We start from the raw sequence: 115,343 nt of genomic DNA, 5'->3' as shown, positions 1-115,343 counted from the left end.
CTACATTAAAATTGATGTGGGAATTTTTTTTTGAAAAAAGTGTAACAAATCAACAATGCATTCCTCTTTATAATAACAATTTGCTTTAGTGACACTAACCGAACTAAATATTGAACAACTAATTGACCTATGTAAGTCAAACAACCAACAGGCGCAGTTGGAAGTTTACAACAGGTTCTTTAAGGCTATGTATAACACCTCTTTAAGAATTGTAAAAGACAGTTATGAAGCTGAAGATATTATGCAAGATTCATTTTTGTTGGCGTTTACAAAATTGGATAGCTTAAAGGACCCAAAAATATTTGGTTCATGGTTAAAGCGAATTGTAATTAATAACAGTATTTACCATTACAAGAAAAATAGTAAATACAACAACGTTCCTTTAGATGATGTCATTTATAAGATTGAAGATACTTCGGACGGATTAGATACTTCAGAACTAACAAGCCTGAAAACGAATCAAGTGCTGGAAACCATGAACATGCTTAAAGATAATTATAAGATCTGTTTAACACTTCATCTTATTGAAGGCTATGATTATGAGGAAATTGGTGATATTTTAAATATTTCTCAAGCTAACTGTAGAACTATGATATCTCGTGCTAAAGAAAGTTTAAGAAAAAAATTAGAACTAGTACTTTAAAAAAACAAATTATGAAAAAAGATACTATTGATAAACTCTTTCAAGACATGCGTTCAGACTTTGATGTTGAATATCCTAATTTTGGGCATCAAGAGCGTTTTTTGTCAAAACTTAAAAATCAAAATTCAGCATCAATTACCCATACTTCAGGGAAGTTTAATTTCTGGAAACCATTTTTAAGTATTGCAGCCTCAATATTACTTTGTTTTAGTATCATAACCTTATTAAAACCATCTGAAAAGATTAAAGATTTAGCAAGTGTATCGCCTGAAATGTCTCAAGCACAAAGTTTTTTTACCACAGCCATTTCAGAAGAATTACTAAAACTTAATGATGCCAAAACACCTGACACCGCAAAGCTCATTGACGATGCTATGGAACAAATGGAAATTCTTGAAAAAGAATACGAATCACTTAAAATAGACTTAACAAACAGTGGTGATGATAAACGCGTTATTTATGCTATGATCTCAAATTTTCAAACAAGAATAGACTTATTAAAAAGTGTCATGGAAACAATAGAAAATGTAAAACAACTTAAACAAAATAACAATGAAAACTCAATTACTATATAAAACAGTTTGTATACTGTTTTTAATACCAGCAATCGTTTTAAGCAACAACTGCTTAACAGGAAAATACAACAAGGAAAAAACAATTAAAAAGGAGTACTCCGTTAATAGTAATGCCTTATTAAAAATTGACAATAGTTACGGCAATATAAATATCTCAACATATAGCGGTAACAAGGTATCTATTGAAGTAACTATAAAAGTAAGCGGAAATGACGAAGAAAAAGTACAGAAAAAACTGGATGGAATTAATGTAGATTTTAATGCTTCTTCAAGTTTAGTAAGTGCAAAAACAGTCTTTAATAATAATAAGTCCTGGTGGAATTGGGGGAATAATAATGTAAGTATGGAAATAAATTATGTCATAAAACTGCCTATCACTAATAGTGTGGATTTAAATAATGATTATGGAGGCATTAATTTAGAAAAACTTGAAGGAAGAGCCACCATCAGTTGTGATTACGGTAAAATTACTACCAAAGAATTAATGGCTGAAAATAATATTCTGTCATTTGACTATACCAGTGACAGCTATTTTGAATATATCAATACTGGAAAAATTAATGCAGATTATAGTGGGTTTACCGTTTCAAAAACTAAAAAGTTAGATGTCAATGCTGACTATACAAAATCAGTTATTGAAATTGCAGAAGACGTCAATTTTAATTGTGATTATGGATCTATTTATATTAATAAATTAAACAATGTTAATGGCAATGGTGATTATTTAACCATGCGTTTGGGTGAAGTCTATAAAAATGTAAATATTAAAGGTGATTATGGCTCTCTTAAAATTGATCAAATGACTGCAAACGCTGGCAATTTAACGGTAGAATCTGATTATTTAGGGATAACCATTGGATATCATCCCGATTATCACTTTAATTTTGATGTAAATATTGAGTACGGATCCATGAAAAACACCTCTGATTTTGAATTTACTAAAAAGAACATCGAATCAAACACTAATTATTACAGAGGTTATTATGGTAATAGTGGCTCTTCAAATTTAATTAAGATTAACTCTGACTATGGAAGTGTGACATTTAAGAAAAATTAATCCACCATGAATAAATTTTATAACATGCAAACATCTATCAAAAATCAAACAGTACTCTTAATAGCTTGCCTCTTCCTTGTTTCAACTTCTTATGCACAATGGGGTAAATCAATAAAAGGAAATGGAAATATAACAACAGTGACAAGAACGACCTCAGATTATGATGGTGTTAAATGTGCTGGCTCTTTTGACTTTGTTTTAGTTGAAGGTACAGAGGGAAACATAACTATAGAAGGTGAAGAAAATTTAATAGAATATATTATTACAGAAATTAAAAATGGCGCCTTAGTTGTGAAAGTGAAGAATGATGTTAATCTTAAAACAAGTAGAAACAAATCTATTAAAATAACCATTCCATTTAAAGAAATTGAAAACGTTTCCTTAGCGGGTTCTGGAGATTTATGGAATGACAATGTATTAGCTTCCGATAATTTAGACATTTCCTTAAATGGCTCCGGTGATATTGTATTAAACATAAATGCTTCAAAAACAAAAGCCAGTATTACAGGTTCTGGAGATTTGACTTTAAAAGGAACATCGAATAAATTAGAAGCAAGTGTTACAGGCTCAGGAGATTTTCATGGATATGATTTACAAGTTAATGATACAGATGTTTCAGTTACGGGATCAGGCGATGCCAAGGTTGTTTGCAACGAAAACTTAAAAGCGAGAGTTACTGGTTCTGGAGATATTGTCTATAAAGGCGATCCAAAAACTGAAGATACTAAAGTTGCCGGTTCAGGTAGCATTAAAAAATAAAATTTAAATTATTAAAAGAATAAAGGCGATACTTTTGAAGTGTCGCCTTTATTCTTTCTATGCCTCAACACTTTGTTTTGGGACTTTGAACAAAAGAATAATACCTATTAAAAAGAATATAAATAAAAACAAAATGGAGTTTCTCATACTTCCCGTAATTTGATCAATGATACCAAAAATTAACATTCCTATTACAATTCCTATCTTTTCAGCTACATCAAAAAAGCTGAAATAAGAAGTTGTATCATCTGTTTTTGGTAAAAATTTAGAATAAGTGGAACGGGACAAGGATTGAATACCTCCCATGACGAAACCAACCAAACTGGCCGTAATATAGAATTGAACCGGAGTCTCAACAAAGTAACCATAGAAACACAAGGACATCCAGACCATATTGATACCAATTAAAGTGTTGATATTCCCAAATTTAGCGGAAGATCTTGACGTTAAAATAGCACCAAAAACGGCCACAATCTGAATAATTAGTATACTCACAATCAATCCCATTGTTTTTTCACTCTCACTTCCCCAGTTTATCTCTTGTTCACCAAAATAAGTAGCTACTAACATAATGGTTTGAACCGCCATGCTGTATACAAAAAAAGCATTTAAAAATCGTTTCAACCTTAAATTATGGGTTAAACTTTTCCAAACAATCTTAAGCTCTTTTATGCCATTAAAAATAACATGTCTTTTTACTTTATTGCCGGTTGGGATCCCTTTTGGTAAATGATAAAATGAATACTGGCTAAATAAGACCCACCATAAGCCCACAGTAATAAATGACGTACGCATAGCTAAAATAGAGGCTGCATTCTTTTCTGATTCAGTCGTTCCAATATCAAAACCAAACCATTCCGGTTTCATTACCATGGCTAAGTTTAATACCAATAAGGTAACACTACCTATATAACCCATGCTAAAGCCTTTGGCACTTACTTTATCTTGTTGTTCTTCAAATGCAATATCAGGTAAATACGAATTATAAAATACCAAACTACCCCAGTACCCTAAAAGACCAAAAAAATAAAAAAGCAAGCTTAAATAAATATAATCCAAACTAAACCAGTATAAACCAAAACACCCAAAGGCCCCTAAATAGCAGAAAAAACGCATGAACATTTTTTTATTACCTACATAATCGGCTATTCCAGAAAGTAAAGGAGATGTAAAAGCCACTACCAAAAATGTAAAGGCGGTAACAAAAGAAATTAATGCCGTATTCTTTAATTGAAGACCAAAAACATCCACTTTATTATCATCAATAAAATTTAAAGTTCCATAAAAAATGGGGAATATGGTTGATGCGATTGTAAGCGTATAAACCGAATTGGCCCAATCATAAAAAGCCCATGCATTTAGTAATTTTTTACTCCCTTTTTTTAATTCACCCATAATAAAAAAAGCTGCTATTATACAGCAGCTTCTAAAGTAAACAAATTATTTTAATGAAGATTAGTTTTAATCTTTAAAGCTAGTCACACCAAATTTTTTAGCCTCTTCTTTCGCTTTAGGAGCTAAAGCAGAAAGATTGGCTATTCTAGATTGATTTGAAGGGTGAGTACTCAAAAATTCTGGTGGCGCTTGTCCTCCACTTTGAGCATTCATGCGCTTCCATAATTCGGCAGCCTGATCAGGGTTATAACCAGCAACCGCCATTAAGGTCAGGCCAATACTATCCGCTTCGGTTTCATGACTTCGGCTAAATGGCAACATAACGCCTACTTGAGAGCCGACACCATAGGCCTGATTAAAAAGTTCTATATTTTTATTGTCTTGCAATGCAACATTTAATCCAACCGCACCTATTTGTTGCAGCATGCCAGCACTCATACGTTGCTGTCCGTGATTAGCCAATGCATGTGCCACTTCATGACCCATGATGGCTGCTAAACCTGCCTCTCCTTTTGCTATTGGTAAAATACCTGTATACACAACGATTTTACCCCCTGGCATACACCAAGCATTAACCGCTTTATCATCAACCAAATTATACTCCCATTTATAGTCTTTTAAATAACCTATATGACCATTGGCACTTAACCAACGTTCCGCAGCTACTGCAATTTTCTGACCAACTCTGGTGACCATAGCGGCATCTGTTGTTCCGGTTATAACTTTATTTTCACTTAAAAATTGATTATATTGTTGAAATGATGCCGGAAATAAAGAACTATTTTCAGTTCCAGGCAAGGCCATGGTCTGTTTGCCCGTAAATGGATTCGTCGCACATGAGACTAAAAGGACTAAACAAGCTAGGGCAATAATAATTTTGTTAGATTTCATTATGTTCAATTTTAATTTTTGATAAAAATACAAAAATCAAGCCTTAATTATTTTATACAATATTATTTTTATGTTTTATAATTTACATGATTTTAATGTTATGTTTATAGTTTCATTTCGACCTAATAGAAAAAATATTTAGTTATGAAAAAAATCATTATTTTATTTATTTCAGTGGTTCTTTTTAACTGTAATGGGAATGCTCAAAAAAAGAAATCACAAGAAACGAACACTTTTAAAGTATCTAAAACAGAGGCTGAATGGAAAGCAGAATTAACGCCTGAACAATATTACGTTTTAAGACGAAATGGAACAGAAGCTAAATTTTCTAGTCCATTAAATAAAAATTACGATAAAGGCGTTTATGTCTGTGCCGCTTGTAAAACCCCATTATTTAAAAGCGAAAATAAATATGATTCTGGTTCAGGATGGCCAAGTTTTGATCAAGAAATTAAAGGAAATGTTGCGTTTTCAAGTGGTTCTGATTTATTTTACGGAAAAGAAGAACATTGTGCCGCTTGCGGAAGCCATTTAGGGCATGTTTTTAATGATGGCCCAAAAAACACGACAGGATTAAGACATTGTATTAACGGAATTGCTTTAAAATTTATACCAGATAATGAATAAATATAAGATAGAAAAAACAGATGCCGAATGGAAAGAACAACTTTCTGATGAACAGTATTGGGTTCTTAGGAATAAAGGTACTGAAAGACCTCATACAGGAAAATTCAATCTCCATTTTGAAAATGGTACCTATACATGCGCAGGTTGTCATCAACCCTTATTTGAAAGTAATAGTAAATTTGACGCGCATTGTGGATGGCCAAGTTTTGATGACTCCATAAAAGGAACCGTTGATTATGTTTTAGATAAGTCGCACGGCATGGTGAGAACAGAAATAGTTTGCTCAAACTGTGGAGGACATCTAGGTCATGTATTTAATGATGGCCCTACTGAAACTGGAACACGGTTTTGTGTTAATTCTTTGAGCATAGATTTTAAAAAAAATGGATAAATTAAATGGTTTTATAAAGCAATTTGAACATTATAAAGGTCTGGGCGACAAAACCATAAATTCTTTATCATTTGAAGAGTTGCAAAAAGAATGTGCCCCAGATACTAATTCAATAGCTGTTTTAGTAAATCATTTATCAGGAAATATGTTAAGTAGATGGACCGATTTTTTAACAGAAGATGGTGAAAAAAATTGGAGAAATCGAGACGGTGAGTTTATTAACAGTTTTACCACTAAAGATGAACTAATTAACAGATGGAACAACGGATGGAATTGTTTTTTATCTGCTTTAAAATCAATTACAGATGATGATTTAGAAAAAATTATCTACATCAGAAACGAAGCTCATACCATTAGCGAAGCTATTAATAGACAATTGAGTCATTATCCATATCATATAGGACAAATGGTCTTTTTAGGAAAACTAATTAAAGGAAAACAATGGCAATCTTTATCTATTCCAAAAGGAGAATCGTTACAGTACAATAATCAGAAATTTCTAGAAAATAAAGGAAAGCATCGATTCAAAGACAATACATAAAAAAAGCCTTCAAATAAATTTGAAGGCTTTTTTTATAATGTTTTAGTCAACTGCTACTTTGCAGCTAACGCTTGTGCTGTATAGTATCCAGCTTCTCTGGTTATCTTCCCATCATCATTAAAATCATGAATCATCATTAATGGTAATTTTACTTTTTTACCATCTGATTTTCTCGTCATTCTTGCAGTCCACCATGATTGAACAGCTTTGGAGTTACCCAATTCATATTCTAAATAATCAGGATATCCACGCACATCAATACTCTCAATAGTCCAATCTTTAAGCATTCCTAAAAATCCTTCTTTTTCCTCTGCAACAGTATGAGATTCACCGTCAGCCATATCTAAATTTGTAAAGACCGCATTATCAGTAAAATAACTGAAAGCTTTATCTGCATCACCATTTGCCAATGCTCCCATCATTTTTCTAACAGTATTAATGTATTCATGATTAACATAAATGGTTCCATTTGTTCTCGGCGCAAAACTTCTGCTCCTTTCAGCCCAGGGTAGATCATTATCATAAATAATCATTGTTTGAATTTTATTGTCACTGGTCATTTTATAGAGACGGTGCTGAGGCATATCAAGCATCACACCCGTAGCATTATCCATAGCTTTTAACTGATCCCAGGTTTGTACCCATATACCTGAATCTCCTTTATATTCTATAGCATCCGGATAAGCACCAGATGTTCTTGTATAACTTACATAAGACCAATTTTCTTTTATCCATTTTACACCTCCTAAAAACCATTCTTTATCTCTTCCTTTATCATCTTTATTCAAACTTGTTCCCTGATAAGATTTAAAATCATCTGTTAAATAACTGGCAACTTTATCTGCATCTCCGGCATAAAACGCCTGCGTCATAGACTCTACTGCGTTAATAGCAGGATGCTCATTGTAAACAGTTCCATTTTTTTTGGTTTGTGAAAACATGATGCAAGTAAATAGCATCATGGCAATAATAACATGTTTTTTCATTTTTGTTAAATTTAAGTTGGTTAATATTTTTTTGAATTTAGCAAAAAAATATTGAATACCAGCGGGTTATTACCTACTTTATTTTTTTTATAGTGATTAAGAGATCATGAATATTGAGACAATATTTACATTTAGGCTTTAAGTTTCTTTTTAAAAGGCCTTATAATTAACCTCGCTTCTCTATCAAAACGGATATAATTATATACCCAATTGATGAATACTACCAGTCTGTTTCTAAACCCAATTAAAAAAAATAAATGTACAAACATCCATACATACCAGGCAAAAATACCTTGGAATTTAAAATGCTTTAAATCAACAACGGCTTTGTTTCTGCCAACAGTTGCCATAGCGCCTTTGTCTTTATAGGTAAATGGTATCATTGTTTTCTGTTCAATTAATCTTAATAAATTATCTCCCAGTTGCTGACCTTGTTGAATAGCGGGTTGTGCCATCATAGGCAAACCTCTTGGAAATTCTTCACATTCCATACAGGCTAAATCACCTATAGCGAATATGTGGTTGAACCCCATCACCTGATTATATTCATTCACTAAAATACGCTCTCCTTTAGTTACAAATTCAGCACTATCCAAACCTTTTATGGTGGCGCCTTTTACTCCTGCTGCCCAAATAAGTGTTGCCGTTTCAAAAGTTAAATCAGAATTAGTGGTTGCTATTTTACCATCATAACCAGAAACCCTCACATTTTTCCAAATATTAACCCCTAAATGCTCTAAGAAGTCCTCTGCTTTTTTAGAGGCATTCTCACTCATTTCCTTTAGTATTCTGTCACTTGATTGAATCAAATTTATCTGAACCATTCTCGTATCTAAATCAGGATAATCTTTTGGTAAAATACCCTTTTTTATTTCTGCCAAGGCACCAGCCAATTCAACACCTGTAGGACCCGCACCAACAATCACAAAATTCATTAAAGCATTACGCTCGTTCAAATCTGAAGTCAATAAGGCATCTTCAAAATTCTCAAGAATTAAACTCCTTAAATTAAGAGACTCTGGTATGGATTTCATGGCCATACTGTGATTCTCAATTTCAGTATTGCCAAAATAATTGGTTTCAGATCCTGAGGCAACCACCAAATAATCAAATTTCAGCATTCCAATATCAGTTATTACTTCATTTTTTACTGTATTAATCTCATGTACATGAGCCATTCTAAAATGAAAATTCGGAAAATCCTTTAGTATTTTTCTAATAGGATACGCTATTGAATCTGGCTCCAAACCTCCTGTAGAAACTTGATATAACAAGGGTTGAAAAGTGTGATAATTATTTTTATCAAGTAAAACTACTTGAACTTCCTGTTTAGATAATTTTCTGGCTAAAGAAATTCCAGCAAAACCACCGCCAATAATTATAATTCTTGGAAAACTAGATTTAGGTATGTTCATATTCAAGTTATAACGCCCTAAAGGTAACAAAAGATATAAATTTATTAGGCTCGTAATTCTTTATTCAAAATTGGTTTCGTAAATTCGTGGCTTCAAATAATGATTAAATAATTCTCATGAGTAAATACGATATTATTGTTCTTGGAAGTGGTCCCGGTGGCTATGTTACAGCTATTAGAGCATCACAGTTAGGTTTTAAAACAGCTATTGTTGAAAAAGAAAATCTTGGTGGTGTTTGTTTAAATTGGGGTTGTATTCCAACAAAAGCCTTATTAAAATCTGCGCAAGTCTTTGAATATTTAAAGCATGCAGGAGACTATGGTCTATCTGTAAATAGCTATGATAAAGATTTTGACGCCGTTGTTAAGCGCAGTCGTGGTGTGGCAGATGGTATGAGCAAAGGGGTTCAGTTTTTAATGAAAAAGAACAAAATTGACGTTATTGAAGGTTTTGGGAAACTAAAACCGGGAAAAAAGATTGATGTTAATGGTACTGAATATAGTGCCGATCATATTATTGTAGCAACTGGTGCACGCTCAAGAGAATTGCCAAGTTTACCACAGGATGGTAAAAAAGTTATTGGTTATAGAGAAGCTATGACCTTGCCTACCCAACCCAAAAAAATGATTGTGGTAGGTTCTGGCGCCATTGGTGTTGAGTTTGCCTATTTTTATAATTCTATGGGTACTGAAGTTACTATTGTTGAATTTTTACCAAACGTGGTGCCTGTTGAAGACGAAGATGTTTCAAAACAATTAGAGCGCTCGTTTAAAAAGAGCGGTATTCATATTATGACTTCTGCTGAAGTTACTAAAGTAGACACTTCTGGAAAAGGCGTAAAAGCCACCGTAAAAACCAGTAAAGGTGAAGAAGTACTTGAAGCAGATATTATTTTAAGTGCCGTTGGCATTAAAACAAATATTGAAAATATAGGTTTAGAAGATGTTGGTATTGCTGTTGACAGAGATAAAATTTTGGTAAATAGTTTTTACCAAACCAATATCCCGGGATATTATGCAATTGGAGATGTTACACCTGGTCAGGCATTGGCTCACGTAGCCTCTGCTGAAGGTATTCTTTGCGTTGAAAAAATTGCCGGTCAACATGTCGAAGCTTTAGATTATGGCAATATTCCGGGTTGTACTTATTGTTCACCAGAAATTGCAAGTGTTGGTTTAACCGAAAAACAAGCAAGAGAAAAAGGCATTGAAATTAAAGTGGGTAAATTCCCCTTCTCAGCCTCTGGTAAAGCCAGTGCTGGTGGCAACAAAGATGGTTTTGTAAAAGTTATTTTTGATGCCAAATATGGTGAATGGTTAGGCTGCCATATGATTGGCGCCGGTGTTACTGATATGATCGCGGAAGCTGTTTTAGGCCGAAAACTGGAAACGACGGGTCATGAAGTATTAAAAACAGTGCATCCGCATCCAACGATGAGTGAAGCCGTTATGGAAGCTGTTGCTGATGCTTATGGTGAAGTAATACATTTATAGACACCTAGAAGTGTTAGATTTTTAGACTTGTTTAGATATAAAAAAGGTTTCAGAAATTCTGAAACCTTTTTTATTATATATGATTTTTATAAAATTATAATCAATCTAAAAATCTAAGAAGTCTTATGAAAAACTCTGAATAGCTAATTCAATATTGAATTGGATTTTTTATTGGAACACAATTTATTTTATTATTTCCATTCTCCTCCGCCTAAGTAAAAGCCAATACTTGCACCTAAATAACTGTTCTTAAATTCACTATTTCCAAAATCTGTTTTAGACACAAAATTATATTCTAGAGCTAGTCTTAACTTTCCTAGTTCTACACCACCTCTAATCATAACCCCAAATTTACTTTCATCTTTTACTTCCCCATCTAAAGAAAATAATTCGATAAAATTAAAACCAGACAATTGATAAAAACCTGCACCAGCGCCTAAAAATGGTGCCGTTGAAGAACCTTCTTTATGAAAATAATAGTCATATGTAGCTAAATAATTTGAGTTGGTTTCTACGCTTAAATCCACTCCATCAAGTCTTCTCCCATAAGCAGCCATACCTAAACGCAAGCCAATATTTGAATTATCTGTTAAATTATACTTGGGTTCTAAAGATATAAGGAACCCACCACCTGCAGAAGCAAAAGCATAACCTAAATCTAATCCTACTCTTACTTTTCCTTTTTCCTGAGCACTAAGACTTGCAATTCCAAGTACCATGATTGTAATTAATAAAATATGTTTCATTTTTTTTTGTTTGTTAGTTAGCAGAATATAATATTTTAATATAATGTATATCAGAAAATACATAAAAAATATCTATTCAATATAATTTTACAAAAAACTCTGAATAGCCAATTCATAACTTTGTAAGCCAAAACCAAGTATCACGCCTCTGGCATTAGGTGAAATAAAAGATTGGTGTCGAAATTCTTCTCTGGCAAAAGTATTGGATATATGAACTTCAACCACAGGCGTTTCAATAGCTTTTACAGCATCTCCCAATCCAACTGAAGTATGGGTATAAGCCGCAGCATTTAATATAATACCATCATAACTAAAACCAACTTCCTGCAACTTATCAATAAGTTCTCCTTCTATATTAGATTGATAATAAGTCAATTGTATCTTAGGGTATTTGGTCTTGATTTCTTCTAAAAATTCAGTAAAAGTGTGACTGCCATAAATAGCAGGTTCACGCTTACCTAATAAATTTAAATTAGGACCGTTAATGATGATTAGTTTTTTCATAAAGTAAAAGTATAAAAAAAAGAGGCTACTGAGCTTTCAAAAAATCAATTTGTGTGGTTTCTCCTTGTTTTAAATTTGATAAAGCTTTGATATTGTTATTACCATCTTCAATTTCAACAATCACGGTATTAGGCGTAATTTTTCCTTCGTTCTCTGCTTTAATAACAATGGAGGTTTTATCATCAAACAAATTGAGATAAATGATTCTTTTTTCTTTATTGGCTTCGTAGTTATTTAGCACTACTTTTTTATTAGCATAAATGGTAATTTTATCACCATCTTCTTTTCCACCATCATAAACCCTTATTGATACCTTTTTAGATTTTGAAAACACACTTAAGGTTTGATCCTTTTTTAAAATATTTAAATTTAATGAATCCATCAATCGCAGTGCATTGATCTTTACCTTGGTACTATCAGCAATTTTATTCGATTTATTTATTTTTGTAACCATTTTATCCATTCTGGCTTCTATTTTTTCTACGGAGTTTAAAAATAATTGTCCGTCAATACATCTTGTGTTATCTGAAAATAAACCCACAAAATTGGCCTTTATCTTATTTGACTTTTCAAAACTAAATTTTTTAAAAGTGGTATTAATAAAACAAAAATCATCTTGTGTAACAGGAGATTTTGTATAAATAATGCTTGTTTCTCTAAAATTCAATTCATTATTAACGTGATCATATTCCCCTAAAATATTTGATCGGGTTTCGTGCTCCCCTCCTAAATCTGTTAATGAATACCCTTTTACAGACCCATTTTTTTCAGTTATTGAAATTTTATAAGTAATTGTCGTTGAATCATTAAGCATTACCAAGCCCATATATTCATAGGCGTTTTGTGACCATGAAATAATTGGCAAAAGGAATAAGCTCAATTGAAGGAAGTATTTTTTGAATTTCATTATTTTTTATATATTAGCTAAACTAACTTAAACCAATTACATATGAAAATTAAATTTTTACTTACCTTAATAGTAGTTGTATTAGCTTACAGCACTAGTTATGCCTCCTTTCCTGTTAAAAGAACAGTACAAACGAATACGAATACTGAACTTACAACAGGTAATACTGAAATTGTTTATACTCCCATAACGTCTTCAACCGCTGCTAAAGATTTAACAGTAGGCATCATTCTTTGGTTTTTTCTAGGTTGGGCTGCAGGACATAGATGGTATTACCAAAAGCCAGTTCTTTATAATATATTGTTTATTGTAACTGCTGGAGGTCTTGGTGTTTGGTGGGTTATAGATTTAGTTAATATGATACAAGGTAATTTTTAAGATTTACATATAAAAAAAGGGACGCCAATGGCGTCCCTTTAAATTTTAAATAAGATTCTTTATAAGAAAAAATATCCTATAGAAAGAGAAATAACATTGTTTTTAATGTCAACATCTTTCACAACTTCACTGAATCCTAAAGCATAACGGGCCTGAAAAAATAAACCAGAATTCATTTTGTATTGTGCACCAAAAGCAGCACCAAAATCAATACCTTCAGCGTCAAGGCTTTCAGATTCTCCTTCAGCCTCAATTTTATCAGTAATATTAAATCCTAGTTGTGGACCAGCTTGAATGCTAAAACCTTCAGCAATAGTAAAGTCTGCTAAAATTGGTAAGTTAATATAGTCCAGTTTACCAGTAGCATCAACTCCAAATTCACTAAGTGTAAATCCTTGAGCAGAGTAAACAAGTTCAGGTTGTACAGCAAACTTTTCTGATATTCCAATTACGACAACACCGCCTAAGTGAAAAGATGTTCTTCCATCTAAATTTAATATATCAGCGTCATTGCCGCTAAGGCTGGCAAAATTTGCACCCGCTTTAACTCCAAGTTTTATTCCTTGAGCATGTACGGTTAGCAATCCTAAAACAAAAACTAGTGATAATAAAATTGATTTTTTCATGTTTTTTAAGTTTTTAATTGGTTATTTAGTATTAAATGTAGTAGTTTTTTTCATACGTGATTAATTTATTTGCCTCTTTTTTTATTTTTCATAAATGATTACCTAAATAATATTTTAAACTTAATACAATGAGTGACTAAGATTAACAATTATGATATAGTTAAACGACAAAAAATATATTGTTTTATAAAAATTTATGAACACAAAGTCTTAAAAGAAATACCCAAGAGATAATTGGATAACCCCATTTTGATTTTTAACATCACCTACATTAAATTCAGAATCCGGTTCTATAATGTTTGATAATCCTAAATTATATCTTGCACCAAAATTAATACCGCTTGGAAGTTTATAGCCAACTCCAAAATTAAAGCCAAAGTCTATACCTTTGAATAATTCTTTAATATCGGCTTCTATAGACTCACCGCCTGCTTCTACTTTGCCTTTAGCCGAGAGTAAAAACCCTACTTGAGGGCCTGCTTCTAAACTAAACCCATTAGCCACATAAAACTTAGCCATGATAGGTAAATTTAAGTAATCCAGTTTTATGGTCTCTTTAAAAACTTCATCTTCATACTTTGCCCCTTGGGCAGAATATAACAATTCCGGTTGAATAGAAAACTTATCTGAAATAACAAATTCAGATACAGCACCTACGTGCAAAGATGTTCTGCCTTTAACACCTTGTGTCTCATCGCCGGTAATAGTTGCAAAATTGACACCTCCCTTAACACCAAACTTTACGTCTTGTGCATTTATATTCCAAAATCCAAAAACTGCAATAGCAGCAAGTAAAATAATTTTTTTCATAATGTTTAGATTTAATTGATTAATCAATAATATAAATAGTTAATAATCCCTACATTATTAAAAATAATGTTAATTTATTTGTTTTTTTATGATTATTTTATTTTTAATAATTTTAATACTTATAATATGTTTAAATAAAAAATATGATAGTCATTATTAAAATTTTAGAAATGTAAAGCAAACCCAACACGAACTTCAAAAATTCCTTCATCTGTAAAATCTTCATTCAAAGACAGACTATATCTTAGCCCAGGTTCAATACTTACATTTTCACCTAAAAAGATAGCATAGCCCCCTTGCAAACCTAGCCATAATGGATTTTCATCAAAATCCTTTATACTAGCACCATTAACATCAACTTGAATGGGTATTTGACTCATAATATAGTATTTAGCTCCTAATTTATAGGTGAATACAGAGTCTCCATCATAATCAGTATAACCAAGTCCAGCTTTAATAGCTAAGTCATCCATTACAAAATAACCGCCCTCAACACCCAAAGACCAAATGGTTGTTCCATCAACAGACACTAATCCAAAACCCGTATTTGCCGTGTGCTGAATAAGCCCTAATTCCCCACCACCCGCAGAGAAACCAGTGTTAGCTTCTATTAACCATTTGCCTTGAGAGGTTTGATTTCCTTGAACTTCATCTTGAGCATTAATATTCCATGACCCAAAAACTACCACAGCAGCAAATAATAATAATTTTTTCATAATGCTCTATTTTTTTAATTGTTATTTTTTTTTATTATAAAATAAATCGTATAACATTACGCTTTTTTAATAACATAAAAAATGATAAATGTTAGCTTCTGGGAATTTATATTTAACTCCAGAAATATCACTTATTTGTTCTATTTTTACTTCTATGAAATGGTTAAATGCCCTAAAGGATTATAAACTCTATTTAAAAATTGAAAGAGGTTTATCAAAAAACTCCATAGATAATTACGCCCTCGATGTTAAAAAACTCATAACCTATTTAGAAGACAATGATATAAATCAATCACCTTTAACCATTAATACGGAAGTACTACAGCAGTTTAATTATGACATAGCTAAAGTGGTTAATGAACGCACACAATCACGCATTCTTTCAGGCTTACGCAGTTTTTTCAGTTTTTTAATTTTTGAGGATTACAGAACATCAAACCCCTTAGATTTAATTGAATCTCCTAAAATTGGCAGAAAACTTCCGGACACCTTGAGCGAATTTGAAATTGACAAGCTCATCGGGGCTATAGATTTAAGCACCCCTGAAGGTGAAAGAAACAGAGCCATATTAGAAACTCTGTATGGATGTGGTTTACGCGTCAGTGAATTAACGAATTTAAAAATGTCTGATTTGTTTTTTGATGAAGGCTTTATAAAAGTAACAGGTAAAGGTGATAAGCAGCGCTTTGTGCCCATTTTAAAAAACACTCAAAAGTACATTAACCTTTATGTCAATGAAATAAGAACTCATTTAAAAATACAACCCGGTCATGAAGACACCTTGTTTTTAAACAGACGCGGAAAACAACTTACCAGAGCTATGATTTTTACTATGATTAAACAACTTGCAGAAAAAATAGGACTTAAAAAAAGTATTTCTCCTCATACCTTCAGACATTCATTCGCCACCCATTTGTTACAAAATAATGCCGATTTAAGATCCATCCAAATGATGCTAGGACATGAAAGTATTACTACTACAGAAATTTATGTACACTTAGATAAAAGTCATCTTTCAAAGATTGTAGAAAAATATCACCCCAGAAAATAAAAAATCCAGCAAAAGCCGGATTTTTTTATTATTGAATAATTAGTTTTTTATTTTGCTATGTTCACCGCACGCGTTTCCCTGATGACGGTCACCTTTACCTGACCTGGATAAGTCATATCAGTCTGAACTTTCTGAGAAATACTAAACGATAAATCAGCTGCTTTTTGGTCATCTACTTTTTCACTTTCTACAATGACACGTAATTCTCTGCCCGCCTGAATAGCATAGGCCTTTTTAACACCCTGGAAACCAAAAGCAATATCTTCTAGATCTTTCAATCTTTGAATATAACTATCCAATACCTGACGACGTGCTCCAGGACGTGCTCCAGAGATCGCATCGCAAACCTGTATTATCGGAGAAATTAAATATTTCATTTCTACTTCATCATGATGCGCTCCAATGGCATTACAGACCTCAGGAATTTCGCCATATTTTTCTGCCCATTGCATTCCTAAAATAGCGTGTGGCGTTTCCATATCTGCCTCTGCATCTGGCACTTTACCAATATCATGTAATAGACCAGCGCGTTTTGCCAGTTTTGGATTTAAACCTAACTCAGCTGCCATAACGCCACAAAGTTTGGCTACTTCACGTGAATGCTGTAATAAATTTTGTCCGTAAGAAGAACGATATTTCATCCTACCAACCATTTTTATCAACTCTGGGTTTAAATTATGAATACCTAAATCAATAACCGTACGCTTCCCAACTTCTATAATTTCCTGATCTATTTGTTTTTTGGTTTTCTTAACTACTTCTTCTATTCTAGCAGGATGAATTCTTCCATCAGTCACTAATTTATGTAATGAAAGTCTGGCAATTTCTCTTCTCACCGAATCAAAACAAGATAATATAATGGCTTCAGGCGTATCATCTACAATAATTTCAACACCCGTTGCTGCTTCAATAGCTCTAATATTTCGGCCTTCTCTACCAATAATTCGCCCTTTAACATCATCAGATTCTATATTAAATACAGAGACACAATTATCAATAGCCTCTTCAGTTCCTATACGTTGAATGGTATTAATAATGATCTTTTTAGCTTCTTGCTGAGCCGTCAATTTAGCTTCTTCAACAGCAGATTGCACATAAGCCATCGCATCATTTTTGGCTTCCCCTTTTAGTGATTCTATAAGCTGGGCTTTAGCATCTTCAGCAGAAAGACTTGAAATAACTTCTAGCTGTTCTACCTGACTTTTATGAAGTCTGTCTATTTCCACCTTCTTTTTATCAAGAATATCAACTCGGTGTTCATAATCTTTCAATTTAATCTCTAAATCTTCATTATTCTTTTTGACTTTTGCCAATTCTGAAGATATTTGAGACTCCTTATCCCGTGTACGTTTTTCAGCTTCAGCAATTTTTTTGTCACGTGCTAAAATGACCTTTTCATGTTCTGACTTAAGCTCTAAAAATTTTTCTTTAGCCTGAAGGATTTTGTCCTTTTTAACTGATTCTCCTTCAAGATTCGCTTCCTTAATGATGGCCGTAGCACTTTTTTTAGCGCCCTTTATCAGTTTTGATGCATTATTTCTTTCTAAAACTTTCGCTATAATGTATCCTATTAGTAATCCTAATATAACACCTCCAGCAATTAATATAATTGAGTTGTCCATTGTAATTAGTTAGTTTAAATATAAAAAAAGCCTACACCAGTTTAAGATTTTGTATAAACTCCTTAAAAACAAGTTTAGGGCTAACAAGCTGATCAAGGATCTGCTCAAGGCAGCATGCTTTTACAACTTAAACTCACCCTTTTTAAAGAATTAACGTTGAGTTTATCAAAAAAAATATCCAATGTAGGCAGTAACTTTTATTTATTTTAAAGAACGTTAAGAGATCAAATAAGAATTCAATAAACTATTAAGGGCATTTAATTTTTCCTCAACATGCTCATTTACATTCTCTTTGTCAATAGTTTTCTGTTCTACTTGAGATGCAAATTGCAGAGCGCACATAGCCAATACATCTTGTTTATCTCTAACAGAATAACTTTGCTCAAACTGTTTTATCATAGCTTCAATGTTTTTAGCCGCTTTACGTAATCCTTCTTCCTGACTTGCATCAATAGTTAAAGGATATACTCTGTTAGCTATAGACAGCTTTATTTTAAGCTTTTCTGACATTGATTTATGTTATACACTAATCGGCAAGTTGAGCAATACAATGGTCAATATCCCTAATTAATGCATTTATTTTAAGCTTAGTTTCTCTTTTGTTTTCGTCACTACCTAATATTGAGTTTGCAATTTTAAGAGCTTCATATTTTTCTTCCCAAGTTGTAGTTAGCAACTTTTGACTTTGAAGATTCTGTTCTGAAACTTTTAATTCTTCTTTTAATTTTGAATTAGTTTGTTTTAAAACCTCTAGTTTATGTAATATTTTACTTATTTTATTTTCTAGAGAATCTACAATATCTTCAATACTACTCATTTACAAATTTCAATAGGTATCTCACAAAGTTAACATAGATTGCCATAAATTACAATTGTTTTTCAATAAAATTTTTAAATCTACAGGATGTGCTCAGTATCAATACAATGGCTTGTATTTTGTTTTATTCTTTGTGTATTCATGACAAATTAATAATTTAGCAATAATACTGAAGAGTTTTAAAAATCAATCTAAAATTTATTTAGTAAAAAAACGTTTTTATGCGATTAGCCCTTATCTCCCTGACCTTTTTATGTTCTGTTTCATATGCACAAAATAGTTATCCTCAAGACTATTTTGGTAACCCATTAGAAATCCCACTTATTCTTGCCGGATCTTTTGCAGAATTAAGATCCAATCATTTTCATTCTGGTTTAGATATAAAAACTCAAAATCGAACCGGTTTAAAAGTTATGGCCGTTGCAGATGGCTTTGTTAGCAGAATTAAAGTATCTCATTATGGCTATGGAAAAGCTCTATATATAACACATCCTAACGGATACACCTCTGTCTACGCACATTTACTTAACTACAATCCAGAAATTGAAGCTTATGTAAAAAAGCAACAATATAAACAGGAATCCTATGAAATTGAATTATTTCCTGAAGCCGGACAAATAAAATATGAAAAAGGTGATATTGTGGCCTATAGCGGTAATTCTGGTGGTTCTGAAGCACCGCATCTTCACTTTGAAATTAGAGATAAAGAAGAACGTCCTATAAACCCTATGCTGTTTGGTATTGACATTAAAGATTCGGTAAAACCAATTGTTAGTTCGTTATATGTTTATCCTGTTGGAGACAGCTCTTATGTTAAGAAATCAAATGCGAAACAAAAATTAAGATTGATCCCGCTAAAAAGTGGCGATTATATAGCTGAAAATATTGAAGCCTTTGGGAAAATTGGTTTTGGAATAAACACATCCGACCGACAAGATTTAGCTGCAAATAATAACGGCGTTTTTAAAATAGAAACCTTTTTTAATGGCAATCAAAACTTTGAAATAGACTTTAAAAAATTCTCATTTGATGAATCATCTCATATTAACAGATTAATAGATTATGAGATGTTTAAGACACAAAAACAACGCGTACAGAAATTGTTTGATGATAATAATCCTTTGAGTTTATTTCAGTCTGTTTTAAATAATGGTTACGTAAAAATTCCTGATAGTACTAACTCTGTTTACAAAATAAGAATTACTGATTTTAAAAATAATGAAACATGGGTCACTGTAAATATTAAAGGTCAGAAAAGTGAAGTTATTGAAACCATAAAACCCCAAACAACGCCTTATTATATTTATGCAGACCAGACGACTACTTTAAAAGAAGGCAATATCTCAGTTGATTTATTTTCAAATACCTTTTATGAAAACTTCTATATTGATTTTAAGGTTTCAAATGACACCTTAATGCTCCATAAAGACATTGTACCATTAAAGAAAAGTATTAAAATCAATTTTGATGTGAGCAAATACTCTGATGAAGACAAAAGAAAATTGTATATAGCAGAACTTGTTGGTTATAGAAAATATCCTTCCTATTCGTATACTAGAAGAAATGATAATACCCTTTATACTCTAACAAAAACACTTGGCACCTATGCCCTCACCACCGATAATACAAAGCCCACTATTACCCCTGACAATTTTAGGGACGGACAATGGTTAAGCAATTTTAGATTTTTAAAAATTAAAATTGAGGATGATTTATCGGGTATTTCAAATTACAGAGCGACTGTTAATGGGAAATGGATTTTGATGGAATATGAATACAAAACCAAAACATTAACTTATGATTTTAATGATGGTAATATAACGGATACAAAAAATAATTTAAAGCTAATTGTAACTGATAATGTAGGAAATAGTTCTACTTTTGAAGCACTATTTTACAGAAAATAAAGCACAATCATTTGAATAACAAATCTATATATCTCAATTTGCTTTTTTTATTAATGCTTTGTATAGTGCATTCACAAACAGCCACTATAAAAGGGATTATTTTAGATAGTAATAATTTACCTATTTCAAATGTTAATATTAAAACGGGAACTACTGGAACGGTAACGAATGACAATGGTTTTTATTTATTAAAAATCCAATCAAACCAAGATGTTGTTGTTGAATTTACTCATATTTCACATAAAAAGATTGAAAGTACCTTTAATCTTAAAAATGGAGAAACTTTTGAATTTAACCCGGTAATGAGTATTTCTGTTGAACAGATCGCGACCATTATCATTTCAGGTAAAAGACAAAATGATGTTAAAGGTGTGACAACTTTAAACCCTGAAACCATTAGAAAAATACCTGGTGCTAATGCAGGAGTTGAAAATTTATTAATGACGCTTCCTGGAGTAAGTAACAATAATGAATTAAGTACCCAATATGCCGTAAGAGGTGGTAACTATGATGAAAATCTGGTTTATGTGAATGATATTGAAATTTACCGCCCTTTTTTAATACGTTCCGGTCAGCAAGAGGGTTTGAGTTTTGTAAATACAGATTTGGTTCAAAATGTCGATTTTTCTTCCGGTGGATTTCAAGCCAAATTTGGTGATAAATTATCTTCCGTGTTAGATATTACATACAAAAATCCTTATCAATTTGAAGTGAATGCTGATTTAAGTCTGTTGGGTGGCAGCGTTTCTGTTGAAGGCATTAGTAAAGATTCAAAACTATCAGGTATTGTTGGATTGCGCTATAGGGATAATAGTCTTTTGGTGAATGCCAAAGAAACAGAAACTAATTATGACCCTGTATTTGCTGATGTTCAAACCTACCTCACTTATAAATTTACTGACAAGTTTCATTTAAGTTTTCTGGGAAATGCCTCATTAAACAAATACAGTTATCAACCACAAACAAGACAAACAAATTTTGGAACATTAACGGATCCCTTAGCTCTGATTGTGTATTATCAAGGTCAAGAAAAAGACCAATATCAAACCTTGTTTGGAGCATTTAAAGGCACTTATTTTGCGAATGACAAGCTTAACTTGCATTTAATTGCTTCAACCTATCATACCACTGAAGAAGAATACTTTGATATTTTAGCACAATATAATCTTGGACAGGTAAATGCCAATATTGGAGATGAGAATTTAGGGGAAGTAGAATTTAGCGAGGGTATTGGAGGCCAATTAAATCACGGAAGAAATGATCTGGATGCGCTTATTACTAATATAGAGCACAAAGGATCTTACAATATAAACTCCAACCAAATAGAATGGTCTGTTAAATATACTCATGAAGACATTCGTGATCGTTTGGTTGAATGGGAAGTAATAGATTCTGCAGGCTTTTCTTTAAATCCGCCAAAACTTGACTTTTTTAATGAACAACCTTATACGCCATATGAAGGGCCGTTAGTTGCCTATCAAAATGTAAGGGCTACCAATAATGCCAAAATTAACAGATTACAGGCCTACACACAATGGAGTAAGCGTTCTACCATTGGCACCAGTGATGTTTGGTATAATGCCGGTGTAAGGGTGCATAATTGGTCCGTTTCAGGAGAAAATATTGAATCTTCAAATCAAACAGTATTTAGCCCAAGAGCACAATTTGCAATTAAACCCTCTTGGCGAAAAGACATGCTTTTTAGAATTGCTGCCGGTCTTTATTACCAACCACCGTTTTATAGAGAATTACGCGATAGAACGGCCACTGTTCAACCAGATGTCAAAGCGCAACAATCAATACATTTAGTTCTAGGCAATGATTATAGTTTTAAAATGTGGGACAGGCCATTTAAATTGACGACAGAGGCTTATTATAAAAACTTGAATGATGTCAATCCTTATACTCTAGAGAATGTTAGAATTCGCTATAGTGCTACCAATAATGCGAAAGCTTATGCCTATGGATTGGATATGCGATTGAATGGCGAATTTGTTCCTGGGACTGAATCATGGTTTAGCTTTGGATATTTAAAAACTGAAGAAAACATTGACAATAGAGGTTATATTGCCAGACCAACGGACCAAAGATTGAAATTTGCAGCCTTATTTCAGGATTATGTTCCTAATATACCAAATATGAAAATGTATTTAAATTTGGTTTACAATACGGGTTTACCAGGAGGCTCTCCTAGTTATGCAGATCCCTATGAATATCAAAACAGATTACCTGCTTATAAAAGAGCAGATTTAGGATTGCTATTTGTGCTTGTTGATGAAAAAAAACAATTTAAAAGCGGCTGGAAAAAACCTTTTAAAGAATTATCATTTGGGATTGAAATATTTAACCTGTTTGATGTTCAAAACTCTATTACCAATACTTGGGTAAGAGATGTTTATAGCAAGCGCCAGTATGCTATTCCAAATTATTTAACGCCTCGGGTTTTTAACGTCAGAACGACCATGAAGTTTTAGTATTAAAATAATAAAGTTCCCCTTTTTAACTTTAATTTTATAGTAAATATAAATTGTCTTGTTATTTCTATATAAAATGAAAAGATTCCTAATTTTTACAGGATTTCTTCTGAGTGGAATCTTTATAAAAGCTCAAACCCAAGAAAATCCGTCTTTTGGGTCAGAGAATACTTTTGAAATAATGACGTGGAACATTGAAACATTTCCTAAAAACGGTCAAATAAGCATTGATTATGCTACCCAGATAATAGAAGCATTGAATGTTGATTTTATTGCTATTCAAGAAGTAAGTGAAATAGCTGCCTTTGATCAATTGGTAAGCAACCTGACCAATTATAAAGGTAAAATTGAGTCAACTTATTATGATGGTCTGGCTTTTTTATATAAACCTGATGTCATTACCATTAATAAGGTTTACAGAATTTATTCAACATCAGCTTACTGGAACACATTTCCAAGGGCTCCAATGGTGATAGATATTACTTACCAAAACCAAAAGATTTTTATTATTAATAATCATTTAAAATGTTGTGGTGACGGTCTATTAAATTTAAGTGATCCCAGTGATGAAGAATACCGAAGATATGAAGCCATGTATTTATTAAAATCCTTCATGGATTTAGACCTTCCAAATGAAAATATCATTCTTGTTGGTGATTTAAATGATGAATTAACAGATCCTTCCATTAATAATGTCTTTGAAGATGTTTTAAATGATCCTACAAATTATTTGTTTACAGATTTTGATATTGCTACAGGAAATAGCTCTCATTGGTCTTATCCATCATGGCCTTCACATTTAGACCATATTTTAATTTCTAATGAACTATTTGATGAATTTGGACTAAGTGATTCCAGTATTCAAACATTAAAAATAGAGGACTATTTGACAGGTGGCTGGGATGAATATAACCAGAATGTTACAGATCACCGGCCCGTTGCCTTAAAACTGTTAATGGATTCTGGCCTGGGTATAAAAGAGGTTCCTGAAAAAGATACTACTCAGTTTATAAATTATCCAAATCCCTTTAAATCAGAAACCACCTTTTCATTTCACAATACTTATGGGAATGCAGAAATTCAAATATATAATGTTTTAGGACAATTAATTTTATCTGAAAAAATACCTAATGGACAAACTGTATACCAATGGACCCCAAAAGGATTAACAATTGGAATTTATTATGTCAAATTAATATTAGATAAAAAAGAAGTGGGCAATAGAAAGGTTATCTTATCAAAATAAAAAAATAAATATTTATTTTTAGCCTTTAAATACTCTTAAAAATGAAAAATTTCCTAAAAATATTATTGATCGCCATTACCTTTCAAATAAGTTATGCGCAAAACAACATTATCCCCAAGCCTGTAAATTTCAATTTAACAAAAGACCATTTTGAGATTAATCGTGGGGTAGTATTTGACATTCGAACTAAGGATAAAGAAGTCATTAATTATACTAACCATTTTGAAAACCTTTTAAAAGAAAAAGGCATACAGATTTCTCCTAAAACTAAAAAGAATAATGCGGGTTCCATCATTATCACTTTATTAGAAGCTATTAATGATGAATTAGGGACCGAAGGCTATCTTCTGGATATTAAAAAAGACAAAATACTATTAAGTGCCAATAAGGCTTCAGGAATTTTTAACGGATTACAATCCTTGAGACAATTGTTCCCTTCTGAATTTGAAAAGAATGAACAGACTTTAACATCATTAACTTTAAATGGTTGTGAAATTAAAGACTATCCACGATTTAATTGGAGAGGCTTGCATCTTGATGTGAGCAGACATTTTTTTACGGTTGATGAAGTCAAAGCCTTTATTGATAAAATGTCTCAATATAAATTTAATGTTTTTCACTGGCATTTAACCGATGATGAAGGCTGGCGTATAGAAATAAAATCATTGCCAAAATTAACAGAAGTGGGTGCCTGGAGAGTGGAACGTTATGGTGATTTTGGAAAAGAAAGACCTTATCCTAAACCAGGTGAAAAGGCTACTTATGGTGGTTTTTACACTCAAGAAGAAATAAAGGACGTGGTTCAGTACGCCTTAAACCGAAATATAACGATTGTTCCTGAGATTGACATGCCAGGTCATAGTATGGCGGCACTTGCGGCATATCCAGAGCTTTCTACCAAACAAGAATCTAAATTTGTGAATCCAGGATCTAAATTTTCTGAATGGTATGGCAATGGTACCTTTAAGATGCTTATTGAAAATACCTTAAACCCAGCAGATGAACAAGTTTATGAATTTGTTGATAAAGTGTTTACCGAAGTCGCGCAATTATTCCCTGGAGATTTTATTCATATGGGTGGGGATGAATGTTATAAAGGTTTTTGGGAAGAAGATGAAAAGGTCCAGTTATTTATGAAAGAAAATAACCTGTCTAATAGTGAAGAACTTCAGAGTTATTTTGTAAAAAGAGTTGAAAAAATAATCCAATCAAAAGGTAAAAAATTAATAGGCTGGGATGAAATATTAGAAGGCGGCTTAGCCGAAGACGCCACGGTTATGAGCTGGCGCGGTATGAAAGGTGGCATAGAGGCTGCCAAATTAGGGCATCATGTGGTGATGACTCCAACAACCTATTCTTATTTGGATTATACACAAGGTGACCACAGTGTTGAAAATGTCATTTATAATGATTTAAGCTTAGAGACATGCTATAGTTTTGAACCTGTGCCTGAAAATACAGATCCAAAATATATTTTAGGTGGTCAGGGCAATGTTTGGACCGAAAAAATACCCACTATGCCTTTTGCTTTTTATATGACGTATCCCAGAGCATTTGCTTTATCAGAAACTTTATGGAGTCCAAAAGAATTAAAAAATTGGAATGATTTTATTCCAAGAGTTGAAGAGCATTTTACAAGATTTGATAATGCCCATCTCAACATTTCAAAAGCTGTTTTAGATCCCATTATAAACGTATATATAAAGGATGATCAGCTCCTATGTGAATTAAAAAATTCCATTCCAGATACAGAAATATTTTACACAATTAACAATACCTATCCTGTAAAGTTTGGTTTAAAATACAATGAACCATTTGTCATTCCAGAAGGCAATTTAAGTTTGCGAACTCAGACCTTTAGAAATGGCATGCCCATAGGAAGAGCTTTAAAAATTCACAGATCAGAACTGGTAAAAAGATCAGGTAAATAGCACGAAATCAAAGCGAAATGAGCTTCTATAAATTATTAAAAAATTATTCAGATATTTATAATGTATATTGATTCAAATTTAAACCAACCAATTAAATAACATTTTAATATGAAACATTTACTAATCATTAGTGTTGCCTTCTTTTTTATTAACTCGGGTTATGCGCAACACAATCATTCTCAGGCTAAAGATTCAAAAGAAATAAATCATGTACTGGCCTGCAGAAGTGGTGTAAACTTTGTAGATAATTTACCAATACCACAGCTTATGAATGGTGTTGGCTCTTCTAATTTAAAAATTAACACGAGTTCTGAGATCACTCAAAAATATTTTAATCAAGGCGTCAGTCAGCTTCATTGCTTTTGGGACCTCGAGGCCTATCGTTCCTTTAAAGAAGCCATAAAAAATGATTCAACGGCCGTTATGCCTTATTGGGGACTTCTCCATACTTTGGGCTTTATAAACAATGAAGAGTTTGATAAAGACAAGGAATTAGCCATCACTAAATTAAAAAGTTTAGTAGAAAAGGCCAATGGATTTGAAGCTATGTATGCAAAAGGTATTTTAGACATGGAAGAAACTAAAAACCCTAAAGGATACATTAAACAATTAGAAAACGTAGTACATCAATACCCAGATGATACCGACGCAAAACTATTTTTAGCCCTTTTCAATATGGCGGGTTATGATGAAGACATGAATCCTAAAGAAGGCATGATTTACAGTGAATATTTACTAAAAGATCTGCTTAAAACAAATCCTAAAAATCATGGTGTGCATCATTATTGGATACATCAAATGGAAAATTGCTGTCCTGAAGAAGCCCTTGAAAGTGCCAACATACTTGAATCATTAGCTCCAGAATCGGGACATATTGTTCATATGCCTGGACATATTTACTATAAAATTGGTGATTATAAAAAAGCGCATGATCAGTTTATTAAAGCTATGAAAGTAGATTCAACTTATATGTCAAATCAAAATATTACTGAAATTGATAACTGGAACTACATCCATAATCTTAATTACCTGCTTGCTAACTGCGCACAAGACGGACGTTATAACGAAGGACTCAAATATGCCCATCTGCTCGAAAACATGGTGTCCGTTGCCAGCAGAATTGATATGCATCGCGGCGCTTATTTTTATCAAGGGATCATTACACCAGCCATTATGGAAATGAGATTTGGCTTTTGGGAAAAAGCGATATCTAAATTTGAAGCTATTCAAGATAAAGACTCCTTATTTGGCAGGCAGGCTATGGATTATAAAACGGCCTTTTCCTATTTCTCTGCAGGTATGCATTCTCTTGAAAAAAGCAATATTGATTCGGCAATTATAAATTTAGATAAATTGGATGCTCTTTTTTGGAGAAGTTCACAATTAGAAAATGAAAAAGACCGGCTTAATCCTAATTCTTTAAACACTCTTAAAGTGGCTTCTGTAGAATTAGAAGGCAATATTTTAATTGCAAAAAAAGAATATGATAAAGGGATTGCAACACTTGTTAAAGCGGTTAAAATGGAAAAAGATTTAGGCTACTCAGAGCCTCCTTATTACCCAAGACCGGCTTTATTAAGCCTGGCCGAAGCCTATATTAAAAACAACCAATTTGATAAAGCTGAAGCATGTTATCACCAAATGCTTGAAAAACATCCCAATAGTGCCATTGCAAATTGGAAACTTATGCAGTTATACAAACTAACTAATAAAAAAGACCTGCTTAAGTTAACTACTTCAAAATTTAAAGATGTGACGCAGTATGGAAATCGAGAGATTTTTAAATAAACAAAATGGGGTTTTATAAAAACTCCTATTCTTTAGATTGAATAAGAGAGATCAAAACACTAATTAAATAGTCCACTTCTTCAATAGTATTATAAATACTAAAGGAAAATCTGACGGATGGTTTTTGCAAATCTTCAGCACTAAGAAATTCAGCTAAAACATGTGAAACTTGAGAACTTCCACTTTGGCAGGCACTCCCTTTTGAACAGGCAATTCCTTTTAAATCTAGTTGAAATAATAACATAGCAGATTTTTCTGCAGATACTGGTAAACAAACATTTACTAAAGTATAAGTGCTTTTTTCCAAATCACCAGAACAGCCGTTAAAATAAATATTCGGGATTTCTTTTTGTAGTCTATATATAAAATGTTTTTTTAATCCTTGAACATATGAACGTTCTGATTCAAGATTGTCATAGGCTAATCTTAACGCTTCTCCAATACCCACTATATTATGAACACTTTCAGTACCTGCTCTAAAGCCACGCTCCTGCTCTCCCCCAAAAATCAAAGGTTTTAAACCAGAATTTTTTCTGATAAAAACAAAACCAACACCCTTCGGTCCATGAAATTTATGGGCACTGGCGGCTAAAAAATCAATGGGTATTTCCTGCAGATCTAAAGTAAAGTGCCCAACAGATTGAACCGTATCACTATGAAATAAAGCTTTATAAGTTTTACAAATAATCGCTACCCGCTTAATATCTAAGACATTACCAATTTCATTATTAACATGCATTAAACTCACCAAAGTCTTTTTTTCTGTATCCAATAATTTTTCTAAATGTGCATAATCAATTTGTCCAGTTTTATCAATATTCACGTAACTTATTGAAATATTATATTCCTTTTGAAGCTGCTGGGAGGTATGCAAAATGGCATGATGTTCAATTTTAGAAGTAATAATGTGCGTCACATTTAAATCTCTGACGGCACTTCTTAAAACTAAATTATCTGCTTCGGTACCTCCAGAAGTAAATATAATTTCACCTGCAGACACATTTAAATAGCCGGCTATTGTTTTTCTGGATTTTTCAATAAGCGCTTTTGAGGCTCTGCCAAAACTATGAGATGAAGAGGCATTGCCATAATGATGCTTCATAACCTGCGTCATCACCTCAATCACTTCCTCTCTAATAGGAGTGGTTGCAGCATTATCAAAATAAACCTGATTCATTATAAATTATTAAAAAGCAAAAATACTTGAAATAAAATTATTATCATTAAAGTACGTTATAAATAACAATTCCATTATTTTTGTCAAAATCCAAATACAATGCGTCATTCTTTTTTAATTGTCATTATATTCAGTCTGTTATCAACTTTTTCATGCAATGATGGTGATGTCATTACTATTTCACTTGATTTTGATGATACTTTTGAAAGCTGTGGAGATTTGGTTTTTTACAACACAAAAAATGACCCGGCAGAATCATTATCACTTCAAATAACATCACCAGCTTTAAGCATTAGTGATTTACTTCAGGTAGGTGCTGATAATACACTTGTAACGACAAGAACAATAAACGGTACAAGCAATACTTTTAATTACAGGAGTTATGCCTCCCTGCCTTCTAATTTGTTTTGTAATGATATTCCTCCTTCAGATATCGTCATCACCAATGATTATGAAAGTACCACCGGCACAGCAGTTATTACAACTAAACTCACTGAAGATGATAACGATACGGTTTTGGCTGCTTTGGAAGATATTAATGGTAATGGGGATTTGAATGATGATGATACCGATGGTGATGGTATTCCTAACTATTTAGATAGTGATGATGATGGAGATAATATTCTTACCAGAGATGAAAAACCAGACCCCAATAAAGATAACTCGTTAAATGATGCACAAGATACGGATGGAGATGGCATTCCTGATTATTTAGATAGTGATGATGATGGAGACGGCACATTGACCCGGGATGAAGAAAATTACAGTCAGGACCAAAACCCTGCTAACGACGTGACGAATAGTGAAGTTGGAGCCGATTATTTAAATCCGGAAGTTAATTCATTAGTACCTGCAACAGCCTATAGAGAACACAGCATATCTGAGACTTACGTGATAACTATGACCATTAATAATGTATCACTACCCAATATATCTCAGGATGTATTAAATTTTGGAACATTATCAAACAGTGCTTTATCTACTTCCAGAAAACTAACACCCGAGTTTTAATTATTAGGAGCTACATTTTGATAAATATAAACCTCTGTGGCCCCTAAGCCATATTTTTGATAATTGGCATCATAAAATTTGACATTATTATATCTTCCAAAAAGATAATCAAGCTCAATTTTCAAAACACCTTCTCCAACACCATGAATAAAAACCACTTTTTGAATACGCTTTTGTATCGCAAAATCTAATTGTCTCTTGGCTGTTTCTAATTGTAAAGTGAGCATATCGTGGTTTGACATGCCTTTTGAAGAAGGAACCAACTGATGAATATGCAAATCAACTTCCATGGTGGGCTCATATCTGTCTTTAGTTCTTTTAACAGGTTTGCTTTTTCTAAGGGGCTTTTCCTTTTCTGAAATGACCTCATTAGCATTTGAATTTGAAAACAATTCCTGTTTAAAACCATTGCCATGTTTATTCAAAATAAGTTCATTTTCTTTAAAATCCAGAAGAAATCCTTCCTTTGTTTCAACAGAAATCACATTATCATGAATTTGTTTTATGACGCCAGACAAATCCTCATCCAATACTAAAACAGAATCTCCAAGTTTAAATACCATAATTAGTCGTGTTTAACAATATCATTATCATCTTCCTGATCCTTTTTACTTGGAATTGTTTTAGCAATTCTATAAACCCCTATCATAAGTAATACAATACCACCAATTAATATATATTGGTTTTGATCAATACCAGATTTGGCATACATGGCCACAATAGCTCCAATAAAAATGAGTAGATAGTTTAAGTATTTCATATTAATTATAAAAAAATTTCAGTCAACTAAATTACATGAAATAATAGATTAAAGGAAACAATTTTAACATCAAATAATTATATAGACACAATTGAAAAGAAGATTATAATTCCCCTTTAAAAAATTTTGAAATTTAAAACTCATTTTTAAAAACCAATTATTAAAGCTATTTTTCTTATATTTAATCATCAGTAAATGAAATATGTAGCCTTATGGAAACAAGACCAACAAGACCCAACAGCTATTTAGCATTAGCCATTATTAGCACCATATTATGTTGTTTACCTGCTGGAATTGTAAGCATTATTTACTCAACCAAGGTAAATAGCCTTTATGAAGATGGTAAATATGATGAAGCACTAAGTGCCTCAAGAAATGCGAAAACCTGGGGAATAGTTTCTGTTGTCATTGCCTTATTTGGTTGGGTTTTTTATGTGCTATTTTTTGGATTAGCCCTTTTTGGAATTGCAGCCCTTGAACATTAAACTTAAACCCGTCTTATATTTCATTTTTGCTGCTCTTACGTTTGCGTTAGCCTATTTTTATTTTAATTATAATCCCAGCGCATTAAGTATTTTTCCAAAATGCCCGTTTTACTCCATTACCGGATTATATTGTCCGGGTTGTGGAAGCCAGAGAGCTATTCATCAATTTCTTCATGGACATGTTTTAGAAGGACTCAAACACAACTTTTTGATTTTAATTCTGGTAACCGTTTTAATTTATGATGGCACGCTGTTTCTGTTAAATCTTTATACAAAAAAATCTTTTAATAATTTATTGCATCAATCCAGAATTACCAAGTTGATGTTAATTTTAATCTTGTTGTTTTGGTTTTTTAGAAATATAAATTTTTATCCTTTTACTATATTAGCACCATAAACAAAAGTGAATGCCTGGATTGGATGATTTTATGTTGCCCTGTTTAAACAAAGCCCTTTTTGGGGTGGAATGTCCTGGATGTGGAATGCAGAGATCGGTTTCACTACTCATTCATGGTGAATTTATTGCGGCCTATAAGACATACCCGGCCATTTATGCACTAATACTTCTATTCTTATTTATAGGTTTAAATTTTTTCTTTAAATTTAAAAATTCAAACAAAATAATAAATGGTCTTGCCATTTTATCCATCTTAATAATCTTAATTAATTTCGTCTATAAACTAACCTTTTAAAAATTGAACATGGAAACACAAAAACTCAATCCAACGGTCGTCTATATTTTGGCAATTTTTAGTTTATTATGCTGTTGCTTTGGAGGTTTTGGATTTATACTCTCTGGTATTGCCTTTTTCATTGCAAACAGTAAATTAAATGAAGCTGAAGCTAATCCTGAAAATTTTGATCCTCAAAGTATGAAAGCTATGAATACGGCTAAAATGATTGCCTTAGCTATTTTAGTTATTAATATATTATATCTTATATATACTTTGTATAGGATTTACACCATTGGATGGGATGAAATTATGGAACAATCAACCATAATGATGGAACAATGGCAGCAAACTTAAGATAGATTGTATTCATAAAAAAAGCGACCTCATAAGGTCGCTTTTTTTATATTATATTTTATTTTTCAAACTGCTTTAGCGATTTTATAATGATTGAAACACAATCCAATAATTGTTCTTCTGTCATTACTAAAGGTGGTGCAAATCGAATAATATTACCATGTGTTGGCTTAGCCAATAAACCATTGTCACGCAAGGCTAAACATATATTCCAGGCAGTGTCACTCTCTTCATCATCATTAATGACAATGGCATTCAGCAATCCTTTACCTCTTACCAATTTAGCAATAGTACTGGTTTCTATATATTTTTGTAATTCGTTTCTAAATAAATTCCCAAGATAAAACGCATTTTCAGCTAATTTTTCATCTCTAACTACTTCAAGAGCAGCAATAGCAACAGCCGCCGCTACTGGATTACCACCAAATGTACTACCATGATTTCCTGGTTTTATAACATTCATTATAGCATCATTAGCTAACACAGCTGATACAGGATAAACACCACCACTAATGGCTTTTCCTAAGATAAGAATATCAGGTTTTACTTCCGGAGTACCTGAACAATTCTTGTTCTCACAGGTGCAGTTACCGCAAGTGGCTAATAATCGTCCTGTTCTGGCAATACCTGTCTGTACCTCATCTGCAATAAATAAGACATTATATTGTTTGCATAAGGCTTTTGCTTTAGCTAAATAATCATCACTAGGAACATACACCCCAGCTTCACCCTGAATTGGTTCTACTAAGAATCCGGCAACGTTAGCATTATTTTTTAAAGCAGTTTCCAAGGCTACTAAATTGTTATATTCAATTTTTATAAAACCATTAGTAAAGGGCCCAAAATGTTCGCGAGCTACAGGATCATTGGAAAATGAAATGATGGTCGTTGTTCTGCCATGAAAATTGTTTTCACAGACAATAATTTCAGCCTTATTTTCTTCTATCCCTTTTACTTCATAGGCCCATTTTCTGCATAGTTTCAAAGCAGTCTCAACAGCTTCGGCACCCGTATTCATGGGTAATAACTTATCAAAGCCAAAAAACTCACAGGCAAATTTTTCATATTTACCAAGCATGTCATTATAAAAAGCTCTTGAAGTAAGGGTTAGTGTTTGTGATTGATTAACGAGTGCATTTACAATTTTAGGGTGACAATGCCCCTGGTTTACAGCGGAATAGGCTGATAAAAAATCATAGTATTGTTTTCCGTTTACATCCCAAACATACACGCCTTCTCCTTTAGTAAGAACCACAGGTAGTGGGTGATAATTATGAGCACCATACTTGTTTTCTAAGTCAATTACTTGCTGAGATGTCATTTGTTCTAAAACAGCCATTTTAATTTATATTTAATTAATAAAATAACCATTCCTACTCTACCTTTATCCTTTCGAAGAATCGAAAATTCAGCGTGGGAGAGAAATCATCCTAAATAGGTGTGCAAGTTACTAAATATTAGTTGCTTCATAAAATGTTATTCAGATATTCTTCCAGAAAGAGATAGCAACTGTAACTCAAGTCGTTTTAACTCTCTTAAAAGCGCGTTTTTATCCATTTGTAACCAAGCAAAAAGCTTCAACATGCTTAGTGCCATTAAAAACATAAGGCCTCCTAGCCCCCATTTTATGAGATCATTTGTTTGGTCTGTACCAAAAAACATAACCAGACAATACACAAACAATGCAAAGAATATTAAGGTCATAAAATTCATGACATACATAAGCCATTTATTCTTGCCATGAAATAAACCAGTGAGCATTTGTAAAACATTTTGCTCCTCTAAATCTTCATAGAATTTTGCTTCTTCTTTGCTTAAAGTTTCTTTGATCAATTTGTCAATATCTTCCATATTATTTTTCATGAGTTCTATTTTTAAGTGTTTGTTTTAATGATTCTCGCGCATTGAATAATCTTGATTTTACTGTCCCTGTTGATAGGTTTAAAAGCTTACTGATTTCTTTTAATGAATAACTTTCTAAGTAAAATAAACGAATAACGACCTGTTGGTTAATTGGCAAAGCCTTGATTGCTTTCAACAGGTGTTTTTCTAAAGATTCCGTAAAATCCTTATCCTCCATTTCACCGTCTTGCTGACAGATATATTCTTCTTTTATTTTTTCAGATTTTTTTATATTTATAAGAACATCTAAAGATTTTCTGTAAACAATTCTGGAAATCCAACCACCAAAGCTATTGGGCTCTTTCAAGTTATTAATATTAAGAATCACTATTTTCCAACATTCCTGAGCAACATCCTTTGATAAATCGGCATCTTTTAATATCCAAAAAGCCTTTTCACACAATATTTTATGCCAACGCTGAACTAACAAAACAAGCGCCTGTTTATTCCCAGATTGAAAATCTACAACTAAAAAACAATCAGATTTAAACTCAGGGTTCTTCATAATATTCTTGCAGGGTTCTATATTAATGACGTAAGAATTACAAAAAGGTTCATTTTATTTTTAATAAAAGCACAAAACTCTTAAAGTTAATCGAAATAAAGTGATTTTTATTTACCGCTATTATTATTTTTGCAGCATGTCAAATAGAACAAAAAAACAAATCTTCACTAATATTGAAGTTTTAGACGCCGGCGCTAAAGGAAAAACTATTGCAAAAGCACCTGACGGCAAAGTTATTTTATTGCCAAACGCGGTTCCGGGAGATGTTGTGGATATACAAACGTTTAAAAAGCGCAAAGCATACTATGAAGGTAAGGCTATTACTTTTCACAAACTGTCTGACAAAAGAACTCAGCCGGCTTGTGAACATTTTGGTGTTTGTGGTGGCTGTAAATGGCAGGACATGGCTTATGAACACCAACTCGCGTACAAGCAAAATGAAGTAGTCAATAACCTAAGGAGAATTGGACATATTGAATTACCTGATGTTACGCCTATTTTGGGTTGTGAAAACCAGTATTTCTATAGAAATAAAATGGAATTTTCTTTTAGTGACTCACGCTGGTTAACCTTAGAAGAAGTAAAATCTGATAAAGATTTAGGAGATAAAAATGCCTTAGGGTTTCACATCCCCGGGATGTGGGATAAAATCCTGGATATAAAAAAATGTCATTTACAAGAAGATCCATCTAATGCTATCAGAAATGCCGTTAGGCAATTTGCTTTAGATAACCATCTTAAATTTTTCAACACAAGAAATCAATCTGGCTTCTTGCGGACTATGATGATTCGTACTTCAAGTACTGGAGACCTTATGGTGATGATTCAATTTTTTAAAGAAGATCAAGAAAACAGAGAATTGTTATTGGATTTTATTGGGACCCGTTTCCCTGAAATAAGCTCTTTGCAATATGTTATTAATGAGAAGGCGAATGACACTATTTATGATCAGGAAGTGATTTGTTATAAAGGCAAAGATCATATTTTTGAAGAAATGGAAGGCCTGAAATTTAAAATAAATGCCAAATCCTTTTACCAAACCAATTCTGGTCAAGCTTATCAACTCTACAAAATAGCCAGAGACTTTGCCGGTTTAACAGGCAACGAACTGGTGTATGATTTATATACTGGTACTGGCACTATTGCCCAATTTATAGCAAAACAGGCTAAAAAAGTGATTGGTGTTGAAGCGGTACCTGATGCCATTATCGCGGCTAAAGAAAATGCACAATTAAATGATATTCATAACGTTGAATTCTTTGTGGGTGATATGAAACATGTTTTTAATGCCAGTTTTATTGGAAAGCATGGTAAGCCAGAGGTTATCATCACAGACCCGCCTCGTGACGGTATGCATAAAGATGTGGTGCAGCAAATACTAAATATCGCACCTGAAAAAGTTGTATATGTGAGTTGTAATAGTGCCACCCAAGCCAGAGATTTAGCCCTAATGGATGAGCAATATAAAGTAACTAAAGTACAAGCAGTAGATATGTTTCCGCAGACATTTCATGTTGAAAATGTTGTACTTTTGGAAAAACGGTCTTAAAGGCCTATTTAATATAGGAGTTTGAATAGTATATGAAACATTATAAAATATTAGCCTTATTTTTTGGTATTATTACCATATTATCAATGGGTTGTGAACCTGACGATATTTGTCCGGAAAGTACTCCAACCACGCCTAGTTTAATCATACGCTTTTATGATATCTTGAATCAAGACAGTAAAAAGAATGTATTTAATTTAAAAGTTCAAGGCGTGGGTAACGAAAATCCGTTAACAGATTATAATGTAGTTACTAAAGACTCCATTGTATTGCCATTAAAAACAGATGCCAACACCACGCAGTATTCACTGCATAAAGAGTATTCTAATACAGATAATATTATTGGTGGTAATGAAGATATTATTACCATCAATTACAGTACTGAGCAAGTGTATGTATCAAGGGCTTGTGGTTACAAAACCATATTTAAAAACGTCACCTTAACCATCAATAATGATGGTGATAACTGGATACAATCAAAAGAATCAATTAACGATAACCAATCTGTAGAAGATGAAAAAGCAGCGCATTTTAAGTTATTTCATTAGCCTTTTTTCTTTTTTGCTGCTTGGTGTATCCCTTCATGCACAAAATGACAGCATTACAACTACGGTTAATGATTCTATAAAAATAAAACTTAAATACGGACTTCGGATTGGCGGTGACGTTGGAAAATTGATTCGCTCTTTTACTGATGACGACTATAGCGGTTTTGAAGTTAATGCCGATTACAGGATAAAAAAGGCTTTATATATTGCTGGAGAGCTAGGTATTGAAGAAAAAACCACCATAACTGATTATTTAGATGTCACAACCAGTGGCACTTATTTAAAAGCTGGTGTTGATTATAATATGTATAAAAACTGGCTGGATATGGATAATATGATTTATTCAGGATTCCGGGTTGGTGCTGCAGCGTTTAGCCAAAATTTAAACAGTTTAGCAGTTTACAATACAGACCAGTATTGGGCGCCTCAATATGCTTCTGCTGAGTCTCAGAAATTTAATGATTTAACAGCAGTTTGGGTGGAATTAATTATAGGTATAAAAGTAGAATTATTTAATAACCTCTATTTAGGTTTAAACGCACAACTTAAAGGATTGGTCACAGAAACAATTCCTAACAATTTTGCAAATATTTATATCCCAGGATTTAATAAAACCTATGATAGTAGCAAAATAGGCGTAGGTTATGGCTATTCTATTTCTTACTTAATACCTCTTTACAAGAAAGATAAAAATTAACCTTTAGCTTTTTAGAAAGATTAATCTTGATTTTTTTGCGTTTTTCTGTTTTGTTAGCAATCAAAATAAATTATTACTAATTACGCACTTATGCGTCATTATTATTATTTTAATTTTTATAAATTAGCGTTTTTACATAAAAAAAATACAATTTTAACTAAAACCAACCAAACAAATGAATTCTCATAAAACAGAACGTCTCCATGCATTAGATTCTTTAAGAGCCATCATGATGATGTTAGGCATCGTATTACATTCTTCAAACACCTATGTTTTGGCTGATTATGGGGCTTCATGGCCTCTAAAAGATCCTATAAGCACTGCTGGTTATATGGATTGGATTTCAAGTTTTGTGCATGCCTTTAGAATGCCGATATTTTTTGTGGTGGCAGGTTTTTTTGCTTCACTCCTGTTTCATGAGCGTTCTTCAATAAAAATGATAAAAAATAGAGTCAATCGTATTCTCTTACCATTTCTTGTATTTGTGGTTTTATTATGGCCACTGGTTGGGATTACCTTTGACTATTCTAATATTGTGTTCGCAGAAGGAAGTAGTCCATTGGCAAGTGCTTCAGAACGTTTTTCTAATGTGCTTGCTTTTATTCCAAAACGCACCATGCATTTATGGTTTTTATACTATTTAGTTTTATATTCTATAGCATCCTTTATTGTTGGTTTAATTTTTAAACAACTACCATGGTTTACTAAACAATCAAGTCAGTCATTTAGTTTTATTATTCAAAGACCACTACTTAAATTATTCGTGTTTTCAGCTATTACATTGTGTATTTTAATGATCATGAATCGTACTTGGGTAGCCACCTCGCTAAGTTTTATTCCAGATCTAAACACTTTTATTTTTTATGCCTTTTTCTACTTTTTCGGATGGATTTTATTTAAATCAAAATCCTATTTAAGCAGTTTTATGACCTATGACTGGGCTTTTACTATCTTGGGAATTGCCTTGTTTACGGTTTATTTTTTAATGGATACCTCCACACTCCCGCTACAGGTAATTATGATTATAAAATCAATAAATGTGTGGCTATTTATTTTTGGTTTTACAGGACTTTTTATTCGTTATGCCAGCAATCATTCTGCTGTTATGCGTTATGTTTCAGATTCTTCTTATTGGGTATATTTATTACATTTACCTTTAACTGCCTTTATACCGGGTTTAATTTCTGAATGGTCTATGCCTGCTTTTTTTAAGTTTTTTATAGTCATGGCAGGAACCGCATTGGTTTGCTTTATTACCTATCATTATTTTGTAAGGTCGACTTTTGTAGGAGTGTTTTTAAACGGTAGAAAATATTCAAAAAAATTAAAAGATATTAAATCACCTGTTCTAGTTGCCAGTGCTGCAAATTAATGGTTATCCCTTAATAAATACTTTTATGACGTTTGCTTTTTGTGAATATACAAGCTAATTTAGATTTCTAATGCTGTTGTTATTTCGGTATGGCATGTCATAAATCAATAATAACAACAGTTTACAATTTTATAGACATACAAAAATATGAAACGACATTTAGCATTAACTATTTTCCTATTTAGTATTCTAATAGACTGTGGATATTCACAATCCAAAACAAGCATTGAATTAAAAGACAACTGGTATTACCTTAACGGAGAAAAATACTTTATCAAAGCCATTGGTTATGAAATAGGTGCACGCCCGGGTCAGCACCCGTATGAAGATGCCAAAAAAGATGAACTGGAATTAATGAAATTTGATCTGGCAAAAATTAAAGAAGGTGGCTATAATACTATTAGAACCTGGAGTCAATATTCTGAAGCTCAATTACAACTTGTACAAAAATCGGGACTAAAACTTATCATGGGCTTAAATATCAGACCCGAAGAAGATTACGGTGATCCACAATTTATAAAAGAAAGTGAAACTGAGATAAAAAGGGTCATGCAATATGCTAAAAAATATGATTGCATTATAACCTATCTCGTCATTAACGAACCTCAAACCGACCATATTCATAGCGTTACAGGCAAAGCCTTTGTAAACCTTATGAAAACCCTCATAAATATTATCCATGAAGGTCATCCAGGAATTCCTGTCACCCTTTCTGCAAATGCCATGATTAGTGATTATATGGATGAAAGTTTTTTTGATGTGTATGCCTACAATTGTTATGACCACAATGAAGCCCAAACAGCTACCATGGGATTTAAAGATTATATCAAGGGCTTGAATGAATTAAACGGATTGGATAAACCCTTTATTACCACTGAATTTGGATATTCTGTATCACCGTCAGGTGGTAATGGCCAGTATGGTTCTAACACTTTAAAACAGCAAAGTGATGGCCTTATATCCAATTACAGAGACCTTATAGATGCCGGTGCGGTGGGTATGTGCCCCTTTTATTATGCCGATGGCTGGTGGAAAGGGGGCAATAAAAGTGATCATAGTTTAAATCAGCCCGAAGAATGGTTTGGTTTCTGGGGATATAGTGATCTGAATGACCAATATGGTTCACCAAGACCTGTCTGGTTTGCTATGCGCGATTATATGAAAGGCTTGATTATCAGTCCAAAAAACAATTCTATTCATACTCAGACTAATATCCCTTTAGAGCTCTATAATGACACGGATGTGAAAAAAGTAGTGGTAAAATTTCGTGATAAAGCACTCTATAGCAAAAGCATAACTAAAGAAGGCTATTTTGCTGATTCATTCGTAATTAATCCTGATGGAATAGATGATATGGAACTGGCTTTTGAATTTTATAATAAGGACAACGAGATTATTAAAAATGAATCCATTAATATACTAGCGTCCAAGGGCCCTTTTGAATTACCAAAATTAACCATTACAGTGACCCCTGATAAAGACTTAAATGATGGTAAAATTGCAAGTATTAAAACTAAAATAGAGACTACAAATCATTTTAAACTGGTGGGTGATTTGAAAGTTAACTATAATACCCATTTAGGATGGGAAGTAGGGCCACAGGCATCCGTTTCTATAAAAGATCAGTTGGATAAAAAAATCATTACTTCAGAAAATTTCTTTCATATTCCTGATAATTGCTGGGTTGTAAACGCCTCTGCAGGTATTTCAGTTCAGTATGGTAAGTTTGTCTTTAAAATCCACGACCAAAAAATAATTTACAGAGGAGATTGGGCTAAAGAAGTGGGGAGAAAATAAACAAGTACTTATCCGCCTTGTAATTTATCAGCACCTTCCAATAAACCAACCAGTTCCTGAGGGTTATGAATTAAAATAGGAATATGTTGTGGACAAATATAAAACTCACTGTCCTTATGATAAAATTTGGTCACAGGTGTTTGCTGTGACGATTTCTTACAAACTAAACACGTTTTTTCTGCACTCATAAAATGATTATTTAAAACTATCACAAAGCTATTTTATATTTTATTCATAAAAACTAATATTGGTCATACTTTAAAGTTTTTATTGTAAAATAAATAGTCCTCATTACAGTTAATAACTGCTGACAAACACCTATTCTTTAGTATAGTGTTTTCATTACGGAAATTCTAACTTCGCTAAGCGAACTCCAAAAATATTACTTTAAATACTTGCCTTTTTTGCTGCCTTCATACATCACGTATTTAACTAAACGGGCTTCCAATTTGGCATTCATTAAATGTATTTTTCTTGAAGGTCTTAAGCCCACATGTTTTAAAGCATCTAAATTACTGGTAATAAACCAGGCATCAGTTCCCGGGTAATTTTGCTTTAATGTATCGCCAATATCTTTATAAAAGGCTTCCATGTCAATATTTAAACGCTCACCATAGGGCGGATTAAAGAGCATATGCAGTTTGCCTTCACCCCCTTTCTGGGTTTTAAAAAAATCTTCATGCTTGATCTCAATAAAATCATCTAACTGGGCATTTTTTACATTTTCCTTGGCCTTGGCTACGGCACTTGGTGCTTTATCGTACCCAATGATTTTATGATGAAAATCGCGCGTTTTACTTAATAACGATTCTTCTATTTTTTCAAACAACTCTACATCCCAGTCCTGCCAGCGTTCAAAGGCAAACTCTTTACGCATTAAATTGGGTGGAATATTACAGGCTATCATGGCTGCTTCAATCAGAATAGTGCCACTACCACACATGGGATCCATAAAATCAGATTGCCCGTCCCAACCAGAAAGCATTACTAAGCCGGCAGCCAGCACTTCATTAATGGGTGCTATATTAGTTGCCGTTTTATAGCCACGCTTGTGAAGAGAATCTCCTGAAGAATCCAGCGACACCGTACATTGTTGTCTGTCTATATGGATATTTACCTTTAAATCTGGAAAACGCAAATCTACATTAGGCCGTTCTCCGGTTTGATCTCTAAACCTGTCTACTATGGCGTCTTTTGTTTTTTGAGCTATATAAAGTGAATTGGTAAATAAATCAGAATGTATGGTAGCATCAATTGCCAAAGTGCCGGTGGGTTTTAAATAATCTTCCCAAGGCATTTTTTTAATTTTATCATATAAATCCTGCTCACCAGTAACAACAAAGGTTTCAATGGGTTTTAATATTTTAATAGCGGTACGTAAGGCCAGGTTTGATTTATACATAAACCCTTTATCACCAGAGAAACTAACATTCCTCACTCCCGTCTTTACCTCTTGAGCGCCCAGCAGAGTCAGTTCATTTGCTAACAGGTCTTCAAAGCCAAACAATGTTTTGGCTACCATTGTAAAATTATTCTCCATTATTTATAATAAATAGATTACAAAAATAGCTTAATTTTGTATGAAACATAATGTTTATTTAAAATTAGGTTAAGGATTGAAGCGGCATCCTTTTGTTTTTTACAAAAGATACAGTGGAAAGCCTGACCGCATTAACAATGCGGTAACCTCCTTAAAAAGTATATGATAAAAGAAAGTTCAGAATGGTTTAGCGCTTGGTTTGACACACCATTTTACCACATACTTTACAAAGACAGAGATGAGATTGAGGCCCATGCCTTTATGGATAATCTCACTAATTATCTGAACATTCCTGAAGGTGGTTCCATTTTAGATTTAGCTTGTGGCAAGGGCAGGCATTCTCTATATTTAAATACCCTTGGTTATGATGTAACCGGCGCTGATTTATCTGAAAACAGTATTGAATTTGCCAAACAATTTGAAAATGACCACTTGCATTTCAAAGTGCATGATATGTGCAAACCGTTTAATAAACAATTTGATGCGGTTTTTAATTTGTTTACAAGCTTTGGATATTTTGATGATGAAGTGGATAACTTAAATACCATTAAAGCAATAAAAGCAGATTTAAAAGACACTGGTTTTGGGGTAATTGATTTTATGAATACTAATTTTGTCTTAGAAAACCTGGTTTTAGAAGAGTTGAAAGTAGTGGATGGCATTACCTTTTTTTTAAGACGTTATTTGCAGGATGGTTATTTATATAAAGACATTAATTTTTCTCAAAATGGCGAGGATTATAGTTTTCATGAACGTGTAAAGGCCTTTAGTTTAGCTGACTTTGAATCTTTGTTTGAACAAGCCGGTGTTTATTTATTGGATGTTTTTGGTGATTACAAACTGAATAAGTTTAATCCGGCAACCTCTGAACGTTTAGTAATGATTTTTAAATAGAACATTGAAATGTTGAATATATTACTACCCATCTTTAGTGTGCTATTAGGATTTTTAATTGTGGTGTCTTTAAAACCGGCACAACGTAAAAATTTAAAATTATTATTGGCCTTTAGTGGTGCGTTTTTACTCTCTATTACCGTTTTTAATTTTTTACCTGAAGTTTATCAGCACAACGATAAATCTATTGGGTTATTTATAATGATAGGAATCATGCTCCAAATAGTGTTGGAGTTTTTCTCAAAAGGTGCAGAACATGGTCATGTGCATTTAAATAAAGACAGTTCTTTATTTCCCTGGTTGTTATTTATAAGTTTATGTATTCATTCAGTTTTAGAAGGCATACCCATTGAAGCGCATCATAACTTAATTTATGGTATTATAGTTCATAAATTACCGGTGGCCATTATATTGTCAACCTTCTTTTTAGCCTCAAAACTAAGCAAGTTTAATATTGCTTTTTTCCTAATTACTTTTGCTCTAATGACTCCTTTAGGTGTTATTTTGTCTCAGTATTTTGTATTTTTCCAAGCCTATTATTATGAGATCTCAGCTTTAGTTATTGGTATCTTTTTGCATATTTCAACCACTATTTTGTTTGAAAGCAATGAAAACCATAAGTTTAACTTGACCAAGTTAGTAACTATTATTATCGCTATCATGATTGCGTACGTTATGTAATGTTTAGTAAGGAAGAATCACGCATTTTACGTCATGAATTTTGGACCAGTTTTGGGAAATCCTTTCCCAGAAAATGGATTTTATATGATACCAAGTTAAAAGGCTTTAGTTTTAAATTTTATTTTGACACCAAGCAGGCGTTAGTAGCCCTTGACCTTGAAGATGATCTAGAAAACCGCATTAAATACTGGGAAAAACTCCAGTCTTTGAAAACGATTTTAAAAGACAATTACCTTCCTGAGGTTATTTTTGAAGAAACCTACCTGCTTAATAATGAAAAAGAAATTTCAAGAATTTATGTGCCTTTAGATCAAAAAGTTTCCATTCACAACAAACATACCTGGCGCGATGTTATGGAATTTTTTAATGCGCATATGGCTTTGTTTGAAGATTTTTTTAATGATTACAGAGAAATCTTAGAGGATTAATTTTTCCATTTTATAATCATCCATTATAAAGCCATTGCCTATATCAGTTATCATTTCTCCTATTATTTTAAAACCCATAGCTTTATAAGCAGCAATGGCACTCACATTAAACCTATTAACTCCAAGGGTAATGGATTTGCAATGCATTTCTATGGCTTTCTCTTCAATAAAATTCATAGCAGATTTGCCTATTTTTTTTCCTCTATACTCTTTAGACACGTAAATTTTACTTAAAAATAAGGTTTCGTCTTCCTTCTTGATTGAAAGATAACCAACCAAGTGATTATTGAAGTATATCATAAAATAGTGATAGCCATCAATAAACTGTACATACGTGGCCTCTGCAGATTGAAAGTTCTTGACCATATAATCAACCTGCTCTAAACCTATTATAGGTATATAATGTTCGCGCCAGATAACATCTGCTAATTGAGCTATATCAGAAAATTGTTTCTTTGCTGTTGCCATTAAAAAATTAATCATAACCCTTAATTATATAACATAAAAGAAAATCATAAAAAAGTGAAAAATGGCTCCAGCCAGAACAAATAAATGCCAAATCACGTGATTATAGGGAATACGATGAATGGCATAAAAAACAATACCCACAGTATATGCCAATCCACCCGCAAAAAGGAATAAAATACCATCTCCAAAAATATTGGCCAGATTTGTGAAATCAAATATTATAAGCCAACCCATCACTAAATATAATAAGGTTGAAAAGATTTCAAATTTACCTGTAAAAAACAATTTTAAAACAATGCCAAATAAGGCAATGCCCCATACCACATAAAACAAGGTCCATCCTAAACTATGATTCAATGATATCAATAAAACCGGCGTATAAGTACCTGCAATGAGCAGATAAATACTTACATGATCTACAATTCTGAAATAATGTTTTTTACGTTCATCCTTTACTGAATGGTATAATGTAGAGGCGGTAAATAAAATGATAATAGAAATCCCATAAACAATGGCACTGAAAAGACTATATGCTGTTTTATGAGTATCAAAAATAATGAGCAAAATAAGGGCAACAATTCCTAATAAAGCGCCCAGTCCGTGAGTTTGTGCATTTAATTTTTCTTCAAAACGAGATTGTAATTTCATATAAAGTTCTAAGGGTTTTTATGCTTTATCCATTTATCGGTTAAATCATAAAAATTATATTCTTTGGCAGCCTTTTGACGCTTTAGTATACCACTCATAAAATTACGCTGTAAGATGTCTTCAATCAAAAAGTCTTCTTTTACATTTAAAGGATCAAAGCCCTCTTTTAAGGACAAATCAAACATACTGGCCGTGGTGTTATACCAAAAAGCACTCCAACCACTACGCAACTCTTTTACCAAATTAAACGTAGTTTCGCCAGTTTGTCTGTGTATCAACTTTATTAAAATTTGGCCTTCAGTACGCGTCAATTTTTTTAATCTATCTGAAAATTCACCTTCAATATATTTTTGAATGACCTTAGTGTATTTCTTTTTCTCACGCTTAGTTTTTAATTTTTCTAATCTTGAGTTCAAAGAATCTAATCTATCCGCAGCCATTTTTGCATAAGGATATACTTTTATGGTTTTACGTCTTAAAATTAAATAGCGCATTCTATCTTCCTTGCTATCAAATTTTAATTTGTTAAGTACGTAGACCTCATCTAAATTTATGGTCTCTCTTGGTATAGAATCACCGTCAATTATATAGTAATCATAATCTGTTGAGTCTTTTTCAACTTCATTGATTTGTGAAAAAAGAAAGAAAGGAAAAAGTATGAATATATAGGGCGAAAAATTCATGTCTAATTATAACCTGATTGATTATTCAAAATTAATAATTTACTAACTGTAAAAACCTTTTATTTCAATAATTATTGTATTTAATTGCAAGAATACAACAAACTCAATAAGTATAAAAAAAGCTCAAATACCAGATGTATTTGAGCTTTTTACAATTTAAAAACTTCTAGAGTTCCCTCCTATTGTCATCGGAGCTTGTATCAATTAATTTATTGTAAGGATCTACGCCAACTTCAGTGGGTTTCTCATCAACAATAATGGTTAATTTATTATTAATAGTGGATATTTTATGTTTCTTTAAATATAAGACTTTTTCTTTCTTTTTTCCATCAACTTCTTCCTCTGTGAACACACCAATATCAATGTAATCAGCCAAAAGGACCGATAGTTCCGGTTTTTTCATGTTTTCAGTTTGATAACTTAAGGTATCCCCTACTTTATAACCATAGTATTTTCTACCTTTTTCATTATTTCTATATTTACTCACATTGAATTCAATTTCTACTTCATATTTACCGTTATCCAATGCTTTTGAAGACACATCAACAATCCTGTTAGAGTATAATGTAATGGTTTCAAACATATCTTTGATAACGTATTGCAAACTATCTGGTGTCGCCTTTTTAATATAATCAACCATCTCAACAGAGGTAGTATATGGCGGTTCTTGAAATTTTACTTTTTCCACGTAGCTTTTCAAAGCATTATTTAAAGTATCCTCACCTATATAATCACTTAAAGCATAAAAAACCAAAGATCCTTTTTGATAACGAATATAACCCTGACCATCATTATACATGAGTGGTTTTTCGCGTTTTGTTTCAAAGGTTCGCTGCGTTAAATAATCATCCAAGGCTTTCTTTAAAAACTTACGCATTTTAGTTTTCCCTTGTTGATGTTCCAGCACTTTTAAAGCAACATATTCAGACAAACTTTCAGATAACATGGTCGCACCTAAAACATCAGCTCCAATAACTTGATGTGCCCACCATTGATGAGCTACTTCATGAACAGTAATAGCGAAAGGATAATCAACACCACCTTCATCTGTATCATCAACATCTGCTATAAAACCAACCCCTTCAGAAAACGGAATTGTATTAGGAAATGATTGTGCAAAACTTCCGCTGGTTCTTGGGAATTCAATAATTCGTGCCTGTTTATGCTGATATGGGCTAAAGTTTTTTGAATTATAATCCAGAGAGGCTTTCATACCAGCCATCATTCTATCTAAATTAAACTCATGCCCTTTATGATAGTATATTTCTAAATTTACATCATGCCACTTATCTTTTTTAACTTCATATCTGGCTGAATTAAATGCGTAGAAATTCAATATTTTACTGTCCATTTTATAATGAAAGTACCGTCTGTCACCTTCCTGCCATTCCTTTTGTAAATACCCTGGTGCAATGGCTATCTGATCTGGAGAAGTACTAACGGTAGCTTCAAAATCAATCCAGTCTGAATCTTTTGAAATATAGGTATTTCCTAATGCCGTGGAATCTGTAGGTTCTGGTTTTAAATCATTTTCAGGTAAATCATATTTTTTTCTGACTTCATTATCCTGTAATTCAACGCTACTATTATACCCAAGTGATGGAAACATTTGAAAATTATTAATAAATGTTCCATTATTTAATACGGGTGAATTATTTCGCAATAAAGTATTCGGCTTATTGTTTACCTTAAAAATTAATTTTAGGGTGTCTCCTGGTAATAGGGCTTCTTTTAATTTGTAAATATTGAAATTAAAAACAGTATCATTTAAGACTAGATCATTTGGCTTATTAAATTCAAAAGTACTCGGATAATCATTATAATTTAGAAAAATACTATCAATGGCAACTTTAGATTTGTTAACCATAATGTAGGAACCATCGGCATCAAAGTTTAACTCCTTTGGAAAAATATTAACATTGCAATTTACCGCTGTTATTCTTGGTTGAATAGCATTTTCATATTTCTTATAAGTCTTCTCCCAGGTTACTGCACGTTTCTCTTGATCTTTTGAAGAGGTCCGTTCATTCATAATATTATTTTCATAATAAATAGTAAATCCTAAACTTAAATAGGCAATTAACCCTGCTATAGAAATAATTAAAACAGGTCCTTTAAAACGTGACTTTGCAATGATTATTCGCTCTTTAAAAGAATGAGGCAAGCCTCTTACCCAAAACAATGCCGACAGACATAATAATACTAAGCCTCCCAAAAACCAGTAGAGTCTATGAATAAGATATGGAGTCTCTGTAGACCCATAACTATTCATATCTGAATATTGAAAACCTGGAGCTTGATTGTATTTAAAGATGGCTTGTTCTATACCTGCAAAGGACAAAAACGGAATGCCAATGGAAATCACTAACATTACAAATAAACCTAGATATGGATTCCCAATGAGTATCTGAATAAACAAGGATAAAAAGGCCCAAATTGCAAATCCTATAAAATTTAAAACATACAGTTCATACAAATAGTGACCGATTTCAAAATTATAATAACCATTATAAATTTGAATCGTCATACCACCAATCATAATCACTAAAAGTAAGATGGCCTGCATTTTTAACAAGGCTATTAATTTTGACAGCAATAAAGTCCAGTCAGGAATGGGCGTCACATCAATAAGATGGTTCATATTATCAATCTTACCCCTATGCACTAACATTCCCGCGTATAAAAAAGTGAGAATATTAATAAACAGCGAAAAACTATTACCCGGAAGTAGCAGCATTTCCCATGTAACGGGTAAGGTTTTAGTACCAAACAGTTCACCTAACGCGGTTGCCGAAATTAAAATAAAAATCAACCCCACTAAAACAATACTAATAAAAGGCCAGCTTTTTATAATATACTTTAAATCTATATTTGATAATTTCCAAGTGATCTTTAAATTTTGAAGAAATGAAAAATCAAAAGCAACTTTTGGTAAATGAATTCTGGTAATACCACCAAAATTACTTTTGGTAGATCGTTCTCCTTTTGGTTTTCTTAATGAAAATGACATCGCGTTTTGGCTAAAGGTAAAAAAGCGAAATACTAACGCAAAAATAGCAGAAGCTATTCCCAGCCAAATCAATCTGTTATAAAGAATTACTCCTTTTACTGGTAGCATCATCTCATTCTGCTCAGCAACGGTCCAGTAACGGGTATAATAATTCGCCGCCTCACCTCCAAAAGGATCTAAAAGCGAAGAAATAAGTCTGTTTTCGGGATCAGACAACAAATTAGCGACGATACCTTGAATCAACATTAATAAAACAACTACGATAAACCCTGCCGCTATGTTTCTGGTAAAAGTTACTACTGCAAAAACTATAGCTCCAAAAAGAAATATATTAGGTATGATATAAACAAAATAGGCTTGCAAATAAGCCATTAACATGATGGGGCCAACAATATCTTCATTAGTTCCTGGCAATCTGAATCCTACTATCATTCCTAACCCAATAACTAATGTAATGATGGTTACAACTGTAATTCCGGACAAAAATTTAGCAAAAAGGTAATCAACTTTGGAAAAAGGATAGGAGTATAAAATAGTATGCATTTCGCTTTTATAATCTCTATAAATAGAAACCCCGATAATGGAAGGGAAAAGGAAGAAAATAAAAGTAGTCAATCCATTAAATAGTCCTACAACGCCAATCGGAGAATTTACAATTTTTGAAGAACCTGTAGATACTGTTAGAAAATCAAAAATACCAGCCGAACTTGCCGAAAGAAACAATGACAATAATAAAAATATGGCCATGTAAATGTAAAAAGCAGGTTTTTTAAACCAGTACTGTAATTCGTGTTTGTATATAGTAGAAAACATGTATTATTATTTTTTTAGTGAGAAAGATTGCAATAATTAAACAAGAACAGGCTCTTCTTTTAATGCAATAAAATACACATCATCTAATTGCGGATTGGCTTCTTTAAAACCATCTGCTGGTTTTTCTAATGAATAAACTCTAATATTTAAAGTGTTATCTTGATTATAATTTGATGAAAGCACTTTAAATGTAGCTTCCATATTTTCTAGCTCATCACGCTCTATAATTTTTGTCCAGATTTGCCCTTTAATTTCATTGGTGGCTTCTATTGGAGTGGTATGTTTTAAAATTTGACCTCCATTTAATATAGCCATTTCATGACATAATTCTTTAACATCATCTACAATATGGGTTGAAAATATAACGGTACAATTAGTTCCTACTTCACGCAAAACATTTAAGAATCTATTGCGTTCTGCAGGATCTAAACCAGCCGTGGGCTCATCAACAATAATTAATTTTGGGTTATTCAATAATAACTGTGCTATCCCAAAGCGCTGTTTCATACCTCCAGAATATCCGGCGACTTCCTTTTTCCTGACGTCATATAAATTGGTAATTTCTAAAACTTCTTTAACCAATTTTTGTCGGTCACTTTTTGATTGAACCCCTTTCAGTGTTGCGAAATAATCTAATAATCCTTCAGCAGACATTTTTGGATAAACTCCAAAAGACTGAGGCAAATAACCTAACACTTTTCTTAAGGCCATTTTATCTTCCAATACATTAATATCTCCAAACATAATAGAACCAGAGTCAGGACTTTGAAGCGTCGCTATCGTTCTCATTAAAGTTGATTTTCCTGCGCCATTTGGACCAAGTAATCCAAACATACCGGTTCCAATTTCTATATTTAAATTATCAATTGCTTTTACACCATTTTTATAGGTTTTGGTTAAATCTTTAATGATTAGCTTCATGCTTTTGGTTTTATATAAGTTATTAATTGGTTGATAGGTGTGAAAATAGTCAATTTTGTTACAAAATATTGAATATCGAATAGCAAAAACTAAATAAATCACAGTATTTTTACATAAATTAATTGAATAAAAACACCAATATATCATGTCAAAAAAATCAATTTTAAACAAAAAGTCAATGGCTTTTTTAGAAGCCTATTTAAATAATGCCGCTCCTACTGGATATGAATGGGATGGACAAAAATTATGGATGGATTATTTAAAACCCTATGTTGATGAGTTTATCACTGATACCTATGGAACGGCCGTTGGGGTCATTAATCCTAAAGCAAAATATAAAGTAGTGATTGAAGGTCATGCCGATGAAATTTCATGGTATGTTAATTATATTTCTGATAACGGCTTAATTTATGTCATTCGTAATGGCGGTAGTGATCACCAAATTGCACCAAGTAAAATTGTGAATATCCATGTTAAAGATGGCATTGTAAAAGGCGTTTTTGGATGGCCGGCTATTCATACCAGAGACAAAGGAAAAGAAGAGCCTCCCAAACCCGAAAATATATTTATTGATTGCGGCTGTAAAACAAAAGAGGAAGTAGAAAAATTAGGAATACATGTTGGATGTGTTATTACCTATCCGGATGAATTCCATATTCTGAATAAAGACAAATTTGTTTGTCGCGCGTTGGACAATCGTATGGGTGGATTTATGATTGCTGAAGTAGCCAGATTGCTTCATGAAAATAAAAAAACATTACCGTTTGGATTGTATGTTGTAAACTCCGTTCAAGAAGAAATAGGTTTACGTGGTGCGGAAATGATTACTCAAAACATAAAACCAAACGTGGCCATTGTAACAGATGTCACTCATGACACTACAACACCAATGATTGAAAAGAAAATTCAAGGTGATTTAGAAATGGGTAAAGGACCGGTAATAGCTTATGCGCCTGCAGTGCAACAAAAACTGCGTGATTTAATTACGGATACTGCAGTCGCTCATAAAATACCCTTTCAGCGTAATGCCTTGTCACGTGCTACCGGAACAGACACGGATGCCTTTGCTTATAGCAATGGTGGTGTAGCTTCAGCCTTAATTTCATTACCCTTGCGTTATATGCACACAACTGTAGAAATGGTACATAAAGAGGATGTCGAAAACGTTATCAGATTAATTTATGAATCCTTATTAAATATGAAAGACGGTGAAACTTTTAGTTATTTCAAGTAATAAATAGTTAGATTCCTGCAAATGCGGGAATCTTTTTTAACAGATAATATGGAAGACGAATATATAGACATTGTAACTAAGGAAGGCAAACCAACTGGTGAAAAAGCCTTAAAATCAGATATTCATTCTAAAGGTTATTATCACAATACAGCGCATGTTTGGTTATATACTATCAATGGTGAAGTTCTTTTAGCACAACGTGCTGCAACTAAATCTGTTTGTCCACTTTTATGGGATGTTTCTGTCGCCGGGCATGTGGATGCTGGCGAATTCATTGTTCATGCCGCCATTAGAGAAGTAAAAGAAGAAATTGGTTTAGATCTTGATACTAATGACATGAACAAAATCGGTATTTTTGATTGCTTTCAATGTTACCCAAATGGTATTATAGATAATGAATTTCACCATACCTTTATAGCTCAATTAAACCTGCCTATAAAAAAATTAATACCTCAAGAAGGAGAAGTTGAAGATTTAAAATTAGTAACACTTGATGCCTTCCAGGAACTTATAAATAACATTGGTAAGAACAATCATTTTATACCCAGTAACAAGTCTTATTATGAATTTGTGTTAAATAGTATCAAAATGACTTTATAACTATTTTATCAAAACTTAAATCTTCCTTCTAAATCTAGTATTGGTATAAATTCTTTAATACCAATAAGAAAATGGTCTCCTCAATCACGATTAATGTTGTTGTTTATCCACTGACTATCTTATGTTTTAAAAGCAATTTCAAAGTTTTTGATGATGAATTTACTATGAAAGATATATTATAATCTTTATCTTTATAGTTACTAAAAATATCATTTTTATGAATTTTAAAGTCAGTGTGAATTCTAATTTAGAATTAGATATTTCTTCAGAAGACATTACAAAACTAGATGTTATAAAAATTTCAGGTCACAGTTACCATCTTCTTCATAATAACAAATCCTATCAATCTGAAATAATAAGTTCCGATTTTAACTCAAAATCATACGAAGTAAAAATCAATAATAACTCGTATCATATCAGCATATTAAATGATTTAGATATGTTAATAAAAGATATGGGCTTTTCAATTGGAACTACCAAACATATCGATTTAATAAAAGCACCAATGCCTGGACTTATATTAGAGATTAATGTAACTAAAGGACAAAAAGTTAAAGAAAATGACCCCTTATTGATTCTTGAAGCCATGAAAATGGAAAATGTTTTGATATCTCCAAGAGAAGGTATTATTAAATCGATTTCAGTAAAAAAAGGAGATCCTGTAGATAAAAATGCCCTATTAATTGAATTTGAATAATATGAAAAAAATATTAGTTGCCAACCGTGGTGAAATAGCGATTCGTGTTATGAAAACAGCACAAAAAATGGGTATTAAAACGGTGGCTGTATTTTCTACGGTAGACAGAAATGCGCCTCATGTAAGGTTTGCTGATGAAGCGGTTTGCATAGGTGAACCACCCTCAAACCAGTCCTATTTAAGAGGCGATAAAATTATGGAGGTAGCATTAAAATTAAATGTTGATGCCATTCATCCCGGTTATGGTTTCTTAAGTGAAAATGCTGATTTCGCAGAGTTATGTGAACAAAATAATATCATCTTTATAGGACCACGTTCAAAAGCTATAAAAATTATGGGTAGCAAATTAGCAGCCAAAGAAGCTGTTAAGCACTATAATATTCCCATGGTTCCAGGTATTGATGAAGCTATTACTGACGTTTCAAAAGCAAAAAAAATTGCTAAAGAAATTGGATTTCCTATATTAATTAAGGCATCCGCTGGTGGTGGTGGAAAAGGCATGCGTATAGTAGAAAAAGAAAGTGATTTAGAATCACAAATGAATAGAGCTATCAGTGAAGCAACCTCGGCTTTTGGAGACGGCTCCGTATTTATTGAAAAATATGTGACCTCACCAAGACATGTTGAAATTCAAGTTATGGCCGACAGTCATGGCAATGTACTGCACTTTTTTGAACGTGAATGCAGTATTCAAAGACGGCATCAAAAGGTTATTGAAGAAGCCCCATCTGCCATATTAACACCAAAATTAAGACGTGAAATGGGTGAAGCCGCCATAAAAGTGGCTAAATCCTGTGATTATTTAGGTGCAGGTACGGTTGAATTTTTAATGGATGCAGACCATAATTTCTTTTTTTTAGAAATGAATACTAGATTACAGGTAGAACATCCGGTATCAGAAATCATTGCTGGTGTTGATTTGGTTGAACTTCAAATTAGAGTGGCGCGAGGTGAAGCTTTAAAAATGAAACAGGAAGACTTAAAGATTCATGGCCATGCGCTGGAATTGCGCGTTTATGCTGAAGATCCTTTAAATGACTTCTTACCAAGTGTTGGCCATCTAGATGTTTATAAATTACCTATTGGTAAAGGGATTAGAGTTGATAATGGCTTTGAGGAAGGTATGGATATACCTATTTATTATGACCCTATGCTATCTAAATTAATAACTTACGCTAATACACGCGAAGAAGCAATTCAGTTAATGATTAAAGCAATTGATAATTATCACATCAAAGGTGTACAAACAACCTTGCCTTTTGGCAAATATGTTTTTGAGCATGAAGCCTTCAGGTCTGGAAAATTTGATACTCATTTCGTTAAAAAATATTATTCAGCAGAAGTTTTAAAAAAGCAAACTGAAGCGGAAGAAAAATTAGCAGCTCTTATGGCTGTAAAGAAATATATGGAAGACCAAAAGTTAGTGCGATTACCAAATAAATAAGCTATGGATTCAAAAATAAACAAGCTAAATAACCGAATTGCCTTAGCTCATTTAGGCGGTGGACAAGCCCGAATAGATAAACAACATGCCAAGAAAAAACTGACGGCCCGAGAACGTATTGATTATTTATTGGATGAAGGTTCCTTTGAAGAAATAGGTATGTTAGTAACTCACAGGACTACTGATTTTGGAATGGAAAAGGAAATCTATTTTGGCGATGGTGTTGTTACAGGTTATGGAACAGTAAATAGCAGATTAGTATATATATATGCTCAGGATTTTACCGTTTTTGGTGGTGCCCTATCTGAAACACATGCTGAAAAGATCTGTAAAATCATGGATCTAGCGGTAAAAGTAGGTGCCCCAATTATTGGATTAAATGATTCTGGTGGTGCCAGGATTCAGGAGGGTGTGCGTTCATTGGGTGGTTATGCAGATATTTTTTACAGAAATGTACAAGCCTCTGGTGTCGTTCCGCAAATTTCTGCCATCATGGGCCCTTGTGCCGGCGGTGCCGTGTATTCTCCAGCTATGACCGATTTCACTTTGATGGTTGAAAACACCAGTTATATGTTTGTAACAGGACCAAATGTCGTAAAAACGGTGACTAATGAAAGTGTCACTTCAGAAGAGTTAGGTGGTGCTTTTACACATGCCTCCAAATCTGGTGTAGCTCACAAAACATCAGCTAATGACATAGAATGTTTAGAAGATTTAAAGAAATTATTAAGTTATCTGCCGCAAAATAATAAAGAAACCCCTCAAAAACTAAGCTTTCAACTTGAAGATGAAATCAGGGAAGTTTTATCTAAAATAGTGCCTGATAATGCCAATAAACCTTATGATATGCATGATGTCATCAAAGGTATTATTGATGAAGATTCATTTTACGAAATTCATAAAGACTATGCTGAAAATATTATTGTTGGTTTTTCAAGAATTGCCGGAAGAAGTATTGGAATAATAGCAAATCAACCCATGTTTTTAGCAGGGGTATTGGATGTTAATAGTTCGAAAAAAGCCGCTCGTTTTACTCGTTTTTGCGACTGTTTCAATATACCTTTATTAGTTTTAGTAGATGTTCCGGGATTTTTACCAGGGACAGATCAGGAATGGAACGGAATTATTGTTCATGGTGCTAAGTTACTTTATGCATTAAGTGAAGCCACGGTGCCAAGGGTTACAGTAATTACGCGAAAGGCTTATGGCGGAGCTTATGACGTGATGAATTCTAAACATATTGGAGCTGATTTTAATTTTGCTTGGCCAACGGCAGAAATTGCGGTTATGGGAGCAAAAGGTGCTGCTGAAATTATTTTTAAAAAGGAAATACAGGAAGCTGATGATTCAACAGCTAAGTGGAAAGAAAAAGAAACTGAATATGCGGATAAATTTGCCGACCCATACAGAGCTGCCAGACGCGGTTTTATTGATGAAGTCATTCTACCAGAAGATACACGTAAAAAATTGATAAAGGCATTCTCAATGCTAGAAAATAAGGTTGTTGATAAGCCAAATAGAAAACATGGTAATATCCCACTATAATTCAAAAAATTTAAAATAGGGCCTTGAAAATTCAAGGCCCTATTTCAAAATGCAACAATTATTTATTACCTCTTACAGAATTAAATTCACTAGTATCGTACCATTTAGGATAGTAACTTTCATTAGCCAATCGTAGCCCAACTTCATAATAAAGTTGCAAATCCATTTGAATACCACTTAAATCTAAACCTCGATGGTACTCATCGGATGGCTGATGGTATCTATTTTCGCGATAATTATCCTCCATTCTTTTGGCATACGCGATACCTTTTTCTTCATGTTCAAACAATCCTTTTGCATAGAGCGGCGGAATTCCTATTTTGGCAAAATTAAAATGATCTGATCTAAAAAAATTTCCTTTTTCAGGGGTCGGATTTTTAATTGCTTGGCGTCCTTGATTTTCCGCTGCTACTTTTGCATAATCATCCATTTCGGAATGTCCATAACTTATTATCGTTAGATCCTTCATTCGTCCTGGACTTAAAACACCATCCATATTAATATTGGCAACTGTTTTTTCAGGTGGAAATATGGGATGTTCAGCGTAATAGGCAGACCCCAGTAAACCTTGTTCTTCTGCAGTAACGGCAAGAAAAACTATAGACCTTTTGGGAGCTATTCCTTTTTTAAAGGTTTCTGCTATGGCCAAAAGTGCTGCCGTTCCTGAAGCATTGTCCGCTGCCCCGTTATAAATTGAATCACCATTTACAGGTTTTCCAATCCCAAAATGATCCCAATGGGCGGAATAAATAATATACTCCTCTTTTAAATCTGTTCCCGGTAAAATGGCTATGACGTTTTTTGAAATATCACGTTTAATTGTATTCTTTATTTTTACAGATGCCTTTAATCCTAAGGGTACTGGCCTAAAATCCTTATTTCTTGCTAGTTTTTTATAATCCTTTATTTCCGTATTTGAAGCCTCAAACAACTTATTTGCTGAATCATATGTTATCCAACCTTGTATATCTGTAACAGGAGTATTACTACTCAGATTCAATTGGGGTCCAGTATTACTAGATTGTATTACATTCCACCCATAGGAAGCGGGAATTGTTTCATGGATAATAATTATACCGGCTGCTCCTTGGCGTCCTGCTTCTTCATATTTATAAGTCCAACGACCATAATAAGTCATTTCATCTCCCTTAAATAAACTTAAATCTCCAGATTTAAATCCTGGGTCATTGACTAATACAACTGCTGTTTTTCCTTTCCAATCTATACCTTCATAATCATTCCAACCATATTCAGGGGCTACAATACCATAACCTGCAAAAACTAATTCAGAATTCTCTAGATTTACTTCTTCTTCCGCCTTCGTAGTTAATGCTGCAAAATCATCAAAATAAGATAAATTAAAATCTCCATTTGGACCTGAAATAATCATTTTATCTGATACTGAACCAGTAATCTCAATCAGCGGTACATCTTGATAAAAACTTTTTCCATTTCCCGGTTCTAGCCCAAGTTTTGAAAATTCATCTTTTAAATAATTAACTGTTTTAACCTCTCCTTCTGTAAAAGGCATTCTTCCCATAAATTCATCAGAAGATAAACGCTCAAGATGTTTTCCAATCGTGGCCTGGTTAACTTCTAGAATAACATCATCATTTTTTGTTTTCGGCTTGCAGTTAAAAATTAATACCAGAATTAGAAGAAATAAAAGGTTTTTCATAATTTATATTGTTTGAATTATAAAAATAAAACAAGGTCAAGTTATGAAATTTAACTGTTAAAAAAGATTAAATTAAAAATGAACTGTATTAACCTAAATAAAATACCTCCTTCATTAATTCAAATATTATAAAGTTTAAATATTATTATTAGATTATTATTAGATTATTTTTTTAATATCTTTTAAAATATCCGGACGTCTGCTCAGATCAAACTTACGTATATTATGGATTATAATTAAAATCAATAATTTAAAAATTTAACATTTTAATAATGAGTAATTTAAATACATTTGCTCAAATTATATTTTTATAAAATATGACCACAAAAGCCGTTTTACTTTTATTTATATTTAATTCATTATTTCTTAATGATAATCAAACCGGATTACCAATTAGAATAGCCGATTCCAAAATAAAACCATTAACTGAATTATACAGTTACTCAATGCAAAAAAGCCTTGATAAAGAACTTAATGACAATCCTCAATGGAAAAAATTGATTTCACAAAAAAAGATGGCTGTTGGTGTTGTAGATTTAAGTAATGCAAACGACGTTAAATATGCCAACGTTAATGGAGATTTTATGATGTACGCAGCCAGTTTACCTAAGATAGCTATACTTCTTTCATCTATGGATGCACTTGAAAAAGGCGAATTAAAAGAAACATCAGAAATTAAGTCTGATATGCGTTTAATGATTGCTAAATCAGATAATCATGCGGCAACCAGAATGATTAACAGACTTGGTTATGAAAAAATAGAAAGCGTGATGACTGATCCAAAATATATGTTTTACGACAAAGAAAAAGGTGGTGGACTTTGGGTTGGTAAACGTTATGGTGGTGGCGGGGATACTAACAGAGAACCACTGAAACATTTAAGTCATGCTGCAACAGTAAATCAGGTATGCCGATATTACTACTTACTTGCCAATGGTAAATTGGTTAACTATGATCGTTCTAAACAAATGTTAGATATTATGGGAAACCCGGATTTACACCATAAATTCGTGAGCATGATTGAAAAAATAGCTCCTCAGGCTAAGCTTTTTAGAAAATCTGGAACCTGGAAAACCTATCATTCTGATTCCATTTTAGTTTGGGGAACAGATACAAATAGAAGATATATATTAGTGGCATTAATAGATGACCCAAGCGGCGAACAAATTATAAGAAATTTAGTTACTCCAATTGAAAAGGTATTAAAAATATCAAAAGCAAAAACTTAAACCACTTATATTTATTAATTAAACAATGCTCTTAAATACTATTAAAAAAATCTTTGATATCAGGGAAGGAGAATTAAAGATTTCTTTTTTGATGCAAGCCTATATTTTTTTAATAATAACAACACTTCTTATTGTTAAACCAACTGTAAATGCTCTGTTTCTGTCAGAATTAGGAGTTGAAAGTTTACCACTAGCTTTCTTAATAGTCGCATTAGTTGCCTTTCTGAGTTCTTTTTTTTATTATAAAGCCCTTGCCAGTTTTCAATTGAATAAAATTATTGAAACGACGCTGATTATTTCAATCGTTTTATTTACGGGATTAGGAGTTATTTTAAACCTTCATTTTATAAATGTCTGGCTTCTTTACTTTTTCTATGTTTGGGTTGCCATTTATGCAGTCTTATCTGCATCACAATTTTGGGTCTTAGCAAATTTGGTCTACAATGTTAGAGAGGCAAAACGTATTTTCGGATTTATTGGATCTGGAGCTATTTTAGGTGGTATTTTTGGAGGTTACTTAACCTCTATATTAGTGCCTTGGATAGGTATTGAAAATTTAATGTTTGTTGCTGCCTTATTGTTAGCCATTTGTGCTCCCCTACTTCGTCAAATATGGAAACTGAGGGTTCAAAATCTAAATACTTTTAAACAAAAAAAAAGGACTGCTTCAATCGCAGACAAACCTTTCACCTTAATAAAAAACTCGAAACACTTAACTTATATAGCTGGTATAGTAGCGGTTAGTGTCATTGTGGCAAAATTAGTTGATTATCTTTTCAGTGATTTTGCTTCTGCATCCATCTCAGACCCAGATGAACTGGCTTCTTTTTTCGCTTTTTGGTTTTCTACATTTAACCTTATTTCTTTGGCAATTCAATTATTTATCACAAGAAAGATTGTTGGAATTTGGGGTGTTGGTTTTTCTTTAATTCTGCTTCCTTTAGGAATTTTTATTGGTTGTTTATTGTTTTTTGTAATTCCAGAATTAGCCGTTGTAGTTCTTATTAAAGCCATTGATGGCACTATGAAACAGTCCATTCATAAAAGTGCTATTGAGTTGTTATCACTACCTCTATCATTTGAATTAAAGAACAAAACCAAATCTTATATTGATGTTGTTGTTGATAGCATTGCAACAGGTATAGCCGGTTTTATTTTAATTTTTGTAGTGAAAGGATTAGATCTTAATTCTTCATATATAACAGCTATTATAATTTTACTTGTTGGAGTTTGGGTTTATTTTGTTTATAAAGTTAGGATCGAATATTTTAAAACATTTCGTGAAAATTTAGCCGTCATAACAGATAAAACTGAAAAGAACAAAAAACCACTTCCTTCCAAAAATTCAGTTTTAAAAGGAATGAAAACTGTTTTTGAAAATGGTACTGAAAGTCAGATTCTGTTTATGCTAAATAAACTTCAAGAAATTAATGATAAACGCTTTGTGAATGATGTTCAAAAATTATTAAAACATCCATCTGATAAAATTAAAACGGCCGCCATCCAAAACATGTATTTTTTAAATAATGCCACTTTAGTGTCAGAGGTTTCATCATTATTAAAATCAGATAATGAAGACCTGGTTTTGGCTACTTTAGAGTACTTATTATTACATGAAAGCAAGGATAACAGATATTTTTACAATGAATATCTCAATCATGAAAATATTAAAATTGCCAATGCCGCTTTATTATGTTTGGCACGAGAAGCAAAGGATAATCATACTTTAAAACTATCTTTTGAATTAGAAAAACGCATTAGTGATAAAATTGAATTTATCGCAAAAAATCCTAATGATATTTCAAGTATTAAATTCCTATTACGAACTATCGGCAACGCCAACTTTATAAAATATCATTCCTTCATAAAATCTTATTTAGAACACACTAATCCAGAGGTCATTCAATCAGCCATTTACTCAGCAGGTTTAACGATGCATCCACAATTTATTTCTCCTCTATTAAGTTTTTTACCAAATAAACTTTATAGAGAATTTGCTAAAGAGGCCTTATTGAATTTTGGAAATCAATTGTTACCTATCCTATCAGAGAGAATAAAAGGCAGGACTGAGCCGCTTCCTGTTTGCAGAAGTATACCTTTGGTATTTGAAGCTTTTAATTCTCAGGAGTCCATAAAATACCTGTTTCCACTATTACTTGATAGAGATTTAAGTATTCGCTTAGAAGTGATACGTGCCTTAAGTAATATAAAACGTAAATCTCCACGTTTAATATTCAATCAACTCAAAGTGGTGAAAATAATTTTTGATGAATGTAAGTTATATCAAAAAACACTTTCTGCGATGCACACGGAGATTATTCAACAATATCGCAACAGAAGAAAAACAAAGGTGTTGGTAAGTACTGAAGAAAGAGAAGCGAGAGCAGCCTTATTAGACTTACTTGAACATCGGTTAGAATCTGGACTTGAACGAATTTTTAAGTTATTGGGGTTAAAATATCAGCAACAAGATGTTGATATTGCTTATTTAGGCCTTATGAGTGAAAAACACGAAGCGCAACATAATGCTATTGAATTTTTAGATAATTTATTGACCGGCGATTTAAAAAGAACGCTGATTCCTATGATTGAAAATACCGTTCTAGATATAACTTCTGATGAAGTCATTCAAAAAATTCAGCAAAAAATACTGTCTGAATTTGAATGTTTCCAACTTCTCTTAGAGGCAAATGATTTAAGATTAAAACTGGCTGTTCTATACCTTATAAAAATTCAAAACGACTTAAAATATATTCCTTTGGTAGAAAAATGCCTACTAAATGAGGATGAAAAATTAAAAGCATTTGCTTCAGACACAATAATATCCTTACAATCTACTGTCCGCCCTTCTGAATAATTTTGTCAATACTTGCAGCGAGCATCATATGGTCTGTTGCAGAGTTTTTTCTTAAAACATTTGTCATTAAAGCAACCATATAGGTACAATTATTAGGATGCTCAACAATAGCTACAGAATTCATAAAATTACTTACATTGCCCATATATTTTCCACAGGACTCTCCTTTTGTTCTATCGCATTTATACAAGCTACCTGATTTAAAATAAACTGCTGCCTCTTTTAAGGCCGGCGATTGTGCATATCGAATTCTTCTATCCGTCATATACAATAAGCGCTTCATTTCTAAACTGGAAGCCTCGTCAACAATATTTCCCTGTTCCAATTGAATTAAAAATTTCATTAATCCAATAGGAGTGCCGATACTCCCTCCTTTATCGCCTACATATGTGTTGGCTCCTTTAGTAAAAAAACTTCCTAAGCGCCACTCATCCGGAGTAATTTCCAAGGTTCTCAATGGCAGGTTCACAACATCATTTCCTAAATCGGTTAATTCCTTTTTAGGCGTATTTTTAAAATAAGCATCTGCACCTTCTTGCGTTAAATCTGGGTATTCCTTACCAAAAGCATGCATCAACATCACTTCTCTCCAAACAATGCTTGCTGCACCATTATTGCTTACAGAAAGCATGTGGTCTGCCCATTCAAACAGGGTAAATACATCACTCGCAATAACCTGCCTTTTTACTAATTTTTTTGTTTCAATATTATAAATTGGAACGGTATGCTCATCGGTTAAACCCCATACACCAGCCTTCACAGACTTGTTTCTTAATAATTCTAATCGCTTTTCAAAATCATCTGGATAGATTTTAGCCAACTCAGTAAACAAGGCCGTTAAAACGGCTAATTTGCCAACACTTCCCGGTTGATAACCTGCGGTCTCATTTCTTTGTGCAAATCTTGGATGTTCCGGATCAGAAATATCTATAACTGTTAACGAATAACTTTTATCAAGCCCTTTGAATAGCGCGTTAATATCCTTTTGAAAATTCGGGTCTACTTTTAAAAAGCAAATAAGACTATCCTCCTTTTTTGATATCAAATTGAGTTTAATGTCCATATATGATTTCATCGCTCCGGCAGGAAGTTTTGAAGTTTCAACTATTTCCCCGCTTTTTATAAGTTCTAACCGTTTTAATCTTTTTATGCCAGTGCGTTCATAACCATCAATCGGATAGTACTTTGAAACCGTAAAGGCAAAACAAGCCAAAGTTAAAATCAGTAATGGAAGCATTCTTTTCATAACGAATTATAGTTTTTCAGATAATAAAATCTGTTTATTATTATCTATTAAGGGTGTTATTGATTGTAAGTAATCAGAACTTAAAGCTTTTTTGTTTTCAACGAAGGGACGAATTTGAAATAACCACAACTTATTGTTTTGAAATCCAAGCTCAACATCATAGGCGCCCTGATAATCAGAATGTGTTTCCTTAGGTAAGGTTTCTCTAATAGATCTTGCTAAAGCTCTTATTTCATTAATATTTCCAGAATTTAAAATAGGTTTTTCAAAACTGGATATCAGTTTTTCTGTACCTCCTTCTTGAGGTAATCTATTGTAATACATTTCACGAGATGGTGCTAAAAACCGTGTACCACCTTTATTATATATGAGATAGGTTTCCGCTGCCTGTCCATCAACGGCGCCACCTGCGCCTCTGCTAAAGGCTATTGTTAAATCCTCATCAACTCCATTACTTATACCTTTTGTAATTAAAACACCTGAGTAATCAACGTCTACACTTGGTATAACGAGTATTGAAGGAAACACATTTTCAGGATTTAACAAGTATTTTTGACGCCATTTAAAACTGCGCTCGGTATAGGGTGAAGCCCAAACACTTTTAATGCCGTCAATAATCTTATCTTTTTCAACCACATTAAACAAGGTTAAATTCAGTCCGGCGCCCGTAAAATCTTTAAGGTCTTCCATGTTGGTATCGCTTCTTAGAAATACAGGAATATCGCCCAAATCCTTTCCTAATATATTTTTAAAATCAGTTTCAAGTTGGCTAATAAATTCAGGTTTTAAAGGCATCTTTTTTATGGCCTCTCGAAGAATTTCTAACTGGTCTAATTGAAATTTTTCAACGTCAGTTTCTGAAATGTTTTGATTACGCATGTTTTCAGCTTTATCAAACATATCATTCAAAAATTTCCAATAAGACTTGTTTTGATTAGGCATCTCCTGATCCATATGATCTCTGAAAATTCCAAATGGAATGACCAAGCCTTCTACTACCTTTTCAGGAAACATCCTTTTCAATTGACCTAAGTTAGCAGCTTTTGGGCCACAAAGTTTACCGGAATCATTAGCGTCTACTGAACGTAAATTAAGAACCTCATTAACATCCAATCGAACATTTACTATTGGAACTTCTATTTTGTCTGATTTGCGCTCCGTTTTAATAAATAAAGCCTTTTCAACCTCGGTCATGCTACTTTCCAATTTTAAAATAACATTTCCTTTATTAGAAACAGCGTAAAATACTTTTTGACCACTATACACTATTAATTTCTGAAGATTTTCATCAGACAAAGCCGCGTTTGGAATTCCCAAATTTCTGGCCAGTAATTGTACATGAGACACCATATTCCCTTCAGAAACCGTGGCAATACCTGCAACCGGTTTTAAATCTGATGGTGGTCTTTGGAATATATATATCTTATCAGAAGATACTTCAACGGCATCTGGTGATCCAGCAACCACTACTAATTCACCAAAAGCATATCCAGGATTAAGTCCTCTAAAAGAACTTTGATTAGGGATGTCAAGTACTTTGTTAGTAAGTGCAGATTCCTTCGCTATAAAATCACCCAAATCACCCACTGCCATTCCTAAATACAATGCTATAGAACCGCGTATTCTATCGTCAATAAAACCATACGCTTTTGGTTCAAATGCCGTGTAGATATTCACTACATCTTGGTAATTTGCTTTCACCATAGACGAACTCCACTCAACTAAACTTCTCGCATTTTCCAATATAGAAGTAAGTTCTCCTAATGCCATACTAGTATTTTCTTTAAATGGAGTTTTTAAATTGATGTTATCCCATTCATCTAATTCAATATAACCTGCTCCTGCTGCAGCCATTCCTAAATAGCAAATTTTAGATAATATTTCTTGTACATCTTCGGGTTCCCACCTCGGAGCATTTTTAAAAATAATTTCCTCTAATTTAATTGAAATATCAAGTAATTCTAAGCGAACTAGCGGGTCCTTTTCTTTTAATAAAGATGTTCTTATTTCCATTAGCATTTCAGAAGTTCCTGTTATTAACTCAGAAACTGACGTGTTTTTAGATTGGTTTGAGATATAAGTCTTTATTTTCTGGCCAATTTCAGTTTTTGAAACCAATGACTTTTTTGATAAAAGGGATGAAATATCTATAGGTTTATAAAATTTGTTCATGTTTTCAATTAACTCATCCAATTTCAGAGATAGGTCCTTATTTAACTTTGAAGTGTTTTTGGCTTTAAAAGATTTCACCTTTTCTATGTCTGTAAACTCAGGTTGACTATGAATTTTAACTCGCAAATCCATAAATGAGGGGAAAGTATCAGATATGACTTTTGATTGACTTCGTATTAATTGAGACCTATTATCATCTCCGTTATGAGGAATATCTTTTAACGACTGGCGTATTAAAAAATAATTTTTTTCTAAATTATCATCATTTGACAATAACCATTTATAAAAATTTATACCCCAAGCTTCTTCGTCTTCAGACTGTACAGACCCTCTATAAAACTGACCTTTTCTATTGATCCACCCATCATCAACCGATCTTAAATATTTATCTAATTGATATTGCTTTAAACGTGAATGGTTATTTTCTGCATCCCAAAATTCTTCAGTTTGAGTAAATGCCAAAATTTGACCAAGAAAAATATGATTTGTTTTTCCTAATGATACTACTTCATCTTTATAACGCGCATGTTGCAAACCCGGGCCTATATTTTCAGGACATGGATCTTTGGGCTGCCTTAAACTACCGTCGGTACAAAACCAACGAATATCTTTATAGGGACCTCTTATGCTATTTTTATAACTGATAATTTGCTCCACAATTTTCTCGTTACTTATTTTTTGAGAAAATCCGTGTTCAATGGATATAAGGAACATTAAAATAATAAGAAATAATTTTTTCATAACAATTGTTACTTGGGATTAAAAATAATAGTTACTATATATGCAGCAAAATTAACAGCAAACACTTAATTAATTGGTTTTTTATTATTAATTATAAAATACCTTAAAATATACAATAATTATTCAAATGTAATATTCATTTTGAGACCAAAAAAAGACTTATTACAAATAATATTTTATAATAAACGAGGGCAATGAATGGCGCAATTATTTAAATAAAATAGTTTGTGAATTGAACATAAAGGAATCCTTCCATCTTTCAAAACGAGTATCAAATTTTGTAGAAAAAATCAAGTACTGACATTTTTCTAAGCTTTCCGGAGTTCTAGAAACTTCTTCAAAATTGCTGTTTCTAAAAAGAAACTCAGCATCATCCACAATAAACATTTGAAGCTTGTTTAAATTAATACCATTCAGGTAAAATATTTTATTTAATCGCTTAGGGGTTGCAATGACGATATCTGTTCCTAAATATAAATCTTCTCTTTGCAATTCAATGTTATGTTCTTCATAAGCACAATACACTCTTAAATCAGTACCTCTAGTATAGGTTTTAAATTCTGTTTCTAAGTCTAAGGCTGCTTCTTTGTCTTTAACAAAAATCAAAGCCCTTGGGGCCTCTTCAAAGGCCTGACCATTTAATTTTTGAATGACACTTAAAATAATAGCCGTTGTTTTTCCAGCGTTTTTTGGGGCGATACAAAACATACTTAACCCACCTTTTATTTTTGACCAGATTAATTTTTGTAAAGGCAATGGAGATTCAAAACCTTTTTCCTGAAGGTTAATTTTCAAAGGTTCAATGATTTTTTTAAAAGACATATCTATTTATAATAATACTGAGCAAAGATACTCTTTTAAAAGTGCTATTTTTTTATATAAAAAAAGCGTTCATTTATGAACGCCTTTTTTTATGCTATTAATCTGTTATTACAATTAAAACTGTAAATCAGTCACTAAATCAAACTCATCATAGATGGCCTTATCTTTTAATCCATCAAAAAAACTAGCCGAACCATATTTAACATCATATTTAGTTCTGTCAACTTTTAAAGAAGCTGTTGCCTTATTTCCATATATAGAAATAGAAAATGTGATAGGATTTGTTTTTCCTTTTATAGTTAAATCTCCAGTTACAGAATAAGAGTTTTTACCTGTAGCCTTCACGTCAGTAAATACTAAAGATGCTGTTGGATAATTTTCAATTCCAAAAAAATCATCAGACTTTAAATGACCTTCCAGCTTACCTTTATATTCACCTTCTAAATCGGTTACATTAAGACTTGTCATATCCATAACAAATTCTCCACCGATTAATTTGTCTTCATTAAAACTTAATGAACCAGATTTTAAAATAATATTCCCTTCATGAGAACCAGTTACTTTATAACCTTTCCAAACTATTTTACTTTCATTTGCTTTAACTTCTTTCTTTTCAACATCAACTGCTTTAAAAGAGAATGCTACAAATGCTACTAAACCTGCAAGTACTATTTTTTTCATTTTGTTTTTCATTTTATTTTATGTTTTGTAATTTTTTAAGACCTCAAATGTCTTTTAATTATTTGTTTAAATCAAATTGCTATATAAGTAGTATTTGAAATATAATGCAAAGATGTAGAATTTATAGTTGAATAAAAATGAAGTAGTTTATTAAATAATGTTAATCTAGTTTAACATCTGCTATTCAATACTAAGCTGGCTTTTAATTTTACTAAGAAATTCTTTAGAAATTCCAAGATAAGAGGCTATCATATATTGGGGAATACGTTGTTCTATTTTTGGGTATTGTTTTCTAAAATAAAGATATCTGTCTTTTGCTGTAAGGGCGAAATTTCTAACTATACGTTTTTGTGATGCCACAAAAGCTCTTTCAATAATTTGTCTAAAAAAACGTTCAAGCTTTGGTATTTCAGCATATAACTCTTCAATAATATCATGAGAAAACATAGCTAATTCTGTGTTTTCTAAACACTGAATATTAAAATCAGAAGGTGTTTGCGTTATAAAACTTCCTAGGTCTGATGTCCACCAATCTTCAATAGAAAATAAAATAATATGCTCCTGACCGTCATCATCTAAATAAAACATCTTAGTACAACCCGACAACACAAAACATTCATGTTTACATATATCGCCTTGTTGAACTACATATTGTCCTTTTAAATACTTTCTTAGAAATATTTTAGATAATAGAAACTCTTCTTCTGCTTTTGTCAGAATGATTTGTTTTCTTATATAATTTAAAAGTGATTCCATAGGATGTTAAGACAGAACTTAAATTGTTTGTACAAATTTAAAAATTTTAAAGTCTAATAAATTAATTAATAAAATGTTTATTCCCTTATTTTTGCACGATGCAAAACAAAAATACCTTTGAGTTTGAGTTTGTTGCACTTATGGCATCCTTAATGTCTATAGTTGCCCTATCTATTGATGCTCTACTACCGGCTTTACCAGAAATTGGTCATGATTTAGGAGTCGTAAATCTGAATAATAATCAACTCTTGATTACTATGATTTTTCTTGGAATTGGTTTAGGTCAGCTACTTTTTGGACCTTTATCGGATAGTTTTGGAAGAAAACCTATTGTTTTTATTGGCTTTGGAGTGTTTATTATTGCCAGTATTATATGCATCACCACCAAAAGTTTTGAAATGATGATTTTTGGTAGAATACTTCAAGGTATTGGTCTGGCATCTCCACGAACCTTATGCATTGCCATTGTTAGAGACCTTTATAGTGGCGACTATATGGCAAAAATTGTTTCTATTGTTGTCATGGTTTTTATATTAGTCCCTGTGATTGCTCCCACTTTAGGACAATTTCTAATTAATTATTATACCTGGGAATCCATCTTTTATGTAAACATAATATACAGCACCCTTGTTATGATTTGGTTTTGGTACCGGCAAAAAGAAAGTCTACCAAAAGAAAAAAGAATCCCACTTTCCTCTCATCTTTTTATTGATGGTACCAGAGAATTTTTAAAATATAAAGATGCCATTGGGTTTACTTTAATTTCTGGTTTTATAACAGGCTCCTTTATGGTTTACTTGAGCACTTCACAACAAATTTTTGAAGAGCAATATAATTTAGCTGAGATGTTTCCATATATTTTTGCCAGTTTAGCTATTTCTATTGGGTTAGCTACTTATTTAAACAGTGTTTTTGTGGTTAAATTTGGAATGATGAATATGGCTTATTATTCAACAATAGGCTATTGTGCGGTTTCTATTTTATATGTGATTTTATTTTGGTCAGGAACCAATCCAAGTATTTATGTACTAATCACTTTTTTTGCTTTACAATTTTTTGCAGTTGGATTTTTATTTGGAAATTTAAGGGCCTTAGCGATGCAACCTCTTGGTCATATTGCTGGGATTGGTGCTGCGCTTAATGGATTTGCATCCACCATTTTAGCCGTTCCGGTAGCAAATTATATTGGGGGTTTTGTAAAAACTTCGGTTTTACCACTATTTATAGGGTTTTCTGTATTTGGGTCGCTTTCTCTTTTAGTCTTTATCTTACTTAAAAGACATCTTAAATTAGCATCTAATTAGAGATATCGTTCCTTAATAATTTTTATATGCCATAGCTCATGACCCAGAATAATAAATGCCGCAGCTCTTGCTGATAAACCATTTCCACTCGCATTTCCAATAAATTTTAAATCGGTTTCACTTAAGCTTTTTAATAAAACGATGAAGTTTTGCCTTACTGCCTGATATTCCTCCAATAATAATTCGATACTTTTATTATTAGCTTGAGACGGCAGTATATAATCGTTTTGATCAAAACCAGCTAAGGGCGTTTGGTCATGTCTAGCGATTCGCAAACAACGATACATAAAAATGTGTTCGGTGTCAATAATATGCTGAAAAACTTCTTTCACGGTCCACTTATCTTCAGCATATTTAAAAGTGAGTTTGTCATTGGAGATAGATTTGAAAAAATCTGTAACCTGTATTAATCCTAAATAAAAACCATCAACAAGCTCAAGTCCTTTTGGAATCATATCAATATAGGTGCTATAAAATGGATTGTATTCCAATGTATTTAAATCATTTGTAGTCATAATACTAATAGTTAAATTTTCGCCTGATAGGTGTATAAATCATAATATCTACCTTGTTTAGCAATCAATTCGTCATGGTTTCCACGTTCAATAATATGACCCGCTTCAATGACTAAAATTTGATCTGCTTTTCTTATGGTACTTAATCTGTGAGCAATAACAATGGTCGTTCTATCCTTTATTAATTCTGTTAAACTTTTTTGAATTAATGCCTCGCTTTCCGTATCCAAACTAGAAGTGGCTTCATCTAAGATAATAATTTTAGGATCCGCTAAAATGGCTCTGGCAATAGCCAGTCTTTGACGTTGTCCTCCGGAAAGCTTAACACCTCTTTCACCAATCAAGGTCTCTAATCCATCATCAAAGCGATCGGTAAATTCGTTAACATAAGCTGCTTTTACTGCATTTTGCAATTCAGATTCTGTGGCATTTGGTCTAGGAAACATGATGTTTTCCTTTATGGTGCCTTCAAACAAAAATTCATCCTGCAAAACCACTCCTAAATGTTGTCTGTAACTATTTAAATTTACTTTTGATAAATCTTGGCCGTCAATAGATACAATTCCTGATTTAGGATTTAAAAACGTAGCCGATAATCCAGCAATCGTTGATTTTCCAGAACCTGAACTACCTACTAAAGCAGTTACAGAACCCGCTGGTGCTTTAAAACTAATTTGATGCAACACTTCCTTTCCTGCTTCATAAGAAAATGACACATCATTAAATTCAATATCTCCTTCAATTTTATCTAATTTAATAGTACGCTCTGCATTATCCTCTTCAGCAGTCATGTTCATAAGTTCTTCTGTTCTATCCAAACCGGCTAATGCTTCCGTTAGCTGACTGCCAATATTACTCATCTGGACTATTGGTGCAATCATAAAACCTAGAAATAATGTAAATGACAAAAAATCACCAACAGTTAAATCGCCCATCATTATTTTATAGCCACCAATTCCCATAATACCAGTGGAAGCAATCCCCAACAAAAAAGTGGAGGAGCTAGTCATAAAAGCCGTTGCTGTTAAGCTCTTTTTTACATTTTGAAATAATCTTTCAACACCTTTTTCAAAAACTATATTTTCCTGCTCTTCGGCATTAAATGCTTTGATAACTCTAACACCGGCTAAGGTTTCAGTTAATCGACCTGTAACTTCTGCATTGATGACTCCACGCGTTCTGAAAATGGGCCTTATGTATCCAAAAGCTTTTAAAGCTATCACCCCAAAAATGGCTACAGGAACTAAAACAAATAAGGTCATTGACGGACTAATCCTAATTAATAATACCAAAGATATGATAGCCGTAAGTGTGCCCCCTACCATTTGTACTAACCCAGTTCCAATAAGATTTCTGACACCTTCAACATCATTCATAATTCTTGATACCAGAGCGCCTGATTTTGTATTATCAAAAAAACTGATTGGCAACGACAATACTTTTTTCTGCACTTTTGCACGCAATTCACTAATTAAATATTGAGCCTGAACGCTTAAAATCTTTGTTAGCAGAAAAGAAGTAACTGCCTGAACTAAGATAGCCAAACCTACCAGTAATAATAAATTATACAATTGATCATAATCTTTATTTGGAACTACCTCATCTAACAAGGCCTTACTTTTCCAAGGCAATACCAGACTTGATAATCTGCTAAATACAATTAATATTAAACCAATAAAAACAAGGTTGCGTCTTGGCCAAATAATGGTTTTAAACGCCTGGGCCATGGTTATTTTTGATTTCGTTTTATTCTTTTCTTTTAGGTGCTGCATTGCCTATTTTAAATTTTAAAATTGAAGCGTAAAATTAATGATTCTTAAGGTTAGAAACGGACGTAAAGATTAAATTACTTATTAACTCATTAGGAAAATAAAAAACCACCCAAAGTTATGAGTGGTTTTTTTTATTTAATAGTTTAATTTTCCTCTATTCTCGTTTTGCTTTTTTGGCGAGTTTAGCTGCTTTCTTTTCCTTTGGTGTTAAAAGTGGTTCTTTTTTAACGTTTTTCTTTGCGTCTTGTGATTTTGCCATATTTTATAAATTTTAATTAAACAATTTTATGCTTTTAAAACAATTCTAAATCTTGCTTTTCCTTCCTCCAGATGCTTGATCGCTTTGTTTACATCTGTCATTTTAAATTCTTCCACTGTTGGATAGATATTATGTCTAACACAAAACTCTAACATCTTTTTGGTTAAGGCGATGCTTCCTATCGGACTACCTCCAACTGATTTCTCTCCCATAATCAAACTAAATGCTGGTATGGCCATAGGTTCTAATACAGCTCCAACAGTATGTAATTTGCCTTGAGGAGCTAAAGCAGTTAAAAAAGAATTCCAATCAAGTGTCACATTGGTGGTGTTCAAAATAAAATCTAAAGTACCTGCAATATTTTGCAAATCTTCAGGCTTGGTTGAATCAACTACATGATGAGCGCCCATTTTTAAAATTTCTGCTTTCTTATTTGGGTTTGAACTAAACGCAGTAACCTCACATCCCCAGGCTTTTAAAAACTTAATAGCCATATGCCCTAATCCACCAACGCCAATTACTCCAACTTTATCAGTTGGTTTGACTCCGGACAGCACAATAGGGCTAAATACAGTAATGCCCCCACAAAATAAGGGCCCGGCTTTTGCCATATCTAATCCTTTTGGTAATGGAATTACCCATGACCAATGACCTCTAACGGCATCTGCGAATCCTCCATGTCGCCCAACAATAGTAGCTTCTGAACTTCCACATAAATGCTGTTTTCCGTCTAAACATTGATTGCAATGCATACAGGAAGCAGAGTTCCATCCCATTCCCACTTTATCTCCAATTTTAAGGCCTTTTACTTCACTTCCAAATGCCATCACTTCTCCGACTATCTCATGTCCAGGTACTAAAGGATATTGTGACATGCCCCAATCATTATTTATCATACTTAAATCTGAATGACATATTCCACAATAATGTACTTTAATATCTACCTCTTCATTACCGATTTTTGGTAATTCATATGTAAATTTTTCCAAATTAGCTCCTGCTTGGTTGGCAGCATAAGCATTTATTTTTCTCATAACTGTATTTTTATATTTTTCACTCAAAAGATATAAAAAAAGACTTAATTAGATTTAAAGAAGTCGTTAAAATATTTTTAAAATTAAAAGAACTAATTACTTATTTTTATTTCAGTACAATAAAAATAACTACGCATGAAAATAATTGGCATTGGTAAAAACTATGTTGTTGATAAAGAAGAAATTAAGACCCTTAAAAATGGTGAACAGTTAATATTTTTAAAAGCAGAAAGTACTTTAGTGACTGATAACAAAGATGTTGTATATCCATCAATAACTAATGAATTGGCTTATGAATTAGAGTTAGTGGTAAAAATTGGTAAAAGAGGAAAAGACATTAAAGTGGAAAATGCTGCCTCTTATGTTTCAGGAATTGCAGTTGGAATTGATTATACAGCTAAAGATGTTTTAACACAAAGCAGAGCCAATAAAGGCCCCTGGGCTTTGGCAAAAGGGTTTAATGGCGCATCACCTGTTTCCAGTTTTATCCCTGTTTCAAAATTTAAGGATTTAAATAACATCAATTTTGATTTACTTATCAATGGGGAACAAAAACAGGTTGGAAACACCTCTTTTATGATTTATAATTTTAGTGAAATTATTGCTTTTGTATCCACCTTTATGACCTTAGAAGTTGATGACCTAATATTTACTGGAACTCCCGCGTTGGGTTCAGGGTTAAATGTAAAAGGAGATCACCTAAAAGCTTCTATTGAAGGTGAATTACTTTTAGATTTTAAAATAGTTTAGTAGTCACTTTTAGAACTATACTTATTTAGCATAAAAGATGATATAATTCATAGAACGTACCTCAATTTTTCACTAAATTGCTTGTATGAACACCATTGCTGTACGTATTTATGATTTTTTAAAAGCGTTTCCTCCTTTTAATATGCTTTTACCTGAAAACTTGTTGTCCATTTGTAAATCTATTGAAGTTCAATACGTTGAAAAAGATAGCTTTATATTTAAAACAAATGAGCTAGTAAAAGACAAATTTTATGTTGTTAAAGATGGGGATATTGGCCTATTCACAGCATCCAATGAACTCATTGATGAATGCGATGAAGGGGATATTTTTGGGTTACGTGCCTTAATGCGACAAGGAAATTATTTGTTAAGCGCTAAAGCCATTGAAGAAAGTATTGTTTATTGTATTTCATCAACACTTTTTGATGATTATATTGCCTCAAATTCAGAAGCAAGTAAATATTTAATGGCCAATTTAGTTTCTAATTATAGAAAATCTAATATTGAGGAACAAAACCATAGTTTTTTTACTTCATTACAACATACAACTCCGAGATTGCCGGATTTTTTAGAAGAACAAACTGCCGATTACTCAAAAAACCCCATAACATGTTCTACTAAAACTAGTATTAAAGATGCTGCTATATTAATGACAGAAAAACGTGTTGGATCCATTATTATTACAGAAAAAAACAAGCCACTTGGGATAATTACTGATAAAGATTTAAGAACAAAAATTGCAACAGGTTTATTTTCAATTGAAGAAAGTGTGAGTAAAATAATGACTGCTCCTGTTATTGCATATCACACAAATATTACCGTTGCTGAAGCTCAAATAGCCATGTTAAAACACAGAATAACACACTTATGCATTACAAAAGATGGTACTGTGAATTCTGAATTAACAGGAATTCTTTCAGAACACGATATCATTGTCATAAGAGAAAATAATGCGACTGTTTTAATTAAGGAAGTAAAAAGATCAAAATCCATCGAAGACTTAAAACAAATTCGATTACGTGCTCAAAAATTACTTAAACGCTATATTGAACAACAAATCCCTATAACATTTGCTTCAAAAATTATAACTGAAATTAATAATAGTATTACCATTAAAATAATTGAAAATGCCATAGGTTTCATAAATCACCCTTTACCAGCCTCATTTACTTGGTTAGCAATTGGAAGTCAAGGGAGAGAAGAACAATTGTTACTCACAGACCAAGATAATGCCTTAGTATTTGACGATGTTCCCGAAAAAGATTTCAAAAAAACTAAAGACTATTTTTTAAAGCTGTCAAAAAAAGTAACCCAAGATTTAAATGCTATTGGTTTTGAATTTTGTCCTGCGAATATGATGGCTAGTAACCCTAAATGGTGTTTGTCAGTAACTCAATGGAAACAACAATTTAAACGATGGATAACTTTACCTGACCAAGATAATTTGATGTTGTGTACCATCTTTTTTGATTTTGAACCTATTTATGGTAATAAAGAATTGGTTAAAACAATGTCTGAGGGCATATTTGAATCAATCAGTAACCATGAAATATTTTTGAATCATCTGGGAGTCAATGCATTAAAAAATCCACCTCCACTAAGTTTCTTTAGACACTTTTTAGTTGAACAAAGTGGGGAACATAAAGACCAGTTTGATATTAAAGCCAGAGCCATGATGCCTTTAGTAGATGCTGCCAGACTATTAATTCTTTCAAATAATATAGAAGCACATAATAATACCATTTTACGTTATGAGAAACTGATAGAGCTTGAACCACAGAATAAAGAATTGTATAATGATTGTTTAATTGCATTTAAAAATTTGCTGCATTTCAGAACAGAACAAGGATTAAAGCATCATGATTCAGGACGATTTATTGATTTAAAATCTTTAAGTAAAGCAAATCGATTAGAATTAAAAAATTGTTTTAAAGCTATCAAAGAAATACAAGAATTAATCTTAGTTAGATTCAACCTTTCACAATTTCTATAGGATGCTTTGGTTTAAAAAGAAGAAATATCCCGTTTTTTGGAATGACTATTTAAAGAAATTTAAAACTTCCCAACCTAAAAGTATTGAAAACACACGATTTGTTGTTTTTGATACAGAAACTACTGGTTTTGACACTTTAATAGATCGAATCTTATCTATTGGCGCTGTTAGTATTTATAACAACATAATAGACGTTTCAAACAGTTTGGAGGTTTATTTAAAACAAGATGAATTTAAAGCTAAAACCGTTGAAATTCATGGCATACTAAAAGAAGGAAACTTACTTAAAATAAGTGAAAATGAAGCTATTGAACAATTTATTAACTATGTAGGAAATGCTGTTTTAGTGGCTCATCATGCTGCTTTTGATATTGAAATGATAAATAATGCTTTAAAAAGATTAAACTTTCCAAAATTGAAGAATAAATGTATTGATACTGGAATTTTGTATAAAAAATTAGATGGAAAAAAGGAATCTCTTATTTCTTTAGATGTGTTGTGTGATGAATTCAATATTCCAAAACACGATAGACATACAGCTTCGGGTGATGCGTTTATTACTTCACTCTTATTTTTAAAAATTATTTCAAAATTAAAACAAGAACGATATGTTCATTATTCCGATTTATTTAGAGCTTCCAATAATAATGGGTTGATATAAAAAAAAGCCTTCATTCATGAAGGCTTTTTTTATTAACACAATAAAATTTATTTAACCAAAGATCCTTCCATAATAGCCTTAACTACTTCCGGATTTAATAAGGTGGAAATATCTCCTAAACTAGAAGTATCATTTTCAGCTATTTTTCTCAAAATACGTCTCATAATTTTTCCTGATCGTGTTTTTGGCAATCCTGGCACAAACTGAATTTTATCTAATTTAGCGATTGGTCCTATTGAACGACTTATTAAATCGTTTATTTCGTGACGTAAAAAGTCTTCATTTTCAGGAGTTTCATAAACAATAACATAGGCATATAAGGCATTTCCTTTAATATCATGAGGGAACCCAACAATAGCAGATTCTACTACATTACTGTGCTCATTTATGATGTTTTCAATTGGTGCTGTTCCTAAATTGTGACCAGAAACTATAACTACATCATCTACTCTACCAATTATTCTATAATTTCCTTCTAAATCTCTAAAGGAACCATCACCTGTAAAATATTTTCCAGGAAAGGCCGTAAAATAGGTTTGTTTATATCGTTTATGGTCTCCATAAATAGTTCGTGCAATTGATGGCCATGGGTATTTTATACATAACCTGCCCTCTGCCGGATTTGAATCTAATTCATTTCCTGATTCATCAACTAAACAAGGTTGCACTCCTGGCATTGGTCTGGTTGCAAAAGTTGGCTTAGTTGGTGTTACACCAGCTAGCGGAGAAATCATGATGCTTCCAGTCTCTGTCTGCCACCAAGTATCTACAATTGGTGATTTTTGTTTTCCAATTTTTTCATCATACCAGTGCCAAGCCTCTTCATTAATAGGCTCACCAACAGTTCCTAATACTTTTAAGGAACTTAAATCATTTCTTTCTGTCATTGCATTCCCTTGTGCTGCCAAGGCTCTAATTGCTGTTGGTGCTGTATAAAATTGATTCACTTTATACTTTTCAACAATCTGCCAAAAACGACTATAATCTGGGTATGAAGGAACTCCTTCAAACATTAATGTTGTTGCTCCTGCTGCCAATGGACCATATACTATATATGAATGACCAGTAATCCAGCCAATATCGGCTGTACAAAAATACACGTCTCCATGTTCATATTGAAATACATTTTTAAAACTATGTGCTGTTTGCACCATGTAACCTGCACAACTGTGCACCATTCCTTTTGGTTTTCCTGTAGAACCCGATGTGTATAAAATAAATAACATGTCTTCAGCATCCATTAATTCAGCTGGACATTTGGCATCAACTATAGCTAATTCTTCATGCCACCAAACATCGCGTCCTTCTTTCATTTTAATGTCCCCATTAACTCTATTTAATACAATAGAAGTCTTAATAGATGGACAAGTCTCCAATGCTTCATCAACAATGCTCTTAAAATCAACCGCTTTATTCCCTCTAAAAACACCATCTGAAGTTAATAGTAATTTACACTCAGCATCATTAATTCTTGTGGAAAGAGCTACTGCAGAGAATCCTGCAAACACAACAGAATGAACCGCTCCTATGCGTGCACAAGCTAATACAGCAATAGCCAATTCAGGAACCATTGGCATATAAATACAAATGCGATCTCCTTTAACTACACCTCTTCTTTTAAGTACATTTGAAAATTTACACACTTCAGCATGTAACTCATTGTACGTTAAAGTTCTATTTGCTTCGTTTGGATCATTAGGCTCCCAAATTATGGCAGTGGCATCACCTCTTTTCTCTAAATGGCGATCTAAGCAGTTTTCAGTTATATTTAATTTAGCCCCTTTAAACCACTCAAATTTTGGAGTCTCCCAATTGTACTCAAGCACTTTATCCCACTTCTTGCGCCAAGTAAATGTGTCTGCAATTTGAGCCCAATATCCTTCAGGGTCGTTTACACTGTGTTGATATGATTTATAGTATTTTATAAATGAATCAATTCTTAAATCTTCAAGAGTTTCCTTTTCTTCTTCAGTTGCATGTTCAAATACGCCTATTTTATTAAGTTTGAATTCATGCGTAATTTCATTTACAATTTCAGGATCATCAATGGTTGATGGAATGCTATATTCAACACCATCAGCCATATTTCTTAACAATTTTCGAAGAATTTTCCCTGAACGTGTTTTTGGTAATCTAGTTATAATTAATACTCTTTTAAGAGATGCAACGGCTCCAATTTGTTTTCTAACTTCCTGAACTATTTTATATTCTAATTCAAATCCAGAAACATAATCACCTGATTTTAAAACTACTAAAGCAAGCGGCACTTGTCCTTTTAAATCATCTGCAATTCCAAAAACAGCGCATTCTGCTACTGATGGATTTAATGCAACAACTTCTTCCATTTCAGCAGTTGAAAGTCTATGACCTGCCACATTAATCACATCATCTACTCTTCCTGTAATATATACATAACCTTCTTCATCTTTATAACCGCCATCACCTGAAAAATAATATCCTGGGAATTTTTTCAAATAACCTTCTACATAACGTTCCGTATTCCCCCAAATATTTAATAAATTTCCTGGAGGTAATGGTAATTTAACAGCAACCAATCCTTCTTTATTTGGACCAACTTCTTGCCCTTCATTATTTAAAATTTGGATGTTATAACCACTAACTGCTTTCCCTGCAGAACCAGGTTTTACTGGAAGTGCTTCAACCCCCATCATATTTGATACCATTGGCCAACCCGATTCCGTTTGCCACCAATGGTCTATTACTGGAATATTTAATTGCTCTTCTAACCAATTTAAAGTAGCAACGTCACAACGCTCACCCGCTAAAAATTGATACTTCAAGCAGCTTAAATCATACATTTTCAACAAGTCCCCATTCGGATCTTCTTTTTTAATGGCACGAATGGCAGTAGGGGCCGTGAACATCACTTTCACATTGTTTTCACTAATAATTCTCCAAAATGTAGAGGCATCTGGCGTTTTTATAGGTTTTCCCTCAAAAACAATGGTAGTATTTCTATTTAAAAGTGGTCCGTATACAATATAACTATGCCCTACAACCCAACCAACATCTGATGCTGCCCAGAAAGTATCTCCTTCTTCAACACCATAAATGTTTTTCATTGAATACTTTAAAGCCGTCGCATAACCACCAGTATCACGTAAAATACCTTTTGGTTTTCCAGTGGTTCCAGAAGTATATAAAATATATAACGGATCGGTTGAATTCATCTCAACGCAATCAACAGGTTCTGAATTTTTTACTAATTTTTTATAACTGATATAGCGTTCCGTTTTTGGGTTTACTGCACCTAAATTACGCTGATATACAATAACTTTATCAGGCTTATGAATTGCCAATTGCACCGCTTCATCAACCAAAGGTTTGTAAGCTATCAATCGGTCAATTTCCATTCCTGAAGTTGCAGTAATGATTACTTTTGGCTTACAATCATCAATTCGAACAGCCAATTCATGAGGTGCAAAACCTCCAAAAACCACAGAATGTATGGCTCCAATACGAGCACAAGCCAGCATACTAAAGGCAGCATGCGGAATCATTGGCATGTAAATAATAACGGTATCACCTTTTTTTACACCCAAATCACGAAGTCCACCAGCCAATCGTTCAACCCGCCTTTTTACCTCATTAAAAGAATACAAAACTTTTTGTTGCGTAACTGGTGATTCGTATATGATTGCAGTTTGTTCACCAAACCCAGCTTCAACGTGTTTATCAACTGCTAAATAACAAATATTTAGTTTTCCATCGGCGAACCATCGGTCAAAACCATTTTCATCTTTTGATAAAATAGTGGTTGGTTTTTTATACCATTTTAAGTTATTTGCCTGTTCTGCCCAAAATTGTTCTGGGCTCTCAATACTACTGTCGTAATGTTTTTGATAACTCATAATTAATTGCTTTTTTTATTAAATAAACCAAACCAATTTGGATTTAGAACTTTTAATTTGATAAGGGCCCATAGAATAACAACAAAAGCAGCTCCCATAACTATGGAATTTAAATAACTGACTTCTGTATTATTTTCTAATTTGAAACGAAAGAATAGGGTAACTACTACATAGATACTTATTAAAATATCCGATGCTAAAGGGTTTAATTGAAATTTCATATTTACTTACTTAAATTAAACATTGGTTGTTTGCACACAAAACCAAAATTAATTTAGTAGTTCAAGTACTTCTGAAACTATTTTTTTTACTGAAAACGGCTTGGTTAAATATTTATCAGCTCCTAATTTTAAGCCTTTTTCAATATCCGAAGCTTTATTTTTAGCAGTTAAAAAAACCACTTTCGTGTTCTTTAAACTGTCTTTCTCTTTAATATATTTTAAAGTTTGATAACCATCCACATCAGGCATCATAATATCCAGTAATACAATATCTGGAAAATTATTTTCTAAAATATGTAATGCCTCACTTCCATCTCTTGCTATGTACACTTCAAAATCTTGCTTTTTAAAAGTATATTCAAGAGTCATTACTATGTTTGGCTCATCATCAACAATTAAAATTTTCTTCTTCATATAATCTTGTACAATTTAATTAAAAGGTAGCTTAAAAACAAAGGTTGCACCATTTTTATTCCCCTTTTTAGCCCAAATTTTTCCATTATGCTGTTCAATTATTTGTTTGCATATAGCTAAACCCAATCCACTACCTTGAGGCTTAATTGTATTTTGATTTTTTGATTGATAAAATTTATTAAATATATGCTCAAAATCCTCATCAGGAATTCCTTTTCCGTTATCAATAACATATACTTCAAACATATTGTTTATCATTTTATATTCAATGGTAATTTTCCCTTTTCCAGACTCGGTAAACTTTAAAGCATTGGATAGTAAATTTGTTATTACCTGAACTATTCTATCTTCATCATATGAAAAACGGAAGTCAATTAAATTATCGTTTATAATTGAGACTCCCCTATTAATTGCTATTTGTTGAACACTAGCTATGGCATATTTAATAGTTGTTTTAATGCTGTTTTGTTTTATATTTAAGTTGTGTTTGCCCTTCGCCAACTTTTCAAAGTCCAGAATATTATTTATCAGCCTTGTAAGTCTGTCTGAATCATTAAGCATGTTTTTTAAAAATTCAGTTTTTATTTCATAAGGCATGTCATCTTCATCGATCAATAATTCGGTAGATGCTCTAATACCAGTAATAGGCGTTTTTAGTTCATGTGCTACCGTATCTAAAAATTCATCTTTCTGTTTGTCCTTATTTATAAGTTCTTCATTAGCCTGTTTTAGTTTTAAAGCCAGAACAGATAATTCTTCAGATTTTTCGCGAAGCAATTTATTATTGGCAATGGTTTCTTTTGATTCTTCCAGGATTTTTAATACTTCAACCAAACTAATTTGCTCTTCCTTTACAGCACTTGCAATTAATATTTTTGCAGAAGCACTACCGATACTTCCGGTAAGCAATTTTTCTGAAAAATTGATTAATCTGGCATCGGCCATTTGTGTATTAGGAGGAATTTTATACTTCATAAAAAATAAATTCAATGCCCGTTGCGCTCTTTCTTCTCCTAAAAATTTATTTAAGACATTTTTTATATCTGAAACATATGCCTCACCTTTCCAAACTAAAGCGCTGTCTTGTAATGAAGAAAAATTGCGACTGTCCACAAACATTTCAGCATAATTTCTTTCACGATAGTTTCCTTTTGAAGACAAGGAAAAAACAAGATAACAAGCCACGTTTACTGACATACTCCAGAAAAACGCATGTGCCGGTGGAGATAAAAAATTGATCCCAAAAAGGGCATACGGTTTTAATACTGAAATATTAAACAGGCCATGATTTGTAAAATCCGTGATGCCCGTAAATGCTTCAATTGTGAATGGTAACACTAAAGTGTAAAATGTAATAAAGGATCCAGCTATCATACCAATAATTGCCGCTTTTGAAGACCCTCTATTCCAAAATAAGCCGATAAAAAAAGATGGTGCTAACTGTGATATGATAACAAATGAAATTAACCCAATAGAGTACAACGACAATTCAATTGAAAAATTGATATAAAAAATGTAGGCAGTAATAATGATGCAAAAAATAGAAATACGACGAATATTTTTAATATAATACGCATTTTTGTCGGGTTGTCCTTTTATGAACTTATCTAAAAAGCCATATGGAATTATTAGGTTATTGCTAACCATAGTTGATAGTGCCAGAGTTGAAACAACAACCATTGAAATAACTGCAGAAAACCCACCTAGAAAAACTAATAATGCTAAAAAAACATTATTGTGTTGAAGTGGTAGTAACAAAGTAAAATACTCTCCATTTACCTCATTACCAAATGTTAATTTTCCTGCCCATGCTATAAAAATAACGAAAACATTAAAGAGAAGTAGATATAAAGGAAACATCCAAATGGCTTGTTTTAAATGTTTTTCTCTATTGTTTTCCAATACTGAAACCTGGAATTGTCTGGGTAACAAAAAAACAGCAACAAATGAAATCATCATCATAAATAACCAATCAAAACCAGCTTCCAAACCTCTTATTTTAGTTAAATTTTCAAAATTTGGAGTCATTGAAATTTTATGATAAATATCTGAAGTACCATTAAAAAGAAAAAAAGTAACATATACTCCAATGATTAAAAAAAACACCAATTTCAAAATTGATTCAAAAGCAACCGTCACTACAATACCTTTATGCTTGTCTGAAGCATCCGTCGATTGGGTACCAAAAAAGGTAGCGAAAACAGCTAACAGAACAGCTATATAAAAAGTGGAATCATCAAAAATATACTTAGAAACATAACTGGTATCATCAGTCATGATCTCAAATGTTTCTGAAATAGCCTTAAGCTGCAATGAAATATAGGGTACAATTCCAAAAATACAAATCACTGTAATTATAGCACCCAGAAAACGATTATTCCCATACCGAAGTGAGACAAAATCCGCCAAAGAAGAAATTTTATGCTGCTTTGAAATACGGATGATTTTTCTAAGAACAACAATCCATAAAGGTGCAGCAATCACAGGTCCTAAATAGATTGGAAGAAAACTAATTCCTGAATTTGCCGCGATACCTATGCTACCGTAATAGGTCCACGCAGAGCAATAAACAGCTAATGATAAACTGTAAACTATTGAATTATTTACCCACTTACTTTTTGAGTTTTTCTCAGCCAAAAAAGCGATGAAAAACAAAACCCCTAAATAACAAATGATTATACTTATTAAAGCATAGTTATTCATAGTGCCTTCTTAAAATGATAAAAGAAATGATTACAGAAAATAACCAAATTGAAAATATCGAAAAATAAAATGTGGGGAATCCAAAAACTTCACCTCCAAAATTAAAAATCAAAATAAACGGAACGTTTAAAAGTAACAATAAAATTATTGATAGAACGACAAGTTTTTGTTCGTGACGCTTTTTCATGATTCCATTTTAAAATTGTTTTAAATTTAAGAAAAAAACAGTATTGCATGTAATTGCAATACTGTTTTTAAAAATAGACAAATTATTATTAGTGTGAAGAAGCTTCATTAGCTCCGCTCGGTATTCTTATGCTTTCCACTATTTCTTGAACGTGTAACGGTGGTGCAGGTGTTAATCTTGAAACAACTACAGATACTATGACATTTAAAATCATGGCTATAGTACCAAAACCCTCTGGAGATGTACCAAACCACCATTCACTAGCTGGTCTGGCATCCATAATACCAATTAATCCGGTTTTATATCGTATCATATAAAACAACATAATGGTAATACCCACGATCATCCCTGAAATTGCACCTTCTTTATTCATGCGCTTATCAAAAATTCCAAGTATAATGGCAGGGAAGAAAGAAGCCGCGGCTAAACCAAAAGCTAAAGCGACAACTGCGGCGACAAACCCTGGTGGATAGATACCGAAAATACCAGCTATAATAATTGCTACAAAAATTGAAATACGAGCAGCTAATAATTCTCCTTTTTCTGATATGTTCGGTTTTATCTGCTTTTTAATTAAATCATGAGAAATTGAAGTTGAAATTACTAATAATAAGCCTGCGGCTGTTGATAAAGCAGCGGCTAATCCTCCTGCTGCAACTAAGGCTATAACCCAGTTTGGCAAATTAGCAATCTCTGGATTCGCTAATACCATGATATCTCTATCAACATACAATTCATTAGCATTGTCATTTCCATTTGAAATTAATCGTTCACCATGAACGCCTCTTTCTTTAATATAAACAGGTTTCCCATTAGATGAAGCCCCTTCAACATATTGTATCTTTCCATCACCATTTTTATCATCCCATGCAATTAACCCCGTATTCTCCCAGTTTTTAAACCACTCTGGAATTGAAGTATATTCTTTATTACTTACTGTTTCTATAAGGTTCGTTCTTGAAAACACAGCAATCGCAGGTGCTGTTGTATATAAAATAGCAATAAATAATAAGGCTAATCCTGCTGATTTTCTTGCGTCTTTTACCTTTGGTACAGTAAAGAATCTCACTATAACATGAGGTAAACCAGCCGTTCCCACCATTAATGCTAATGTAATAGCGAAAACATCCCAAGTAGATTTTGTGCCACTGGTGTATTCTTTAAATCCTAACTGCGTGTGAAGCGAATCTAACTTATCCAGTAAAAAAACACCATCATGTGTTTTACTACCCATTCCTATCTGTGGAATTGGATTACCAGTCATTTGAAATGAAATAAAAATAGCGGGTACCATAAAGGCAAAAATCAATACGCAATATTGAGCGACTTGCGTATAGGTTATTCCTTTCATTCCACCTAAAAGCGCAAATCCCAGAACAACTCCCATACCTATGGTTACCCCTAAATTGATATCAACCTGCAAAAATTGGGAAAATACAATTCCTACGCCACGCATTTGACCCGCCACATAGGTAAAAGAAACTATTAAAGCACAAATAACAGCTACAGTTCTTGCTGTATTTGAATAATATCTATCACCAATAAAATCAGGAACGGTAAACTTTCCAAATTTTCTTAAATAAGGTGCTAAAAGCAGTGCTAAAAGCACATAACCTCCTGTCCATCCCATCAGATAAACAGATCCATCATATCCTGCAAAAGATATAATTCCAGCCATACTAATAAAAGAAGCAGCGCTCATCCAGTCTGCGGCAGTTGCCATGCCGTTTGCCAAAGGTGAAACTCCACCACCGGCTACATAGAAATCTTTAGTTGAACCAGCTCTGGCCCAAAATGCTATTCCAAAATATAGGGCGAAAGTAACCCCTACTAATATCCATGTCCACGTTTGTACACTCATAATATTTATTTTTTAGTTAAGGCTTACTCGTCGAAACCGAATTTTTTATCTAGTTTATTCATTAATCTTACGTAAACGAAAATTAAAATCACGAATACATATATTGACCCTTGTTGTGCGAACCAAAACCCTAGTTTAAATCCACCTAATTTAATATTATTCAATTCCTCTTTAAATAATATTCCTGCTCCATAAGAAACTAAAAACCAAATAGTTAATAATATAATTAAATAACTTAAGTTTTTTTTCCAATAAGCAGTTGCATGTTTTTGTTTTTCACTCATAATCGTTAGTTTTTATAGATAAATCATAGCTTGAAGTGTCAGTGTCCCAACAGCTTCGTTATTAGCATATTTTGTATTAAAATATTCCAAGGTCAATTTTGAATTATGTCCGCTAAAATAAGCGTTAGTTCCTATTCCAAAGGACGTTGCACTATCATTAATAGCGTCAATTTGACGATTGTCATATTGGATGTAAGGTTGAAACTTTGTCTTGCTTTCCGAAGGAAAAACATAACCTAAATGACCATGAATTAAAGATCCAGTTTCATAAGTGGTTCCCAAAGTAAAGTCTTTACCATAATCATTAAATTGAGCTAAAGCATAAGCCGTAATAGCTGCACCATTTTCGCCTACTGGTGAATCATAGAAGGCATCTACCGCAAAGATGGAAACATCTTCTCCAGATAATTGTCCTGAACTATTAGCTACAACAGCACCTTTGGGATGCAGAAAGAATCCTGCTCCTACATTAAACACTTTTTTTCCACCAAGATAACTACCTACTTTGTATGGTAAAAAATTAGATTCTTGGTCTAAGAAATTATAATCAAAATAACCTGCATAATTTCTACCAGCATCTTTTGAACCTAACAGCCGTCTACCAGAATACACCGCTGCACCTCCATTAGCAGGAATGGCACTTGCTTGTAAATTATTGGTAATGGCATCATTGATTGCTATGCGATATTGTAGTTTTTTAAGATTTCCCTTAAGGTAAACACCTATGTGTCGTGCAAACTGATCGGTTAATCCTAAGGTTGCCCATGCCTGACGCTGATTGTCCATGGTAAGCATGTTTAAGGTACTTTGATTATTGAGCCTGGAAATACCATTCCAATAATGTAAACCACCTCCAATTGCGTGATTGTCACTTAAACGGTATTGTGCCCATACGTCATGAAAAAAGAGCTGCGACCGGTCTCCTGTACCAATAGACGTCATATTATCGGCGTTTAAACTATTAAGTCCGAAGTGAGTTAAGATTAAAAAATCTTTGTTAATCTGCGCATACATTAAAATACGTGCACGGCGTAAGCTAAAATCTAAATCGCTTTGTTCGTTTCCGTTAGCGTCTAAAGGTCTGTCTGAATTATTCTGCACCCAGAATTGAGCCCAAGAAATGATTCGAAAATATTTTGAACCATCTTCGTTTAAATTTACTTTAAGTCCACCTGAATAATCCGGCGAACCCTGGGAAAACATAAACTGTAAGGCAAATAGGCCTAAGCCTATAAGTAAACTGATTTTTTTTTTCATAAATTATTGAATGATTAGTTAGTAAATTGGTTTTGTGTGCAGTACTAATCTCCAAATAAAAAATTGTTAAAAAAAAATCAATATATATAAATGTTAATTAACTATAGTTAATCTCTGAAACGCTCCCATTTTATGAGCATAAACTTATCTCCTAATTCCGTAACCACTACCCCTGCACCTGATAAGTTTTCAATCTTTTGGAAGTATTTTGACAACTCTAAAGCATTAAGTATTTTGTAGGTTGGATGATAGTTAGTGCTGGTTGGCCTTTTGATATTATATTTCTTAACCCAATTCATGATACTTACATGAGACACCCCTAAAATACGTTCAATTTCTCTATATGTCAATCCCTCTAAATACAGTTGAAGTGCCTTATTAACATAATATTCATCGATCTTTTTTCCTATCTTGTCTACAGAGAAATAATATCCACAAGACTTGCATTTATAGCGCTGTCTATCATTTACAATCCCACTCTTAATATAAGCTGATGAGGCACAATTTGGACACTGATTAATTGTCATATATATTATTTTAGCATAAATATACTAATTTAGCACATATTTTATAAATATTTAGTCTTATACAGACTAATTTCCTTTAATACTCGCGGCGCTAAAATTAAGGTACTTATCATTGTTGGTATGGCCATTAAAGCAAAAGCGCTATCAATTAAATTTAACATCATATTTAATGAAGTGGTAGCCCCTAAAATAATACTGGCAATGTAGATATAATTATAAAAGTGTTTATTATGGTCCCCTAAGAGAAATGACATGCATTTTGTTCCGTAATAAGAGTAAGAGAATAAGGAAGAAATACTAAAGGTGGCAATGCAGATGAGTAATAAGTATTTCCCATATATAGGAATCGCATTGTCAAAGGCGTTTGCCGTTAATGAAACACCGTTGGAATCGCTTGTTTGCCAAACACCAGTCACCAAAATTGCTAATGCAGTTAATGTACATATAAAAATAGTATCAATGGCTGGTCCTAACATGGCTACCAACCCCTCTCGCATAGGTTCATTTGTTTTCGCTGCACCGTGAGCCATTGGAGCTGTTCCAATCCCCGCCTCATTTGAAAATGCGCCTCTTCGGATTCCTAACAAAATTAAACCCCCTAAAGTCCCTCCAACAAAGGTGTCTCCTTTAAAATTATGAGCACTAAAAGCATCTGTAAACATTAATGCTAAATATTTTGGAACCTCGCTTTTATAAACAAATAATATGATTAGCACTAATATAAAATATAGGATAACCATACCTGGAACTAATTTTGAAGCTGTTTTACTTATTCTGTCTAATCCCCCTAAAATAACTGTGGCAGTTATTAAAACTAGGACTATTCCAATTATTAAGTTTGACATAAAACTGACCTCAACGCCATTCGGAATTAACAAAATATCATTAATGGCTTGTTTTAATTGATTCACATTAAAAACAGGTAAAGCCCCAATTAAACCACATACACTAAAAAAAATCGCCAAAGGTTTCCAAGATTTACCCAATCCTTCCATAATCACATACATGGGGCCACCCTGAATATTACCAATACTATCCTTTCCTCTAAACATAATAGATAAAGTACAAGTAAAAAACTTGGTTGACATTCCAATGATGGCGCTTACCCACATCCAAAACATGGCACCCGGGCCTCCAATACTAATAGCGACTGCAACACCAGCAATATTTCCCATGCCAATGGTTGAAGATAATGCCGTTGTTAAGGCTTGAAAATGGGTAATTTCACCTTTATCATTTGCATTATCATACTTACCACGTAAGACATTTATAGCATGTAAAATAAATCTAAATGGTAAAAATTTAGAAAGAATTAATAAATAAAATCCGCCTCCTATAAGGAGTATAAGTAGTGGCAATCCCCAAATAAAAGAAGCAAAATCGGCTATAATTTTATCAATAAAAGTCATATGGATATATTACTAGTACGATACTAATATATTACTTTTGATTTATTAAGATATCTTTGTTATTAAATATTTAGTTTATATTTATTCATATCAAACCTGCTTTAGTTGAATACTAATCGATTATATTTTATTGATGCCGTTAGGGCATTTGCCATATTAATGATGCTTCAAGGGCATTTTATTGATACTTTAATTGATCCTGTTTACCGAGACACTTCAAATCAAGTATATAACATCTGGTCTTATTTTAGAGGTATCACAGCTCCAACATTTTTTACTATATCCGGGTTAGTTTTTGCTTATTTATTATTACGTGCCAATGCCAAAGGAGATGATCGCCCAAGAATAAAAAAAGGATTATTTAGGGGACTTTTGCTTATTATTATAGGTTACAGCCTTCGAGTTAATTTATTAGATTGGTTTAGCGGTTATTTTAATTCCTATTTTCTGGTGATTGATGTCCTGCAATGTATTGGCTTGTCTTTAATTTTACTAATTGGACTGCATATGGTTTTAAAACACCATAGTTATATTTTCTCAATTGTTTTATTTATAATAGGATTTTTATGTTTTATCACAGAACCATTATACAGAGATTTGGTAATAAAAGATGTCCCACTTTTCTTTGCTAATTATATGACAAAAGTTAATGGTTCAGTCTTTACCATATTGCCATGGTTTGGTTATACGGCTTTTGGTGCTTTTCTTTCGACTATTTTTTTTAGACATGCTCACAGAAATCGTTTTAAAATATTCACCATTATAACTTTTTTCGTTATCGGCTATTTTCTTGTATACCACTCATCCTGGTTTTTAAAAGAACTCTATTATTTAACAGATATAGAACTATTATTTCGCAGTGCCGATTACAATTATCTTTTCACACGATTAGGGAATGTATTAATCCTTTTCGGCGTTTTTTACACCTTCGAACGCTTTTTAAAACAATCTTTAATTGCACGCATTGGAGAAAAAACACTTTCAATGTATGTCATTCATTTTGTCATTCTATTTGGAAGTTTTACCGGTGTTGGATTAAAGCGGTTTTATAATGAATCTTTAAACCCAAATGAAGCCGTCATTGGAGCATTCATATTTATAGTTATTGTAAGTCTCATTTCATTTTATTATGCACAGACCAACCATTTTGTTTATAATTTAGCAAGGAAAATAGTAGATAGATTTAAAAAATAGCCGCTAATGTCCATTAAAGTTGATAAGATCATTTTATTTCAACTAAAACTATTTTCTTACTTTGAAATAAAACAAGGGTAAAAACACTTCTCAATAATAAACTGGATTAATTTACAGCATCCTATCTTAGTTGATAAATCCTTCAGCCTGACAAATGTCATATTATAAAATATCAATGTTTATTAATTTTATTGACCTAAAAATATATTATGGCAAATAACGTAATTGATAAAAGTACGTGGGCTATTGGTGGTGGAGCACTATTAGGCGTCGGTATAGGGTTGGCAGTTCTTAAAACATCCGTTCTATGGTTTGTTGGTTCAATTATAGGCAGTATAGGCTTAGGACTGGTTATAACCGCTATTATTTCTAGCAGAACCAAATAGACGTTTATAATCGTTTTATTATCTATCATTTTATGGTTTTATTAAAAAAATAACCATATGGGATTTACATGAATTCTATGCTAAAATTCTTTAAAACCATTCGACAGCAATTACTGATTAAAAATAACATACGAAAATATGTTCTTTATGCTATTGGTGAAATTGTGCTGGTAGTGATAGGTATTTTAATTGCTCTTAAAATCAACAATTGGAACAGTGACCTAATTGAAAAGCAAAACGAAATAAAAACTTACATTAGTGTAAAAGATCAAGTTAGTCAAAATTTATATGAAATAACAGATGCAAAAACTCTAAATGAATACTATAAGTTTCAATACGAACATGCCAATAGAATCATCTCCAGCAAAAAACGTGAAAGTATCGATACTCTTGCCGTTATAGCGATGAACTTATCTCAATATTCAGATTTTCATGGTAATGAAAACATTTATGAAAGTTTGGTCAATAGTGGTGATATAAAACTTATAAAAAACACTGAAATTCAAAAAAAATTACAAAATTTAGAAACAACCTTTCACTACATTAATAAGTTAGAGGATATACATTGGGAAATCATTATAAAAGAGTTATCACCAGAAATGCGAGGTGTTATCAACTATTCCAACTTACATATCGAAAAACCAGAAAATCTCTATTCAGTAGAACTTCAAAATATTATTATAGAAAGTATTTATTTAACGGCAGGTAAAGATTCCATTTATAATCGCGCCTTGAAAGAAATCAATTCTATTGGTCAATTAATTGATAAGGGGTTAGAAACTTATAAAAAATAATTTTTATTATTATATTTTTAAAACTTTTATCGATTTAAATAAGCCAGAACATTCGCTTTAATTCGCTCTTGAATGTTGGAGACGTCAGCTTTTACAAAAGGCTCTCCCATAATATTTTCATAAAGTTCTATATAGCGTTCAGAAATAGTTTCTATATAGTCATCACTCATTTCAGGAACGGTTTGTCCTTTCAATCCTTGAAAATTATTAGCAATGAGCCATTGACGCACAAACTCTTTTGAAAGTTGTTTTTGAGCTTCCCCTCTATCTTGTCTTTCCTGATAACCTTCAGCATAAAAATAACGGGAAGAATCTGGGGTGTGAATTTCATCAATCAACACAATTTTACCGTCTTTTGTTTTTCCAAATTCGTATTTAGTATCCACTAAAATCAACCCTCTTGAAGCTGCAATTTCAGTGCCTCGCTGGAACAGTTTTCTGGTATAATCTTCCAAAACCAAATAATCCTTTTCTATAACGATTCCGCGCTTTAAAATATCTTCTCTTGAAATATCTTCGTCATGATCACCCATTTCGGCCTTAGTAGCTGGCGTAATAATAGGTTCTGGAAACCTGTCATTCTCTTTCATGCCCTCTGGTAACACAATACCACAAAGTTTGCGTTTTCCTAAATTATACTCACGTGCTGCATGACCGGACAAATACCCGCGAATAACCATTTCAACTTTAAAAGGCTCACATAAATGACCAACAGCTACATTAGGATCAGGCGTTGCAATAAGCCAGTTTGGGACTAAATCTTGGGTTTGAGCCATGAATTTAGTGGCGATCTGATTTAAAATTTGACCTTTGTAAGGAATGCCTTTAGGCATCACCACATCAAACGCAGATAATCTGTCAGTTGCTACCATAACCAACAAATCATCATTTAAATAATAAACTTCTCTTACTTTTCCTTTATAAACTTTTTTTTGTCCAGGAAAATTGAAATTGGTAGCAGTAATTGTGTTCATTTAAAGTAGAGTGTTGTTTGTTGTACAAATGTAATTTGTTTACTAATGCCAAACAATATCTAAATAAAAAAAGGAGAAATTAACTTTCTCCTTTTTAATTCAAATAAAACTAATCTTTATTATTTAAATCGAATATTGTAAGTAACACCTAGACCAACAGTTTGCAAATTAAGATCGTTTTCAGCAAAAGTGTTTTGATAAAAAGCATATAAATTCCAATCTCTGTTATGGTACCCAATTTGAGGATTAACATATAATCCACCATCATTATTTTCAATATTAGTTAAAAAACCATATCCTAAATCAGTACCCAAAAATAGTCCGTTAGGTGTAAAATAATAACGAAAGAACCCTGCTACAGGAACTACTCCAAAATCTTCAAAATTATCTTTTGCAAAATAATGACTATAACCTGAAGCTATACCAATGGCGAAATTTGGATTGAATAAATATTGCCCTCTAAGATCTAACCCTAAATTAAATGACGATACATCATTTGCATCACCTACTGGAATTCCGGCAGTTAACCCTGCTTTTAACCAAGAATTCTTTGGAGTGATATCTATTTCATTTTGTTGCGCAAAAATTGGACTTAATCCTAAAAATCCAAGAATAAAAAATATTTTTTTCATAATGTTTTTTTTTAAATGTTTATGATGCAAATTTCGATAGCATATGAAGATAAATCTTTACAAGATTTTTATTAAAGTTTATAGAATTCAAAGAAAACTAATTGAATAAGACAATTATTTGATTAGGTCTTAAAAACATTAAAGTATTCTAATAAAAAAGCCAATTAAACAAATAACTGGCTTCAAATTTTACTTTATATCTTTTTAATTATTCTGCATGCTCTATACTTTTATAGGCTTCAATAACTTTTTTAACCAATTTATGACGTATTACGTCTTTATCATCTAAAAATATCATTCCTACACCTTCAACATTTTTTAATATTAATAAGGCTTCTTTCAAGCCGGAAATGGTGCGTCTGGGTAAATCTATTTGACCTGGGTCGCCTGTTAATAAAAATTTGGCGTTTTTCCCCATCCTGGTTAAAAACATTTTCATTTGATTATGAGTTGTGTTTTGACCTTCATCTAAAATCACAAAGGCATTGTCTAAAGTTCTTCCTCTCATAAAAGCTAATGGTGCAATTTGTATTGTGCCATTTTCAATATACATAGCCAGTTTTTCAGCAGGTATCATATCTCGCAAAGCATCATACAAGGGTTGCATATACGGATCCAGTTTTTCTTTTAAATCGCCAGGAAGAAATCCTAAATTTTCACCAGCCTCTACAGCAGGTCTTGTTAATATAATACGCTTAACCTCCTTATTTTTTAATGCCTGTACTGCTAAAGCAACACCTGTGTAAGTTTTACCTGTACCTGCCGGACCAATGGCAAATACCATGTCGTTTATACGCATACTCTCAACCAGTTTTCGCTGATTGGCAGTTTGAGCTTTAATGAGTTTACCACCAACACCGTGCACAATAACTTGTCCACTTTGGTGAGATGTTGAGTAATCATCACTACTTTGACTTGTCAGTACGCGTTCAATGGTGTTTTCATCTAACTTGTTGTACTTTGCAAAATGCTTTAATAGCATCGTAATTCTTCTATCAAATTCTTCAAGCAGTTCTTCATCTCCAAAAGCCGTCACTTTATTACCTCTGGCTACAATTTTTAGTTTGGGAAAATATTTTTTTAAAAGTTCAATGTTGATATTATGTTCTCCAAAAAATTCTTTCGGAGATATCTCTTCAAGTTCGATTATAATTTCGTTCAAAGGCGTTCGTTTTTGTTTTCAAAATTCATCAAACATAAACCCAAATAAAGTTCATTCAGATGAAATGATTTATTAGTTTTGTAAAACTCAAAAATACATAAATTTGAGTGAGCTCACATTAAAAACATATCAACAATTATAAACATGGCGATTATCACATTGACGACTGATTTTGGTGAAAAAGATCACTTTGCCGGTGCGATTAAAGGAGCTATTTATACTGAATTACCTCAGATTAGAATTGTTGATATCTCGCATTCAATTTCTCCTTTTAACATATCAGAAGCCGCGTATATTATTCAAAATGCTTATCGCAGTTTCCCCAAAGGAACCATACATGTTATTGGGGTAGATTCTGAATTAAATCAAGAAAATAAACATATAGGCGTAAAGCTTGATGATCATTATTTTATTTGTGCAAATAATGGTATTATGAGCATGATTTGTACTGAAATAGCTCCTGAAAAAATTGTTGAAATTAACATTCATGATAAAATTCAAACAAGTTTTCCTGTGCTTGATGTCTTCGCAAAAGTAGCATGTCATATTGCAAGAGGAGGAACTTTAGAAGTTATTGGCAAAACCATCACTGAAATAAAACCTATTAAAAATGTAGTTCCCTATGTTAACGAAGATAAAACACAAATTATAGGAAGTGTGATTTATATCGATAATTATGGCAATGTGGTGACGAATATTAAAAAATCATTTTTTGAAACCATTCAAAAAGGTCGAAATTTTGAAATTTCTGCACGAAGTTACAAGTTTAAAACCATCTATAAAAAATATAGTGATTTTGTAAATTTTGAAATCCCTGAAGATAAAAGACACGATGAAGGCAGAGGCTTAGTTGTATTTAATTCAGGTAATTTTTTAGAAATAGCCGTTTATAAAAGCAATAGTGCAACTGTTGGAAGTGCTTCTACATTAATGGGGTTAAACTTAATGGATACTGTAACTATTAACTTTTTTAAAGAATAATTTAAGTATGTTTGTAAGAATTGTGAAAATGAGTTTTTCTGAGGAACATATTGATGATTTTCTAAATAATTTTGAAGAAAACAAAAGAAAAATAAGAGCTTTTAAAGGTTGTCATTTACTTGAACTTTATAGAGATAAAAGCAATTCAAATATATTTTTTACCTATAGTTATTGGGAATCTGAAAATGATTTAGAACATTACAGACAGTCAGATTTATTTAAAAGCGTTTGGACAAAAACAAAGGCTTTATTTAATTCAAAACCTGAAGCTTGGAGTCTTGATAAATTAGAATCATTAGTATAAATACAAAGAAATGTTAGCCATATTAAAAAAAGAAATAAACACATTTTTTTCCTCACCAATAGGCTATTTGGTTATAGCCCTGTTTTTATTGCTGAACGGTTTGTTTTTATGGGTATTTAAAGGGGATTTTAATATTTTAGATTATGGCTTCTCCGATCTATCTTCTTTCTTTTTAATAGCCCCATGGATTTTATTGTTTTTAATTCCTTCTGTGACCATGCGCAGTTTTTCTGATGAGAAAAAACAAGGGACTATGGAACTGTTATTAACCAAACCTCTTTCAAATTTAGAAATTGTTTTAGGTAAGTATTTTGGTGCAGTAATTCTAATCATTATCGCACTATTGCCTACATTACTTTATGTTTACACTGTTTATCAATTAGGTAGTCCTAAAGGTAATTTAGATGCAGGTAGTACCATGGGGTCCTATTTTGGTCTACTATTTTTAGTAGCTTCTTATACGGCTATAGGCGTTTTTGCTTCTACTATATCAGAGAACCAAATTGTCGCCTTTTTAATAGCAGTGTCTTTATGTTTTCTCTTTTATATCGGTTTTGAAGGAATTGCAGATTTTATATCTAGTCCTTTTTTTGAACAACTTGGTATGAGTTATCATTTTAAAAGTATGAGTAGAGGTGTTTTAGATACACGTGATATTATTTATTTTGTAAGTGTTACCGTTTTTTTTATTTCACTTACCAAATCAAACTTTAAATAATTAAATATATGATTATTACTCCTGTTTTTGTAATTCTTATTAGCATCGTTTTTATCCTGGTTTGGTTTTTTGCTAATACTATTGATAAACGTAAATGGGTTACTTTATTAATTAGCATTCTATTAACACCGATTGTTTATTTTTATGTTGTTTATCCCTTTATAAATATTTTCAGTAGCTATCATCATGAAAAATATTTTGAAACCGAAGCCTGGAAAACCAAGCCTGCTTTGCGTTATGAAATGATAAAAGAAATAATTAAGGATAGCCTATTCATAGGTAAAAATAAGCAAGAGGTTGAAGTTTTACTGGGGAAAAGTGAATGGTTTGGTTGGGATGATTCAATAAAAGCCAACTCCCCTGAAAAGTGGAACTATAATTTAGGTTTTGAGCCTGGAGCTTTCAATATGATGCAAGAATGTTTTGAATTAGAATTCAAAAACAATATTGTAACAAATGTAAAACAATATCAATTGGAAAAAACTTTTGAAGAAAAATAGCAAACATATCATCCTATTATTAATTGTTTTAATAGCTATTAACTACTTAAGTAGTTTAGTTTTTAAACGTTTTGACTTAACTCAAGATAAGCGTTATACGTTAAGCATGGCGTCTTTAAATGTTATTAAAGAAGTAACCTCTCCAATAGTTGTCGATGTGTTTTTAATTGGTGATGATTTTCCTTCAGAATTTAAACGATTACAAAGAGAAACAAAACAGTTGCTTGAAGAATTTTCCGCCAACAATAGTAATATCATATTTCATTTTATCAATCCATTAGAAGATGAAGCAACACGAGAGAGTAATATCCAGCAACTTACACAACGTGGTTTAACGCCCATGCAGCTAAGTGTTCAAGAAAATGGAAAAAGCACTCAGGAAGTTATTTTTCCTTGGGCTTTAGCTAGTTATAATAATGAAACTGTGACCATTCCATTGGTTAAAAATAAAATCGGGGCTTCACAACAAGAACTGGTTTCAAATTCTGTCCAGCACTTGGAATATGCCTTTGCTGATGGATTCAGTAAATTAACAAAGCCAAAGCGCAGAAAGATTGCGGTTTTAAAAGGCAACGGAGAACTAGAAGATAAATACCTTTTTGATTTTGTTAAAAAACTTGGTGAATACTATTTTATAGCACCTTTTACATTAGATAGTGTTTCTGTTAATGCGCAAGAATCATTAAGGCAACTAAAAGCATTTGATTTAATTATTGCTGCAAAACCAACGGAAGCCTTTTCTGAAGAAGAAAAACAGGTATTAGATCAATTTACAATGAATGGAGGGAAAAGCTTATGGCTAATAGACCAAGTAGCCATTGAAAAAGATAGTCTATACAATGAGCTTGGTAAAACATTTGCCATAGCCAGAGATTTAAACCTAACGGATTTCTTCTTTAAATATGGCGTCCGTATTAACCCATTATTAATTAGTACACTATATTCAGCGCCAATCACCTTGGCTATTGGTGAAGGCAGTAATTCACAATTTCAACATTTACAATGGCCTTATTCTCCTTTAGCCTCGACCATAAGTAAGCATCCCATTGTTAATAATTTAAACATGGTGAAATTTGATTTTGCCAGTCCAATGGATACTTTAAAAAACAATATAAAAAAAACAATTTTATTAGAAAGTGCCCCATTAACAAAATTAGAAGGCACTCCAAGAGAAATTAGTTTAGACCTTGTTACTCAACAGCAGGATCCAAGCCTTTTTAATAAAGGTAATCAGTCATTGGCGGTATTGCTAGAAGGTGAATTTACCTCTGTTTATAAAAACCGTGTCAAACCATTTAAACTTTTAAATGAAAAAGATAAAAGTATTTTTACAAAAATGGTTGTTATTGCCGATGGAGATCTTATTAAAAATGATGTTGTTAGAAATGTTCCTCAAGAACTGGGATTTGATAGATGGACCGGGAAAACATATGGAAATAAAGAATTTTTAATGAATACAGTAAATTACTTATTGGATGATGGTGGACTTATAAACATTCGTTCAAAAGAAATTGATGTGGCCTTTTTAGATCAGGAAAAAATAGCCAGTCAAAAAACATACTGGCAAATCTTCAATATCTTACTGCCACTAGGCTTATTAACTATTTTTGGGTTCGGTTTTAATTATATTAGAAAGAAAAAATTTACTGGCTAAATGTTAATAAGTTTGTTTCCTATATTAGTCTGTATGGAATATATTTGTAAATAGCATTTTTTAAAACTAAACGAATTATAAATACATGAACCATTCATGATTTCAGACTTTTTTTTAAAGGGAAATTTTAATCCAATGAATGCAACATTTGTCAATTAAAAAATATAAATAATCTAATGAAATTTATAGTATCAAGTACCTATTTATTAAAACAATTGCAAGTATTAGGAGGCGTCATTAACAGTTCTAATACACTTCCTATTTTAGATAATTTTTTATTTGAATTAGATAATTCAAAACTTACCGTTTCTGCGAGTGATTTAGAAACTACTATGGTTTCTCAACTTAAAGTTGAAAGTGATAGTAAAGGAAGTATTGCCCTTCCTGCTCGCTTATTGCTTGATACCTTGAAAACATTTCCTGAACAGCCATTAACATTTAAAGTTGAAGATAATAATACTATAGAAATAAGTTCTAATCATGGTAAATATGCACTAGCATATGCCAATGGTGAGGAATTTCCTAAATCTGTAGCTCTAGAAGATCCTAGTAAAACAATTATAACTGGTGATGTTTTAGCCACTGCAATCAGTAAAACAATTTTTGCTGCCGGAAATGATGATTTACGTCCTGTAATGAGTGGTGTGTTTTTTCAATTTTCTTCTGAAGGATTAACTTTTGTTGCCACTGATGCTCATAAACTTGTAAAATACACAAGAGAAGACGTAAAAGCCAATCAACCCGCAGAATTTATAATGCCAAAAAAACCTTTAAATCTTTTAAAAGGGATTTTGGCTGGTAGTGAAGAAGAAGTTGTTATTGAATATAATGATTCTAACGCCAAATTTACCTTTGAAAACTCGCAATTAATTTGTCGATTGATTGATGGTAAATATCCTAATTACGAAGCTGTTATACCTAAAGAAAACCCTAATAAGTTAGTGATAGACCGAACCCAATTTTTAAATTCTGTAAGACGTGTTAGTATTTTCTCAAATAAAACAACCCATCAAATAAGATTAAAAATTGCTGGTGCTGAATTAAATATTTCTGCTGAAGATATTGACTACAGTAATAAAGCTGAAGAACGATTGACCTGTGATTATCAAGGGGATGACATGCAAATTGGTTTTAATTCAAGGTTTTTAACAGAAATGTTAAATAATTTGAATGCAGATGAAGTCAAACTAGAAATGAGCTTACCTAACCGTGCTGGTATTTTAACACCTATTGACGGTCTAGATTCAGGTGAATTTATTACGATGTTAGTCATGCCAGTAATGCTTAATAATTAAAAAATATTTATTTTTATATATTAAAAAAGCTCACCAAATGGTGAGCTTTTTATTTATCTCGTTCTAACTAAACTAACTAATAAAATTAAGAGATAAAGGATATGTTGGAGATTCTCCATCATTAGATTTAATTGCATTTATAATGGGGAAAACTACTGAAATAATTCCTATACCAATCAATAAAAGAATTCCTAATCCTAGTAAAAAAATTAAAGGAATACAAATTAAAGCATAAACTAGTAGACTTAATTGAAAATTAATAATGCGCTTGCCTTGTTCATCCATTTGATAAACTTTTTCCTTTTGAGTCGCCCAAATAATTAAAGGGATGATTAAGCCCCCAAAACCTGTCAATAAAGTTGCAAGCTGACTTAAATGGGTTATTACTAAAAGTTGCTTATCTTCTCTCATCATGGTTAATGTCTGTTGATTGATATAATAGTAAGACGATCGATGACAAAAAATGTTACAATCTAATAACATCATTTAACACCTTACTTCTTAAGAAGGATTCAAATAATTAAAGTGTTTTCCATTACTAAAAATGGAATATCGATATTAAATGCTAGGGTTTCTTCGGGATGCCTATTAAACAAACGTTCTAAAAACGTATGTTTTTTACGCATCATAGCAATTAATTTAATGTCATTGGCATGAACATATTCTTCAAGCGTTTTGTATAAATCGGTGCTAAAAGAATCAATATTTTCATAGGTGACATCACTAAAATATGTTTTTAAAAACTTTTTATTTTCCTTTCTCTGATCACTAATGCCTTCAATATCATCGAAATGAAGTACATTCAATTTAGAATTATAAAGAGTAACTAATTCTTTAAGTGGTCTTAACTCTTCAATATTATGTAAAGTCAAATAATTTGTAGTAAAAGCTATTCTATTTAAGTTTGTAAATAAACAACCATCAGGAATTGCCAATACCGGAGCTACACAACGCTGCATAACATGTACAGTATTACTTCCAAAAATAACTTTCTCTAATCCAGTAGCTCCTTTGGTTCCCATAACTATGAGGTCTATTTGTTTATTGAGAGTCACTTGATTAATAGAATCTATAAAATTATCATAATCTACAACTGAATGAAAAGTGTGTTTATCATTTTTATATTTGGTTTCAAGCTTTGTTATCAAATTTGCAATTGATTTTTTGGAAACATCAATTATTGTTTGATATATAGTTGCCGATGATGCCATTACCATCATGTCATCAGAAATGAACGAAGAAGCTTTTTGAACGTTTAATAAATAAAAGTCGCAAGGGACGTCCTTAAATAAAGCCATTGCATAATTAATTGCGTTTACTGAATTCTTAGAGAAATCCGTTGGCAGTAGTATTGATTTCATCTATTTGGTGTTTAAAATTATTAATAAATATAACCTTTGAAAACCACTAAAACTATGACAAAAGTCAGTTGAAGAACATGTTATATTCAAAAAATCATAAATTAAACCGTTGTATTCTCAACATAATAATTACCATTATATACGCTGCGAAAAGTAATTTATTTTATTTTTTTACTAAAATTTGTTTCTTTGGAAGTGACAACTTTCAAAGCCCTATTTACAAATCATTAAATAACTAACTCTTAAAATATTAAAAGAGAAAGAAGCAGAATGAATAGAAATACTAATAATAGAATAAGAAGAACTTAATTTAGATGATATTAGACTTGTCTAAACAAAGTTTTTACGGTTTTTTGTTATATTTGACTCTAGAAATATAATTCTCTCAATGAAAATTTTCTTTATTGCCTCAGCTTTTGCCTTAGTTGGTTCATGTTCATCTACAAGATACACAACAAAAATTCAAAATTTAAAAGATAATATTCATATTATTGACAGCTCTTTAGTTATCAAATATGCAGAATCTATCACTCCAAAAGATTTAAAAGAACATCTTTTAATTATCTCAGACGACGAGCTATTAGGTAGAGCTACAGGTGAAATGGGACAAAAATTAGCTGCCGAATATCTTAAAAGTTACTATCAATCACAGGATATTGCGTCCCCATTGGATGACAATAATTATTTTCAGTCTATTCCAAATACATTTTTACCAAAAAGTAATGAATCTTCAGAGAATGTATTGGCGTATATTAAAGGTTCTGAAATACCAGGTGAAGTTTTAATAATATCTGCGCATTATGATCATTTAGGAATCACGGATGGTGAAATAAACAATGGAGCAGATGATAACGGTTCAGGCACTTCTTCTCTGATGGAAATTGCGCAGGCTTTTAAAATTGCAGAAAATGAAGGACATAGTCCTAAAAGAAGTATTTTGTTTCTTCATGTTACAGCCGAAGAAATAGGCAAATTGGGTTCTGAATATTATATTACCCATCCAGCTTTTCCATTAAACAATACGGTTGCTGACCTAAATATTGATATGATTGGAAGGGTGGATAAAGCTCATGAAAATAATAAAGATTATTTATATTTAATTGGTTCTGACAGACTCAGTACTGAACTCCATTATTTATCAGAAAAAGTAAATACGACCTTTTACAATATAAATTTGGATTACAGATATAACGCAGAAAATGATAGTAATCATTACTACAATCGTTCTGATCACTATAATTTTGCTGAAAAGAATATTCCAATTATTTTTTATTTTAACGGTGAACATGCCGATTACCACAAACCAACAGATACTTCAGATAAAATTGATTTTGAATTATTGGCCAAGCGTTCAAAATTAATATTCGCAACTGCCTGGCAATTAGCAAATCTTGATCATCGAATAAAAGTTGACAACGGAATTATCAATTAATATGTAAAACATTATAATAATGAAAAAAATAGTTTTTCTATTAAGTTTTTTGAGCTTACAATATTGTAACAGTCAAAACAATACATCAACATTTGAAAAAGAAATTGATATTTCTAAATATGCCAGCACCATTACCTCAGAAGCACTTAAAGAAGCGCTTTACATCTATGCCTCTGATGAATTTGAGGGAAGACGCACTGGTGAGCCTGGTCAAAAAAAAGCCGTTGAGTTCATTAAAGAATTTTATTTAAATAATGGTATTCCTTCACCACTGGGCAATAACGATTATTTTCAAGAAATACCAGAATCGTTTTTTAAAAGTGGCATAAAAGCTTCTGAAAATGTGGTGGCCTTTATTGAGGGTTCTGAAAAACCAAATGAAGTTTTAGTTTTATCGGCTCATTTAGACCATATTGGTATTTCGAGTGACGGGCAGATAAATAACGGCGCTGATGATGATGGCTCAGGTACCGTTGCTGTTTTAGAAATTGCAAAAGCTTTTAAAGCAGCTATTAATGATGGAAACAGGCCTAAAAGATCAATATTATTTCTACATGTAACCGGAGAGGAATTAGGGCTTTACGGATCAAGATATTATACTGATGTGGATCCCATTTTTCCATTAATAAATACAATTGCCGACTTAAATATTGATATGATAGGGCGAATTGATCCTAAACATTTGGATAATACTGATTATTTATATTTGATTGGATCTGATAAATTAAGTACTGAGCTTCATAATATTTCTGAAGAAGTCAATGAAAGATATTTCCAAATGGAATTTGATTATACCTATAATGATGATAATGATCCCAACAGATTTTATTACCGGTCTGATCATTACAATTTCGCTAAAAATAATATTCCGGTAATTTTTTATTTTAATGGGACGCATGCCGATTATCATAGACCATCTGATACTCCAGATAAAATAGAATATGATTTGCTAGCAAAAAGAGCTCAACTTATTTTTTACACAGCCTGGGAGTTAACAAACAGAAATAAACGAATAACTGTAGATAAAGCTAATAATTAATAATTCATTTATAAGCATATTTTAAATAATTAAGCCTGCAAAAAGCAGGCTTCTTCCATTTAACAAAAATTAAAACCGCTTATTTTATAACTTTTACGTTAACTGCGTTTAATCCTTTTTTACCATCTTTTAACTCAAATTCTACTTTGTTGCCTTCTGCGATCTTGTCAATTAAACCAGAGACGTGCACAAAATACTCATTTGAAGAACCGCCTTCAATAATAAATCCAAATCCTTTAGATTCATTGAAGAATTTTACTGTACCGTTTTTCACTAGACTTTAAAATATTAATTATGATAACAAATATAAAACTATTGCTATTTAATTAAAAAAATATTTTTCCGGTATAATGAGTAATTAAAGGCACCCTTAATTCAAAATATTGTATCTTTAATAGAACCTAAATTTTTAAAACAATGAAAGATTCTAACTATATAAAAATATACACAGGAAGTTTTATTATTGTTCAACAAATGATTAGCGCCCTTGAAGAAATAGGCATAAACGCTGTGGTAAAAGATGAAACAGAATCTGGTTTAATCTCAATTTTTGGTGCCACTAATCCAAATCTCCAAAGAATTTATGTTCATAAAGATGAAGTGGACAAAGCAGTCCCAATAGTTGAGGAAATTAGGTCCAACTTAAAAGACTAATATATATTTAAGCCGTTACAGAATACATTTTTGAACGTAACTCCTTAATTTTTGGATCTTGCATATATTCATCAAATGTAGTATGCCTATCAATTATTCCATTAGGCGTTAATTCTATTACTCTATTGGCTACCGTCTGAGCAAATTCATGATCATGAGTAGTAAACAATATAGTGCCTTTAAAATTTGTTAAGGAGTTATTGAAAGCCGTAATACTTTCAAGATCCAAATGATTTGTAGGTTCATCTAACATCAATACATTGGCTCTTAGCATCATCATTCTACTTAACATACAACGCACTTTTTCACCCCCTGAAAGAACGTTTGATTTTTTTAAAGCTTCCTCCCCGCTAAAAATCATTTTTCCTAAAAACCCACGAATATAAACTTCTTCACGCTCTTCTTCAGTAGTTGCCCATTGTCTTAACCAATCAACTAATGTCATACTATTGTCAAAAAACTCACTATTATCAAGTGGCAAATAAGATTGTGTGGTAGTAATACCCCAAGAAAATTCACCAGAATCTGCTTTTTCTTTACCATTTAAAATTTGATAAAAGGCCGTTGTAGCTCTTGAATCCTTTGAGTAAACCACTACTTTATCTCCTTTTGAAAGATTTAAATCTATATTTTTAAATAGTAATTCCCCATCAATCGAAGCTTCTAATCCATGAATATTTAAAATTTGATCACCAGCTTCTCTTTCCCTTTCAAAAATAATAGCTGGATAACGCCTGCTAGTTGGTTTAATATCACCAATATTCAATTTATCAATCATCTTTTTTCTACTAGTCGCTTGTTTACTTTTAGCCACGTTAGCAGAAAATCGTCTTATAAATTCTTCTAATTCCTTTTTCTTTTCTTCAGCTTTCTTGTTTTGTTGCGAACGTTGACGCGCAGCTAATTGAGAAGATTCATACCAAAATGAATAGTTTCCTGAATAATGGTTAATTTTTCCAAAATCAATATCTGAAACATGTGTACAAACCGCATCTAAAAAGTGACGGTCATGCGATACAACAATAACACAGTTCTCATAATTAGCCAAAAAGTTTTCTAACCAAGAAATGGTTTCATAATCCAAATCATTGGTAGGCTCATCCATAATCAATACATCAGGATTACCAAATAAAGCCTGAGCCAGTAACACACGTACTTTTTGCTTTCCATCAAGGTCTTTCATTAACATATAATGTAATTCCTCACTAATTTCTAAGTTTGAAAGCATTGACGCTGCGTCACTATCGGCATTCCAGCCATTCATTTCTTCAAACTGAACCTGAAGTTCTCCTATTCTATCTGCATTCTCATCAGAATAATCAGCATATAAAGCATCCATTTCAGCTTTTATTTTAAAAAGCGGCTTATTACCCATTAAAACGGTCTCTAAAACAGTATGCTCATCATACAGGTTATGATTCTGTTCAAAAACAGACATACGTTTACCCGGTTCTAAACTAACCTGTCCTGATGTTGGGTCTTGTTGACCTGAAATTATTTTTAAGAAAGTTGATTTCCCTGAACCATTAGCACCAATAATTCCATAACAATTACCTTGAGTAAATGTTGTATTTACTTCATCAAATAAAATGCGTTTTCCAAATTGTACTGAAAGGTTTGATACTGATAACATAAAGGTTGTTTTGAATTTTGTGCAAAAGTAGAAAAATCAAACCATAAGACGAAACTTAGTTTGTTTATTTTTAAAAGGCAATATCACATATAATGCGTAAAATTTATTCTTATAACAAATTGAATATGAAACTACTACCCTATATCATCAAATATTTAACAAGGTCTTAACAAGCCATCTTGATTGCAACCTATAAATTTGTAGGTAGATGGGTAGAAATTCCAATGCCACTGAGGGGTCAAAATTATGAGAATTTTATTTTTTAATATAATAATAGCTTTATCACTCTTTGCCTGTGAAAAGGATATTAAAGAGGGAAGCGAACATGCTTTTTTGGGTGGTGAAATAATTAATCCAAATGGCGATTTTGTGACGCTTTCAAAATCTGAAAAAGTCATAGATACTATTAAACTTGACAACCGTAATAGATTTTTATATAAAATAAGTCCTATTGAATCTGGGTTTTACACATTCAAACATGGTAGCGAAATCCAGATGGTCCTTTTAGAACCAAATGATAGCATCATACTTCGATTAAATACTCTTGATTTTGATGAATCATTGGTATATAGTGGTACTGGATCCAATAAAAACAATTATTTTATTAATGAGTTTTTACAAAATGAAATTATTGAAAAAGAAATATTTAAACTTTGTCAGTTGGATCCCGTTGTATTTGAGGTTAAAATAAATGAAATTAAAGAGAAAAAAAATAAAGCACTTAGTGATTTTATAAATAAGAATAAAACCTCAACACTATTTAAGGAAATTGCTGAAGCCAATATCAATTACAATTACTATTCAAGTAAAGAAATTTATCCGATTATAAATTATGGTTATAACAATAAGACCGTTATTAAAGATTTACCAAAAGACTTTTATAGTTATAGAAAAGATGTTGATTATAATAAAGAAGGCTATTTAGAGTATTTAAGTTATAACTCTTTTTTGAGGTCTAACTTTAATAATTTATCACTTGAAAAGCATTTAGATCATACAACGGAAAATCATTTTAGCAGTACCTCTTCATGTTATAATCTTGATAAATTAAATTTAATTGACAGCTTAGTAAGCAACCAAACAATTAAAAACGATTTGTTATTTTATTTTACAATGTCTTTTCTAACAAAAAATAAAGACGTTGAAAATAATGAAACAATTAAAAAATCCTTTTTAAGTAAAAGTACTGATCAGAAAAACAATGAAATTATATCTAATCTTACGGTTGCTTTAAATAACCTAAAGCCAGGAGAGAAATTTCCAAATATAAATTTAGTAAATTCTCAAAATTCTGATTTAAATTTTAATTCATTAATCAAAAGACCAACGGCAGTATATTTTTGGTCTAATAAGTTTTATGACCATTTTAAAGACAGTCATAATAAAGTAAATGAACTAAAAATCAAGTATCCTGAAATTGATTTTATTGCCGTGAATGTTGATGAGCAAAACATTAAAGTCTTTGAAAAAACTTTAAAAAGTAATAGATTCTCAGTTATAAATGAATTTCAATTTAAAAATCCTAAAGAATCTATGCATAGACTTGCTATTTATCCAATGACTAAAGTTATTATCATTGATAAAGATCATATTATTGTCAATAGCAATGCCAATATGTTTTCAAGTAACTTTGAAGAACAGCTTTTAGGACTCATAAGCAGATAGTACTTTACTCAAATAAAAAAGCCTCAAACTATTTTAAGTTTGAGGCTTTTTTATTTGAAGTTCTATTTTTTAGTTTCCCTTTTTATAATCTGCTAAAAATTGAGCTAAACCTAAATCAGTCAAAGGATGCTTTAATAAACCTTCAATAGCACTTAAAGGCCCTGTCATAACATCTGCACCTAATTTAGCACAATCTATAATATGCATGGTGTGACGCACTGAAGCTGCTAAAATTTGCGTTTCAAAAGAATAATTATCATATATAAGACGAATTTCAGAAATTAAATTTAAACCATCTGTAGAAACATCATCTAAACGACCAATAAAAGGCGATACATAAGTTGCTCCAGCTTTCGCAGCAAGTAATGCCTGACCTGGTGAAAACACTAAAGTCACATTTGTTTTTATTCCTTTTTCTGAAAAATATTTACACGCTTTTATCCCATCTTTTATCATTGGTAGTTTCACTACGATTTGATCATGTAATTCTGCTAAGGCTTCCCCTTCGCGAATCATGCCATCAAAATCTGTTGCAATGACCTCAGCACTCACATCACCATCAACAATATTACAAATATCCACATAGTGTTTCATAATATTATCATGTCCCGTAATACCTTCTTTAGCCATTAATGAAGGATTGGTAGTTACGCCGTCAAGGACACCGAGGTCTTGAGCTTCTTTTATCTGTTTAAGGTTTGCTGTATCAATAAAAAATTTCATAGAATATAGTTGTTTATGTTTTTCTTAAAAATAATCGCGAATTTACAATAATTGAACACTTTGAAAGGTCATTTGCTATTAAAACATATTAACAAATAATTTACCAAAATTTAATTTACTACGATTTTATAGGCTTTGCTAGTTGATTCTTCACATAATCCATCACAATCATTCAGACGGTTTTCACAATCTTCGGCATAATTAAAGGCCTGTTCCACACTTAGCCTCACTGTAAAATTATAGGTTCCAGAAACCGAAGGTGTACCCTCTATTATAATAGTCCTATAATCTATATAATAATCAATTCCTCTGGGCAATGCACCATCAATAGAGAAATAGTAATTGTAACTGTCATCAGAAGGCTCATTTTTAATATCAGCCGAAATTAATTCACTATAAAATTGATCCACCTGAGCAGGTGCAAGGGTATTATTTGATAGCTCTGGACGTCTATTTATAATGCATTCCAAGACGTCTTGACAACTATGCAGTGATACTAAAGATAACAACAGAATTAGTAAAGATATTTTTTTCATAAGTAATTAATTTTAAAGAATTAGCTTAAAATTATATTTAAAATAGATTATAACTTATAATGATTCAGCAATAACTTCTCATACATTTTATCAGGTAAAATTCGTTTTAAAAAAATAGAAAACTTTTGCATAAAGGCCCCGACCTTATAATGCCCTTTAGGGTTTTTAGTATTAATAATCTTAAACACCGCTTCAGCCATCATTTTTGGATTACTCCCACTATCGACGTGTGAATTCATCAACTCCAAAGTACTTCCGTAAGGTTTATAGTAAGGAGACTTCTCAAGTAATGGTGAATGAAATCTTCCAGTGGCAATATTAGTAGCAAAATCACCGGGGGCAATATTGGTCATATGAATATTAAAATCTTTCAATTCCATTCTAAAAGATTCTGTAATAATTTCAAGAGCCGCTTTACTTGCACTGTATATACCTCGATATGGTAGTCCCATATAACCGGCTATAGATGTTATGTTTATAATTAAACCGGATTGCTGTTGACGCATTTTTGGTAAAACCGACTTAATAAGATTTATTGGTCCAAAAAAATTAGTCTCAAAATTGTTTTTTATTTCTTCTTCAGGAATTTCTTCAATAGGTCCAGTAATACCAACCCCTGCATTATTAACTAATACATCAAGCTTTCCCTCTTTATCAATAATTGCTTTTACCGTGTTTCTAATTGATAATAAATCCTTTACATCTAAAGGCAAAATAGGAAATTTACTGTCCTTATAATTTTCAGGATTTCTACTTGTACCATAAACTATAAAGCCTTTCTTATTTAGAAATTCACCTATAGATTTACCAATTCCAGAAGAACCACCGGTAATTAAAACAACTTTAGACATGCTTTTATATTTTATTAAAACGATAAAGTTACTATTGTAATTGATTTTAAGGAAAGAAAAAAGCACAAAAAAAAGGCAAGCTACCTACATCACACCGCTACGACCATTTACCTTTGCTTCGTTCCCGACCTGGAGGATTCAACAGGAGCTGGTTGTGTAGGACTTGCCGACTGCAAAGATACAACCTTTTAAAATTTTCACAATGATTTTTTAAACTGATTTTAAATAAATATCTTGCTTAAAATTTACAATTCAAATGAATATTTTTAAACACCTCATAATCATATTTTTAAGTATCCTACTTATAGCCTGTGGGACTAATAATGGTCAAAACAAAGGTGGTTTCATCTTAAAAACGAATTCAAAAAACAATACTTTTTCAAATAATGAGACTTTAAGTATATCGTTAGAAAACCCTAAAAATCAAACTATTGATTCCATTGTATTTAAACTTGATAACAAAACAATTGGAGAGTCTTCATCTTTAATCGATTTTAAATTAGGTAAACAAACTATTGAGGCTGTGGTATATTTCAATAATGAGCATCAATCCGTCTTTCAAAACATTATTATTCTAAACAATGAAACTCCAAAAATCTTCACTTATAAAATAATTAATGAATATCCGCATGATATTACTTCATATACACAAGGTTTAGAATTTTATAATGACACCTTATATGAAAGTACTGGTCAATACAAAGAATCAAAATTGAGAAAAGTAGATTACAAAACAGGAAGTATCCTTAAAAATATAGATCTGGCAGATGAGTATTTTGGTGAAGGTCTTACCATTTTAAATAACAAAATTTATCAATTAACCTGGCAAAAAGGGATTGGCTTTATTTATGACTTAAACAGTTTTGAAAAAACGAACAGTTTTAAATATGGAAAAAGTAAAGAAGGTTGGGGATTATGTAATAATGGTAATGTCATTTATAAAAGTGATGGCTCTGAGGATTTATGGATTTTAAACCCTGAGACTATGATTGAGCAAGAATATATTCAAGTATACACCAATAAAGGCCCCATAAAAGAAATAAATGAGCTTGAGTGGATAAATGGTAAAATTTATGCTAATAGATATCAAAAAGATGGCGTAGCCATAATAAACCCAATAAATGGCGCGGTCATTGGGGTTATTGATTTTTCTCCGTTGAAAAAATTAGTTAAACAACATCAAGGATTAGATGTTTTAAATGGTATTGCCTATAACCCAAAAACTAAAACTGTTTTCGTAACTGGTAAAAGGTGGGATAAATTATTTGAAATTGAAATAATTGAATAATTAATGTTTTTTAGATTGAAATCTAAAAAAACTCTGAGAAATTGGAATAATTAAAAGCCCAACGACTACAAAAACAAAAAAGGCGTTTTTTAAGCCAAAAGCATGTGCCAAATAGCCTATCATTGGCGGACCGATAAACATCCCTAAAATTCCATAAGTTGAAATAATAGAGATGGCCATTCCTGGTGAATACTTATCAGATGAACCTGCTAAGGCAAAGGTCATAGGAAAAATGGCAGCGGTACCAAATCCAACCAAACAAAATCCTAAAAGAGCCGACCAGAAATATGGAAACAAAACAGCTATTAAAATACCTATTGTTATGACCGTAGAACTAATCACATAAGTGCTTTTTGCCCCTATTTTATTTATCATTTTATCAGAATAAAACCTTGATAAGGCCATACAGGTCATAAAAGAAAGATAGCCATAAGTGAAGACGTCTTCTTGAATAACTTCTTTAAAAAATACGCCACTCCAGTCAAACATGCCGCCTTCACAAATGGCGGCTAAAAAAATAATGACCCCTAAATATAAAATAAAGGGATCTGGCTTTCCAAAAATAAGTTTATTACCCGTTGGAGATTTGTCATTTTTAATTGTGAAATTATAGGCTATAACAATAAGAACCAATGATAATATAGAAACTGCGAGTAAATGATTGGCTATACCTACATGAAGTTTTACCATTATGGTTGAAAACGCAACACCAACCAAACCACCAGTACTCCAAAGCCCATGAAAAGAACCCACGATTCGTTTTTCAAATTTTCTCTGTAAAATAAGAGATTGTGTATTCATTGCTATATTAAGTATTCGCATAAAGAACGAGAAGAAACTAATAGCGACTATTAACATGAAGGTAGATTGGATATACCCAATCCAAATCAATGAAAAAATAAATAAAATAAAAGAGACTAATAAAGGCTGTCTGCTATCAAATTTTGAAACTAACCATCCCGAAATAGGCAAACCAATTAAGGAACTTATAGGCATAGCTAATAGGACGGTACCGAGTTCTGCTTCGTTTAAGTTGAAAAATGTTTTAATCGTTGGGATACGGGAAGCCCAGGTGGCAAAACTAAGTCCTGATAAGAAAAAATAAGTTCCTAAGGCAATTCTTTGTTTGACTTTTAATTCCATTATAAAAATAAAGGCAAGCTGTAAAAACTTGCCTTTTCTATTTAAATATATAAACTATTTATATAATTCCTTATAATATTGCTCGGCCATTCTATGACTAGAAAATTTTGGAATGACATCATCAATTCCTTGAAACACCATTTTTTGCCATTCTTCGGGACGCTCATAATACATAGGAATGACTTTATTTTCTAAAATATCATACAAGTTTTCAGCATCTATTTTATCTTGTTGCCACACCGGCATGGTGTGATCAAGCTCAGGTAACACAAAACAGTTTTTTCCATCCTTTTGAAATTCAGGAATCCATCCATCATTAATAGATACGTTTATAGATCCATTCATGGCTGCGGTCATGCCACTTGTTCCTGAAGCTTCACGGGTAATTCTTGGGGTGTTTAACCAAACATCAGAACCTTCTTTTAGCTTTCTGGATAAATCCATTTCATATCCAATTAAAACGGCCAAATTTGGTGCTGTTTTAGAATAATTGACTAGATGATTAAAAATATCAATGGCATAATAATCAAAAGGATATGGTTTTCCTGCCCAAATAATTTGAACAGGATATTTAGAATTAGAAATTAATCTTTTAAATCTTTCGATATCATGTAACAATAGATCTGCACGCTTATAACCTGCAAAACGCCTAGCCCAAACAAAGGTTAAGACGTTTGGATCAAATATTTTTTTTGTTTGATTAAGAACTTCATCAAACAATTGTTGCTTCAGTTCTCCTTTTCTTTTCTTAAATGCTTTAGTATTTCTCTTTTCCCAAGCTTTTTTAATTTGGTTGTCTTGCCAAAAGTTTTGATTTTGTGCATTTGTGATAGGAATAATTTCACAAGTCTTATCATAATCCTTCCACATTTCATTAGAGACCACTGCATGTAATTTTGATACAGCATTTGCTTTTTTTGCCATTCTAAGAGCAGAAACCGTATAATTAATCATTCCTCCGTTAACAGTTTCCTTTTCTAATTCTTCATCAGAAAGCATTTTCCCAAAAAAACCACATCTATTTAAATGACGTCCATCACGCTCTTCATTTCCAGCTTTTTCAGGTGTATGCGTTGTAAAAGCAAATTGATTTCTTTTAACGCCTTTATCCTTTAAATAATAAAAAGCCGGCAACCCATGTCCTTCATTTAAATGATATATATCTGCACCACCTAATGCTTCAACTACTTTTGCACCTCCAATTCCCAAAACAATACTTTGTGAAACCCTGGTTACCTCGTTAGAATCATATAAGTGATTGGTAATTGTTCTAGATAAAAAGTCATTACCGTCAACATCAGTACTCAATAAATAAATTGGTGCTGAACCAAAAATTTCTGGTTTTAAAAGATAGGCACGTACTTTTACATTAGGATTGTCATGCAATTTTACAGAGACCTCAATTCCTGTATCTTCTAAAAAGTGATACGCCTTTTCAGTAAAATCCGTACGTAATGTTTGATCATCATTTCTGGATTGATCATAATAACCGTATTTCCATAACATACCAATACCTATCACATTTTGCTTAAGTTCATGAGCAGAACGCATATGAGATCCTGCTAAAAAGCCAAGACCTCCTGAATAAATTTTTAATGCTTGATGAATACCAAACTCCATACTAAAGTAAGCTACTTTCTTTTCAAAATTCTTTGCCGGTTTATATGGATGGATATTATTATTTGTCATCTGAAATTATTTTTAAAGGTGCAAATGTATTTATAATTAATAAATTAATCATATACGATTTTGCTAATAATTTAAAAATAATGGAATATTTAATGATCCCACAATGAAGTAAGTATATTACCGAGCTAAAGAACAATCTTTGCAATCTTTTACTAAACCATGATATGTATCTCGGTATTTATGAAGTGTTTTAACAGGTAAGCCTAAAAGATATTTTTTTACATAAGTGACATTAGTTGTCAACTCACCCATCTCTTTACTGTATCGTCTTTCTGTTTTAGTTTTTCTTTTTATTTGTATTACTTTCATAAAAATTGTGTTAGCCGATAAGGTATAAAACAAGAGCTAAGCTGAAAGGAATAGTTGTTAAAATAGTGTTAAATTATAAACATATAACTAGGAACATGTCTTGTTGAAAAAATCAAATAATTATTGAATATAGATCTTATTGATTACCATCGAATATTTAATTAAGTATACTTAAGCTCAATTCGGCTTAAACACTAATGAACTGGACTTTGTGTACAAGGACAGTTACTGATGCCTCGTAGAAAATCTAAGCCTATGGTAATGACATGGGTTCCCGAATTGTAACTTGATAAATCATTAATGGTTACCTGATAAGCATATCCAAAATAGAACATAGACTTTTTAAAACCTACCATAGGTCCAACATTTAATGGTTTAAAAAACTGGTCGTTAAGAAAACGATACGATATGCCGGCCCAATAATAATCTTCATTTCTATTGTACTTCCTCACTTTAAAATTGATATCAGTACTGGATCTTCTGTCACT

111 protein-coding genes and 2 other RNA genes are annotated in these 115,343 nt (G+C 32.2%); 53 read left to right on the top strand and 60 right to left on the bottom strand.

The genetic code is table 11. The features are described from left to right. Window positions 1-88 precede the first annotated feature (88 nt). From V8G56_RS09765 to V8G56_RS09750, 4 genes are read left to right on the top strand one after another with little or no spacing between them, the layout of a single operon-like run. Window positions 89-643, top strand: a complete 555-nt coding sequence (locus V8G56_RS09765) for an RNA polymerase sigma factor (protein ID WP_395438267.1) — start codon at window positions 89-91, stop codon at window positions 641-643. Between the two features lie 11 nt (window positions 644-654). Then, entirely contained in the window at window positions 655-1,218 is a 564-nt protein-coding gene (locus tag V8G56_RS09760) for a hypothetical protein (protein WP_395438266.1), read from the top strand. Further along, window positions 1,196-2,275: a hypothetical protein gene (locus V8G56_RS09755; RefSeq protein ID WP_395438265.1), complete on the top strand. Its 1,080-nt coding sequence runs from the start codon at window positions 1,196-1,198 to the stop codon at window positions 2,273-2,275. Before V8G56_RS09760 ends, V8G56_RS09755 begins: the two co-directional genes overlap by 23 nt. 24 nt (window positions 2,276-2,299) lie before the next feature. Beyond that, a complete protein-coding gene (locus V8G56_RS09750; RefSeq protein WP_395438264.1) occupies window positions 2,300-3,034 on the top strand; it encodes a head GIN domain-containing protein in 735 nt (244 codons plus the stop codon). A 57-nt stretch (window positions 3,035-3,091) separates the two neighbouring features. Here the strand turns inward: V8G56_RS09750 and V8G56_RS09745 are convergent, their stop codons facing one another. Continuing rightward, on the bottom strand, window positions 3,092-4,429 hold the full coding sequence (locus tag V8G56_RS09745) for an MFS transporter (RefSeq protein WP_395438263.1): 1,338 nt from the start codon (window positions 4,427-4,429) through the stop codon (window positions 3,092-3,094). Window positions 4,430-4,495: 66 nt separating this feature from the next. Continuing rightward, complete coding sequence (locus V8G56_RS09740) at window positions 4,496-5,320, bottom strand: M48 family metallopeptidase (protein ID WP_395438262.1); 825 nt, start codon at window positions 5,318-5,320, stop codon at window positions 4,496-4,498. A 144-nt stretch (window positions 5,321-5,464) separates the two neighbouring features. On the opposite strand from V8G56_RS09740, the gene msrB (V8G56_RS09735) reads away from it, so the two are divergent. Genes msrB (V8G56_RS09735) through V8G56_RS09725 form a run of 3 tightly spaced genes read left to right on the top strand, consistent with a single transcriptional unit; the run spans window position 5,465 to window position 6,879 of the window. Then, on the top strand, window positions 5,465-5,947 hold the full coding sequence (gene msrB, locus V8G56_RS09735; protein WP_395438261.1) for a peptide-methionine (R)-S-oxide reductase MsrB: 483 nt from the start codon (window positions 5,465-5,467) through the stop codon (window positions 5,945-5,947). After that, window positions 5,940-6,338: a peptide-methionine (R)-S-oxide reductase MsrB gene (gene msrB / locus V8G56_RS09730; RefSeq protein ID WP_395438260.1), complete on the top strand. Its 399-nt coding sequence runs from the start codon at window positions 5,940-5,942 to the stop codon at window positions 6,336-6,338. Before msrB (V8G56_RS09735) ends, msrB (V8G56_RS09730) begins: the two co-directional genes overlap by 8 nt. Further along, window positions 6,331-6,879 (top strand): DUF1572 family protein, encoded by a 549-nt coding sequence (locus V8G56_RS09725; protein ID WP_395438259.1) that lies wholly within the window; start codon window positions 6,331-6,333, stop codon window positions 6,877-6,879. Before msrB (V8G56_RS09730) ends, V8G56_RS09725 begins: the two co-directional genes overlap by 8 nt. A 53-nt stretch (window positions 6,880-6,932) precedes the next feature. Here V8G56_RS09725 and V8G56_RS09720 read toward each other — a convergent pair whose 3' ends face one another. Together V8G56_RS09720 and V8G56_RS09715 are read right to left on the bottom strand one after the other, a co-directional pair. Next, complete coding sequence (locus V8G56_RS09720) at window positions 6,933-7,865, bottom strand: nuclear transport factor 2 family protein (protein WP_395438258.1); 933 nt, start codon at window positions 7,863-7,865, stop codon at window positions 6,933-6,935. Between the two features lie 131 nt (window positions 7,866-7,996). Next, on the bottom strand, window positions 7,997-9,280 hold the full coding sequence (locus V8G56_RS09715; protein ID WP_395438257.1) for an NAD(P)/FAD-dependent oxidoreductase: 1,284 nt from the start codon (window positions 9,278-9,280) through the stop codon (window positions 7,997-7,999). Window positions 9,281-9,396: 116 nt separating this feature from the next. Here V8G56_RS09715 and lpdA point away from each other — a divergent pair, with 116 nt between their 5' ends. Then, complete coding sequence (gene lpdA / locus V8G56_RS09710; RefSeq protein ID WP_331630143.1) at window positions 9,397-10,773, top strand: dihydrolipoyl dehydrogenase; 1,377 nt, start codon at window positions 9,397-9,399, stop codon at window positions 10,771-10,773. A 191-nt stretch (window positions 10,774-10,964) separates the two neighbouring features. Here the strand turns inward: lpdA and V8G56_RS09705 are convergent, their stop codons facing one another. From V8G56_RS09705 to V8G56_RS09695, 3 genes are all read right to left on the bottom strand, one after another. Further along, window positions 10,965-11,519: an outer membrane beta-barrel protein gene (locus tag V8G56_RS09705; protein WP_395438256.1), complete on the bottom strand. Its 555-nt coding sequence runs from the start codon at window positions 11,517-11,519 to the stop codon at window positions 10,965-10,967. Between the two features lie 87 nt (window positions 11,520-11,606). Beyond that, window positions 11,607-12,023: a type II 3-dehydroquinate dehydratase gene (aroQ, locus tag V8G56_RS09700; protein WP_395438255.1), complete on the bottom strand. Its 417-nt coding sequence runs from the start codon at window positions 12,021-12,023 to the stop codon at window positions 11,607-11,609. Between the two features lie 25 nt (window positions 12,024-12,048). Then, window positions 12,049-12,930, bottom strand: a complete 882-nt coding sequence (locus V8G56_RS09695; protein WP_395438254.1) for a hypothetical protein — start codon at window positions 12,928-12,930, stop codon at window positions 12,049-12,051. A 42-nt stretch (window positions 12,931-12,972) separates the two neighbouring features. Here V8G56_RS09695 and V8G56_RS09690 point away from each other — a divergent pair, with 42 nt between their 5' ends. Further along, window positions 12,973-13,308 (top strand): TM2 domain-containing protein, encoded by a 336-nt coding sequence (locus V8G56_RS09690; protein WP_395438253.1) that lies wholly within the window; start codon window positions 12,973-12,975, stop codon window positions 13,306-13,308. 59 nt (window positions 13,309-13,367) lie between these two features. Here V8G56_RS09690 and V8G56_RS09685 read toward each other — a convergent pair whose 3' ends face one another. From V8G56_RS09685 to V8G56_RS09675, 3 genes are all read right to left on the bottom strand, one after another. Beyond that, the gene (locus V8G56_RS09685; RefSeq protein WP_395438252.1) at window positions 13,368-13,934 is read right to left on the bottom strand and encodes a porin family protein; all 567 of its coding nucleotides are present in this window, start codon (window positions 13,932-13,934) and stop codon (window positions 13,368-13,370) included. A 210-nt stretch (window positions 13,935-14,144) separates the two neighbouring features. Then, window positions 14,145-14,744 carry a porin family protein gene (locus V8G56_RS09680; protein ID WP_395438251.1) on the bottom strand — a complete coding sequence of 200 codons (600 nt, stop codon included), beginning with the start codon at window positions 14,742-14,744 and terminating at the stop codon, window positions 14,145-14,147. Window positions 14,745-14,908: 164 nt separating this feature from the next. Beyond that, window positions 14,909-15,460 (bottom strand): hypothetical protein, encoded by a 552-nt coding sequence (locus V8G56_RS09675; protein ID WP_395438250.1) that lies wholly within the window; start codon window positions 15,458-15,460, stop codon window positions 14,909-14,911. 154 nt (window positions 15,461-15,614) lie between these two features. Here V8G56_RS09675 and xerA point away from each other — a divergent pair, with 154 nt between their 5' ends. Next, window positions 15,615-16,511 (top strand): site-specific tyrosine recombinase/integron integrase, encoded by an 897-nt coding sequence (xerA, locus tag V8G56_RS09670; RefSeq protein WP_395438645.1) that lies wholly within the window; start codon window positions 15,615-15,617, stop codon window positions 16,509-16,511. A gap of 47 nt (window positions 16,512-16,558) precedes the next feature. Here xerA and rny read toward each other — a convergent pair whose 3' ends face one another. The 4 genes from rny to V8G56_RS09650 form a co-directional block, all read right to left on the bottom strand. After that, window positions 16,559-18,133 (bottom strand): ribonuclease Y, encoded by a 1,575-nt coding sequence (rny, locus tag V8G56_RS09665; protein WP_395438249.1) that lies wholly within the window; start codon window positions 18,131-18,133, stop codon window positions 16,559-16,561. Window positions 18,134-18,188: 55 nt separating this feature from the next. Further along, window positions 18,189-18,295: non-coding RNA, 6S RNA (gene ssrS / locus V8G56_RS09660), on the bottom strand. A gap of 54 nt (window positions 18,296-18,349) precedes the next feature. Further along, complete coding sequence (locus tag V8G56_RS09655; RefSeq protein WP_331632261.1) at window positions 18,350-18,643, bottom strand: cell division protein ZapA; 294 nt, start codon at window positions 18,641-18,643, stop codon at window positions 18,350-18,352. A gap of 16 nt (window positions 18,644-18,659) precedes the next feature. Next, on the bottom strand, window positions 18,660-18,950 hold the full coding sequence (locus V8G56_RS09650; RefSeq protein WP_395438248.1) for a hypothetical protein: 291 nt from the start codon (window positions 18,948-18,950) through the stop codon (window positions 18,660-18,662). Between the two features lie 221 nt (window positions 18,951-19,171). Here V8G56_RS09650 and V8G56_RS09645 point away from each other — a divergent pair, with 221 nt between their 5' ends. The 5 genes from V8G56_RS09645 (at window position 19,172) to V8G56_RS09625 (ending at window position 28,296) form a co-directional block, all read left to right on the top strand. Then, window positions 19,172-20,857: a M23 family metallopeptidase gene (locus V8G56_RS09645; RefSeq protein ID WP_395438247.1), complete on the top strand. Its 1,686-nt coding sequence runs from the start codon at window positions 19,172-19,174 to the stop codon at window positions 20,855-20,857. A 53-nt stretch (window positions 20,858-20,910) separates the two neighbouring features. Beyond that, window positions 20,911-23,331, top strand: coding sequence for a TonB-dependent receptor (locus tag V8G56_RS09640; RefSeq protein WP_395438246.1), 2,421 nt, complete (start codon window positions 20,911-20,913; stop codon window positions 23,329-23,331). 76 nt (window positions 23,332-23,407) lie between these two features. After that, on the top strand, window positions 23,408-24,577 hold the full coding sequence (locus V8G56_RS09635) for an endonuclease/exonuclease/phosphatase family protein (RefSeq protein WP_395438245.1): 1,170 nt from the start codon (window positions 23,408-23,410) through the stop codon (window positions 24,575-24,577). Between the two features lie 41 nt (window positions 24,578-24,618). Beyond that, window positions 24,619-26,508 (top strand): beta-N-acetylhexosaminidase, encoded by a 1,890-nt coding sequence (locus tag V8G56_RS09630; protein WP_395438244.1) that lies wholly within the window; start codon window positions 24,619-24,621, stop codon window positions 26,506-26,508. Window positions 26,509-26,616: 108 nt separating this feature from the next. Continuing rightward, window positions 26,617-28,296 (top strand): tetratricopeptide repeat protein, encoded by a 1,680-nt coding sequence (locus V8G56_RS09625; protein WP_395438243.1) that lies wholly within the window; start codon window positions 26,617-26,619, stop codon window positions 28,294-28,296. A gap of 25 nt (window positions 28,297-28,321) precedes the next feature. On the opposite strand, the gene V8G56_RS09620 is transcribed toward V8G56_RS09625, so the two are convergent. After that, the gene (locus V8G56_RS09620; protein ID WP_395438242.1) at window positions 28,322-29,473 is read right to left on the bottom strand and encodes a cysteine desulfurase family protein; all 1,152 of its coding nucleotides are present in this window, start codon (window positions 29,471-29,473) and stop codon (window positions 28,322-28,324) included. Between the two features lie 99 nt (window positions 29,474-29,572). Here V8G56_RS09620 and V8G56_RS09615 point away from each other — a divergent pair, with 99 nt between their 5' ends. Next, a complete protein-coding gene (locus tag V8G56_RS09615; protein ID WP_395438241.1) occupies window positions 29,573-30,484 on the top strand; it encodes a hypothetical protein in 912 nt (303 codons plus the stop codon). Here the strand turns inward: V8G56_RS09615 and V8G56_RS09610 are convergent. Continuing rightward, a complete protein-coding gene (locus V8G56_RS09610; RefSeq protein WP_395438240.1) occupies window positions 30,481-31,047 on the bottom strand; it encodes a Smr/MutS family protein in 567 nt (188 codons plus the stop codon). The two genes, V8G56_RS09615 and V8G56_RS09610, sit on opposite strands and share 4 nt — an antisense overlap. 2 nt (window positions 31,048-31,049) lie before the next feature. Further along, window positions 31,050-31,244 carry a hypothetical protein gene (locus V8G56_RS09605; RefSeq protein WP_395438239.1) on the bottom strand — a complete coding sequence of 65 codons (195 nt, stop codon included), beginning with the start codon at window positions 31,242-31,244 and terminating at the stop codon, window positions 31,050-31,052. A 212-nt stretch (window positions 31,245-31,456) separates the two neighbouring features. On the opposite strand from V8G56_RS09605, the gene V8G56_RS09600 reads away from it, so the two are divergent. Genes V8G56_RS09600 through V8G56_RS09585 form a run of 4 tightly spaced genes read left to right on the top strand, consistent with a single transcriptional unit; the run spans window position 31,457 to window position 32,757 of the window. Beyond that, on the top strand, window positions 31,457-31,729 hold the full coding sequence (locus V8G56_RS09600) for a CD225/dispanin family protein (protein ID WP_331632167.1): 273 nt from the start codon (window positions 31,457-31,459) through the stop codon (window positions 31,727-31,729). Continuing rightward, window positions 31,719-32,126, top strand: a complete 408-nt coding sequence (locus V8G56_RS09595) for a DUF2752 domain-containing protein (protein ID WP_395438238.1) — start codon at window positions 31,719-31,721, stop codon at window positions 32,124-32,126. Before V8G56_RS09600 ends, V8G56_RS09595 begins: the two co-directional genes overlap by 11 nt. Window positions 32,127-32,136: 10 nt before the next feature. After that, on the top strand, window positions 32,137-32,421 hold the full coding sequence (locus V8G56_RS09590) for a DUF2752 domain-containing protein (protein WP_395438237.1): 285 nt from the start codon (window positions 32,137-32,139) through the stop codon (window positions 32,419-32,421). Between the two features lie 9 nt (window positions 32,422-32,430). Beyond that, window positions 32,431-32,757 (top strand): CCC motif membrane protein, encoded by a 327-nt coding sequence (locus tag V8G56_RS09585; RefSeq protein ID WP_395438236.1) that lies wholly within the window; start codon window positions 32,431-32,433, stop codon window positions 32,755-32,757. Window positions 32,758-32,815: 58 nt separating this feature from the next. Here V8G56_RS09585 and rocD read toward each other — a convergent pair whose 3' ends face one another. The 3 genes from rocD to V8G56_RS09570 form a co-directional block, all read right to left on the bottom strand. After that, window positions 32,816-34,096 carry an ornithine--oxo-acid transaminase gene (rocD, locus tag V8G56_RS09580; protein ID WP_395438235.1) on the bottom strand — a complete coding sequence of 427 codons (1,281 nt, stop codon included), beginning with the start codon at window positions 34,094-34,096 and terminating at the stop codon, window positions 32,816-32,818. Window positions 34,097-34,233: 137 nt separating this feature from the next. Then, on the bottom strand, window positions 34,234-34,620 hold the full coding sequence (locus tag V8G56_RS09575; protein ID WP_395438234.1) for a DUF6768 family protein: 387 nt from the start codon (window positions 34,618-34,620) through the stop codon (window positions 34,234-34,236). Beyond that, window positions 34,610-35,164 (bottom strand): RNA polymerase sigma factor, encoded by a 555-nt coding sequence (locus tag V8G56_RS09570; RefSeq protein WP_395438233.1) that lies wholly within the window; start codon window positions 35,162-35,164, stop codon window positions 34,610-34,612. The genes V8G56_RS09575 and V8G56_RS09570 overlap by 11 nt, the downstream gene beginning before the upstream one ends. Window positions 35,165-35,300: 136 nt before the next feature. Between V8G56_RS09570 and rlmD the strand changes: the two genes are divergently transcribed. The 5 genes from rlmD to V8G56_RS09545 all read left to right on the top strand — a co-directional run bounded on the left by rlmD (window position 35,301) and on the right by V8G56_RS09545 (window position 41,127). Further along, window positions 35,301-36,713 (top strand): 23S rRNA (uracil(1939)-C(5))-methyltransferase RlmD, encoded by a 1,413-nt coding sequence (gene rlmD, locus V8G56_RS09565; RefSeq protein WP_395438232.1) that lies wholly within the window; start codon window positions 35,301-35,303, stop codon window positions 36,711-36,713. Window positions 36,714-36,745: 32 nt separating this feature from the next. Beyond that, window positions 36,746-37,261 carry a DUF6452 family protein gene (locus tag V8G56_RS09560; RefSeq protein ID WP_395438231.1) on the top strand — a complete coding sequence of 172 codons (516 nt, stop codon included), beginning with the start codon at window positions 36,746-36,748 and terminating at the stop codon, window positions 37,259-37,261. Next, a complete protein-coding gene (locus tag V8G56_RS09555; protein ID WP_395438230.1) occupies window positions 37,227-37,958 on the top strand; it encodes a DUF6048 family protein in 732 nt (243 codons plus the stop codon). Before V8G56_RS09560 ends, V8G56_RS09555 begins: the two co-directional genes overlap by 35 nt. A 175-nt stretch (window positions 37,959-38,133) precedes the next feature. Further along, the gene (locus V8G56_RS09550; RefSeq protein WP_395438229.1) at window positions 38,134-39,330 is read left to right on the top strand and encodes an acyltransferase family protein; all 1,197 of its coding nucleotides are present in this window, start codon (window positions 38,134-38,136) and stop codon (window positions 39,328-39,330) included. Window positions 39,331-39,477: 147 nt separating this feature from the next. Next, the gene (locus tag V8G56_RS09545) at window positions 39,478-41,127 is read left to right on the top strand and encodes a glycoside hydrolase family 2 TIM barrel-domain containing protein (RefSeq protein ID WP_395438228.1); all 1,650 of its coding nucleotides are present in this window, start codon (window positions 39,478-39,480) and stop codon (window positions 41,125-41,127) included. Between the two features lie 8 nt (window positions 41,128-41,135). On the opposite strand, the gene V8G56_RS09540 is transcribed toward V8G56_RS09545, so the two are convergent. Together V8G56_RS09540 and V8G56_RS09535 are read right to left on the bottom strand one after the other, a co-directional pair. Then, a complete protein-coding gene (locus V8G56_RS09540) occupies window positions 41,136-41,315 on the bottom strand; it encodes a hypothetical protein (protein ID WP_395438227.1) in 180 nt (59 codons plus the stop codon). Between the two features lie 194 nt (window positions 41,316-41,509). Beyond that, window positions 41,510-42,667 (bottom strand): THUMP domain-containing class I SAM-dependent RNA methyltransferase, encoded by a 1,158-nt coding sequence (locus tag V8G56_RS09535; RefSeq protein ID WP_395438226.1) that lies wholly within the window; start codon window positions 42,665-42,667, stop codon window positions 41,510-41,512. 162 nt (window positions 42,668-42,829) lie between these two features. On the opposite strand from V8G56_RS09535, the gene V8G56_RS09530 reads away from it, so the two are divergent. From V8G56_RS09530 to V8G56_RS09520, 3 genes are read left to right on the top strand one after another with little or no spacing between them, the layout of a single operon-like run. Continuing rightward, window positions 42,830-43,561, top strand: coding sequence for a class I SAM-dependent methyltransferase (locus V8G56_RS09530; protein WP_395438225.1), 732 nt, complete (start codon window positions 42,830-42,832; stop codon window positions 43,559-43,561). A gap of 9 nt (window positions 43,562-43,570) precedes the next feature. After that, on the top strand, window positions 43,571-44,242 hold the full coding sequence (locus tag V8G56_RS09525) for a ZIP family metal transporter (protein WP_395438224.1): 672 nt from the start codon (window positions 43,571-43,573) through the stop codon (window positions 44,240-44,242). Beyond that, a complete protein-coding gene (locus V8G56_RS09520; protein WP_395438223.1) occupies window positions 44,242-44,670 on the top strand; it encodes a DUF4268 domain-containing protein in 429 nt (142 codons plus the stop codon). Before V8G56_RS09525 ends, V8G56_RS09520 begins: the two co-directional genes overlap by 1 nt. On the opposite strand, the gene V8G56_RS09515 is transcribed toward V8G56_RS09520, so the two are convergent. The 5 genes from V8G56_RS09515 to V8G56_RS09495 all read right to left on the bottom strand — a co-directional run bounded on the left by V8G56_RS09515 (window position 44,659) and on the right by V8G56_RS09495 (window position 51,213). Continuing rightward, a complete protein-coding gene (locus V8G56_RS09515; RefSeq protein WP_395438222.1) occupies window positions 44,659-45,153 on the bottom strand; it encodes a GNAT family N-acetyltransferase in 495 nt (164 codons plus the stop codon). The two genes, V8G56_RS09520 and V8G56_RS09515, sit on opposite strands and share 12 nt — an antisense overlap. Before the next feature lie 9 nt (window positions 45,154-45,162). Then, the gene (gene trhA, locus V8G56_RS09510; protein WP_395438221.1) at window positions 45,163-45,786 is read right to left on the bottom strand and encodes a PAQR family membrane homeostasis protein TrhA; all 624 of its coding nucleotides are present in this window, start codon (window positions 45,784-45,786) and stop codon (window positions 45,163-45,165) included. Between the two features lie 8 nt (window positions 45,787-45,794). Next, on the bottom strand, window positions 45,795-46,469 hold the full coding sequence (locus V8G56_RS09505; RefSeq protein WP_395438220.1) for a DUF4294 domain-containing protein: 675 nt from the start codon (window positions 46,467-46,469) through the stop codon (window positions 45,795-45,797). Window positions 46,470-46,635: 166 nt separating this feature from the next. Beyond that, a complete protein-coding gene (locus tag V8G56_RS09500) occupies window positions 46,636-50,292 on the bottom strand; it encodes a M1 family aminopeptidase (RefSeq protein ID WP_395438219.1) in 3,657 nt (1,218 codons plus the stop codon). A 36-nt stretch (window positions 50,293-50,328) separates the two neighbouring features. Beyond that, window positions 50,329-51,213 (bottom strand): ABC transporter ATP-binding protein, encoded by an 885-nt coding sequence (locus V8G56_RS09495; protein ID WP_395438218.1) that lies wholly within the window; start codon window positions 51,211-51,213, stop codon window positions 50,329-50,331. Window positions 51,214-51,358: 145 nt separating this feature from the next. Here V8G56_RS09495 and V8G56_RS09490 point away from each other — a divergent pair, with 145 nt between their 5' ends. The 5 genes from V8G56_RS09490 to V8G56_RS09470 all read left to right on the top strand — a co-directional run bounded on the left by V8G56_RS09490 (window position 51,359) and on the right by V8G56_RS09470 (window position 56,733). Then, complete coding sequence (locus V8G56_RS09490; protein ID WP_395438217.1) at window positions 51,359-52,447, top strand: M42 family metallopeptidase; 1,089 nt, start codon at window positions 51,359-51,361, stop codon at window positions 52,445-52,447. Between the two features lie 21 nt (window positions 52,448-52,468). Then, window positions 52,469-53,047, top strand: coding sequence for an NUDIX hydrolase (locus tag V8G56_RS09485; protein ID WP_395438216.1), 579 nt, complete (start codon window positions 52,469-52,471; stop codon window positions 53,045-53,047). Between the two features lie 217 nt (window positions 53,048-53,264). After that, window positions 53,265-53,744: an acetyl-CoA carboxylase biotin carboxyl carrier protein subunit gene (locus tag V8G56_RS09480; protein WP_395438215.1), complete on the top strand. Its 480-nt coding sequence runs from the start codon at window positions 53,265-53,267 to the stop codon at window positions 53,742-53,744. A gap of 1 nt (window position 53,745) precedes the next feature. After that, entirely contained in the window at window positions 53,746-55,188 is a 1,443-nt protein-coding gene (gene accC, locus V8G56_RS09475) for an acetyl-CoA carboxylase biotin carboxylase subunit (protein WP_395438214.1), read from the top strand. Between the two features lie 3 nt (window positions 55,189-55,191). Then, window positions 55,192-56,733, top strand: a complete 1,542-nt coding sequence (locus V8G56_RS09470) for an acyl-CoA carboxylase subunit beta (protein ID WP_395438213.1) — start codon at window positions 55,192-55,194, stop codon at window positions 56,731-56,733. Between the two features lie 58 nt (window positions 56,734-56,791). Here V8G56_RS09470 and V8G56_RS09465 read toward each other — a convergent pair whose 3' ends face one another. Next, window positions 56,792-58,411 (bottom strand): M28 family metallopeptidase, encoded by a 1,620-nt coding sequence (locus tag V8G56_RS09465; RefSeq protein ID WP_395438212.1) that lies wholly within the window; start codon window positions 58,409-58,411, stop codon window positions 56,792-56,794. Between the two features lie 317 nt (window positions 58,412-58,728). Here V8G56_RS09465 and V8G56_RS09460 point away from each other — a divergent pair, with 317 nt between their 5' ends. Next, on the top strand, window positions 58,729-59,640 hold the full coding sequence (locus V8G56_RS09460) for a serine hydrolase (protein WP_395438211.1): 912 nt from the start codon (window positions 58,729-58,731) through the stop codon (window positions 59,638-59,640). A 25-nt stretch (window positions 59,641-59,665) separates the two neighbouring features. Beyond that, window positions 59,666-62,497, top strand: a complete 2,832-nt coding sequence (locus V8G56_RS09455; RefSeq protein ID WP_395438210.1) for an Npt1/Npt2 family nucleotide transporter — start codon at window positions 59,666-59,668, stop codon at window positions 62,495-62,497. On the opposite strand, the gene V8G56_RS09450 is transcribed toward V8G56_RS09455, so the two are convergent. From V8G56_RS09450 to V8G56_RS09430, 5 genes are all read right to left on the bottom strand, one after another. After that, window positions 62,475-63,743, bottom strand: a complete 1,269-nt coding sequence (locus tag V8G56_RS09450) for a serine hydrolase (protein WP_395438209.1) — start codon at window positions 63,741-63,743, stop codon at window positions 62,475-62,477. The two genes, V8G56_RS09455 and V8G56_RS09450, sit on opposite strands and share 23 nt — an antisense overlap. A 6-nt stretch (window positions 63,744-63,749) precedes the next feature. Then, window positions 63,750-66,656, bottom strand: coding sequence for a PEP/pyruvate-binding domain-containing protein (locus V8G56_RS09445; RefSeq protein ID WP_395438208.1), 2,907 nt, complete (start codon window positions 66,654-66,656; stop codon window positions 63,750-63,752). 207 nt (window positions 66,657-66,863) lie between these two features. Continuing rightward, the gene (locus V8G56_RS09440; RefSeq protein ID WP_395438207.1) at window positions 66,864-67,451 is read right to left on the bottom strand and encodes a DEAD/DEAH box helicase; all 588 of its coding nucleotides are present in this window, start codon (window positions 67,449-67,451) and stop codon (window positions 66,864-66,866) included. A 141-nt stretch (window positions 67,452-67,592) separates the two neighbouring features. Next, complete coding sequence (locus V8G56_RS09435) at window positions 67,593-68,159, bottom strand: YceI family protein (protein ID WP_395438206.1); 567 nt, start codon at window positions 68,157-68,159, stop codon at window positions 67,593-67,595. Window positions 68,160-68,339: 180 nt separating this feature from the next. Then, the gene (locus V8G56_RS09430; protein WP_395438205.1) at window positions 68,340-68,915 is read right to left on the bottom strand and encodes a Crp/Fnr family transcriptional regulator; all 576 of its coding nucleotides are present in this window, start codon (window positions 68,913-68,915) and stop codon (window positions 68,340-68,342) included. Between the two features lie 98 nt (window positions 68,916-69,013). Between V8G56_RS09430 and V8G56_RS09425 the strand changes: the two genes are divergently transcribed. Then, the gene (locus V8G56_RS09425; protein WP_395438204.1) at window positions 69,014-70,219 is read left to right on the top strand and encodes a multidrug effflux MFS transporter; all 1,206 of its coding nucleotides are present in this window, start codon (window positions 69,014-69,016) and stop codon (window positions 70,217-70,219) included. On the opposite strand, the gene V8G56_RS09420 is transcribed toward V8G56_RS09425, so the two are convergent. From V8G56_RS09420 to ahr, 3 genes are all read right to left on the bottom strand, one after another. Next, window positions 70,216-70,734, bottom strand: a complete 519-nt coding sequence (locus V8G56_RS09420) for a DinB family protein (RefSeq protein ID WP_395438203.1) — start codon at window positions 70,732-70,734, stop codon at window positions 70,216-70,218. The genes V8G56_RS09425 and V8G56_RS09420 overlap by 4 nt on opposite strands. Before the next feature lie 11 nt (window positions 70,735-70,745). Continuing rightward, window positions 70,746-72,506, bottom strand: a complete 1,761-nt coding sequence (locus V8G56_RS09415) for an ABC transporter ATP-binding protein (protein ID WP_395438202.1) — start codon at window positions 72,504-72,506, stop codon at window positions 70,746-70,748. A 285-nt stretch (window positions 72,507-72,791) separates the two neighbouring features. After that, complete coding sequence (gene ahr / locus V8G56_RS09410) at window positions 72,792-73,799, bottom strand: NADPH-dependent aldehyde reductase Ahr (protein WP_395438201.1); 1,008 nt, start codon at window positions 73,797-73,799, stop codon at window positions 72,792-72,794. 135 nt (window positions 73,800-73,934) lie between these two features. On the opposite strand from ahr, the gene V8G56_RS09405 reads away from it, so the two are divergent. The 3 genes from V8G56_RS09405 to V8G56_RS09395 all read left to right on the top strand — a co-directional run bounded on the left by V8G56_RS09405 (window position 73,935) and on the right by V8G56_RS09395 (window position 77,203). Next, window positions 73,935-74,549 carry a fumarylacetoacetate hydrolase family protein gene (locus V8G56_RS09405; protein WP_395438200.1) on the top strand — a complete coding sequence of 205 codons (615 nt, stop codon included), beginning with the start codon at window positions 73,935-73,937 and terminating at the stop codon, window positions 74,547-74,549. An 85-nt stretch (window positions 74,550-74,634) separates the two neighbouring features. Beyond that, window positions 74,635-76,542 carry a DUF294 nucleotidyltransferase-like domain-containing protein gene (locus V8G56_RS09400; protein WP_395438199.1) on the top strand — a complete coding sequence of 636 codons (1,908 nt, stop codon included), beginning with the start codon at window positions 74,635-74,637 and terminating at the stop codon, window positions 76,540-76,542. Window position 76,543: 1 nt separating this feature from the next. Next, window positions 76,544-77,203, top strand: a complete 660-nt coding sequence (locus tag V8G56_RS09395; RefSeq protein ID WP_395438198.1) for a 3'-5' exonuclease — start codon at window positions 76,544-76,546, stop codon at window positions 77,201-77,203. A 47-nt stretch (window positions 77,204-77,250) separates the two neighbouring features. Here the strand turns inward: V8G56_RS09395 and acs are convergent, their stop codons facing one another. The 9 genes from acs to V8G56_RS09350 all read right to left on the bottom strand — a co-directional run bounded on the left by acs (window position 77,251) and on the right by V8G56_RS09350 (window position 89,938). Continuing rightward, window positions 77,251-81,075 carry an acetate--CoA ligase gene (gene acs, locus V8G56_RS09390; protein WP_395438197.1) on the bottom strand — a complete coding sequence of 1,275 codons (3,825 nt, stop codon included), beginning with the start codon at window positions 81,073-81,075 and terminating at the stop codon, window positions 77,251-77,253. A 2-nt stretch (window positions 81,076-81,077) separates the two neighbouring features. Continuing rightward, window positions 81,078-81,296, bottom strand: a complete 219-nt coding sequence (locus V8G56_RS09385; RefSeq protein WP_395438196.1) for a hypothetical protein — start codon at window positions 81,294-81,296, stop codon at window positions 81,078-81,080. 48 nt (window positions 81,297-81,344) lie between these two features. After that, window positions 81,345-81,710: a response regulator transcription factor gene (locus V8G56_RS09380; RefSeq protein WP_395438195.1), complete on the bottom strand. Its 366-nt coding sequence runs from the start codon at window positions 81,708-81,710 to the stop codon at window positions 81,345-81,347. A gap of 15 nt (window positions 81,711-81,725) precedes the next feature. Then, the gene (locus V8G56_RS09375) at window positions 81,726-84,413 is read right to left on the bottom strand and encodes an ATP-binding protein (RefSeq protein WP_395438194.1); all 2,688 of its coding nucleotides are present in this window, start codon (window positions 84,411-84,413) and stop codon (window positions 81,726-81,728) included. A gap of 275 nt (window positions 84,414-84,688) precedes the next feature. Beyond that, window positions 84,689-86,461 (bottom strand): sodium:solute symporter family protein, encoded by a 1,773-nt coding sequence (locus V8G56_RS09370; protein ID WP_395438193.1) that lies wholly within the window; start codon window positions 86,459-86,461, stop codon window positions 84,689-84,691. Window positions 86,462-86,484: 23 nt separating this feature from the next. Further along, the gene (locus V8G56_RS09365) at window positions 86,485-86,745 is read right to left on the bottom strand and encodes a DUF4212 domain-containing protein (protein ID WP_395438192.1); all 261 of its coding nucleotides are present in this window, start codon (window positions 86,743-86,745) and stop codon (window positions 86,485-86,487) included. Between the two features lie 12 nt (window positions 86,746-86,757). Beyond that, entirely contained in the window at window positions 86,758-88,002 is a 1,245-nt protein-coding gene (locus V8G56_RS09360) for a hypothetical protein (RefSeq protein WP_395438191.1), read from the bottom strand. A gap of 107 nt (window positions 88,003-88,109) precedes the next feature. Next, the gene (locus tag V8G56_RS09355) at window positions 88,110-88,529 is read right to left on the bottom strand and encodes an IS1/IS1595 family N-terminal zinc-binding domain-containing protein (protein WP_395438190.1); all 420 of its coding nucleotides are present in this window, start codon (window positions 88,527-88,529) and stop codon (window positions 88,110-88,112) included. A gap of 41 nt (window positions 88,530-88,570) precedes the next feature. After that, window positions 88,571-89,938 carry an alanine/glycine:cation symporter family protein gene (locus tag V8G56_RS09350; protein WP_395438189.1) on the bottom strand — a complete coding sequence of 456 codons (1,368 nt, stop codon included), beginning with the start codon at window positions 89,936-89,938 and terminating at the stop codon, window positions 88,571-88,573. A gap of 105 nt (window positions 89,939-90,043) precedes the next feature. On the opposite strand from V8G56_RS09350, the gene V8G56_RS09345 reads away from it, so the two are divergent. From V8G56_RS09345 to V8G56_RS09335, 3 genes are all read left to right on the top strand, one after another. Next, entirely contained in the window at window positions 90,044-91,132 is a 1,089-nt protein-coding gene (locus V8G56_RS09345) for a heparan-alpha-glucosaminide N-acetyltransferase domain-containing protein (protein WP_395438188.1), read from the top strand. A gap of 209 nt (window positions 91,133-91,341) precedes the next feature. Then, window positions 91,342-91,518: a hypothetical protein gene (locus tag V8G56_RS09340; RefSeq protein ID WP_395438187.1), complete on the top strand. Its 177-nt coding sequence runs from the start codon at window positions 91,342-91,344 to the stop codon at window positions 91,516-91,518. Between the two features lie 77 nt (window positions 91,519-91,595). Continuing rightward, window positions 91,596-92,312: a DUF6090 family protein gene (locus tag V8G56_RS09335; RefSeq protein WP_395438186.1), complete on the top strand. Its 717-nt coding sequence runs from the start codon at window positions 91,596-91,598 to the stop codon at window positions 92,310-92,312. A 26-nt stretch (window positions 92,313-92,338) separates the two neighbouring features. On the opposite strand, the gene V8G56_RS09330 is transcribed toward V8G56_RS09335, so the two are convergent. The 3 genes from V8G56_RS09330 to V8G56_RS09320 all read right to left on the bottom strand — a co-directional run bounded on the left by V8G56_RS09330 (window position 92,339) and on the right by V8G56_RS09320 (window position 95,080). Then, on the bottom strand, window positions 92,339-93,286 hold the full coding sequence (locus V8G56_RS09330; protein WP_395438185.1) for a phosphoribosylaminoimidazolesuccinocarboxamide synthase: 948 nt from the start codon (window positions 93,284-93,286) through the stop codon (window positions 92,339-92,341). Window positions 93,287-93,405: 119 nt separating this feature from the next. Next, on the bottom strand, window positions 93,406-93,918 hold the full coding sequence (locus V8G56_RS09325) for a hypothetical protein (protein WP_395438184.1): 513 nt from the start codon (window positions 93,916-93,918) through the stop codon (window positions 93,406-93,408). 208 nt (window positions 93,919-94,126) lie between these two features. After that, window positions 94,127-95,080, bottom strand: coding sequence for a PhoH family protein (locus V8G56_RS09320; RefSeq protein WP_395438183.1), 954 nt, complete (start codon window positions 95,078-95,080; stop codon window positions 94,127-94,129). Window positions 95,081-95,224: 144 nt separating this feature from the next. Here V8G56_RS09320 and V8G56_RS09315 point away from each other — a divergent pair, with 144 nt between their 5' ends. The 6 genes from V8G56_RS09315 (at window position 95,225) to dnaN (ending at window position 100,532) form a co-directional block, all read left to right on the top strand. Beyond that, a complete protein-coding gene (locus V8G56_RS09315) occupies window positions 95,225-96,061 on the top strand; it encodes an SAM hydrolase/SAM-dependent halogenase family protein (protein WP_395438182.1) in 837 nt (278 codons plus the stop codon). Between the two features lie 7 nt (window positions 96,062-96,068). Next, a complete protein-coding gene (locus V8G56_RS09310) occupies window positions 96,069-96,365 on the top strand; it encodes a putative quinol monooxygenase (protein ID WP_395438181.1) in 297 nt (98 codons plus the stop codon). A 10-nt stretch (window positions 96,366-96,375) separates the two neighbouring features. Next, window positions 96,376-97,083: a gliding motility-associated ABC transporter permease subunit GldF gene (gldF, locus tag V8G56_RS09305; RefSeq protein ID WP_395438180.1), complete on the top strand. Its 708-nt coding sequence runs from the start codon at window positions 96,376-96,378 to the stop codon at window positions 97,081-97,083. Between the two features lie 8 nt (window positions 97,084-97,091). Further along, window positions 97,092-97,583: a hypothetical protein gene (locus tag V8G56_RS09300; RefSeq protein ID WP_395438179.1), complete on the top strand. Its 492-nt coding sequence runs from the start codon at window positions 97,092-97,094 to the stop codon at window positions 97,581-97,583. Further along, window positions 97,570-99,237, top strand: coding sequence for a gliding motility-associated ABC transporter substrate-binding protein GldG (gldG, locus tag V8G56_RS09295; protein WP_395438178.1), 1,668 nt, complete (start codon window positions 97,570-97,572; stop codon window positions 99,235-99,237). Before V8G56_RS09300 ends, gldG begins: the two co-directional genes overlap by 14 nt. Before the next feature lie 176 nt (window positions 99,238-99,413). After that, a complete protein-coding gene (gene dnaN, locus V8G56_RS09290) occupies window positions 99,414-100,532 on the top strand; it encodes a DNA polymerase III subunit beta (RefSeq protein ID WP_395438177.1) in 1,119 nt (372 codons plus the stop codon). 72 nt (window positions 100,533-100,604) lie between these two features. On the opposite strand, the gene V8G56_RS09285 is transcribed toward dnaN, so the two are convergent. Further along, complete coding sequence (locus tag V8G56_RS09285; protein WP_395438644.1) at window positions 100,605-100,943, bottom strand: DUF4870 domain-containing protein; 339 nt, start codon at window positions 100,941-100,943, stop codon at window positions 100,605-100,607. Window positions 100,944-101,044: 101 nt separating this feature from the next. Continuing rightward, window positions 101,045-101,893: a universal stress protein gene (locus V8G56_RS09280; protein ID WP_395438176.1), complete on the bottom strand. Its 849-nt coding sequence runs from the start codon at window positions 101,891-101,893 to the stop codon at window positions 101,045-101,047. Window positions 101,894-102,281: 388 nt separating this feature from the next. On the opposite strand from V8G56_RS09280, the gene V8G56_RS09275 reads away from it, so the two are divergent. Further along, window positions 102,282-103,325: a M28 family metallopeptidase gene (locus V8G56_RS09275; protein WP_395438175.1), complete on the top strand. Its 1,044-nt coding sequence runs from the start codon at window positions 102,282-102,284 to the stop codon at window positions 103,323-103,325. Window positions 103,326-103,344: 19 nt separating this feature from the next. Continuing rightward, window positions 103,345-104,364 (top strand): M28 family metallopeptidase, encoded by a 1,020-nt coding sequence (locus V8G56_RS09270; RefSeq protein ID WP_395438174.1) that lies wholly within the window; start codon window positions 103,345-103,347, stop codon window positions 104,362-104,364. Window positions 104,365-104,443: 79 nt separating this feature from the next. Here V8G56_RS09270 and V8G56_RS09265 read toward each other — a convergent pair whose 3' ends face one another. Next, window positions 104,444-104,638 carry a cold-shock protein gene (locus V8G56_RS09265; protein ID WP_395438173.1) on the bottom strand — a complete coding sequence of 65 codons (195 nt, stop codon included), beginning with the start codon at window positions 104,636-104,638 and terminating at the stop codon, window positions 104,444-104,446. Between the two features lie 143 nt (window positions 104,639-104,781). Between V8G56_RS09265 and V8G56_RS09260 the strand changes: the two genes are divergently transcribed. Continuing rightward, window positions 104,782-105,018, top strand: coding sequence for a putative signal transducing protein (locus V8G56_RS09260; RefSeq protein WP_395438172.1), 237 nt, complete (start codon window positions 104,782-104,784; stop codon window positions 105,016-105,018). 7 nt (window positions 105,019-105,025) lie between these two features. Here the strand turns inward: V8G56_RS09260 and V8G56_RS09255 are convergent, their stop codons facing one another. Beyond that, window positions 105,026-106,651, bottom strand: a complete 1,626-nt coding sequence (locus V8G56_RS09255) for an ABC-F family ATP-binding cassette domain-containing protein (protein ID WP_395438171.1) — start codon at window positions 106,649-106,651, stop codon at window positions 105,026-105,028. Between the two features lie 246 nt (window positions 106,652-106,897). On the opposite strand from V8G56_RS09255, the gene V8G56_RS09250 reads away from it, so the two are divergent. Continuing rightward, a complete protein-coding gene (locus V8G56_RS09250; RefSeq protein ID WP_395438170.1) occupies window positions 106,898-108,316 on the top strand; it encodes a TlpA family protein disulfide reductase in 1,419 nt (472 codons plus the stop codon). 69 nt (window positions 108,317-108,385) lie between these two features. Here the strand turns inward: V8G56_RS09250 and fsa are convergent, their stop codons facing one another. From fsa to ffs, 4 genes are all read right to left on the bottom strand, one after another. Beyond that, on the bottom strand, window positions 108,386-109,039 hold the full coding sequence (fsa, locus tag V8G56_RS09245; RefSeq protein WP_395438169.1) for a fructose-6-phosphate aldolase: 654 nt from the start codon (window positions 109,037-109,039) through the stop codon (window positions 108,386-108,388). Window positions 109,040-109,149: 110 nt separating this feature from the next. Then, window positions 109,150-109,575: an Ig domain-containing protein gene (locus tag V8G56_RS09240; RefSeq protein ID WP_395438168.1), complete on the bottom strand. Its 426-nt coding sequence runs from the start codon at window positions 109,573-109,575 to the stop codon at window positions 109,150-109,152. Window positions 109,576-109,622: 47 nt separating this feature from the next. Then, a complete protein-coding gene (locus tag V8G56_RS09235; RefSeq protein WP_395438167.1) occupies window positions 109,623-110,426 on the bottom strand; it encodes an SDR family oxidoreductase in 804 nt (267 codons plus the stop codon). Between the two features lie 70 nt (window positions 110,427-110,496). After that, window positions 110,497-110,595, bottom strand: an RNA gene (gene ffs / locus V8G56_RS09230) — signal recognition particle sRNA small type. An 87-nt stretch (window positions 110,596-110,682) separates the two neighbouring features. Here ffs and V8G56_RS09225 point away from each other — a divergent pair. After that, window positions 110,683-111,714 (top strand): glutaminyl-peptide cyclotransferase, encoded by a 1,032-nt coding sequence (locus V8G56_RS09225; protein ID WP_395438166.1) that lies wholly within the window; start codon window positions 110,683-110,685, stop codon window positions 111,712-111,714. Here the strand turns inward: V8G56_RS09225 and V8G56_RS09220 are convergent, their stop codons facing one another. From V8G56_RS09220 to V8G56_RS09205, 4 genes are all read right to left on the bottom strand, one after another. Then, on the bottom strand, window positions 111,715-112,857 hold the full coding sequence (locus tag V8G56_RS09220; protein WP_395438165.1) for an MFS transporter: 1,143 nt from the start codon (window positions 112,855-112,857) through the stop codon (window positions 111,715-111,717). A 54-nt stretch (window positions 112,858-112,911) separates the two neighbouring features. Then, complete coding sequence (gene glgP / locus V8G56_RS09215; protein WP_395438164.1) at window positions 112,912-114,546, bottom strand: alpha-glucan family phosphorylase; 1,635 nt, start codon at window positions 114,544-114,546, stop codon at window positions 112,912-112,914. A 117-nt stretch (window positions 114,547-114,663) separates the two neighbouring features. Next, complete coding sequence (locus V8G56_RS09210; protein ID WP_395438163.1) at window positions 114,664-114,855, bottom strand: hypothetical protein; 192 nt, start codon at window positions 114,853-114,855, stop codon at window positions 114,664-114,666. Window positions 114,856-115,049: 194 nt separating this feature from the next. Continuing rightward, on the bottom strand, window positions 115,050-115,343 hold a 294-nt coding region (locus V8G56_RS09205; RefSeq protein ID WP_395438162.1), incomplete at its 5' end, for a type IX secretion system membrane protein PorP/SprF.

The organism is Gaetbulibacter aquiaggeris (assembly GCF_044003965.1).
Taxonomy (GTDB): domain Bacteria; phylum Bacteroidota; class Bacteroidia; order Flavobacteriales; family Flavobacteriaceae; genus Yeosuana; species Yeosuana aquiaggeris.
The sequence above is the reverse complement of the archived record's forward strand: the minus strand, read 5'-3'. Positions and strand labels throughout refer to the sequence as shown.

Excerpts from the sequence above, each read along its gene's own strand:
- V8G56_RS09740 (WP_395438262.1), bottom strand. The coding sequence starts at position 5,320 with ATGAAATCTAACAAAATTATTATTGCCCTAGCTTGTTTAGTCCTTTTA.
- lpdA (WP_331630143.1), top strand. The coding sequence starts at position 9,397 with ATGAGTAAATACGATATTATTGTTCTTGGAAGTGGTCCCGGTGGCTAT.
- V8G56_RS09625 (WP_395438243.1), top strand. The coding sequence starts at position 26,617 with ATGAAACATTTACTAATCATTAGTGTTGCCTTCTTTTTTATTAACTCG.
- V8G56_RS09285 (WP_395438644.1), bottom strand. The coding sequence starts at position 100,943 with ATGAGAGAAGATAAGCAACTTTTAGTAATAACCCATTTAAGTCAGCTT.
- V8G56_RS09695 (WP_395438254.1), bottom strand. The coding sequence starts at position 12,930 with ATGAAATTCAAAAAATACTTCCTTCAATTGAGCTTATTCCTTTTGCCA.
- V8G56_RS09535 (WP_395438226.1), bottom strand. The coding sequence starts at position 42,667 with ATGGAGAATAATTTTACAATGGTAGCCAAAACATTGTTTGGCTTTGAA.
- V8G56_RS09220 (WP_395438165.1), bottom strand. The coding sequence starts at position 112,857 with ATGGAATTAAAAGTCAAACAAAGAATTGCCTTAGGAACTTATTTTTTC.
- V8G56_RS09225 (WP_395438166.1), top strand. The coding sequence starts at position 110,683 with ATGAATATTTTTAAACACCTCATAATCATATTTTTAAGTATCCTACTT.
- V8G56_RS09675 (WP_395438250.1), bottom strand. The coding sequence starts at position 15,460 with ATGAAAAAATTATTATTATTTGCTGCTGTGGTAGTTTTTGGGTCATGG.
- V8G56_RS09560 (WP_395438231.1), top strand. The coding sequence starts at position 36,746 with ATGAAACATTATAAAATATTAGCCTTATTTTTTGGTATTATTACCATA.
- accC (WP_395438214.1), top strand. The coding sequence starts at position 53,746 with ATGAAAAAAATATTAGTTGCCAACCGTGGTGAAATAGCGATTCGTGTT.
- V8G56_RS09400 (WP_395438199.1), top strand. The coding sequence starts at position 74,635 with ATGAACACCATTGCTGTACGTATTTATGATTTTTTAAAAGCGTTTCCT.
- V8G56_RS09760 (WP_395438266.1), top strand. The coding sequence starts at position 655 with ATGAAAAAAGATACTATTGATAAACTCTTTCAAGACATGCGTTCAGAC.
- msrB (WP_395438261.1), top strand. The coding sequence starts at position 5,465 with ATGAAAAAAATCATTATTTTATTTATTTCAGTGGTTCTTTTTAACTGT.
- V8G56_RS09575 (WP_395438234.1), bottom strand. The coding sequence starts at position 34,620 with ATGAAAAATAATATGGAAGATATTGACAAATTGATCAAAGAAACTTTA.
- V8G56_RS09330 (WP_395438185.1), bottom strand. The coding sequence starts at position 93,286 with ATGAACACAATTACTGCTACCAATTTCAATTTTCCTGGACAAAAAAAA.
- V8G56_RS09490 (WP_395438217.1), top strand. The coding sequence starts at position 51,359 with ATGTCAAAAAAATCAATTTTAAACAAAAAGTCAATGGCTTTTTTAGAA.
- V8G56_RS09240 (WP_395438168.1), bottom strand. The coding sequence starts at position 109,575 with ATGAAAAAAATATCTTTACTAATTCTGTTGTTATCTTTAGTATCACTG.
- V8G56_RS09255 (WP_395438171.1), bottom strand. The coding sequence starts at position 106,651 with ATGTTATCAGTATCAAACCTTTCAGTACAATTTGGAAAACGCATTTTA.
- V8G56_RS09270 (WP_395438174.1), top strand. The coding sequence starts at position 103,345 with ATGAAAAAAATAGTTTTTCTATTAAGTTTTTTGAGCTTACAATATTGT.
- V8G56_RS09435 (WP_395438206.1), bottom strand. The coding sequence starts at position 68,159 with ATGAAAAAAATAGTACTTGCAGGTTTAGTAGCATTTGTAGCATTCTCT.
- V8G56_RS09385 (WP_395438196.1), bottom strand. The coding sequence starts at position 81,296 with ATGAAATTTCAATTAAACCCTTTAGCATCGGATATTTTAATAAGTATC.
- V8G56_RS09520 (WP_395438223.1), top strand. The coding sequence starts at position 44,242 with ATGTTTAGTAAGGAAGAATCACGCATTTTACGTCATGAATTTTGGACC.
- V8G56_RS09425 (WP_395438204.1), top strand. The coding sequence starts at position 69,014 with ATGCAAAACAAAAATACCTTTGAGTTTGAGTTTGTTGCACTTATGGCA.
- xerA (WP_395438645.1), top strand. The coding sequence starts at position 15,615 with ATGAAATGGTTAAATGCCCTAAAGGATTATAAACTCTATTTAAAAATT.
- V8G56_RS09645 (WP_395438247.1), top strand. The coding sequence starts at position 19,172 with ATGCGATTAGCCCTTATCTCCCTGACCTTTTTATGTTCTGTTTCATAT.
- V8G56_RS09430 (WP_395438205.1), bottom strand. The coding sequence starts at position 68,915 with ATGGAATCACTTTTAAATTATATAAGAAAACAAATCATTCTGACAAAA.
- V8G56_RS09725 (WP_395438259.1), top strand. The coding sequence starts at position 6,331 with ATGGATAAATTAAATGGTTTTATAAAGCAATTTGAACATTATAAAGGT.
- V8G56_RS09315 (WP_395438182.1), top strand. The coding sequence starts at position 95,225 with ATGGCGATTATCACATTGACGACTGATTTTGGTGAAAAAGATCACTTT.
- V8G56_RS09450 (WP_395438209.1), bottom strand. The coding sequence starts at position 63,743 with ATGAAAAGAATGCTTCCATTACTGATTTTAACTTTGGCTTGTTTTGCC.
- V8G56_RS09555 (WP_395438230.1), top strand. The coding sequence starts at position 37,227 with ATGAAAAAGCAGCGCATTTTAAGTTATTTCATTAGCCTTTTTTCTTTT.
- V8G56_RS09750 (WP_395438264.1), top strand. The coding sequence starts at position 2,300 with ATGCAAACATCTATCAAAAATCAAACAGTACTCTTAATAGCTTGCCTC.
- V8G56_RS09470 (WP_395438213.1), top strand. The coding sequence starts at position 55,192 with ATGGATTCAAAAATAAACAAGCTAAATAACCGAATTGCCTTAGCTCAT.
- glgP (WP_395438164.1), bottom strand. The coding sequence starts at position 114,546 with ATGACAAATAATAATATCCATCCATATAAACCGGCAAAGAATTTTGAA.
- V8G56_RS09550 (WP_395438229.1), top strand. The coding sequence starts at position 38,134 with ATGAATTCTCATAAAACAGAACGTCTCCATGCATTAGATTCTTTAAGA.
- V8G56_RS09375 (WP_395438194.1), bottom strand. The coding sequence starts at position 84,413 with ATGAATAACTATGCTTTAATAAGTATAATCATTTGTTATTTAGGGGTT.
- V8G56_RS09620 (WP_395438242.1), bottom strand. The coding sequence starts at position 29,473 with ATGAATCAGGTTTATTTTGATAATGCTGCAACCACTCCTATTAGAGAG.
- V8G56_RS09280 (WP_395438176.1), bottom strand. The coding sequence starts at position 101,893 with ATGAAATCAATACTACTGCCAACGGATTTCTCTAAGAATTCAGTAAAC.
- V8G56_RS09335 (WP_395438186.1), top strand. The coding sequence starts at position 91,596 with ATGCTAAAATTCTTTAAAACCATTCGACAGCAATTACTGATTAAAAAT.
- V8G56_RS09540 (WP_395438227.1), bottom strand. The coding sequence starts at position 41,315 with ATGAGTGCAGAAAAAACGTGTTTAGTTTGTAAGAAATCGTCACAGCAA.
- V8G56_RS09300 (WP_395438179.1), top strand. The coding sequence starts at position 97,092 with ATGATTATTACTCCTGTTTTTGTAATTCTTATTAGCATCGTTTTTATC.
- V8G56_RS09480 (WP_395438215.1), top strand. The coding sequence starts at position 53,265 with ATGAATTTTAAAGTCAGTGTGAATTCTAATTTAGAATTAGATATTTCT.
- msrB (WP_395438260.1), top strand. The coding sequence starts at position 5,940 with ATGAATAAATATAAGATAGAAAAAACAGATGCCGAATGGAAAGAACAA.
- V8G56_RS09465 (WP_395438212.1), bottom strand. The coding sequence starts at position 58,411 with ATGAAAAACCTTTTATTTCTTCTAATTCTGGTATTAATTTTTAACTGC.
- V8G56_RS09545 (WP_395438228.1), top strand. The coding sequence starts at position 39,478 with ATGAAACGACATTTAGCATTAACTATTTTCCTATTTAGTATTCTAATA.
- rlmD (WP_395438232.1), top strand. The coding sequence starts at position 35,301 with ATGTCAAATAGAACAAAAAAACAAATCTTCACTAATATTGAAGTTTTA.
- V8G56_RS09210 (WP_395438163.1), bottom strand. The coding sequence starts at position 114,855 with ATGAAAGTAATACAAATAAAAAGAAAAACTAAAACAGAAAGACGATAC.
- fsa (WP_395438169.1), bottom strand. The coding sequence starts at position 109,039 with ATGAAATTTTTTATTGATACAGCAAACCTTAAACAGATAAAAGAAGCT.
- V8G56_RS09495 (WP_395438218.1), bottom strand. The coding sequence starts at position 51,213 with ATGAAGCTAATCATTAAAGATTTAACCAAAACCTATAAAAATGGTGTA.
- V8G56_RS09340 (WP_395438187.1), top strand. The coding sequence starts at position 91,342 with ATGGCAAATAACGTAATTGATAAAAGTACGTGGGCTATTGGTGGTGGA.
- V8G56_RS09460 (WP_395438211.1), top strand. The coding sequence starts at position 58,729 with ATGACCACAAAAGCCGTTTTACTTTTATTTATATTTAATTCATTATTT.
- V8G56_RS09275 (WP_395438175.1), top strand. The coding sequence starts at position 102,282 with ATGAAAATTTTCTTTATTGCCTCAGCTTTTGCCTTAGTTGGTTCATGT.
- V8G56_RS09370 (WP_395438193.1), bottom strand. The coding sequence starts at position 86,461 with ATGAGTGTACAAACGTGGACATGGATATTAGTAGGGGTTACTTTCGCC.
- V8G56_RS09720 (WP_395438258.1), bottom strand. The coding sequence starts at position 7,865 with ATGAAAAAACATGTTATTATTGCCATGATGCTATTTACTTGCATCATG.
- V8G56_RS09640 (WP_395438246.1), top strand. The coding sequence starts at position 20,911 with ATGCTTTGTATAGTGCATTCACAAACAGCCACTATAAAAGGGATTATT.
- V8G56_RS09615 (WP_395438241.1), top strand. The coding sequence starts at position 29,573 with ATGCGTCATTCTTTTTTAATTGTCATTATATTCAGTCTGTTATCAACT.
- V8G56_RS09445 (WP_395438208.1), bottom strand. The coding sequence starts at position 66,656 with ATGAAAAAATTATTTCTTATTATTTTAATGTTCCTTATATCCATTGAA.
- V8G56_RS09585 (WP_395438236.1), top strand. The coding sequence starts at position 32,431 with ATGGAAACACAAAAACTCAATCCAACGGTCGTCTATATTTTGGCAATT.
- V8G56_RS09500 (WP_395438219.1), bottom strand. The coding sequence starts at position 50,292 with ATGTTTTCTACTATATACAAACACGAATTACAGTACTGGTTTAAAAAA.
- ahr (WP_395438201.1), bottom strand. The coding sequence starts at position 73,799 with ATGAGAAAAATAAATGCTTATGCTGCCAACCAAGCAGGAGCTAATTTG.
- dnaN (WP_395438177.1), top strand. The coding sequence starts at position 99,414 with ATGAAATTTATAGTATCAAGTACCTATTTATTAAAACAATTGCAAGTA.
- rocD (WP_395438235.1), bottom strand. The coding sequence starts at position 34,096 with ATGGCTGTTTTAGAACAAATGACATCTCAGCAAGTAATTGACTTAGAA.
- trhA (WP_395438221.1), bottom strand. The coding sequence starts at position 45,786 with ATGAAATTACAATCTCGTTTTGAAGAAAAATTAAATGCACAAACTCAC.
- aroQ (WP_395438255.1), bottom strand. The coding sequence starts at position 12,023 with ATGAAAAAACTAATCATCATTAACGGTCCTAATTTAAATTTATTAGGT.
- V8G56_RS09635 (WP_395438245.1), top strand. The coding sequence starts at position 23,408 with ATGAAAAGATTCCTAATTTTTACAGGATTTCTTCTGAGTGGAATCTTT.
- V8G56_RS09655 (WP_331632261.1), bottom strand. The coding sequence starts at position 18,643 with ATGTCAGAAAAGCTTAAAATAAAGCTGTCTATAGCTAACAGAGTATAT.
- V8G56_RS09380 (WP_395438195.1), bottom strand. The coding sequence starts at position 81,710 with ATGAAGAAGAAAATTTTAATTGTTGATGATGAGCCAAACATAGTAATG.
- V8G56_RS09360 (WP_395438191.1), bottom strand. The coding sequence starts at position 88,002 with ATGAAAAAAAAAATCAGTTTACTTATAGGCTTAGGCCTATTTGCCTTA.
- V8G56_RS09395 (WP_395438198.1), top strand. The coding sequence starts at position 76,544 with ATGCTTTGGTTTAAAAAGAAGAAATATCCCGTTTTTTGGAATGACTAT.
- V8G56_RS09455 (WP_395438210.1), top strand. The coding sequence starts at position 59,666 with ATGCTCTTAAATACTATTAAAAAAATCTTTGATATCAGGGAAGGAGAA.
- V8G56_RS09650 (WP_395438248.1), bottom strand. The coding sequence starts at position 18,950 with ATGAGTAGTATTGAAGATATTGTAGATTCTCTAGAAAATAAAATAAGT.
- V8G56_RS09685 (WP_395438252.1), bottom strand. The coding sequence starts at position 13,934 with ATGAAAAAATCAATTTTATTATCACTAGTTTTTGTTTTAGGATTGCTA.
- V8G56_RS09530 (WP_395438225.1), top strand. The coding sequence starts at position 42,830 with ATGATAAAAGAAAGTTCAGAATGGTTTAGCGCTTGGTTTGACACACCA.
- V8G56_RS09600 (WP_331632167.1), top strand. The coding sequence starts at position 31,457 with ATGGAAACAAGACCAACAAGACCCAACAGCTATTTAGCATTAGCCATT.
- V8G56_RS09405 (WP_395438200.1), top strand. The coding sequence starts at position 73,935 with ATGAAAATAATTGGCATTGGTAAAAACTATGTTGTTGATAAAGAAGAA.
- V8G56_RS09505 (WP_395438220.1), bottom strand. The coding sequence starts at position 46,469 with ATGAATTTTTCGCCCTATATATTCATACTTTTTCCTTTCTTTCTTTTT.
- V8G56_RS09325 (WP_395438184.1), bottom strand. The coding sequence starts at position 93,918 with ATGAAAAAAATATTTTTTATTCTTGGATTTTTAGGATTAAGTCCAATT.
- V8G56_RS09690 (WP_395438253.1), top strand. The coding sequence starts at position 12,973 with ATGAAAATTAAATTTTTACTTACCTTAATAGTAGTTGTATTAGCTTAC.
- V8G56_RS09485 (WP_395438216.1), top strand. The coding sequence starts at position 52,469 with ATGCGGGAATCTTTTTTAACAGATAATATGGAAGACGAATATATAGAC.
- V8G56_RS09680 (WP_395438251.1), bottom strand. The coding sequence starts at position 14,744 with ATGAAAAAAATTATTTTACTTGCTGCTATTGCAGTTTTTGGATTTTGG.
- V8G56_RS09605 (WP_395438239.1), bottom strand. The coding sequence starts at position 31,244 with ATGAAATACTTAAACTATCTACTCATTTTTATTGGAGCTATTGTGGCC.
- gldF (WP_395438180.1), top strand. The coding sequence starts at position 96,376 with ATGTTAGCCATATTAAAAAAAGAAATAAACACATTTTTTTCCTCACCA.
- V8G56_RS09310 (WP_395438181.1), top strand. The coding sequence starts at position 96,069 with ATGTTTGTAAGAATTGTGAAAATGAGTTTTTCTGAGGAACATATTGAT.
- V8G56_RS09590 (WP_395438237.1), top strand. The coding sequence starts at position 32,137 with ATGCCTGGATTGGATGATTTTATGTTGCCCTGTTTAAACAAAGCCCTT.
- V8G56_RS09705 (WP_395438256.1), bottom strand. The coding sequence starts at position 11,519 with ATGAAACATATTTTATTAATTACAATCATGGTACTTGGAATTGCAAGT.
- V8G56_RS09525 (WP_395438224.1), top strand. The coding sequence starts at position 43,571 with ATGTTGAATATATTACTACCCATCTTTAGTGTGCTATTAGGATTTTTA.
- V8G56_RS09610 (WP_395438240.1), bottom strand. The coding sequence starts at position 31,047 with ATGGTATTTAAACTTGGAGATTCTGTTTTAGTATTGGATGAGGATTTG.
- V8G56_RS09250 (WP_395438170.1), top strand. The coding sequence starts at position 106,898 with ATGAGAATTTTATTTTTTAATATAATAATAGCTTTATCACTCTTTGCC.
- V8G56_RS09365 (WP_395438192.1), bottom strand. The coding sequence starts at position 86,745 with ATGAGTGAAAAACAAAAACATGCAACTGCTTATTGGAAAAAAAACTTA.
- V8G56_RS09415 (WP_395438202.1), bottom strand. The coding sequence starts at position 72,506 with ATGCAGCACCTAAAAGAAAAGAATAAAACGAAATCAAAAATAACCATG.
- V8G56_RS09570 (WP_395438233.1), bottom strand. The coding sequence starts at position 35,164 with ATGAAGAACCCTGAGTTTAAATCTGATTGTTTTTTAGTTGTAGATTTT.
- V8G56_RS09630 (WP_395438244.1), top strand. The coding sequence starts at position 24,619 with ATGAAAAATTTCCTAAAAATATTATTGATCGCCATTACCTTTCAAATA.
- acs (WP_395438197.1), bottom strand. The coding sequence starts at position 81,075 with ATGAGTTATCAAAAACATTACGACAGTAGTATTGAGAGCCCAGAACAA.
- V8G56_RS09715 (WP_395438257.1), bottom strand. The coding sequence starts at position 9,280 with ATGAACATACCTAAATCTAGTTTTCCAAGAATTATAATTATTGGCGGT.
- V8G56_RS09260 (WP_395438172.1), top strand. The coding sequence starts at position 104,782 with ATGAAAGATTCTAACTATATAAAAATATACACAGGAAGTTTTATTATT.
- V8G56_RS09350 (WP_395438189.1), bottom strand. The coding sequence starts at position 89,938 with ATGACTTTTATTGATAAAATTATAGCCGATTTTGCTTCTTTTATTTGG.
- V8G56_RS09755 (WP_395438265.1), top strand. The coding sequence starts at position 1,196 with ATGAAAACTCAATTACTATATAAAACAGTTTGTATACTGTTTTTAATA.
- V8G56_RS09355 (WP_395438190.1), bottom strand. The coding sequence starts at position 88,529 with ATGACAATTAATCAGTGTCCAAATTGTGCCTCATCAGCTTATATTAAG.
- V8G56_RS09235 (WP_395438167.1), bottom strand. The coding sequence starts at position 110,426 with ATGTCTAAAGTTGTTTTAATTACCGGTGGTTCTTCTGGAATTGGTAAA.
- V8G56_RS09515 (WP_395438222.1), bottom strand. The coding sequence starts at position 45,153 with ATGATTAATTTTTTAATGGCAACAGCAAAGAAACAATTTTCTGATATA.
- V8G56_RS09745 (WP_395438263.1), bottom strand. The coding sequence starts at position 4,429 with ATGGGTGAATTAAAAAAAGGGAGTAAAAAATTACTAAATGCATGGGCT.
- rny (WP_395438249.1), bottom strand. The coding sequence starts at position 18,133 with ATGGACAACTCAATTATATTAATTGCTGGAGGTGTTATATTAGGATTA.
- V8G56_RS09420 (WP_395438203.1), bottom strand. The coding sequence starts at position 70,734 with ATGACTACAAATGATTTAAATACATTGGAATACAATCCATTTTATAGC.